This is a genomic window from Streptomyces sp. NBC_01264 (assembly GCF_026340675.1).
Classification (GTDB): domain Bacteria; phylum Actinomycetota; class Actinomycetes; order Streptomycetales; family Streptomycetaceae; genus Streptomyces.
The window spans coordinates 6,476,030-6,591,372 of the sequence record NZ_JAPEOX010000001.1; the positions used below are offsets into that span (position 1 = coordinate 6,476,030).

Genomic DNA, 115,343 nt, shown 5'->3' on the forward strand with positions numbered 1-115,343 from the left:
TGTCCAGGTACGCCTTCTGCAGCCGCTCGCCCCACAGCCCGATGTCCTTCACGCACGGCACGATCCGGCTGAACAGCAGCTTGCGGAAGAGCGCCAGGAACTCCGACCGCTCGCTGAACTCCTCCGCCTCGGCGCGCGAGATGCCGAAGTTCTCCAGCACCTCCACCCCGCGCAGCCGGTCCCGCATCAGGTAGCAGCCCTCGATCACGAACTCCTCGCGCTCGCGCAGCTCGGCGTCCGACAACTGCTTGTAGTAGTCGCGCAGGGCCATCCGCCCGAACGCCACGTGCCGTGCCTCGTCCTGCATCACGTAGGCCAGGATCTGCTTGGGCAGCGGCTTGTTCGTGGTGTCGCGGATCATCCCGAAGGCGGCCAGCGCCAGCCCCTCGATGAGCACCTGCATGCCCAGGTACGGCATGTCCCAGCGGGAATCGCGCAGGGTGTCGCCGAGCAGCCCCTGCAGGCTGTCGTTGATCGGGTAGAGCATCCCGATCTTCTCGTGCAGGAACCGCCCGAAGATCTCCGCGTGCCGGGCCTCGTCCATGGTCTGGGTGGCGGAGTAGAACTTCGCGTCCAGGTCCGGCACCGACTCGACGATGCGCGCCGCGCACACCATCGCGCCCTGCTCGCCGTGCAGGAACTGGCTGAAGTTCCAGGCGGCGTAGTGCCGGCGCAGCTCTCCCCGGTCCCGCTCGGTGAGCTTGGCCCAGTGCCGGGTGCCGTACAGCGGAAGCGCCTCGTCCGGGGTGCCCAGGGGATCGTACGGGTCCACCTCGATGTCCCAGTCGATGCGCTTGGCGCCGTCCCACTGTTTGTCCTTGCCCTTCTGGTACAGGGCCAGCAGCCGTTCGCGGCCGCCGTCGTACTCCCAGCTGAAGCGGGCGTTGCCGGTGGCCGGGACAGGCCAGACGGTCTCTCCCGGATCTTTGGTGTAGAGCTCGTGCGTCGACACTGACGCCCCCTCGTCTCACGTAGCCGCGTACTCGCGCGTACTTCCGTACGGGACTGGACAGTTGGCAGCGTCACACGTTGGTAGACGCGCGGTCAACAAGTCGTGTGCGGGGGATTGACGGTCTTGCTGACAAGCAGTCTCATAAGACGTGACCGCCGGTAACTCGACGACGAGGTGTCCGAAGCCATGACCACCGTGACCGAACGAGCCGAGCTCTGCGACGCCCTCGGCCTGCTCAAGGACCGCGAGCAGATCGCCGAGCGACTGCTCGAATCCTCGGCGAAGCACTCCTTCGACCCCGACAAGGAACTCGACTGGGACGCCCCGCCCATCGACGGCAAGTACTACTGGCCGCCCGAGCTGCTCTCCCTCTTCGACACCCCGCTCTGGAAGAAGATGGGCGAGGAGCAGCGGATCGAACTCTCCCGCCACGAGGCGGCGGCCCTCGGCTCGCTCGGCATCTGGTTCGAGATCATCCTCATGCAGCTCCTGGTCCGGCACGTCTACGACAAGTCCCTGACCAGCAATCACGTCCGGTACGCGCTCACCGAGATAGCCGACGAGTGCCGCCACTCGATGATGTTCGCCCGCATGATCAAGACGGGCGGCGCCCCCGAGTACCCGGTCTCCCGCGCCAACCACAACCTCGCCCGCGTCCTGAAGACGATCTCCACCACCCCCGGCTCCTTCGCCTGCACCCTCCTCGGCGAGGAGGTCCTCGACTGGATGCAGCGCCTGACCTTCCCGGACGAGCGCGTCCAGCCCCTCGTGCGCGGAGTCACCCGCATCCACGTCATCGAAGAGGCGCGCCACGTCCGCTACGCCCGCGAGGAACTGCGCCGCCAGATGCTCACCGCCCCGCGCTGGGAGCAGGAGTTGACCCGGGTGAGCTGCGGCCAGGCCGCCCGCGTCTTCTCGCAGGCCTTCGTGAACCCCCAGGTCTACGACAACATCGGCCTCGACCGGCGCGAGGCGCTCGCCCAGGTCAAGGCGAGCGGCCACCGCCGGGAGGTCATGCAGACCGGAGCCAAGCGGCTCACCGACTTCCTGGACGACATCGGTGTGATGCGGGGGGCCGGCCGCAAGCTCTGGAAGAGCTCGGGCCTCCTCGCCTGAGCACTCACCGGCCCGGGCCCGGCGGGTGGGGTTACCCTGCGGACATGACAGCCGTACGGGCGTACCGCAGGTTGAGCGTCGAGGAGCGCCGGGCCCAGCTCCTCGACGCGGCCCTGACGTTGTTCGCACACCGGGCGCCGGAGGAGGTCTCGCTCGACGACGTGGCCGAGGCCGCCGGAGTCTCGCGCCCCCTGGTCTACCGCTACTTCCCCGGCGGGAAGCAGCAGCTCTACGAGGCCGCCCTCGGCTCGGCCGCCGACGTCCTGCGGCTCTGCTTCGCCGAACCCCAGGCCGGACCCCTGACCCAGCGGCTCTCCCGGGCCCTGGACCGGTACCTCGCCTTCGTCGACGAACACGACGCCGGTTTCTCCGCCCTCCTCCAGGGCGGCAGCGTGGTCGAGACCTCCCGCACCACCGCCACCGTCGACGGCATCCGCCGGGCCGCCGCCGAGGCGATCCTCTTCCACCTCGGCGTGCCGGCCCCCGGCCCGCGCCTGCGCATGATGGTGCGCACGTGGATCACGGCGGTCGAGGCCGCCTCGCTGATCTGGATCGACGAGGGCAAACAGCCGGGGACCGACTCGCTCCGGGACTGGCTGGTGGACCAGTTCATCGCCCTCCTCACGGCCACGGCCGCCACCGACCCCGAGACGGCCGCGGCGGCCCGCGCCGCCCTCGCGCTCGAATCGGCGGACGGTCCGGTGGGGGTACTGGCCCGCCGGGTGATCCCCGTGGTCTCCGAGGCGGCCCACCTGCTGTGATTTCTGAGAAGCTGTGAAACTGGGGGTGTGAGAAGCCAACCCACCCCCTTCGAGGGCGGCCCGATGGACGGCCGGACCCTGCCGATCCTCCTCGGCCCGACCGGCCACCCGTCCAAGTGGTACGAGATCCCGGTCCCGGCCCCGGACGGCGGCGCCCCCACGGTGCTGCTCTACGAGCGGGTCCCGGCGGGGTACTCCAAGCGCCTCGGGCTGCAGAAGGGGTGGAAGTACGTCTACGCCCCGGGCGCCGAGAAGCCGAAGCTCCGCTGGCCCTGGACCAAGCCGACCAAGCCGACCCCGCCGCCCCCGGCCGCGCCGGGGGAGTGACGCCGGGGCGTGACCTCAGGGCAGCCGGGCGGCAGGCCACGCCAGCCGGGCGGCGGGTCACGTCATCCGGGCGCCAGGTCACGTCAGCCGGGCCTCGACCAGGGTCAGTACGGCCTCCGCCCCGCCCCCACCGTCCGCCGCCTGCCGGAACACCAGCCGGGCCCCGATGACCTCCGCCTGTCCCACCGCGATCGTCAGCCCCAGCCCGTGCCCCTTGCTCCCGCCCCCGGTACGGAACCGCTGGGGCCCGTGGGTCACGAGGTACTCGGGATAGCCGTCGCCGTGGTCCCGTACCGTCACCACCGGCCCGTCCACCGTCACCACCACCGGCGCCCGCCCGTGCTTGTGGGCATTGGCGACCAGGTTCCCCAGCACCCGCTCCAGCCGCCGCCGGTCCGTCTCCACGTGCGCGTCCCGGACCACGATCACCTCGGTGTCGGTCCCCGACGCCCGCACCACCCGCCGGGCGAGCCGCCCGAGCTGGTGCAGGTCCGTCTCCACCACCTCGCTGCCCGAGTCGAGCCGGGAGATCTCCAGCAGGTCCTCCGTCAGCTGCCGCATCGTGCGCACCCGCTCCTGCACCAGCTCCGTCGCCCGCCCCTCGGGCAGCAGCTCCGACGCCGCCTGCAGACCGGTCAGAGGGGTGCGCAACTCGTGCGCCACGTCCGCCGTGAACCGCTGCTCCCGCTGGAGCTTCGTCTGCAGACTGCCCGCCATCGTGTCCAGGGCCGCCGCCACGGTCGCCACCTCGTCCTGGTGCCGCGAGGGGTCCTTCGTCCGCGGATCCCCGACCCGCGCGTCCAGGTCGCCCTGGGTGATCCGGCGGGCCACCGTCGCCGTCTGGTGCAGCCGCCGCGTCACCCGCGTCACGGCGAAGGCGCCCACCAGCAGCGTCCCGCCGAGGGCCAGCACCGACGAGCCGATGATCGCGTTGTCCAGCCCGGTGATCGTCCGCGCGCTCTGCCCGTAGTCCACGGCCACCGCCAGCGCCTTGCCGTCCGCCGGGGCCGCCGCCCACATCAGCTGCCGGCCCTCGTACTGCGCCACCAGCGTTCCGCGCTGCCCGGACAGGGCCAGCGCGCGCAGCGGGTCCGGCAGCCCGGCCGGATCCAGCCCGGACTCCGGCGGCAGCACCTCGCCGGCCTCGTAGGCGCGCGAGGCGTCGGTCAGCTTGCCCAGCGCCTTCTCGCGGGCCGTCGCGACGGTCTGCCGGGTCACCTCCACGTGCACGAGGACGCCCAGCACCGCCGCGAGCGAGCAGCACATCAGCACGATGAAGCACGCCGACTTCCACGTCAGCGTCGCCGTCCAGGAGGGCAGCCGGAGCCTCACCGCGAGGCTCCCGACGCCTTGGGGCTCGGGGACGGTTTCGGGGCCCGGCTCGGGCCGGTGCCGGGCACCCGTACGATCTGCTCCCACACCGGCAGCATCGAGCGCTGCGTCTCGTCCCAGGACCAGGTGGTGTTCACCTCGTAGCCGGCGTTGGCGCTCGGGACGCGCAGGATCACGTCCCGCCCGGCGAGCTCGACGCTGATGACGGTGTCGGTCGTCGCCATGATCCGGTTGAGCCGGCCCTGGGCGTCCGCCGTGTACACGCGTACGGACATCTGCTGTTCCGGGTACTCGATGCCGACGATCAGCTCGTCCTTGCCGTTGCCGGTGAGGTCCCGGTAGTACGGCGTCAGTACCGGACACTTCTTCGGATCGGACCCGTCCGCCCCGCACGCGTTGATCGCGGCGATGGTCTCGGGAGGCATCCCGTCAGGGCCGGTCTGCACGTTCGGGTGGGCCCGCAGCTCCGCCTGCACCAGGGTCGCCGGGTCGATCCCGTGCACGTTCTGGTCCGGGACGGGCGCGATCCCGGGTACGTACTCGGGCGGCGCGCCCCCGGGATCGGCGGGCGGTACGACGGCCCCCGCGCGCCCCGGCCACAGATGTACGGGCCCGCTCGCCGTCGGGGTCGCCCCGGCGCGGGTCAGCCCGCCGGTGGCACCGCAGGCGCTCGCCAGCGGCAGCAGCAGGGCGGCCAGCAGGGCGGTCGGCGGGCCGGCCCGGACACACCGGCGCCGGGGGCCGCCGGAGGGAACGGATCCGATCACCCGTCCACCCTCCTCTCCCATCAGCATGTGCCCGTCCACAGTAGGCAGAGCCGCATCGTTTCTGCCCGTGAGCCCGCGCGGGCGCACACGCCCAGGGGTGGGGTGTGCCGGGGCCGACGGGACGGAGGGCTACGCGTCCGTACGCCCGCGGCGCAGCATCGCGAAGCCCAGCCCGGCGGCGCCGACCGCCGCGATGCCGCCGCCCGCGGCGAGCAGCAGGACGCCGTCACCCGGGCCGTCGGCCAGGGTGCTCAGACCCAGCGCCTCGACGGTCCCCGTACCCCCGCGCGGGGCCGCGGCGGGCACGACCCGGCCGTCGCGGTTCGCGGTCTTGTACCCGGCGTTCTCCGCAGGGCTCCCGCTCCCGCTTCCGTTCCCGTTCCCGCTGTCGTTCCCGGGCCCGGCCCAGGAGGTGAGCCGGCCGTCGGACCGCAGCGCGAGGTGCATCTCCCCGGCATCGCCGAAGCCGGTGCTGCCGTCACGGCTGATCAGGGTGGCGGCCGTGGTGCCGTCGGGGTTGAGGACATCGGCCTGGTAGGCGTCCTTGGCCACGCGGTACACGTGCGCGGTGGAGACCCCGTCGGCCAGGGACAGGGTCTTGACCAGGGTCCGCGGGGCGCTCCCGCCCTGCGCGGAGGAAGCCGACGGCACCCCGTCGGCGAGCGCGGCCGCCGTGGGGAACGCCAGCAGGGTGCCGGCACCCACGGCCACGGCGGCGGCGCGTACGAGCGGGCGTCGGCTGCGGCTGATGGTGTTCACGGGACGTCCTTCGGTGCTGGTCAGGCCCTGGGATGTCCAGGTGGGATAAACGTATGCACCGGCCGTTGCGGTAACCCGTTGCTTCTGTAACAGCCATGCCTCGGCGACCCGGCGGAGTCGTTACACGCCGTGCGGGCCACGTGGACCCGACCGGGGGATTGCCGCGGGGCGCCCGGGCTGCTCCCATGGACGCCGGGGGTGAGGACCATGTCGTCCAGGGGACTGAAGGTGCTGCCGAGCGGCCGTCCGGGCCGCGGCCGGCTGTATGTGAACCTGCCCGACGGCCGGGCGGTGGCCTGGTACGACCGGCGGGCCAACCGGATCAGCGTGCTGGCGGACGAGCGCCGCGAGGAGATCCTCACGGCCTTACGCCCCTACCTCACCGGAACCGTGGCCATCGGCCCGCCACCCGTACCCACGGCCGAGGACCTGCTGCGCCTGTCGCTCCCGCCCGACGAGGACCTGGCCCCGAACCGACCGGGCGAGGCCCTGCTCGGCGCCCTCACCTACGGCACCGCGGGCACCCGGGCCCGGCACCGGCTCCGCCAGGAGCTCACGGTGAGACAGCGGATGGGCGACGTACTGGACGCCCTGGCGGAGTCGGAGGACTGGCGCGTTCTCCATTCGATCCACGGCATCGCGGACCACCTGCTCCTCGGCCCGCCCGGCGTCTTCTGCATCCGTACGGTCCAGGGCCGGCGCCAGCGCGCGGTGATCGGCGACCTCCTCCTCACGGTGGGCCGCGCCGACCCCGCCCCGGACCCCCGCGAGGCCCGCCGCGCGGCGACGCACGCGACCCGAGCCCTCTCCACCCCGGTGACCCCGGTCCTGGCGGTGGTCGACGCGACCCGCCTGGAAGTGGCCCCCACCCTCCGCGACGTCCGCATCCTCACACCGTCAACGACATCAACCTTCCTGACGAACGCCCCCACCACCCTCAAACTCCCGGAGATAGAAGCCCTCTTCACCAAATCCAGAGACCGCCGAACCTGGAACTAGCCGAGGCCCGGGCCCCGGGCACCTTCGGCCGTCCGCCGCCGATACTTTCAGCCGTCCGGCGTTTGAGGACCGGGGCCAGGGGCGAAGCCCCAGGGGCCCGGCCGCACCCCGGCACCCCGTTCTCCAGCCCGTCCGACGCTTGAAGACCGGGTCCGGGCAGAGCCCGGGGACCCGCCCAGCCTCACCGTCGGTTGAGCGCGGTCCGGGACGGCCCGGGGACCTACCCAGCCTCGCCATCGCTTGAGCGCGGTCCGGGCCGGCCCAGGGACCCACCCAGCCCCGCCGGCGTTTGAGGCGCGGGTCCGGGCTGGCCCGGGGAACGGTGGATGGGTGGGTAGGGGACTTCGCCCCGCAGGGCCCACGGCCCCTCAAGCGGAGCTCCGCTTGCGCGGCGTCACCGCCTTCTTCGCGGCAGCCCGCGCCGGCTTCGCCTCCGCGGCCTTGGCCGAGGCAGTCTTCTTCGCAGCCGCCGAAGCGGCCTTCTTCTTCGCCGCGGCGGCAGCCGTCGACTTCTTCGCAGCACTGGCACCGGCACCGGCACCAGCACCGGACGCCGCCCCCGACGCAGTCGACTTCTTCCCACCCACCGCCTTCGGCGCAGCCGACCCCGACCCCGCCGCCGCCTTCTTCCGCCGAATCGGCGTAACCTCCGCCCCCGCCCCCTCCGCCGCAGGCGAACCCGCCCGAGAAGCCTTCGCCGCCCGCACACTGCTCTCCAACGCCGCCATCAGGTCGATGACCTGCCCACCCGCACCCTCCACCGGCGGCCCCGCCGCCACCGCAGGCTCGCCCCCGCCCGCCTTCGCCGCGACCATCGCCTCCACCGCCTCGCGGTAGTCGTCGCGCAGCGAGTCCATCTCCACCTCCCCCAACGTCGCCATCAGCGCATCCGCCAGGTCCAGCTCGGCTTCCCGTACCGACACCTCGCCCTCGGGCGCCACCCCCTCCGGAACCCGGATCTCGTCCGGCCACAGCAGCCCGTGCATCGCGATCACGTCGTCGACGACCCGCAGCATGCCCAGCCGTTCCCGCCCCCGCAGCGCGTACTTCGCGATCGCGACCTTCCGGCTCCGCTTCAGCGCCTCCCGCAGCAGCGTGTACGGCTTGGCCGCCGTAGCCCCGCTCGCCGCGAGGTAATAGGCCGCGTCCATCTGCAACGGATCGATCTGATCAGCAGGCACGAACGAAACGATCTCAATGGTCTTGGCAGTGGCGATCGGCAACTGCGCCAGATCCTCATCCGTGATCGGAATGATCGACCCGTCCGCCTCCTCGTACCCCTTGCCGATCTCGGCGGTCGGCACCTCCTCCCCGTCCAGCTCGCAGACCTTGCGGTAGCGGACGCGCCCGCCATCGGCGACATGGATCTGGCGGAAGGAGATCGAGTGGCTCTCGGTGGCGTTCACGAGCTTGATCGGAATGCTGACCAAGCCGAAGGAGATCGCCCCGTTCCATATGGATCGCACGGTTCCTCCTCTTTCGTGGCAGTCTCATCGTATGACGCCGATCACCCTGGTGGAGGGCCGTCGCATTTCGCTCAGCAACCTCGACAAGGTCCTCTACCCGGAGACCGGTTTCACCAAGGGAGAGGTCCTCCACTACTACGCCACGGTCGCGGGCTCTCTGCTCGCCCACATCCACGACCGGCCGGTGTCCTTCCTGCGCTATCCCGACGGCCCGGACGGACAGCTCTTCTTCACGAAGAACCCCCCGCCCGGTACCCCCACCTGGGTGAAGACCACACCCGTGCCCCGCTCGGAGGACCTCCGCGCGGAACAGGTGGTCGTCGCCGACCTGCCCACCCTCATGTGGGCCGCCAACCTCGTCGTCGAGTTCCACACCCCCCAGTGGCCGGCCGGGGCCCCCGCCCTCGCCGACCGGCTGATCCTCGACCTCGACCCCGGTGCCCCCGCCAGCGTCGTCGAATGCTCCGCCGCCGCCCTCTGGCTCCGGGACCGCCTCGCGGCCGACGGCCTCCACGCCTGCGCCAAGACCTCCGGCTCCAAGGGCCTGCATCTGGCGGTACTCCTCGAACCGACCCCTTCCGAGCACGTGTCGGCGTACGCGAAGACCCTCGCCCAGGAGGCCGAGCGCGAGCTCCCCGAGCTCGTCGTGCACCGGATGACCAAGGCGCTGCGCCCCGGCAAGGTCTTCGTCGACCACAGCCAGAACGCCGCCGCCAAGACCACGGCCGCCCCGTACACCCTGCGCGCCCGTACCCTGCCCACGGTCTCCACCCCCCTGTCCTGGGCGGAGGTCGAGGCCTGCCGAACCCCTTCCGACCTGGTCTTCGTGGCCGACGACATCGCCCCCCGCCTCGCCCGCGACGGAGACCTCTTCGGGCCCCTCCTCGACCCTTCCCTGGCCGGACGGCTCCCGTGATCACCGTCGCGCTGGCCGCCGCCGTACGGACCCTGCCGCGCGGGCCCGGTCTCGCGTACGAGCCGAAATTCGACGGACACCGCCTGGTCGTCGTCCGCACCGACCGCGGCGTTGACGGGGTGGTCCTCCAGGCCCGCTCCGGCCGCATCGTGACCGCCGCCTTCCCCGACCTCGCGGCGGCCGCCCACCACCTGCCCGCCGGGACGATCCTCGACGGGGAGGTGGTGATCTGGCAGGCGGGCCGCACCGACTTCGCGCTCGTACAGCGCCGGGCCGCCGCCTCGGCCGCGCGCGCCGCCGTACTGGCACAGACTCTCCCGGCCTCGTACGCGGCCTTCGACATCCTCGAACTGGCCGGGCTGGACCTGCGCGCCCGTTCCTACGAACGCCGGCGCGCCCTCCTCGTGGACCTCCTCCTGCCCCTAGGCCCGCCCCTCCAGCCGGTCCCCATGACGACGGATCCCGAGCTGGCGGAGACCTGGTACGAGACCCTGCCTGCCAGCGGCATCGAGGGGCTGGTCGTGAAACGGATGGACGAGGCCTACCCGGCCGGCCGCCGATCCTGGCGCAAGCTCCGCCACACCAACGTCCGGGACGCGGCGGTGGTCGGCTACACCGGCACCGCCCGCCGCCCCCTCGCCCTCGTCCTGGTCCTGCCGGTCGGCGACGAGACCCCGCTGGTGTCGAGCCCCCTGACGGCGCCGCTGCGCGCCGAGATGGCGGCTGCGGTGGCCACCCGGGCCCCGGAGCCGGCCGGGGGCGCCACCGTCACGGCCATCGGCCTGGGCGAGGTCCCCTTCCACCCCCTGGACCCGCCGCTGACGGCCGAGGTCCGCCACACCTCGACCCGCCACCCGCCACCGGAAGTCCTGCGCCTGCGCACGGACCTGTGACCCGCGGCGGGGCCGCGGGTCACAGGTCAGGCTGCCGACTCCGTCGTGCTCAGTCGTGCGCTCCCCGGCCCGAGTTCGGCGGGGAACCGGGCTGCGCGTGAGGTCCCGGCCCCTCGACGTGCCGGTGCTCCGCTTCGCGCCGGGCCCGGACCTCCTCCGGATGGAGCGAGGTGGTGGAGCCGAAGTTCCCGTACCCCTGCATCTCGTGCGGGCGCAGTCCGCTCTCGGGGAAATCCACGTAGTCCCGCTCCTCGCGCACCTCGTACACCGCACCGCCGTCGGGCAGGTGCGGCTGGCTCTCGGGAGTGGGGGGTGCGGGCTCCTGTGCCCGGACCTTCCTGCCCAGCAAGAAGCCGCCGAGCAGGAAGCCGACCACGATGAGCCCGACTACCAGGAACCACGCGATGTTGGTCAGTGTTCTGTCCACCGCGAGGAAGATCAGAGTCGTGTCCATACAACCCATTTTCCCGCATGGGCACCCATTTCACCCGATGGCGGCCGGGGGCGGCAGGGGTCAGCCCCTGAGGGGGCCGTCCGCGTCCCGCACCCCACGCACTTCCCTGCCCCCGAGCACCGCCAGGATCTCCGCGCAGATGGCCAGCGCCGTCTCCGCCGGCGTCTGCCCGCCCAGATCCAGCCCGATCGGCCCGTGCACCGTCCGCAGCCGCTCCTCGCCCACCCCCGCCGCGAGCAGCCCCTCGCGGCGCCGCGCGGTGGTCTTGCGGGAGCCGAGCGCACCGACGTAAGGGACGCCCAGCGCGAGCGCGGTCCGCAGCGTCGGCACGTCGAACTCCGGATCATGGCTCAGCATCGCCAGGCAGGCGGCGTCCCGCCGCGCCGCGAGCAACTTCTCGGCCTCGCCGACGGCGGTGACCACACTCACGTCCCACCCGAGCAGCCGGGCCTGGGCCTCGACGACCTCGGCCAGCTCCCCGCCCCCGCCGATCACCACGTACGGAGCCGACGGGTACGCCTCCACGAGCACCAGCCCGGACCCCGCGTACAGCGCGTCCCGCCCGGGCCGCCGCGTCCTCAGCAACTCCCCGGCCCGCCGCTCGGCGTCACCGGAAGGCTGGTCCGCCCCCCGCACGACCACACTCACCGCCTGATCCGCCCGCTCGTTCAACTGGGTCACGAGCGCGACCCCGACCCCCTGCCCGAGCAGCTCCCACCACTCACCGGGAATCGCCCCCAGCGGCTGCAACAGCACCTCGGCCTGCCCGCCACAGGTCAGCTTCGCCTCGACGGCTTCCCCACTCCCCACGGAAACCTCGCACACCCGCGCGGTCTCCCCGCCCCCCATGGCGGCGGCCTCCGCCACCAACTCGGCGTCGAACACCCCCCCGGTACAGGGCCCCGACGCACTCGCCCCCCACATCCACGAGCACCGCCCCGGCCGGATCCCGGGGCCCGAACCCCTGCTCGGTCACGGGCCGCGCCAAGAACCCGACCCGCCCCTCGGCCACCCACTGCCGCGCCGTCTCCACCAAGTCACGCATCTCGCGCCGCCCCATCCTCACCGTCAGAGCACGCCACAAAGCACCAGGTCAACAACACAAAGTGGCCTCCCCACCAACCTACGCACGCCCACCCCCACCCCCCACCCCCCAAAACCCACAGACCCACCCCCACATCCTTCGTACGGACCACCGGAACGGGGTTCGGCAAGATCGGGAAACGCGGGGGCCCGTGCAGGAGTTCGCCGACGGCGCCGCAGGGCACGATCGGCTGTGCGTGGATCGCGCGCTCTGCGCACGAATGGAGCTACGCCAAGACGTGAGCGAGACCTTGCCCGATGGAGTGATGTCCACGCGAGAGGTGCCGCCAGTACCGGCCGGCTGGTGATCCTGACCGTCGGCAGGCGAGTTCATGGAAGTGGACGTGGGCGGACTCCGCGCCGACCCCGAACTGAGGAGCAGCACAGTGGCGAAGCGCGGTCTCACCCACCCCGAGCACCTGCGCCTGGGGCAGGTCCTCTCCGGCGTGCGGGACCAGCTGCAGCACAAGGAGGTCCTGTTGCTGAACGCGTACCCGAAGACCGGGCCGAGGGCATTTCCGGCGAAGCGGCTGGAGGCTGCGATCGAGGCTGTGGATGCGGCGCGCAGGGAACTGGAGAACGCCGTGTTCCAGGAACACCCGGCGGAGGCCGAGACGCACGACTACTTCCCGGACTCGGAGCACCGGGCGCAGGTGGTGGTGCCGGCGAAGCCGGGCAACAGCCCGGGCCGGGTGCCCTTTGGGCGATAGAGCCGTGAGCCGGCTGAGGCGTCGGCGGAGCCGCTGTACGGCAGCGCCAGGATCCTGCGCCCAGCGGCGAGGATGGAGCGGGCCATGGGATGGGGCCCAGAGTCACAGGGAGGCGACCCTCGCTGATGACAGAGGCGAGATCAGGCGGAGGGTGGCACCTCGCCACCATGCGAGACACCGGCGATGTACTCCTGCGTGCAGCGCTCAATGTGCTCCGACATCCCTGATCGAGTTGCGCGCGGCTGAGGTCGCAGTGCGTGAGGACGGCCCGTCCAAGATCCGCTCCGGAGAAGCGGGCGTCCATGAGGGCCGTGCCCGCCAGGTCTGAGCTGTTCATTTTGGCTTTGGTGAAGTCAGCGCCGAAGAGCGAGCGCAGCTCATTTCTGATGAGGCTGACCCCAGCCAGGTTGGCCCGCCTCAGATTGAGAGCTCGGGTTCTCTCGGCACCGGTGATCCCGGTACTCCGACGCGCGATGACGGTTCCGCCGAGCTGCGACGTGTTGCTTTCCGAAGCGAGAAGCCCTACTGCCTTGACGTATCGCTCCGTTACTTGCCCTTCGCGGGCGAGGTCCTGCTTGTCCCTGTCAATGGCCCGTGTGTGTTCAAGGCTCTCGGCTGCCAGGCGGTGCTGCTTGCGGTCCCGCTCTTCCGTCTGGAGCAGAGCTGCGCGGGTGACCTGCAGATTCCTCCAGGTCAGGTCAGCACCGAGGACTGCCACGGCCGCGAGTCCGAAAGACACGACGGCTGTACGGAACCCTGTGACCAGTACGGCCTTGGGGGCGTCGTCCTTGGTCAACTGACCAAGCTGGTGACCGTCAAACCACCGTGCGGCTGGTTCGGCACGTCCTGTGGAGGCTCCCAGACGGATCGTCCCTTGGCTGTACGCAGCCGTGTGAGGACAGGTGGGCCCACACACTGCTCACACGGGACCAGTGCGTACCAACGACAAAGGCCCGGACTCAGTGAGACTGAGTTCGGGCCTTTGTCGTTGGCACTTCAGCTGGTCAGCGTGTTGATCGCGTTGTTCCGGCTGGAGTGCCCCCGGCAGGATTCGAACCTGCGCACACGGCTCCGGAGGCCGTTGCTCTATCCCCTGAGCTACGGGGGCGCTGTCGTTGGTGTTGCGGCGACGGGTTGAACACTACCAGCTTCCGGACGGTGATCAGGAACGGATTCCGGGGGAGGAGGGCGTGCGTCGCTCGGAGGGGGTGGAAGTGGCAAAAACCCGGACGCGGGGGCCGGGGCGGACCTACTCTCGAGTTGTGTCGGGCGCCTCGGGCCGGGTGCTTGTTGTCGACGACAACAAGGTCATCCGGCAGCTGATCAAGGTCAATCTCGAGCTGGAGGGCTTCGAGGTCGTGACCGCGAACGATGGTGCCGAGTGCCTGGACGTCGTGCATCACGTGCTGCCCGATGTGATCACCCTTGATGTGGTCATGCCCCGTCTGGACGGGTTCGGGGCCGCCGCGCAGTTGCGGGCCGATCCGAGGACGCGGCATCTGCCCGTCGCCATCGTGAGTGCCTGTACGCAGAACGAGGTCGAGGCCGGGATCGCCGCCGGTGTGGATGCCTTCCTCGCCAAGCCCTTCGAGCCCGCGGAGCTGGTGCAGGTCGTGCACCGGCTCATCGAGCGCCGCGACCGGAGGGAGCGGAAGGGTGCTCCCGCGGGGAGGGGGAGGGGATGGCCCCCTCCAGGCTTTTCGGCGTAGGCCCCGTTTCGCTCCTCATTTCACATGGCGAAACCCTTCGCGTGACGTGGGGGCTTCTCCCCTAGGCTGGTCACGTGACCCCCGTCGACCTCTCCCGCTCCGTCGTGCGCGCCCTGCGCCGCGCCGTCGAGGACGGGGAGCTGCCCGTCGGTGTGGTCGCACCCGAGCGGGTCGTCGTCGAGCGGACCCGGCCCGGGGGAGTGGGGGACTACGCCTCGCCCGTCGCGTTCGGGGTGGCCAAGGGTGCCGGAGTCGCGCCCCGCGCGGTGGCCGAGGTGCTGGCCTCGCGGCTGGCAGGCCTGCCCGGGATCGAGCGCGTGGAGATCACCGGCGCCGGGTTCCTGAACTTCGTACTCGCCGAGACCTCGGTGGCGGAGTACGTACGGAGCATTCGAGCCGGTGCTGGTGGGGTGGAGTTGTATGGCTTCGCAGCCCCCGGTACGCCCCCTAGTACTGCCGAGGTCGGCGGCGAGCTGCGTGAGTGCGTCGTGCGCGCGGCCGTGCAGCGGATCGTGAGGAGCCAGGGGGTGGGTGTGGGGGAGAGCGGCGCAGCCGTGCGCGTCGCCCCCGTGGCCAAGCGGGACGGGGACGTCCGTGCCCGTTTCGGGGCCGGCGCCGCCGCCTGGGCGATGCTGTCCGTTCCCGGGCACGAGACGCCCGTGTTTCCCGCGTGGCTCCTCGTCCAGGACGAGTCGAGCGAGTTCTTCCGGGTGCGGTACGCCCTTGACCGGGCGCGGGCGCTGACCCGTAACGCCGGGCAGTTGGGGTTCCGGGGTGAGCCCGGGGAGCTCGGGGAGCCGGGGGAGCCCGGGGAGTCGGGAGAGGTGCGCGGCGCCGACGCACTGCTCGCCGCCCTGCGCGATCAGCCCCTCGTGCTCGAAGCCGCCGCGCACCACCGTGCGCCCGAGCGGCTCGTCCGGCAGCTCGTCGTGATCGCCGACGCCCTGCTCGACTTCCAGTACCACGTCCTGCCCAGGGGCGACGAGAAACCCTCGGCCGCCCACCGTGCCCGGCTGGCCCTTGCCGAAGCCGCCGGGGCGGTGCTGGCCGGCGGCCTGGCCCTGCTCGGTATCGATGCACCCGACGACCACCACCTGTGATGCCGCGAACCGTACGTGATCCGATGTGATTCGCTTGCGTTCCGGATGATTTGCGAAGAGAGAATTCCGAGATGAGCCGTTCCGCCCACCCCGCCGGGCCCCGCCACGCCGACGTCATGCCCGAGGGCCACTACTCCCCGCCGCCCGCCGACCTCAACGCGCTCGACGAGAAGGTCTGGGCCCGTACGGTCGGCCGCAACGCTGAGGGGGTCGCCACCGTCGGCGGGATCGAAGTGACCCGCCTCGCCGAGGAGTTCGGGACGCCCGCCTACTTCCTCGACGAGGAGGACTTCCGGGCGCGCTGCCGCGCCTGGGCGCACGCCTTCGGGCCGGACGCCGACGTCTTCTACGCCGGCAAGGCGTTCCTCTCCAAGGCCGTCGTGAAGTGGCTCAAGGAAGAGGGGCTCAACCTCGACGTGTGCTCCGGCGGGGAGCTCGCCACCGCGCTCGCCGCCGAGATGCCGGCCGCCCGGATCGCCTTCCACGGCAACAACAAGTCGACGGGCGAGATCACCCGCGCCATCGAGGCCGGCGTCGGCCGGATCGTGCTCGACTCCTTCCAGGAGATCGCCCGCGTCGCGCACATCGCCCGCGAGCTCGGCGTGCGCCAGCCCGTCCAGATCCGCGTCACCGTGGGCGTCGAGGCGCACACCCACGAGTTCATCGCCACCGCGCACGAGGACCAGAAGTTCGGGATCGCCGTCGCCGACGGGTCGGCCGCCGAGGCCGTACGGCGCGCGCTGGGGCACGACAGCCTGGAGCTGCTCGGCGTCCACTCGCACATCGGCTCGCAGATCTTCGACATGGCAGGCTTCGAGGTCTCCGCCAAGCGCGTCGTACGGCTCCTGGCCGCCGTGCGCGACGAGCACGGGGTGGAGCTGCCCGAGATCGACCTCGGTGGCGGACTGGGCATCGCCTACACCTCCGCCGACGACCCGCGCGAGCCGCACGAGATCGCCAAGGCCCTGCACGAGATCGTCGCCCGCGAGTGCGAGGCGGCCGGTCTGCGCGCCCCGCGGATCTCCGTGGAACCCGGACGGGCGATCGTCGGCCCGACCGCCTTCACGCTGTACGAGGTGGGCACGGTCAAGCCGCTCGAGGGCCTGCGGACGTACGTCTCCGTCGACGGCGGGATGTCCGACAACATCCGCACGGCCCTCTACGACGCCGAGTACTCCGTCAGCCTCGTCTCCCGGACCTCCGACGCCGAGCCCATGCTCGTGCGCGTCGTGGGCAAGCACTGCGAGAGCGGCGACATCGTGGTCAAGGACGCGTTCCTGCCCGCCGACATCGCCCCCGGGGACCTCCTGGCGGTCCCGGCGACCGGCGCGTACTGCCGTTCTATGGCGAGCAACTACAACCACGTGCTCCGCCCGCCGGTCGTCGCCGTGCGGGACGGAGAGGCGCGCGTCATCGTCCGCCGGGAGACGGAGGAAGATCTCCTGCGTCTCGATGTCGGCTGATGCGCATTCTTCTGGGGGACACCCCCCAGACCTCGGAATAGGTGTCTCACTCAATGGACCGAGGGTGGAAACTGTTGTCCATTGAGTGAGACTGGTTCACACCTGGGGTGCAAACCGCGCACCAGGTACTGCTGTGAAGATCGAAAGGCGTAGGTCGAATGATGCGTACGCGTCCGCTGAAGGTGGCGCTGCTGGGCTGTGGAGTGGTCGGCTCGGAAGTTGCCCGCATCATGACGACGCACGCCGACGACCTGACGGCCAGGATCGGCGCGCCCGTCGAGCTCGCGGGCGTGGCCGTGCGCCGCCCCTCCAAGGTGCGCGACGGCATCGACCCGGCCCTGGTCACCACGGACGCGACCGCGCTGCTCAAACGCGGCGACATCGACGTCGCCATCGAGGTCATCGGCGGCATCGAGCCGGCCCGCACCCTGATCACCACCGCCTTCGAGCACGGCATCTCCGTGGTCTCGGCGAACAAGGCGCTGCTCGCCCAGGACGGCGCCGCGCTGCACGCCGCCGCCGAGGCCGCCGGGCTGGACCTGTACTACGAGGCCGCCGTCGCCGGCGCCATCCCGCTGGTCCGCCCGATGCGCGAGTCCCTCGCGGGCGACAAGATCAACCGGGTGATGGGCATCGTCAACGGCACGACGAACTTCATCCTCGACAAGATGGACTCCACCGGCGCCGGGTACCAGGAGGCCCTCGACGAGGCCACCGCCCTCGGGTACGCCGAGGCCGACCCCACGGCCGACGTGGAGGGCTACGACGCCGCCGCCAAGGCCGCGATCCTGGCCGGCATCGCCTTCCACACCCGGGTCCGCCTCGACGACGTGTACCGCGAGGGCATGACCGAGGTCAGCGCCGCGGACTTCGCGTCCGCCAAGCGCATGGGCTGCACCATCAAGCTCCTCGCCATCCTGGAGCGCGCCGCCGACGGCGAGTCCGTCACCGCCCGCGTCCACCCGGCGATGATCCCGCTGACCCACCCGCTCGCCTCCGTCCGCGAGGCGTACAACGCCGTCTTCGTCGAGGCGGAGGCCGCCGGGCGGCTCATGTTCTACGGGCCCGGCGCGGGCGGCGCTCCGACCGCGTCCGCGGTCCTGGGCGACCTCGTCGCCGTCTGCCGCAACAAGCTCGCCGAGGCAAAGGGGCCGGGCGAGTCGGCGTACACCCAGCTGCCGGTCAGCCCCATGGGGGATGTCGTCACCCGCTACCACATCAGCCTCGATGTGGCGGACAAGCCGGGCGTACTCGCCCAGGTGGCGACCACCTTCGCGGAGCACGGTGTCTCCATCGACACCGTCCGCCAGCAGGGAAAGGACGGCGAGGCCTCCCTCGTCGTCGTCACCCACCGTGCGCCCGACGCCGCCCTCTCCGGGACCGTCGAGGCGCTGCGGAAGCTGGACACCGTCCGCGGTGTCGCCAGCATCATGCGTGTTGAAGGGGAGTAAGGACCCATGAGCAGCAATCGCACCCACCAGTGGCGCGGCATCATCGAGGAGTACCGGGACCGCCTGCCGGTCACGGCCACGACTCCGGTGGTCACGCTCCGCGAGGGCGGCACTCCCCTCGTCCCCGCCCAGGTGCTCTCCGAGCGCACCGGCTGCGAGGTACACCTCAAGGTCGAGGGGGCCAACCCCACCGGGTCCTTCAAGGACCGCGGCATGACCATGGCGATCACCAAGGCCAAGGAGGACGGCGCCAAGGCCGTCATCTGCGCCTCCACGGGCAACACCTCGGCCTCCGCCGCCGCCTACGCGGTGCGCGCCGGGATGGTGTGCGCCGTCCTCGTGCCCCGCGGCAAGATCGCGCTGGGCAAGATGGGCCAGGCGCTCGTGCACGGCGCAAAGATCCTTCAGGTCGACGGCAACTTCGACGACTGCCTGGACCTGGCTCGCGCGCTGTCCGACAACTACCCGGTGGCGCTGGTCAATTCCGTCAACCCGGTACGCATCGAGGGCCAGAAGACGGCCGCGTTCGAGATCGTGGACGCGCTCGGCGACGCCCCCGACATCCACGTGCTGCCCGTCGGCAACGCCGGCAACATCACCGCGTACTGGAAGGGCTTCAAGGAGTACAAGGCCGATGGCCTGTCCTCCCGTACGCCCCGCGTGTGGGGTTTCCAGGCTTCCGGTTCCGCGCCGATCGTGCGCGGCGAGGTCGTCAAGGAGCCGCACACCATCGCCACCGCGATCCGCATTGGCAACCCGGCCTCGTGGGACTACGCCCTGCAGGCCCGGGACGAGTCGGGCGGCTTCATCGACGAGGTGACGGACCGCCAGATCCTGTCGGCCTACCGCCTGTTGGCCGCTCAGGAGGGCGTCTTCGTCGAACCCGCCTCGGCCGCGTCGGTGGCCGGTCTGCTCAAGGCCGCCGAGCTCGGTCTGGTCGACCCCGGCCAGAAGATCGTGTGCACGGTCACCGGCAACGGCCTGAAGGACCCCGACTGGGCGGTCGCCGGCGCTCCGCAGCCGATCACCATTCCGGTTGACGCCGAGGCCGCCGCGATCCGCCTCGGTCTGGTCTGAGCGAGAAGGACCGCGGGCACAGCAGGACCCGTGGAACCGTGGGACCGCGGTAACCGTGTTGCCGGATTCCGGAAGTCTTTCGAAGGCTGAGGAATCCGGCAACTCGGCCCGTAGGGCACAAAAGGCCACGGAATCCCGGCAGATGTCCCGGTGGAGACCGGACGGATCCGGTGGGAGCCCGCGACACGCATCGTGCGCCTGCTGCGCGCCCTATGTCGGAGAAGAACCTTCCTTCGATAGGCTGTACTTACATCCGCCGCCGCGCATATGACCGCGGTGCTGCCCACAGGGCCTTCGGGTGTCGTACGTTCTCCAGTACATTCACAGCGAGCCAGCGAAGATCCGTCTCGCACAGTCACAAGGAGTGTCATCGGAAGATGGCCGGTCCCGCCTTCCGCGCCGCCGCCGTACGGGTGCGCGTTCCCGCCAGCAGTGCCAACCTCGGCCCGGGCTTCGACGCCTTCGGGCTGGCCTTGGGGCTCTACGACGACGTCGTCGTACGCGTGGCCGATTCCGGCCTGAACATCGACATCGCGGGCGAAGGTGCCGACACCCTGCCCCGGGACGAGAGCCACCTCCTCGTACGTTCCATGCGTACCGCCTTCGACCTGCTGGGCGGCCAGCCGCGCGGCCTCGAGGTCGTCTGCGCCAACCGCATCCCGCACGGCCGCGGCCTCGGGTCCTCCTCCGCCGCCATCTGTGCGGGCATCGTGGCCGCCCGCGCCGTGACCATAGGCGGAGAGGCCAAGCTCGACGACACGGCCCTGCTGGAACTCGCCACCGAGATCGAGGGCCACCCCGACAACGTCGCCGCCTGTCTGCTCGGCGGCTTCACCCTCGCGTGGATGGACGGCGGCAGCGCCAAGGCGATCCGTATGGAGCCCGCCGATTCCATCGTTCCGGTGGTCTTCGTCCCCTCCAAGCCGGTCCTGACGGAGACCGCGCGCGGCCTGCTGCCGCGCACCGTCCCGCACGTGGACGCGGCCGTCAACGCGGGCCGCGCGGGTCTGCTCGTAGAGGCCCTGACCAGGCGTCCCGAGTTCCTGCTGCCGGCCACCGAGGACCGTCTCCACCAGGAGTACCGGTCCCCGGCGATGCCCGAGAGCGTGGCGCTCGTGGCCAGACTGCGGGCGGACGGCATCCCCGCGGTGATCTCCGGCGCGGGCCCCACGGTCCTCGCGCTGGTCGACAACGGTGCGGCCGACAAGGTCGCACGGCTCGCGGGCGAGGGGTGGGCGGCCAACCGGCTCGCACTCGACGCCGCGGGCGCGAGCGTACTTCCGCTGGGAACCCAGGGCGGCTGATCCGTTCAGTAGAGGACACAGCCGGCCAGGGGCGGGCGGCCAGGGCAGGCCGCCCGCGCGGAGCCCGCGCGGACTCGCGCGGATGGGCTCTACAGCCGGTGATGGAGAGGGGGAATGTCTGTTGGATCCGGTAGTGTTAGTCTCAAGTGCGCATCCGAAGCCGCCATGGCTTGGTGCTCAGTGTCCCTATCAGGGACCACCTTTCTTCCGGGAGCCTCCCCGACTGCTTTGATCGCTGCCAGCAGTTTCGAGCACGCTCCGGATTCGGCGTGACATTCCCACGCTTCCAGCTCGGGGGCTTCTCGCCGGAACCACCCACGCACATGCACGTTTCTCTCCGCCGTATCTCTATCGGCGGACCACCGCCCCGGCACAGTCCGTACATCCCGGATTGCTGTCGGACAGCACAACCGGTCGCCGAGCCAGACAGGCCGACGTCCGCTCCAGGGAAGGACCCTTCGTGAGCGACACCACCGATCTGATGGGCGCTGCCGACACCAACGTCGACACCAGTGCCCCCGCCGAGGGCGCCGCGCCGACCAAGCGCCGCCGCTCCGGCACCGGCCTTGACGGCATGGTCCTGGCCGAGCTCCAGCAGGTCGCGTCGGGCCTCGGCATCAGGGGCACCGCGCGGATGCGCAAGGGCCAGCTGATCGAGGTCATCAAGGAGGCGCAGGCGGGAAGCAGCGCCCCCAAGGCCGCCGCCTCCGCGCCCGCCGCCGCGGCCTCCGCGCCGGCCGAGACCAAGCCGAAGCGCCGCGCCACCAGCAAGGCCCGTACGGGCGAGGCCGCCGCCGAGGCGCCCGCCGAGAAGACCGCCGCGCAGGCCCAGATCGACATCCCGGGCCAGCCGGCCAGCGAGGACGCCCCGGTCGGCGAGCGCCGCCGCCGGCGCGCCACCGCCCCCTCCGGCAGCCCCGAGGGTTCGGCCCCCGCCGCCGCCGTCCAGGTGGAGCAGAAGTCCGAGACCGTCGCTCCGGCCGCACAGGCCGAGGCGAAGGCCGAGGCCGCCACCGCTCCCGCCGGCCAGGGCCAGGCCCAGGAGGGTGAGGGCCGCGGCCGTCGCGACCGCCGTGAGCGGGGCAACGACCGCGCCGACGGTCGCCGCGAGCGCCGTGAGCGCGGTGCCAAGGCCGACGACCAGGGCCAGGGCGCCCAGGGTCAGGGCCAGGGCCAGGCCGGCCAGGGTGGCCAGGGCCAGAACCAGGGTCAGGGTCAGCAGGGCGGCCGCCAGGACCGGACCGACCGTCAGGACCGCCAGCAGGGCGGCCGCGGCCAGGGTCAGGGTCAGGGCCAGGGCCAGCAGGGCGGTCGTCAGGACCGGGACCGTCAGGACAACGGCCCGCAGGACGACTTCGACGAGGACGGTCGGCGCGGCCGCCGCGGCCGCTACCGCGACCGCCGTGGCCGTCGCGGACGCGACGAGTTCGCCCCGGTGGAGACCCCGGTCGCCGACGACGACGTCCTGATCCCCGTCGCGGGCATCCTGGACATCCTCGACAACTACGCGTTCATCCGGACCTCGGGCTACCTGCCCGGCCCGAACGACGTGTACGTCTCCCTCGCCCAGGTCCGCAAGGCCGGTCTGCGCAAGGGCGACCACACCACCGGCGCCGTCCGGCAGCCCAAGGACGGCGAGCGCCGCGAGAAGTTCAACGCGCTCGTGCGCCTGGACTCCGTCAACGGCATGGCGCCCGAATCCGGCCGCGGCCGGCCGGAGTTCCAGAAGCTGACCCCCCTGTACCCGCAGGACCGGCTCCGCCTGGAGACCGACCCGGGCGTGCTGACCACCCGCATCATCGACCTCGTGTCGCCGATCGGTAAGGGCCAGCGCGGTCTGATCGTGGCCCCGCCGAAGACCGGCAAGACCATGATCATGCAGGCGATCGCCAACGCGATCACGGTCAACAACCCCGAGTGCCACCTGATGGTCGTCCTGGTCGACGAGCGTCCGGAAGAGGTCACCGACATGCAGCGGTCGGTGAAGGGCGAGGTCATCTCCTCGACCTTCGACCGCCCGGCCGAGGACCACACCACCGTTGCCGAGCTGGCCATCGAGCGCGCCAAGCGTCTCGTCGAGCTCGGTCACGACGTGGTCGTCCTGCTGGACTCCATCACCCGCCTGGGACGCGCGTACAACCTCGCCGCCCCCGCCTCCGGCCGCATCCTGTCCGGTGGTGTCGACTCGACCGCGCTCTACCCGCCGAAGCGCTTCTTCGGTGCGGCGCGCAACATCGAGGACGGCGGCTCGCTGACCATCCTGGCCACCGCGCTGGTCGACACCGGCTCGCGCATGGACGAGGTGATCTTCGAGGAGTTCAAGGGCACCGGCAACATGGAGCTCAAGCTCGACCGGAAGCTCGCCGACAAGCGCATCTTCCCGGCCGTGGACGTGGACCCCTCGGGCACCCGCAAGGAGGAGATCCTCCTCAACAGCGAGGAGCTCGCCATCGTCTGGAAGCTGCGCCGGGTGCTGCACGCGCTCGACTCGCAGCAGGCCATCGAGCTGCTCCTCGACAAGATGAAGCAGACGAAGTCGAACGCCGAGTTCCTCATGCAGATCGCGAAGACGACCCCGTCGGGCAAGAACGACGACTGACGTCTCCCCGTAGCACCACCTGCGTGACCACGACCGCCCCCGCCGCATCCGCGACGGGGGCGGTCGTGTCGTACGGGGGTCCCGGCGCTCTGCGGCGCTTCGTGCGCGGGTGCGACCTTGGCCACACTCCGTGCCCCGCGCGGCCCCGGGCGCTCACCCCGCTCCTACGCGGGAAACCGCAGGCGGGCGCCGGGTCACGGGGCGTTCTTCCCCGCCGGGCACCGGGGCCTGCGGGTCCGGTCGCGCGGGGGACGCACACGGGACGCACAGACGGCCGTGGAACCCTGGGAAGCGTCCGACCGTCTCTGACAGAGGGAAACGGGGAACCGGGCCGACCACAGACGGGCAGAGGAGAGCATGAGCCAGGACAACAGGGGACGCGGCCGCAGGGCCGGCGCGGGCCGACGCCGACGGAAGCCGGCCGCGCGCCGCAGGGCCGTCGTCATCGCCGCGTGGACCGCCGCAGGCGTGGTCCTCCTGGGCGGGGCGGGGCTCGGCTACTTCTACTTCAAGTTCAACGGCAACCTCAAGACGGTCGACATCGACGCCGCCCTCGGCACCGACCGCCCGGAGAACGTCGACAACGGCTCGATGGACATCCTCGTCCTCGGCTCCGACTCCCGCGGCGGCGCCAACGGCGAGTACGGCCAGGACGACGGCGGCTCCGCACGCTCCGACACGGCGATGATCGTCCACCTCAACGAGGGCCACACCAAGGCCACCGTCGTGTCCATACCCCGCGACACCCTCGTGACCAGGCCCTCCTGCAAGCTCCCGAACGGCAAGAGCGACCTGGGCGGCCCGCGCAAGATGTTCAACGAGTCCTTCACCGTCGGCGGGGCCGCCTGCGCGGTCGCGACGGTGGAGAAGATGTCGGGGATCCGCATGGACCACTACCTCGAAGTCGACTTCACGGGCTTCAAGGAGATCATCGACAAGCTCGGCGGCGTCGAGGTGACGACCACCAAGCCGATCAAGGACGACTACAGCCACCTGAACCTGCCCGCCGGGAAGAACAGGCTCACCGGCGAGCAGGCCCTCGGCCTCGTCCGTACCCGCCACGGCGTCGGCGACGGCGGCGACCTGGGCCGAATACAGCTCCAGCAGGCCTTCATCAAGGCGCTGATCAAGCAGGTCAAGAGCATCGGCGTCTTCGACAACCCGAAGAAGCTGCTCGAGCTGGCCGACACCGCCACCAAGGCCATCACCACGGACAAGGCGCTCGGCGACGTGAAGTCGCTCATGGGCTTCGCCCAGGGCCTGGAGGGCATCAGCCCCGAGAACATGCAGATGATCACCCTGCCGGTGACCGGCGACACCCGTGACCCCAACCGGGTCGTCCCGCTCACCAAGGAGTCCAAGATGGTCTGGGACGCCCTGCTGGCCGACCGGCAGGTCCCCGCCGAGGCCACCGCGAACTCGGCCGGTGACAAGGGCACCGCCGGTACGGTCGTCCAGTAGCCGAACCCGCTGGTCGGAGGGGTTCCGCCCAGCCGTGGAATAGATGCCGGCCCCCCTCCGTTGAGGGAGGCGTCCTCAGAATTTTGACAGGCAGCCCGGTCCTGGCAGACTGGTCTGTCGGCCCCGGTTCACGCAGCGCGCAATTCGGCTCCTGCGACCCGGCGCCCTCCCGAATCTAGGAGACACCTTGAAGCGCGATGTTCACCCCCAGTACGTCGAGACCCAGGTCAGCTGCACCTGTGGCGCGTCGTTCACCACCCGTAGCACCCTGACCGAGGGCTCCATCCGAGCCGAGGTCTGCTCCGAGTGCCACCCGTTCTACACGGGCAAGCAGAAGATCCTCGACACCGGTGGCCGCGTGGCGCGCTTCGAGGCCCGCTTCGGCAAGGCTGCACAGAAGTAGCGAGCCTCAGGCGCCGGACCCCGGCTGCACCCCGTTCGTACGGGGGCAGCCGGACCGGCGCCTTTCTCGTCCCGCAGCCCTTTTCTTCACATTCACCATCTTCAGGAGCCCCCGATGTTCGAGGCGGTCGAGGAACTGATCGGCGAGCACGCCGATCTTGAGAAGAAGCTCGCCGACCCTTCGGTCCACTCGGATCAGGCCAACGCGCGCAAGCTGAACAAGCGCTACGCGGAGCTGACCCCGATCGTCGCGACCTTCCGTGCCTGGAAGCAGTCCGCCGAGGACATCGAGACGGCGAAGGAGTTCGCGGCCGACGACCCGGACTTCGTGGCAGAGGTCAAGGAACTGACCGCACAGCGCGAAGAGCTCACCGAGAAGCTCCGCCTGCTGCTCGTTCCGCGCGACCCCAGCGACGACAAGGACGTGCTCCTGGAGGTCAAGGCGGGTGCGGGCGGTGACGAGTCCGCCCTGTTCGCCGGCGACCTGCTGCGCATGTACCTGCGCTACGCCGAGCGCGTGGGCTGGAAGACCGAGATCATCGACGCCACCGAGTCCGAGCTCGGCGGTTACAAGGACGTCCAGGTCTCCGTCCGCACCAAGGGCGGCAACGGCGCCACCGAGCCCGGCCAGGGCGTCTGGGCCCGCCTGAAGTACGAGGGCGGCGTGCACCGCGTCCAGCGCGTGCCGGCCACCGAGTCCCAGGGCCGCATCCACACCTCCGCCGCCGGCGTGCTCGTCACCCCGGAAGCCGAGGAGGTGGAGGTCGAGGTCAACATGAACGACCTCCGCATCGACGTGTACCGCTCCTCGGGCCCCGGTGGCCAGTCCGTCAACACCACCGACTCGGCCGTGCGCATCACGCACATCCCGACCGGTGTGGTCGCCTCCTGCCAGAACGAGAAGAGCCAGCTCCAGAACAAGGAGCAGGCGATGCGCATCCTGCGCTCGCGCCTGCTGGCCGCCGCCCAGGAAGCCGCCGAGCAGGAGGCCTCCGACGTGCGCCGCAGCCAGGTGCGCTCCGTGGACCGCTCCGAGAAGATCCGTACGTACAACTACCCGGAAAACCGGATCTCGGACCACCGGACGGGCTTCAAGGCGTACAACTTGGACCAGGTGCTCGACGGAGACCTCGACCCGGTCATCCAGGCCTGCGTCGACACGGACTCCGCCGCCAAGCTCGCGTCCGCGCACTGAGCCGTCCCGCAGGACCCCGCACCACCCCCCGTACGACAGCAGCCCGGAGGACCAGCGTGAACTTGCTGCTTGCCGAGGTGGCCCAGGCCACCCAGCGGCTGGCCGCCGCCGGCGTGCCCTCACCGCGTTTCGACGCCGAGGAGCTCGCGGCCTTCGTGCACGGCGTCAAGCGGGGGGAACTCCACCACGTCAAGGACGCGGACTTCGACGCCCGGTACTGGGAGGCCGTCGCCCGCCGCGAGGCGCGCGAGCCGCTTCAGCACATCACCGGCCGCGCCTTCTTCCGCTACCTGGAGCTCCAGGTCGGGCCCGGGGTCTTCGTGCCCCGGCCCGAGACCGAGTCGGTCGTGGACTGGGCCATACAGGCCGTCCGGGCGATGGACGTGGTCGAGCCGCTGATCGTGGACCTCTGCACCGGCTCCGGCGCCATCGCGCTGGCCATGGCGCAGGAGGTGCCGCGCTCGCGCGTGCACGCCGTCGAGCTGTCCGAGGACGCCCTGCGGTGGACCCGTAAGAACGCCGAGGGCTCCCGCGTCACCGTCCACCAGGGCAACGCGCTCAGCGCGCTGCCCGAGCTGGACGGACAGGTCGACCTGGTCATCTCCAACCCGCCGTACATCCCGCTCACCGAGTGGGAGTACGTGGCACCCGAGGCCCGCGACCACGACCCCGAGATGGCGCTGTTCTCCGGCGAGGACGGCCTGGACACCATCCGCGGCATCGAGCGCACCGCCCACCGGCTGCTGCGGCCCGGCGGCATCGTGGTCATCGAGCACGCCGACACCCAGGGCGGCCAGGTCCCGTGGATCTTCGCCGAGGAGCGGGGCTGGGCCGACGCCGCCGACCACCCCGACCTCAACAAGCGCCCGCGCTTCGCCACCGCCCGCAAGGCCATGCCGTGACGGGCCCCGCCGTGACCGGACCCGCCCCGGCCGGCGCGGTCACCGCGCGCATTCCCGCCACCACCCCGCTGCACGAGGAGGCCCGCTGATGGCCCGGCGATACGACTGCAACGACGCGACGGACCGCAAGACGGGCCTGCGCGAAGCCGCCTCCGCCGTACGTCGTGGCGAGCTCGTCGTGCTGCCCACGGACACCCTGTACGGGATCGGCGCGGACGCCTTCAGCGCGGAGGCCGTCGGCGACCTGCTCGCCGCCAAGGGCCGCGGCCGCAACATGCCCACCCCCGTCCTCATCGGTTCCCCGAACACCCTGCACGGCCTGGTCACGGACTTCTCCGAGCAGGCGTGGGAGCTCGTCGACGCCTTCTGGCCCGGCGCGCTGACCCTCGTCGCCAAGCACCAGCCCTCGCTGGCGTGGGACCTGGGCGAGACCGGCGGCACCGTGGCCGTACGCATGCCCCTGCACCCCGTCGCGATCGAGCTGCTGACCGAGGTCGGCCCGATGGCGGTGTCCTCGGCGAACCTGACCGGACACCCCGCGCCGGAGGACTGCGACGCGGCCCGAGAGATGCTCGGCGACTCCGTGTCCGTGTACCTGGACGGCGGCCCGACCCCGGGCATGCAGCCCTCGTCGATCGTCGACGTCACCGGGAAGGTTCCCGTCCTGCTGCGCGAGGGGGCACTGACCGCCGAGCAGCTGCGGGAGGTCGTGCCCGACCTCGAGGTGGCCCCGTGAGCCCTGAGGGGCGTGGCATAGCCGGGGACAGCACCTTCCGCATACTCCACGTCAGCACCGGCAACGTGTGCCGCTCGCCCATCACCGAGCGGCTGACGCGGCACGCGCTGTCCCACCGGCTCGGCGGCCCCGTCACCGGCGACCTGATCGTCGAGAGCGCGGGCACCTGGGGCCACGAGGGCGCGCCCATGGAGGCCAACGCGGCCGCCGTGCTGGCCGACTTCGGGGCGGACGCCTCCGGATTCACCGGCCGGGAACTGCTGGACGAGCACGTCATACGCGCGGACCTGGTCCTGACCGCCACCCGCGACCACCGTGCCCAGGTGATCTCGATGGGGCACTCGGCGGGGCTGCGCACCTTCACCCTGAAGGAGTTCACCCGGCTGGTCCGGGCGATAGACCCTGCGACGCTGCCGCCGCTGGAGGACGGGATGGTGGAGCGGGCCCGTGCGCTGGTCCGTGCCGCCGCCGCGTTGCGGGGGTGGCTGCTGGCCCCCTCGCCCGACGCGGATGAGGTGTACGACCCGTACGGGGCGCCGATCACCTTCTTCCGGTCGATCGGCGACGAGATCAACCAGGCGCTGGACCCCGTGGTCACGGCCCTGACGGGCGTCACGGCTTCCCGCTGAGGCCGGCGGTGCCGGGTGCGGTTGCCCTGCGGGGCTGTCCCCTACCCTCCCCCAGACTCCGTCCGGGGGGACCCCCGGTTCCACCGTTCTCCGGGCTCCGCCCGGCCCCCCTGGGGCTCCGCCCCAGACCCCGGTCCTCAAACGCCGAACGGCTGAAATGCCCAAACGCCGGCGAGGCTGGACCGGCGCCGCAGGGCGGGATGCGCGGGCCCGGCCTACAGTGGCTGGTACCCGGTATGCGGTACCCCCCTGGAGTCGCGCCATGAGCGTCATCACCCAGCCCCTGGACCTGCTGCGGCAGCAGGATCCGCAGATGGCCGACGTCCTCGACGGGGAGCGGCAGCGTCAGGCGGCCGGGCTGCAGCTGATCGCCGCGGAGAACTTCACCTCCGCCGCCGTGCTCACCGCACTCGGATCGGCGCTCGCCAACAAGTACGCCGAGGGGTACCCCGGCGCCCGCCACCACGGCGGCTGCGAGTACGCCGACCTCGCCGAGCGGATCGCCGTCGAGCGGGCCCGCGCCCTCTTCGGCGCCGAGCACGCGAACGTGCAGCCGCACTCCGGATCCGCCGCCGTGCTCGCCGCGTACGCCGCGCTGCTGCGGCCCGGGAACACCGTGCTGGCCATGGCGCTCACCTCCGGGGGACACCTCACGCACGGGTCGCCCGCCAACTTCTCCGGGCGCTGGTTCGACTTCGTCGGGTACGGAGTGGACGCCGAGACCGGGCTCATCGACTACACCGAGGTGCAGCGGCTCGCGCACGAGCACCGGCCCAGGGCCATCGTGTGCGGCTCCATCTCCTATCCGCGGCACCCCGAGTACTCCGCGTTCCGGGAGATCGCCGACGAGGTCGGGGCCTTCCTGATCGCCGACGCCGCCCACCCCATCGGACTCGTGGCCGGCGGGGCGGCGCCCAGCCCCGTGCCCTACGCGGACATCGTCGTGGCCACCACCCACAAGGTGCTCCGGGGCCCGCGCGGCGGGATGATCCTGTGCGGAGCCGAGTTCGCGGAGCGGATCGACCGGGCGGTGTTCCCCTTCACCCAGGGCGGCCCGCAGATGCACACCATCGCGGCCAAGGCCGTGGCCTTCGGCGAGGCCGCCGGGCCCGCCTTCACCTCCTACGCGCACCGGGTGGTCGCCAACGGCCGCGCCCTGGCCGACGCGCTCGCCGCCCGCGGGTTCGCGATCACCACCGGCGGTACCGACACCCACCTGATCACCGCCGACCCCGCGCCGCTGGGCCTCGACGGCGCGGGCGCCCGGGGCCGGCTGGCCGCCGCCGGCATCGTGCTGGACACCTGCGCCCTTCCGTACGGTGATCAGCGCGGCATCCGCCTCGGTACCGCGGCGGTGACCACGCAGGGGATGGGGGAGGCGGAGATGGGCCGGATCGCCGAGCTGTTCACGGCCGCGCTGGCGGGCGGGGAGCCCGCGAAGATCCGTAGGGACGTCAACGAGCTGGTGGTCAGTTTTCCGCCGTATGGGGTTTAAGCAGGGCGAGTACGACGTACCGCAACCGGGATACCGCCCCTGCGCGTCCCCGGCAGTGAGTACTTCGCAGCTAGTGTGTGGGGCTGAGATGGCCGGCGATACATCTGGGGCAGCCCGTGCGTGAATATCTGCTGACGCTTTGCGTCACGGTCGCGGTGACTTATCTACTCACCGGGCCCGTGCGGAAGTTCGCGATCGCCGTGGGAGCGATGCCGGAGATCCGCGCCCGCGACGTGCACCGGGAGCCCACTCCACGGCTCGGCGGCATCGCGATGTTCGGCGGACTGTGCGCCGGACTGCTCGTCGCGGACCACCTGCAGAACCTCAACGGGGTCTTCGAGCTGTCCAACGAGCCGCGGGCCCTGCTCTCCGGGGCGGCCCTGATCTGGCTGGTCGGCGTACTCGACGACAAGTTCGAGCTCGACGCCCTGATCAAGCTCGGCGCGCAGATGATCTCCGCCGGCGTGATGTGCATGCAGGGCCTGACCATCCTGTGGATCCCGATCCCGGGCATCGGGACGGTCTCGCTCACCCCCTGGCAGGGCAACCTGCTCACCGTGGCCCTCGTCGTGATCACCATCAACGCGGTGAACTTCGTGGACGGCCTCGACGGCCTCGCCGCCGGCATGGTCTGCATCGCGACCTGTGCGTTCTTCCTCTACGCCTACCGGATCTGGTTCGGCTACGGGATCGAGGCGGCCGCGCCCGCGACCCTCTTCGCCGCCATCCTGATGGGCATGTGCCTCGGCTTCCTGCCGCACAACATGCACCCCGCCCGGATCTTCATGGGCGACTCCGGCTCGATGCTCATCGGCCTGGTGCTGGCCGCCGCCGCCATCTCCGTCACCGGACAGGTGGACCCGGACGCGATGGCGCTGTTCGTGGGCGGCGAGCGCAACGCGACCCACGCGATGCTGCCGGTCTTCATCCCGCTGATCCTGCCGCTCACGATCATCGCGATCCCGATGACGGACCTGGTCCTCGCCATCGTGCGCCGCACCTGGAAGGGCCAGTCGCCCTTCGCCGCGGACCGCGGACACCTGCACCACCGGCTGCTGGAACTCGGGCATTCGCACAGCCGCGCCGTGCTCATCATGTACTTCTGGTCAGGATTGATCGCCTTCGGCACCGTGGCGTACTCGGTGCATTCCGCCTCGATGTGGATCGTGCTGGCGATCTCCGCGCTGAGCGCCGTGGGCCTGCTGCTGCTCCTGCTGCCGCGCTTCACCCCGAGGGCCCCGCAGTGGGCGGAGCGGCTGGTCCCGCCGCGCTACCGGCACGCCGAACGGGCCGCGGAGGCGGCCCTGCAGGACGATTCCGCGGCGGAGCCCGAGCCCGCCCGGCCGATCGCGGCGGGAGTCTCCGGCGTCAACGGGGCGACCGCCATCGGCCCCCGTTCGCGCTTCCCCGACCGGCGTAAGGCCGGCTCCTCGCGCTGACGTCCGTGACGCATGTCGGACATGAACCCCCTTTACCAGACAACCCAGTTGCGTGTCGCGCACACACGCGCAGGGTCACTCTCATGTGTGACAGTCCGCACACCCTCCGAGTAAAGCTCTCATCAAATACTTTGTGATACCGTTCACTAAACCCGGCGACAGAGCCGAAGGACCGTAGTGCGACGGTCCATTGGCCCGAGGTTCCCTCTCGGACCGGGCTTACGCTCGTCCTGTACGAGTCCCAGTGCCCCCACCACCACGCGGAGCAAACCGCCATGCGGTCAGATGACGTCCGATCCCTCCTGCAATCCGCCGTTCCCACGGCTGTCGCCGGCACTCTCGCCGCCGTCATCAGTGGGATCGTCGCCGGTGGCAAGGGGGCCGTGGGCGCCGTCGTCGCGACGGTCGTGGTGATGCTGTTCATGGGCATCGGATTCCTCGTACTGCAGCGCACGGCGAAATCACTTCCGCACCTGTTCCAGGCCATGGGGCTCATGCTCTATACGGCCCAGATCCTGCTGCTCTTCGTCTTTCTCGCCGTGTTCAAGAACACGACGCTGTTCAACCCCAAGGCCTTCGCCATCACGCTCGTCGTCGCCACCCTGGTGTGGATCGCCGCACAGGCGCGTGCTCATATGAAGGCCAAGATCCTTTACGTCGAACCTGACTCGATGAAGGGCGACAAGCCCGGAAATTCGGGCCAGAAGCCGTGAGGGGTAGGGGCGGAATAAGTACGCGTTCGGGATGCTGCTATCGTCCGGTTTCAACTGTGGCAATGCTGGCGCGGGCATCCGAGCTGACGCCTGTTCCATCGCGAGGCTCGATGCCCGATAGCCGCCCCCACATCCGTTACACCAGTCCAGTGCCGAACAGCGGCTGTCCGCCGCGCCGACACAACGAGGTTGCCGTACCTATGCGCCACGCTGAAGGAGCCCGCGGTGAGTGCTGACCCGACTACGGTGCTCGCCTTCGAGACCGATTGCCACATCTTCGACGGTTGTGGATTCCCGGCTCCCGGCCTGCACTCGTTCCTGTTCCAGCCGATCTTCGGGGACGGTGACAGCAACGCGTACTTCAACAAGACGATGCTGCTCGCCCTGCTCGGCACGGTCGTCATCGTCGCCTTCTTCTGGGCCGCCTTCCGCAAGCCGAAGGTCGTCCCGGGCAAGCTGCAGATGGTGGCCGAGGCCGGCTACGACTTCGTGCGCCGCGGCATCGTGTACGAGACGCTCGGCAAGAAGGAGGGCGAGAAGTATGTCCCCTTCATGGTCTCGCTGTTCTTCTTCGTCTGGATCCTGAACCTCTGGTCGATCATTCCGATCGCCCAGTTCCCGGTGACGGCGATCTTCTCGTACCCGGTCGGGCTCGCCCTGATCGTCTACGTGATCTGGATGAGCGTGACGTTCAAGCGCCACGGCTTCGTCGGCGGCTTCAAGAACCTGACCGGCTACGACAAGTCGCTCGGCCCGGTCCTCCCGCTGGTCATGGTCATCGAGTTCTTCTCGAACGTCATCGTCCGCCCCTTCACCCACGCGGTCCGACTGTTCGCGAACATGTTCGCCGGTCACACCCTGCTGCTGCTGTTCACCATCGCCAGCTGGTACCTGCTGAACGGGATCGGCATCGCCTACGCGGGCGTCTCGTTCGTCATGGTCATCGTGATGACCGCGTTCGAACTCTTCATCCAGGCTGTCCAGGCGTACGTCTTCGTCCTCCTGGCCTGCAGCTTCCTGCAGGGCGCGCTCGCCGAGCACCACTGAGCCACAGCCCGCTCCTGCAATCCCCCCGAATCGTCCGGTGGCCAACCCCCACCGGTCCATGAAAGAGAAGGAAGAACTGGCATGTCCCAGATCCTCGCTGCCGCCGAAGGCGTCACCGGCTCCCTCAGCTCTGTCGGCTACGGCCTCGCCGCCATCGGCCCCGGCGTCGGCGTCGGCATCATCTTCGGTAACGGCACGCAGGCTCTTGCCCGTCAGCCCGAGGCTGCCGGTCTGATCCGCGCCAACCAGATCCTCGGCTTCGCCTTCTGTGAGGCGCTCGCCCTCATCGGTCTGGTCATGCCGTTCGTCTACTAAGACGAACTCCACGACTAGTCCGAATCGACGAAAGGCACTGATGTGAACCTCCTGGTTCTCGCGGCTGAGGGTGGGGAAAACCCCCTCATTCCGCCGATCCCCGAGCTCGTCATCGGTCTGATCGCCTTCGTCATCGTCTTCGGTTTCCTCGCGAAGAAGCTCCTCCCGAACATCAACAAGGTTCTGGACGAGCGCCGCGAGGCCATCGAAGGCGGTATCGAAAAGGCTGAGGCCGCTCAGACCGAGGCTCAGAGCGTTCTGGAGCAGTACAAGGCCCAGCTCGCCGAAGCCCGGCACGAGGCCGCTCGCCTGCGCCAGGACGCTCTGGAGCAGGGCACCGCGCTGAAGGAAGAACTTCGCGCAGAGGGCCAGCGGCAGCGTGAGGAGATCATCGCTGCCGGTCACGCCCAGATCGCGGCTGACCGCAAGGCTGCCTCTTCCGCCCTCCGTCAGGACGTCGGCAAGCTGGCGACCGACCTGGCCGGAAAGCTTGTCGGCGAGTCCCTCGAGGACCACGCCCGGCAGAGCCGCACGATCGACCGCTTCCTCAGCGAGCTTGAGGAGAAGGCCGAGGCCGCCCGATGAACGGAGCGAGCCGCGACGCGCTGGCCACCGCCCGCGAGCGTCTCGACGCGCTGACGGACAACACGTCCGTCGACGCGGCGAAGCTCGCCGGCGAGCTGGCGTCCGTCACCGCGCTGCTCGACCGTGAGGTCTCGCTGCGTCGGGTCATCACGGACCCGGCGCAGTCCGGCGAGGCCAAGGCCGAGCTGGCAAACCGCCTGCTGGGCGGCCAGGTGGGCGGGGAAACCCTCGACCTGGTGTCCGGAATGGTCCGGTCCCGCTGGTCGCAGTCCCGTGACCTGGTGGACTCGCTCGAGGTTCTGGCGGCCACCGCCGACCTCACGGCGGCCCAGGCCGCCGGTGGCCTCGACGACGTCGAGGACGAGCTGTTCCGCTTCGGCCGGATCGTCACCTCGAACACCGAGCTGCGCGCAGCACTGACCGACCGGTCGGCGACCGCCGCCGCCAAGAGCCAGCTGCTCCGCAGCCTGCTCGGCGGCAAGGCGAACGCCGTCACCGAGCGGCTGGTCACGCGTCTCGTCACGCACCCGCGTGGACGTAGCCTGGAAGCGGGCCTCGAGTCCCTTTCGAAGGTCGCCGCCGAGCGTCGTGGCCGCATGGTCGCCACCGTGACCACCGCGGTTCCGCTCAGCGATGTCCAGAAGCAGCGTCTCGGCGCGGTGCTGGCCAAGCTGTACGGCCGCCCGATGCACCTGAACCTCGACGTGGACCCCACGGTCCTCGGCGGGATCTCGGTGCGGGTCGGCGACGAGGTCATCGACGGCACCATCGCGGACCGCATCGCCGAGGCGTCGCGCCGCATGGCCGGCTGACCAGCCACACATTAGAAAAAAGTATTGCCAGCGGCCCGGTTGGGCCGTGCAGAACTTGCAGAAGATTCCTGGGGGTCGCCCCCAGACCCCTAAGAAGCTTCAGGCCCAACAAGGAGAGCAGGGAACCCAGATGGCGGAGCTCACGATCCGGCCGGAGGAGATCCGGGACGCACTGGAGAACTTTGTCCAGTCGTACCAGCCGGACGCGGCCTCGCGCGAGGAGGTCGGAACGGTCAGCGTTGCCGGCGACGGCATCGCGAAGGTGGAGGGCCTGCCCTCCGCCATGGCGAACGAACTGCTGAAGTTCGAGGACGGAACCCTCGGTCTCGCCCTGAACCTCGACGAGCGCGAGATCGGTGCGGTCGTCCTCGGCGAGTTCAGCGGTATCGAGGAGGGCCAGCCGGTGCAGCGCACCGGTGAGGTGCTCTCCGTCGGCGTCGGCGAGGGCTACCTCGGCCGCGTCGTCGACCCGCTCGGCAACCCGATCGACGGTCTCGGCGAGATCGCGACGGAGGGCCGCCGCGCCCTCGAGCTGCAGGCCCCCGGCGTCATGGTCCGCAAGTCGGTCCACGAGCCGATGCAGACCGGCTACAAGGCCATCGACGCGATGGTGCCGGTCGGCCGTGGTCAGCGTCAGCTGATCATCGGTGACCGTCAGACCGGCAAGACCGCTCTTGCCGTCGACACGATCATCAACCAGCGCGACAACTGGCGCTCTGGCGACGTGAACAAGCAGGTCCGCTGCATCTACGTCGCCATCGGCCAGAAGGGCTCGACCATCGCGTCCGTTCGCGGCGCCCTGGAAGACGCCGGTGCGCTCGAGTACACGACGATCGTCGCCGCCCCGGCGTCCGACCCGGCCGGCTTCAAGTACCTGGCGCCGTACACCGGTTCGGCCATCGGCCAGCACTGGATGTACGCCGGCAAGCACGTCCTGATCATCTTCGACGACCTGTCGAAGCAGGCCGACGCCTACCGCGCCGTGTCGCTGCTGCTGCGCCGTCCGCCGGGCCGCGAGGCCTACCCGGGCGACGTCTTCTACTTGCACTCCCGTCTGCTGGAGCGTTGCGCCAAGCTCTCCGACGACATGGGTGCCGGTTCGATGACCGGTCTGCCGATCGTCGAGACCAAGGCGAACGACGTGTCGGCGTTCATCCCGACCAACGTCATCTCCATCACCGACGGCCAGTGCTTCCTCGAGTCCGACCTGTTCAACGCGGGCCAGCGCCCGGCGCTGAACGTCGGTATCTCGGTCTCCCGCGTCGGTGGCTCGGCCCAGCACAAGGCCATGAAGCAGGTTTCCGGCCGTCTGCGCCTGGACCTCGCCCAGTACCGTGAGCTGGAGGCGTTCGCCGCCTTCGGTTCCGACCTGGACGCCGCGTCGAAGGCCTCGCTGGAGCGCGGCAAGCGTCTGGTGGAGCTGCTGAAGCAGGGCCAGTACCAGCCGATGCCCGTCGAGGAGCAGGTCATCTCCGTCTGGGCCGGTACCACCGGCAAGATGGACGAGGTCCCGGTCAACGACATCCGTCGCTTCGAGTCGGAGCTGCTGGAGCACCTGCGCGTCTCGCGCAAGGACCTCCTCACCTCCATCGCGGACGGCGGCAAGATGTCGGACGACACCCTCACCTCCATCGCTGACGCCATCGCTGACTTCAAGCGTGGGTTCGAGACCTCGGACGGCAAGCTCCTGGGCGAGGACGCGCCGGCCGTCAACGTCTCCAAGTGACGACGGAAGGAAGCTGACTCATGGGAGCGCAGCTCCGGGTCTACAAGCGTCGTATCCGTGCCGTCACGGCGACCAAGAAGATCACCAAGGCGATGGAAATGATCGCCGCCTCGCGCATCGTCAAGGCGCAGCGCAAGGTGGCGGCATCGATGCCGTACGCGACCGAGCTCACCCGTGCGGTGACCGCGGTGGCGACCGGTTCGAACACCAAGCACGCCCTGACGACCGAGGTCGAGGCACCGGTGCGTGCCGCGGTCCTGCTCATCACGAGCGACCGCGGTCTGGCCGGCGGCTACTCCTCGAACGCCATCAAGCAGGCGGAGCGGCTCACCGAGCGGCTGCGCGGCGAGGGCAAGGAGGTCGACACGTACATCGTCGGCCGTAAGGGTGTCGCCTACTACGGCTTCCGCGAGCGCAAGGTCGCGGAGTCGTGGACCGGCTTCACCGACAGCCCGGCCTACGCCGACGCCAAGCGCGTCGCGGCGCCGCTGATCGAGGCCATCGAGACGGTTACGGCCGAGGGTGGCGTCGACGAGCTGCACATCGTCTACACGGAATTCGTGTCGATGATGACGCAGAACGCGGTGGACGGCCGGATGCTGCCGCTCAGCCTCGACAAGGTCGAAGAAGAGACCGGCGCGAAGGGCGAGATCCTTCCGCTGTTCGACTTCGAGCCGTCGGCGGAGGACGTCCTCGACGCCCTTCTGCCGCGCTACGTCGAGAGCCGCATCTACAACGCACTGCTGCAGTCGGCCGCTTCCGAGCACGCCGCCCGCCGCCGCGCGATGAAGTCGGCGACCGACAACGCCGGAGACCTCATCAAGAGCCTCTCCCGGCTTGCCAACGCGGCCCGCCAGGCCGAAATCACCCAGGAAATCAGCGAGATCGTCGGTGGCGCCAGCGCCATGGCAGACGCGACCGCGGGGAGTGACAAGTAATGACGACCATTGAGACGGCCGCCGCCACGGGCCGCGTTGCCCGGGTCATCGGCCCGGTCGTCGACGTGGAGTTCCCCGTCGACGCCATGCCCGAGATCTACAACGCCCTCAAGGTCGAGGTCGCAGACCCGGCCGAGGACGGCAAGCTCAAGACCCTGACCCTCGAGGTCGCGCAGCACCTGGGTGACGGCCTCGTCCGTACCATCTCGATGCAGCCGACCGACGGTCTGGTCCGCCAGGCCACGGTGGTCAACACGGGCGAGGGCATCACCGTCCCCGTGGGCGACTTCACCAAGGGCAAGGTCTTCAACACCCTGGGTGAGGTGCTGAACTACCCGGAGGAGAACGCCAACGTCACCGAGCGCTGGCCGATCCACCGCAAGGCGCCCCGCTTCGACGAGCTCGAGTCGAAGACCGAGATGTTCGAGACCGGCGTCAAGGTCATCGACCTTCTCACCCCGTACGTCAAGGGTGGAAAGATCGGTCTGTTCGGTGGTGCCGGTGTCGGCAAGACCGTTCTGATCCAGGAAATGATCTACCGCGTCGCCAACAACCACGACGGTGTGTCGGTCTTCGCGGGCGTCGGTGAGCGTACCCGTGAGGGCAACGACCTCATCGAGGAAATGGCCGAGTCCGGCGTCATCGACAAGACGGCGCTTGTCTTCGGGCAGATGGACGAGCCCCCGGGCACCCGTCTGCGCGTCGCCCTGGCCGGTCTGACCATGGCGGAGTACTTCCGCGATGTGCAGAAGCAGGACGTGCTCTTCTTCATCGACAACATCTTCCGTTACACCCAGGCCGGTTCGGAGGTGTCGACCCTTCTGGGCCGCATGCCGTCCGCCGTGGGTTACCAGCCGAACCTGGCTGACGAGATGGGTCTGCTGCAGGAGCGCATCACCTCGACCCGCGGTCACTCGATCACCTCGATGCAGGCGATCTACGTCCCCGCGGACGACCTGACCGACCCGGCGCCGGCCACCACCTTCGCCCACCTCGACGCGACGACGGTTCTTTCCCGTCCGATCTCCGAGAAGGGCATCTACCCGGCCGTGGACCCGCTGGACTCGACGTCCCGCATCCTCGACCCGCGGTACATCGCGGCGGACCACTACGCCACGGCGATGCGCGTCAAGGGGATCCTGCAGAAGTACAAGGACCTCCAGGACATCATCGCGATCCTCGGTATCGACGAGCTGGGCGAGGAGGACAAGCTCGTTGTCCACCGTGCCCGTCGTGTCGAGCGCTTCCTGTCGCAGAACACCCACGTCGCCAAGCAGTTCACCGGCGTGGACGGTTCGGACGTTCCGCTCGACGAGTCGATCGTCGCCTTCAACGCGATCTGCGACGGCGACTACGACCACTTCCCCGAGCAGGCGTTCTTCCTGTGCGGTGGCATCGAGGACCTGAAGGCCAACGCCAAGGAGCTGGGCGTCTCCTGAAGCCGCGCTCATCCGTGAGCACAGCTGATCGACGGAGAGGGGCGGGTGTGTCCCGTCCCTCTCCTCACGCCCATTAGAATTTGACCCAACACCCGGCCATTGGGCCGGGTGGTGACCCGAGGAGCCACCATGGCTGCTGAGCTGCACGTCGAGCTGGTCGCGGCGGACCGGAATGTCTGGTCCGGCGAGGCCACCCTGGTTGTCGCCCGCACCACGTCCGGCGACATCGGCGTCATGCCCGGTCACCAGCCGCTTCTCGGTGTGCTGGAATCGGGCCCGGTGACCATCCGTACCGTCGGCGGCAACACTGTCGTCGCCGCGGTGCACGGCGGATTCATCTCGTTCGCGGACAACAAGCTGTCCCTGCTGGCCGAGATCGCCGAGCTTGCCGACGAGATCGATGTCGAGCGGGCGGAGCGGGCACTGGAGCGCGCGAAGGCGGAGACCGATTCGGTCTCCGAGCGTCGCGCCGATGTCCGGCTGCGCGCGGTTTCGGGGCGCTGAGCCCCGGTACCGGTAAGAGCTTTAAACCTCAGCCGCGGCCTGTTCCGGAATTTTCCGGACCGGGTCGCGGCTGAGGCGATGCGGGTGCGTTTTTGGATGTGCGTCATTCGATGAGCGAGGAGGTCGGTGAAAGATGCTCCTCGCTCTGCTTGTGAGCGGCCTGGTCGTCGTAGCCCTGGTGGTGATCGGGCTGTTTGTGTTCGGGCTGCGCCGCAGGCTGATCCAGCGCTCCGGCGGCACCTTCGACTGCAGCATGCGCTGGGGGGTGTCCGAGGAACCGGACGTCTCCGGCAAGGGCTGGGTGTACGGGGTCGCGCGCTACAGCGGTGACCGCATCGACTGGTTCCGTGTCTTCAGCTACTCCCCGCGGCCGCGCCGGCTGCTGGAGCGGTCCTCCATCGAGGTCGTGGCCCGCCGTGCGCCCGAGGGCGAGGAGGAGCTGGCCCTGCTCTCCGACGCCGTCGTACTCTGCTGCGCGCATCGCGGCACCCGCCTGGAGCTGGCGATGAGCGATGACGCGCTGACCGGTTTCCTGGCCTGGCTGGAGGCCGCGCCGCCCGGGCAACGGGTGAACGTGGCCTGAGGCCGGCAGCGGTCGTCCCCGCCGGACGGAGTCCCGCGCGTAAAAAGGGAGAAGCCGGGGAGACGGGGGGCGGACCCCGTCTCCCCGGCTTCGTCTCTCACCGGGCCGTGCGCTCAGGGGTTACGAGAGGCCGGCGGAGACCGCTGTGGCCAGTTCGCCGTTCGCGGTGTCGCCGCTGAACTCCCAGTAGAAGGCTCCCCGGAGGTTCTGCTGCTTCGTCCAGGCCATCTTCGAGGCGATGGTGGCGGGGGTGTCGTAGCTCCACCAGTTGCTGCCGCACTTGGCGTAGGCCGTGCCGGCGACGGTGCCGGTGGAGGGGCAGGAGCTCTTGAGGACCTTGTAGTCCTCGATGCCCTGCTCGTAGGTGCCCGGGGCCGGTCCGGTGGCGGTGCCGCCGGGGGTGGCCTGGGTGACGCCGGTCCAGCCGCGGCCGTAGAAGCCGATGCCGAGGTTGAGCTTGGAGCCGGCGATGCCCTTGCCCTTGAGCTTGGTGATCGCGGCCTCGGAGTTGAAGCCGGCGATCGGGATGCCGGTGTACGAGGTGAGCGGGGAGTGCGGGGCCGTCGGGCCCTGCGCCGCCCACGCGCCGAAGAAGTCGTAGGTCATGACGTTGTAGAAGTCGACGTACTGGGCGGCGCCCGCGTAGTCGGCCGCGTCGAGCTTGCCGCCGTTGGAGCCGTCGGCGGAGATGGCGGCGGTGACCAGGTTGCTGCTGCCGAACTTGGTGCGCAGCGCGGAGAGCACGTTCTTCAGGGAGGCGGCCCCGCTGGTGTCGCAGGACAGGCCGCAGGCGTTCGGGTACTCCCAGTCGATGTCGATGCCGTCGAAGACGTCGGCCCAGCGCGGGTCCTCGACCAGGTCGTAGCAGGACTGGGCGAAGGCGGCCGGGTTGGCCGCGGCCTGGCCGAAGCCGCCGGACCAGGTCCAGCCGCCGAAGGAGTAGAGGACCTTGATGTTCGGGTACTTCTTCTTCAGCTGGCGCAGCTGGTTGAAGTTGCCCGCGACCGGCTGGTCCCAGGTGTCGGCGGTGCCGGAGACGCTGGAGCCGGCGTCGTAGGTCTTCTGGTAGTCGGCGTAGGCGTCACCGATCGTGCACTTGCCGCCCTGGACGTTGCCGAAGGCGTAGTTGATGTGCGTGATCTTCGCGGCGGTGCCCGAGGTGACCAGGTTCTTCACGTGGTAGTTGCGCTGGTAGACGCCCCAGTTCGTGAAGTAGCCGAGCTTGACCTTGGCTCCCGGGGTGCCGGGGTCGCCGGGGTCGGTTCCGCCGCCGCCGGTGGTGGTCACCGAGAGGGAGCCGGAGGAGGGGCCGGTCTGGTCGATGGTATCGCGGGCGGTGACCGTGTAGGTGTAGGAGGTGCCCTTGGTCAGGCCCGAGTCGGTGTACGAGGGGCTGGTGACGGTGGCGATCTTGGCGCCGCCGCGGAAGACGTCGTAGTTCTTGACGCCCTTGTCGTCGGTGGCCGCGGCCCAGCCGAGGGTCAGCCCGGTGTCCGTGACGCCGCTGGCCGTGGGGGTGCCGGGGGCGCTGGGCGGGTTGTCGGTGGGGGTGGTGCCGCCGTCGCAGGTGCCGCCGTTGATCTTGCAGCCGCTGGGGGCGCCGGCGCCGGTGCCGTTGAAGCCGAAGCTGACGGTGGCGCCGGGGGCGAGGGTGCCGTTCCAGCCGACGTTCTTGCCGGTCCAGTGGGTGCCCGAGCTGGTGACGGTGGCGTCCCAGGCGGAGGTGACGGCGGTACCGGCCGGGTAGTCCCACTCCACGGTCCAGCTGCTGAGGGTGGTCGTGCCGGTGTTCTTCACCGTCCACTTGCCCTCGAAGCCGGAGCCCCAGTCGGAGACCTTGGTGTACGTCGCGGTGGCCGAGGCGGCTGCCTCGGCGGGACCGGCGATGGCCACCAGTCCGGCCAGGGGCAGGGTGAGGACGGCCAGTGCGGCCGCGACTCTTCGAAACAGCGGTGCGCGTCGTGGGGGTGCTGTGCTCAAGGGTGCTCCTCCGAGGTCCGCAGCGGCCGTGGGGACGGCCGCTGCATGGGGGTGGGACCTGCGCCGCCCGTGAGCGGGGCCGTGACGTCTTGTCATGGCACGCTCACCACAGTTGTGCGTGAGAGTAGAAAGGTCTGGACCAACCGTCAAGGGGTCCAGACCTCCCGTAGCAGCCTCGGATTCATTTCCGGCCGGATCCGGCTAGATCCCCAACTCCTGTGCCAGAACGGCGGCTTGGACCCGGCTGCGCAGCTCCAGTTTGGCCAGCACCCGGCTGACGTGGGTCTTCGCCGTGGCCTCCGCCATCTCCAGGCGCACCGCGATCTCCGCGTTCGACAGCCCCTCGCCCAGACACCCCAGCACCTCCCGTTCGCGCGGTGTCAGCGATTCCACCGTCGCCGGTACGGGGACCCGTACGGGCCGCGGGTCCGCGAACTCCGCGATCAGCCGCCGGGTCACCGCCGGGGCGATCAGGCCCTCCCCGCGCGCGACGGTCCGTACCGCCGCGATCAGCTCCGCCGCGTCCGCGTCCTTCAGCAGGAAGCCCGCCGCGCCCGCGCGCAGGGCGCCGAAGACGTACTCATCGTGGTCGAAGGTGGTGAGCACGAGGACGTCGGCCAGGCCCTCCGCGACCACCTGGCGGGTCGCCGACACCCCGTCCAGGCGCGGCATCTGCACGTCCATGAGCACGAGGTCCGGCCGCAGCTCGCGGGCCAGGCGCACGGCCTCCTCCCCGTCCGCCGCCTCGCCCGCCACCTCGATGTCGCCGGCGCTGCGCAGGATCAGGACCAGCCCGGCCCGTACCGCGCTCTGGTCCTCCGCCACCACGACCCTGATCGTCACGTCCGTACCGCCTCTTCCTCCACGGGCAGCGTCGCCCGGACCTGCCAGACCGCGTCCGCGCGGCCCGCTTCGAATGCTCCGCCGAGCAGCTCCGTCCGCTCGCGCATGCCGATCAGACCGGCGCCGGAGCCGGGTGCGCGGGGGCCGGGGCGGTCCCCGTAGGGGGAGACGACCGTCACCCGCAGCGCGCCGGCCCCGCCCCTGGCCGCGCCCCTGGTCCCGGCCGCGAGGTCTTCGCGGGCCAGCCGGACGGTGACCGTGCCGGGGGCGGCGTGCTTGAGGGCGTTGGTCACCGACTCCTGGACGATCCGGTACGCCGCCAGCTCTACGGGGGCGGGCAGGGGCTCCCCGGACGGCCGGTCGTCACGGAGTACGAAGTCCAGCCCGCTCGCGGCCCCGTTCGTACGGGCCTGCTCCAGCAGGGCGTCCAGCCCGTCCAGCGAGGGCGTGGCGACGGCCTCCTGCCCGGCGCCCGCGTCCCGCAGCAGGCCGATCAGACGGCGCATCTCGGCCAGTCCCTGGACGCTGTTCTCGCGGATCACCCCGAGCGCCTCGCGGCTGGTGGCGGGGGAGTCGATGGAGAGCGCCGCGGTGGAGTGGATGGCGATGGCGGAGAGGTGGTTGGCCACCATGTCGTGCAGCTCGCGGGCCATCCGGGCGCGCTCGGCGACAATCGCCTGAGACCGGTCCATCTCGGCCAGCAGCGCGGTCTGCTCCGCGCGCAGCCGGGCGGCGATGGCGGCCTCGCGGTGGTTGCGCAGGGTGGCGCCGGTCAGCGCCGGACCGAAGCTGACGATGCCGGTGATCACGCCGATGAGCAGGGCCTGAGGGGTCCGCAGCCAGGCCACGGAGGCGATGGTGACGGCGATGGTGATCAGGCCGGTCTGGACCGGGAGGCGGCGGGCCATGGCGGGTTTGCCGTAGACCACGGCCGCGTACATCAGATCGGTGAAGATCAGGACGGTGGCCAGGTTCCCCACGGTGAACTGGTCGGCGATCAGCCCCGCGGTGCCGACCGCCAGGGTCACCCGGGGCATGCTGCGGCGCAGCAGCTCCATCGGGCCGAGGGCCAGGAGCGGGACCAGGGCCGCCCAGGCGGGAAACAGCTCCCGGGTGGGGGAGCTGTACACCCCGAGCCACCACAGGAGCAGGCCGGCGGCCACGCTGCCCACGGCGAGCAGCACGTCGTCGCGGTGCGGTGGCGGGATCTTGAGGGTCACGGGCCCATCCAAACAGGCTGCGGCGGGGGCGGGCGTCGCCATCGCGGCTGCTTTTCGGGCGGGCCCGTACATCGAAGGATGCAGACGGCCGCCCCGGCATTCGTCATCGGCGACGAGGAATCCGCGCGAAGCGGGCGGGAAGCTGGAGGCATCCCCTCCCCGCATCCCCACCCCGCAACCCCTCCCCGTATCCCCACCCCGCATCCCACCGCAGGAACGGAGACTCCCGTGCTCGTCACCCTGATCATCGCCTGTGAAGTCGGCTTCTGGGTCCTGCTGGCCGGTGGTCTGGCCCTGCGCTACCTCGCGAAGATGCCGAGGACCGGCGCGGCCGTCCTGCTGTGCGAGCCGCTCCTGGAGCTGGCGCTGCTGGCGGCCACCGCCGTGGACCTGCGCGGCGGCGCCGAGCCGGACTGGAAGCACGGGCTCGCCGCGCTGTACCTCGGCTACACCGCCGCCTACGGGCACTACACCGTGCGCTGGCTCGACGGCCACGCCGCGTACCGGCTGGCCGGGGGTCCGAAGCCGGCCGGCGCCGGTCACGGCACGGCGCGGGCCGTCCACGAGTGGAAGCTCGTCGCCCGGACCCTCCTCGCGGCGGCCGTCGCGGCCGCTCTGCTGCAGGCGGCGATCTGGTACGTCGGCGCCTCGGGCGATACCACCGTGCTGCGCGGGTGGCAGCTCACGGCGCTGCGGGTGGCCGGCATCCACGCCCTGATCGCCGTCGCCTACACGGTGTGGCCGAAGCCGGCACCGGCGAAAGCCGCCCTGCGCGACTCGGTGGACGCGCCCGACAGGCTCTAGGTTCGGGCGGACGGCCCGCGCTACGGCAGTCGGCTGGTTCGCGGTCGACTCGGTGGCGGCGGCCGGGCGGGCGCGGGCGTGAGCTGGTAGGCCATCACCTGTCACTCTCCCGCCGCTCACCCAGAGGGGCTGGTCCATGCCGGGCACGCCGACGATCCGCCGACGAATCGACCGCATGCTCACCGCTTCCCTGGGCGCGCTGCTCGCGGTCGCGGTACAAGCCGCTCCCGCCCGTGCCGACGTGGGGGACGTGACGGAGTATCCGGTCACGACCCCCGCGAGCTCCCCCACGGGGATCACGGCGGGACCGGACCGGGCGCTGTGGTTCACCGAGAGCGGTACGAACAAGATCGGGCGGATGCGGCTCGACGGAACCGTCACCGAGTACGCCGTCCCCACACCGGACGCCTTCCCGTACCACCTCGCGGCCGGCACCGGCGGTGTGTGGTTCACGGAGCTGTTCGCGGGAAAGATCGGCCGTGTCGACCACTCCGGCAACGTGACCGAGTACCCGCTGCCCGCCGGCTTCGAGTTCCCGTCCGACATCGCGGCCGGCCCGGGCGGATCACCCCGTCGGGCACCGTCACGCTCTTCCCCCGGCCGAACCCGGGCGGCAGCGCCGACGGCATCACCCGCGGCCCCGACGGGAACATGTGGTACTCCGACCAGCTCGGTGTCATCGGGCGGATCACCCCGAAGGGGGAGGTCGCCGAGTTCCCGGTGCCGGACGGCGCGGAGAAGGTGCCCTTCAACATCGCGACGGGGCCGGACCGGAACGTCTGGTTCACCGAACTCTTCGGCAACGCCATCGGCCGCGTCGACGCCCTCCCGGGCCGGGGCCACGGCCCGCACGCCGCCGCCCCGCAGCCGGGTCCGCGCCACGGGCACCCGCGTCACGAACGCCCGCGCCCGGTGCTGCCCTGCCGCGCCGGGGCACTTGCCGGCGCGGCCTCGTTCTGCCGCTGACGACCGGTCCTAGCGGTCCCCGCCCGGGACCCACAGGACGTCGCCGACCTCCTTGTTGGCCGTGCGGGCCAGGATGAAGAGGAGGTCGGAGAGGCGGTTGAGGTAGGTGGCCGTGAGCGGGTTCATGACCTCGCCGTGCGCCTCCAGGGCCGCCCAGGTGGAGCGCTCGGCGCGCCGGACCACCGTGCAGGCCTGGTGCAGGAGGGCCGCACCGGGAGTGCCGCCGGGGAGGATGAAGCTGCGGAGCTTCTCCAGCTCGCCGTTGAAGAGGTCGCAGTCGGCCTCCAGCTTGTCCACGTAGAACTGCTCGACGCGCAGCGGCGGGTACTCGGGGTTCTCGGCGACCGGGGTGCAGAGGTCGGCGCCCACGTCGAACAGGTCGTTCTGCACACGGACCAGGACCTTCACGACATCGGCGGGCAGCGAGCCGAGCGCGATGGCCGTTCCGATGGCCGCGTTGGCCTCGTTGGCGTCGGCGTACGCCGAGATCCGCAGATCGGTCTTGGCCGTGCGGCTCATGTCGCCGAGTGCGGTCGTGCCCTTGTCGCCGGTACGGGTGTAGATGCGCGTGAGGTTCACCATGCCGCCACCCTAGACCGGGTCAACTACGGCCCCCTGCCGCACTGCTGGGCCGTCCCGGTGTGATGTCCGTCATCTGAGACGTGACGCGTGTTACTTCGCGGTCACTGGGCCCCTCGCGGACGCTAGTCTCCGCCGGAGAACGAACGAGGCTGTGCCGTATCTGAGGCCGTGTCCTAGAAGAACGTGGGGTGTGCAGTGGCTGGGAAGCTCGCCGTCATCGGTGCCGGACTGATGGGTTCCGGAATCGCGCAGGTCTCCGCTCAGGCGGGTTGGGACGTCGTGCTGCGCGATGTCACCGACGCCGCTCTGACGCGCGGTACCGACGGGATCAAGGCCTCGTACGACCGGTTCGTGTCCAAGGGCAAGCTGACGGCCGAGGACGCCGGGGCGGCGCTCGCCCGCATCACCACGACCACCGAGCTGGAAGCGGTCGCCGACGCCGACATCGTCGTCGAGGCCGTCTTCGAGAAGCTCGAGGTCAAGCACGAGATCTTCCGCGCGCTCGACAAGCTCGTGCGCGAGGACGCGATCCTCGCCTCCAACACCTCCGCCATCCCGATCACCAAGATCGCGGCCGTGACGGAGCGTCCGGAGCGGGTCGTCGGCGCGCACTTCTTCTCGCCGGTCCCGATGATGCAGCTGTGCGAGCTGGTGCGCGGCTACAAGACGAGCGACGAAACCCTCGCCACCACCCGGGCGTTCGCCGAGTCCGTCGGCAAGACCTGCATCGTCGTCAACCGCGACGTCGCCGGATTCGTGACGACCCGTCTCATCTCCGCGCTGGTCGTCGAAGCCGCGAAGCTGTACGAATCGGGCGTCGCCTCGGCCGAGGACATCGACATCGCCTGCAAGCTCGGCTTCGGGCACGCCATGGGCCCGCTGGCCACCGCGGACCTCACCGGCGTCGACATCCTGCTGCACGCCACCAGCAACATCTACACGGAGTCCCAGGACGAGAAGTTCGCTCCGCCGGAGCTGATGCGCCGCATGGTGGACGCGGGCGACATCGGCCGCAAGAGCGGTCAGGGCTTCTACAAGCACTGAGCATCCGTTCGAATACCTGCACCCCACAGGGTGAATTAGGTATCGGTTCGCTCACGGTCGGCAACTTCCCTGCCCCTGAGGCAGTCAGTTGCAGTGAGAGTTGCCGACCAACGAACCAGTCGGACCATACGCAATCAGTACCGCGCTGCCGGGAGTACACATGCACATCAGGGGCGACCACGCCGAACTCGCAGTCGGGGGTCGCCTCGACGTGCGCAGCGCGGCGGACGCCCGTACGGTCCTGCACACCGCCCTCGACGACGGTCACGGCGACCTCGTGCTGGACCTCACCGGGCTCGACTCCTGGGACGCGACGGGCCTCGGCGTGATCATGGGCGCCCACCGCCGGGCCGGCCGGACCGGCCGGCGGCTCGTCCTGCGCGGGGTCCCGCCCCAGATGCAGCGGCTGCTCGTGGCCACCCGGCTGCACCGGATCCTCGCGATCGAGGGCGGGCTGGAAGCGGAGTCGCTGCCGCGCGCGTGACCTCCGCACGCGGTCCGAACACGGTCAGTACGCGGTCCGGACGCGATCCCGATGCGGGATCCGGATGCGGAGGACGTGAGCCCGGCTCCACGCGGCCCACGCAAACGTAACGGTCCGGTGGTGAAGGCACCCCTGCGGTTCACGCCCCACCGGGCACGGTCTAGGGTTCGGGCGGAAACCGGACCACTAGCGACAGCGGCGTGAGCGAAGGCCGGGCGAGACGAGGGCGCACGGCGCGATCGGGGGACTTGGTCATGGACCGCAGCAGCACACAGGGGCAGCCCGATCGGGTGGAGCCACCGGCGCGCGTGGTGACGCTGACCTCCGGGGACTTCACCCTCACGGTGAACCCCGTCGACGGCAGCGAGATCGTCCGCACGCACCGCCCCGGCGGCGTGCCCGCCCCCGCCCCGGTCAAGCGCGCCCCCGCCGCCCGCACCTCCGCGGCGGCCGCCGCGCGTCCGCCCGTACCGCCGGGCGCCCCGGCCGGGGCGCGGACCCTGCTGGGCCGGGCGGAGGAGCGCGAGCGCCTCGTACGCCTCCTCGCGCGCGGCCGCTCCGTACGGCTGACCGGTCCGGCCGGATCCGGTCGCACGGTGCTGCTCGACGCGGTCGCCGAGGCCTGTGCCGACCTCGCCCCCGACGGGGTCGTACGGCTCAGCGGGCAGGGCCACCAGCAGCCCGGCGAACTGCTCCAGGCGCTGTACGCCACCGTGTACGAGGCTCCGGCCGAACGCCCCGACCGGGCCGGCCTCCTCGCCCGGGTGGCGGAGATAGGCGCCGTCGTCCTGGTGGACGACCTCGAGATGGGCGGCACCGCCCTCGACGACCTGCTGCGGGCCACGCCCGAGTGCGCGTACCTGCTGGCCGCCACCCCCGACACCCGGGCCCCCTCCGACGACTCGCACCTCGAAGAGGTCTTCCTCGGCGGGCTGGCCCGCGCCGACTGCGTGACCCTGCTCGAAGCAGGCGCCGGACGGCCGCTCACCGACGAGGAGAAGGCCTGGGCGGGGGACCTGAGCTTCGCCTCCGAGGGCCTGCCCCTGCGCTTCGTCCAGGCGGCCGCGCTGCTGCGACAGCGCGACGAACTCAACCGCACCGACCGGGACGACGAGACCGCCGAGTACGACGAGCCCGGCGTCTTCGAGGAGAAGCCGCGCGACACCGTCTTCGTGCCGCTGCCGACGCTGGCCGAGGGCGCGGCCCCGGCGGAACTGCTCGCCTCGCGGGTCAGCGAGTCCGCGCGGGCCGCGCTGCGGATCGCCTGCGCGCTGGGCGGGGAGCTGCCGCACCACGCGCACCTGCCCGCGCTGGTCGGCGACACGCACGCCGACACGGCCGTCGCGGAACTGCTCGACTGCGGGCTGCTGACCCCCGTCGGGACCCGCTACCAGCTGGCCGCCGGGGTCGCGCGGCAGCTGGAGGACATCGGCTACGGGGACACCGCGGCCGAGGAGGCCCGTACGGCCGCCCGGCACTACGCCTGGTGGACCGGGAGCACCTCGGTCAGCCCCGGGCGGGTCGCCGCGGAGGCCGACGCGGTGCTCGCGGCGCTGGCCGGGGCCGATGTGGTGGCCGCGGTACTGCTGGCGCGGACGGCGGCCCCGGCGTTCGCCGCCTCGCTGCACTGGGAGGCCTGGGAGCGGGTGCTGCGCGCGGGCGCGGAGGCCGCGCGGAAGGCCGGCGAGGTCGCGGAGCAGGCGTACTTCCACCACGAGCTGGGCGTACTGGCCCTGTGCGAGGGCCGGCTCGACCGGGCACGGGCCGAGCTGGAGGCCTCGACCGGGCTGCGCGGAGCGCTGGCCGACAAGCGGGGGACCGTCGCGGGACGCCGGGCGCTGGCCCTGGTCACCGACCGGGAGGCGGCGGAGACCCCGGTCTCGCCGCCCCTGCGACTGGCTCCGCCGGATGCGGCTCCGGTTTCGGCCGTGGCTTCGGCGCCGGCCGGGCCTGGGCTGCCGGGTGCGGGGGCGCCGGGAGCGCCGGGTGTTCCGGGCGGCCTGCCGGTTCCCGGTGTTCCGGGTCTTCCGGCGGTGCCGGGGCTTGCCGGGCTCGCCGGGCCTCCCGGGCTTCCCGCGACCGGCGCGAAGCCGCAGGTCCCCGCGGTTCGCGGTGCTGCGGGGGCGCCGGCTGTGCCCGGTGTTCCCGGGACCGGCGTGAAGCCGCAGTTCCCGGCGGTTCGCGTACCTGAGGGGTCCCCGTTCGCGCCCGCGGCTGCGCGGTCTCCTGAGGTTCCGGGTGCTGCCGGTATGGCGGGGAGCGCGTTGGCCGCTGGTGCCGCTGCTGGTGTTTCCGGTGGCGCAGGGGGCTCGTTGGCGGCTGGTGCGGCTGGTGCGGCTGGTGCGGCTGGTGCGGCTGGTGTTCCCGGTGCTGCGGGGATGCTCTCGGCTCCCGGTGCTGCGGGGACGCCCTTGGCTGCCGGTGCTGCCGGGATGCCCTCGGCTCCCGGTGCAGCCGGTGTTGCGGGGATGCCCTCGGCTCCCGGTGCAGCCGGTGTTGCGGGGATGCCCTTGGCTGCCGGTGCTGCCGGTGCTGCCGGTGCTGCCGGTGCTGCCGGTGCTCCCGGTGCTGCCGGTGCTGCCGGTGCTGCGGGGATGCCCTTGGCTCCCGGTGCTCCCGGGGTTCGTGGTGCTGTCGGCTTGGGGTCCGCTCCGGTGGTGCCCTCGGCTCCCGTGACTCCGGCGACCCTGTCGAAGGCCCTCGCCGCCCTGCCCGCGGCGGGCCCCGGGGCCGCCCCCGCCGCCCCCGTACCCGAGCGTGCGGCCGTGCGGGCTGCGGACGGCTTCACGACGGTCGTGCCCGCGGTGGCGCCGGCCGGCGCCGTCGCGCCCGCGACCCTGGCCGAGGTGTTCGAGGACGCCTTCCCCCTCGCCCCCGAGCCGGCCCCGGCGCCCAGGACACTGCCCGAGCCGAAGGCGAAGCCCGACCGCAAGCCGCTGCTGCTGGCCGCGGCCGGGGCGCTGAGCGTCGTGGTGCTGGGCACGGTGGCCGCACTGGCGATGACCACCGACGAGAAGAGGCCTCCGGTGCAGGCGCCGGCCGTCTCCACGGCCCCGAGCTCGGACGAGGCACAGCCGAGTGCGTCGGACGCGAGCGGAAACGGTCCCTCGCCGGAGCCGGAGGCCTCGTCGCCCACCGCGCAGGCCTCGGGTACGACCCCGCCGCCGCGCAAGTCCCCCTCGGCGACCTCGACTCCGTCGCCGACCCCGTCGTCGTCGAGCCCGGTCACACCGCCTTCGCCGCCGGTGACGAGCTCGTCCCCGCCGGTGAGCAGCCCGCCGGCCTCCCCGAGCCCGACCGTGTCGACGTCCGCATCGCCCAGCCCCACCAACACGGTGCCGACGGACAAGCCGAAGCCTCCGACGGAGGAGACGGGCGAGACGGAGACCGCGGCCCCCTGACAGCCCGTACGGGGCGGTCGGCCGTTGCCGCCGCCCCGTAGGACTGGAACAGCGGGTCCTAGAACAGGCGGAGCTTGTCGTCCTCGATGCCGCGCATCGCGTTGTAGTCGAGGACGACGCAGTCCATGCCGCGGTCGTTCGCCAGGACGCGGGCCTGGGGCTTGATCTCCTGGGCCGCGAACACGCCCTTGACCGGCGCCAGGTGGGGATCGCGGTTCAGCAGCTCCAGGTAGCGCGTGAGCTGCTCCACGCCGTCGATCTCGCCGCGGCGCTTGATCTCCACCGCCACCGTCGCGCCGGAGGCGTCCCGGCACAGGATGTCGACCGGTCCGATCGCGGTCATGTACTCGCGGCGGATCAGCGTGTAGCCCTCGCCGAGGGTCTCGATCCGGTCGGCCAGGAGCTCCTGCAGGTGGGCCTCGACCCCGTCCTTGATCAGACCCGGGTCGATGCCCAGCTCGTGCGAGGAGTCGTGGAGGACTTCCTCCATGGTGATGATGAGCTTCTCGCCCGCCTTGTTGACGACGGTCCAGACGCCGGCGTCGTCACCGCTCCCCTCCTTGAGGGTGCAGGGCGGGGACATCCAGTTGAGCGGTTTGTACGCTCGGTCGTCCGCGTGGATCGAGACACTGCCGTCGGCCTTCACGAGGATCAGACGGGGTGCCGAGGGCAGATGGGCGGTGAGCCGGCCCGCGTAATCGACGGAGCAGCGGGCAATGACGAGACGCATGGTCGGCAACGCTACTCGACGACAAGGCCTGCACGCGATTCGCCCCCGAAAGCCCCGTTCGCGGATGGCGCGTTGTATGCGCATTCTCCTGGTGCGGTCCCCACCGGGCGCCTACCGTGGTGAGCGGGAGGTTGCGAAGCGTGCACGCTGCGTCGCGATCTCCTTCCCTGCCCGTAAGGCTCCGGCAACCCAATCGGCCGGAGTCGCGAGAGGAGAACCCATGTCGCTCGACGTCTCACCGGCCCTACTCGAACAGGCCGAGCGAGGCGAGGTCGACGAAGCCGCTTTCGTCGACTGCGTCCGGACCTCCCTGCCCTACGCATGGGAGATGATCAGCTCGCTGGTGGCCCAGCTCAAGGTGGACGGTGGACAGTTCGCCGACAACCAGACGCCGCCGCCGGACGAGCAGGCGCGTGGCCAGCTGCTGCGCGCTCTCGCGAGTGACGCGATACGGGGTGCGCTGCAGCGCCACTTCGGAGTGCGCCTGGCATTCCAGAACTGCCACCGGGTAGCGGTCTTCCCGCTGGACTCCTCGGTGGACGACCGGCTGGCCAAGTTCACTTCGATCCGTGGTCAGCTGCTCAACCAGTCGCCCGAAATGCGCGACTGTTAGCAGAGAAGACCGCACCGACAGCACGACCGCACGACCGCATTCCGCACTGCCGAACGACCGCACCGCCGCACGACCGGTACCTCGCTGCCGCTCCGGTGCCAACGGAGCGGCAGCCCTGGTCTCAGCCGAGCCGGGGCAGCACCTCGCCGCCGAGGCGCCGGACGTTCTCCTCGGTCGAGGCGAGATCCCCCGATCCTTCCGTCAGCAGGGCGAACCGCGTGATGCCCGTCCGCTCCGACGTGGCCGCCAGCCGGTCCGCCGCCAGCTCCGGTGTGCCCACGGGATGCAGATCGCACAGGAGCTCGGTGTACGCGACCGGGTCCCGCATCGCCCGCTGCCGTCCGTCCACCGTGACGTGCGCGTCCAGGCCCTGCTTGAGCCAGCCCGGCATCGCCTTCAGCAGTGTTTCGCGGGCGTCCGCCGTCCGGTCCGCCAGCTGGCAGACCCCGGCCGACACGTGGCCCGCCTCGGGCGAATGCCCCGCGGCCCGCGCCGTACGCCGCCACAGTTCGACCATGGCCGCCTTGTCCTCGTCGCCGCAGTGCATGCCCAGCAGCATCGGCAGTCCGCGCTCCGCGGCCATCCGTACCGAGCCGGGGGAGGTGCAGGCGACGATCAGTTCCGGCCCCGTCCCGTCCCCGTGCAGCGCTTCCGCAGCGCGCGGTACGACGGCCACTTCACGGAAGCCGTACCGGCCGCCGGCCGTGTCCCCGGCCCCCGGTGCCGCCGGTGTCCCCACGCGCGGTTCGGTCAGCCAGCGCCGCAGCAGGTCCAGGTCCTCCGGGAAGCGGTTCTCGTACGCGTCGAGCCCGCCGCCGAAGACCTCCAGGTCCACCCAGGGACCGCCCCTGCCCACCCCCAGGGTGAACCGTCCCTCCGAGGTCAGGTGCAGCAGGGCCGCCTGCTCGCCCAGGGCCACCGGGTGGGTGCTCGGCAGCACGCTCACCGCCGTGCCCACGCGCAGCCGCCGGGTGCGGCCCAGCATCAGGGCCGCCAGGGTCACCGCGGACGGACAGACCCCGTACGGGACGAAGTGGTGCTCGGCGACCCAGACAGAGTCGAGCCCGGCCTCCTCGGCCACCTCGGCGGTCCGCACCGCCCGGAGCAGTGCCTCGCCCTGTCCCTGGCCCGGGAACTGGGCGGCCAGTACAAATGCTCCTACGCGCATCGCCTTTAGCCTCCTCGCGGCTGACGCGGCCTCCCCCAGGCGGACCGTTTTCCTCACTGGCAACAACGTCTGACACGTGCCAAAGGCACGGCCTCACCGGAAAGTTATTGGGATTGTCAGGCCAGTCGCGCCGACCGGCCGCCCCGTACGGTGGTCGTCCTTCGGCCACCCTGCGGGTACCCCGGTTCGCTGCGCGTAGTCTGGGAGAAAGTCACTGCCGTCCGCCCATCCGTGAGGTATACGTGTCACCGCGCCACAACCGCCCCAGGGGCGGCGAGAATCCAGCCGATCGTTCGGACCAGGGCTCGGGCCCGGGCAGTCTGGACCGGTACGGCCTGGAGCGCACGGAGGAGTACCAGGGCGAGGACTGGAAGGTCCGGCACGTCGCGGGCGCCAGCGCCGCGGGCAAGCGCTACCGCTGCCCCGGCTGCGACCAGGAGATCCCTTCCGGTACCCCGCACCTCGTGGCCTGGCCCGAGTACGGCGGGGTCGACGACCGCCGGCACTGGCACAAGGCCTGCTGGAACGCGAAGGACCGCCGCACCTCCAAGGTGCAGCGGTCCCGCAACGCTCCCAAGTATTGAGTCGGAGGCGCTTGAGTCGGAGGCGCTTGAGTCCGAGCGCCTGAGTCCGAGCGCCTGGGCCGGAGCGCCCGAGTCAGACGTCCCGGCGGCCGGACACCAGGTACGAGGCGGCGACCGCGGTGCCCGTCACCAGCAGGATCAGCACCAGGTGGCTCAGGCTGCTCGGGTACGGCGCGCTCCCGTCGGCCGGGGCTTCGGTGCTGTCCAGCGGCATGCCGAACAGCGTGATCAGCGCCACCGGCGCGTTGTTCTGGAGCAGGGCCCGGCCCACCGGGGCGAGGGCCTCCCAGATGCTGAGCACCGCCCCTATCACCGGCGGCAGCGTGACGACCCCGAGCATCACGGCGATCGCCCCGGCGGAGTGCCGCACCAGCGCCCCGACCGCCAGCGCCAGCACGCCGAGCAGGGTGACGTAGAGGCTGCCCAGGAGTCCGGTGGCCCACTCGACGCTCGCGTGCGTCCCGGAGCCCCGGCCGTCGTGCAGGATCGACGCGGTCAGCCCGACCAGGCAGACGGACCCGGCCGTGACGAAGAAGGCGGTGCCGGCGAAGACGAGGTACTTCGCGGTGAGCACCCGGTACCGGTCGGGGGCGGCCGTGAGCGTGGTGCGGATCAGGCCGGTGCCGTACTCGGAGCTGATCGTCAGCACCCCGAGCACCATCACCGCCAGCTGCCCGACCAGCAGGCCGAACAGGGCCGGGGCGATGAACGGCATCTGCTCGTAGTCGGGGGAGGAGGTCTGCAGGATGACCGCGCCGCCGATGCCGACGACGAGCAGGACCAGGGCGCCGAGCGTCCACATCGTGGAGCGCACCGAGGTCAGCTTGGTCCACTCCGAGGCCAGCGCGTGTCCCAGGTGCGGCCGGGGGGTCGGCAGGGGCGAGGAGTAGCCGGCCGGGCCCTGGTCCCCAGAGGGCGGGGCGGTCGTCGGGGCGGTCATCGGGTGTCCTCGGGCTTCTGCGCGGGGGTGCGCACGGGGTCGGGGGAGCGCTCGGTCACGGCTTCGGCTCCACGCCCGGGACCGCGCTCGGCTCCGCGATCGGGACCGCGCTCGGGCTCGGGACCGGCGAGCTCGCCGGGGCTGGTGGGCATCAGGAACGGCCGGCCGCCGGTTCCGGGCGGCGGGGGCGCGAAGAAGCTCGCCGCAGGGACCTGGAGGGACTCGGCGTCCTCCTCGGCCTCCTCCTCCCACTTCGGGACGCTCAGCGGTTCGGGCTCCCACAGCTCGTTGCGCGGGTCCTCGGTGGAGGTGTACTCGACGGAGGACTGGGTCATCCGCATGTACGCCTCCTCCAGCGAGGCCCGGTGCGGCGACAGCTCCCAGAGCCGTACGCCGGCCGCGTGCGCGAGGTCGGAGATCTGCGGCAGCTCCAGCCCGGTCACCCGCAGCGCCCCGTCGGGCTCCCGCAGGACCCGGCCGCCCGCCCTGGTGAGGACGGAGCCGAGGGTGTCCCAGCCGCCGGGGTCGGTGTCGGCCGTGCGGACCCGGGCGAATCCGGCCGAATTATGGGTGATGAAGTCCTGGGTGCTCATGTCGGCGAGCAGCCGGCCCCGGCCGATCACGATCAGGTGGTCGGCGGTCAGTGCCATCTCGCTCATGAGGTGCGAGGAGACGAAGACGGTGCGGCCCTCGGAGGCGAGCCGGCGCATCAGATTGCGGACCCAGAGGATGCCCTCGGGGTCGAGTCCGTTGATCGGCTCGTCGAAGAGGAGCACCTGGGGGTCGCCGAGCAGGGCCGTCGCGATGCCGAGCCGCTGGCCCATGCCGAGCGAGAAGCCCTTGGCGCGCTGCCGGGCCACGTCCTGGAGGCCCACGACGCCCAGGACCTCGTCGACCCGCTTCTCGGGGATCCCGGAGAGCTGGGCGATCGACAGCAGGTGGGTGCGGGCCCGGCGGCCGCCGTGGACGGCCTTGGCGTCGAGCAGGGCCCCCACGTGCCGCTGGGCGTTCGGGAGCTCGCGGAAGGGCAGGCCGTTGATCGTGACCCGGCCGGACGTGGGCCGGTCCAGGCCGACGATCATGCGCATCGTGGTGGATTTCCCGGAGCCGTTGGGTCCCAGGAATCCCGTCACGTGACCGGGCTTGACCTGGAAGGACAGGTCGTCGACAGCGGTCTTCGCGCCGAAGCGCTTGGTCAGGCCGACTGCCTCGATCATCTTTGCTGCCCCTTGCCAGGCCGGGACGACTCTCGCCCGCGTAAGGGTTAAGAGGATATCCAGTCCCTTGCGGTTCCACGTCGTCCCGGACCCTGAGCTACCCCTGAGAACCGACCCGGGGATCCCCCGTAGTACGTCAGGCGTCCCTCTTCTTGAGGACGAGGTAGCCGCCGATGGCCGAGGCGGCCACCCACAGCAGCATGATCCCGAGGCCGCCCCAGGGGCCGTAAGGGGTCTCGGGGCTGCCCATGGCGTCCGGAATGACCTGCATGATCTTGGAGCCGGCCTTGTCGGGCAGGTACTGGCCGTACTTGCGGGTCACCTCGAAACCGCTGAGGAGGTTCGAGACGATCAGGAAGAACGGGATCAGGATGCTGATCGAGGCGACCGAGCTGCGCAGCATGGTGGCCACGCCCATGGAGAACAGGGCGAGCAGCGCCATGTACAGGCCGGCGCCGACGACCGCCCGCAGGACGTGCTCCTCGCCGATGCCGATGCCGCGGTCGCCCAGGATCGCCTGGCCGAGGAAGAACGACACGAAGCTGGTCAGTACCCCGACCAGCAGGGCCAGTGCCGTGGCCACGGCGAACTTGCCCGCCAGGAAGCTGCCGCGCCCGGGCACGGCGGCCAGCGAGGTGCGGATCATGCCCGAGCTGTACTCGGTACTGACGACCATCACACCGAAGACGATCATGGCCAGCTGGCCGAACTGCATACCGCTGAAGCTCAGCAGGGTGGGGTCGAAGGTGGCCTGTTCGACCTCGCTCAGATCGCCGAAGGTCGCGTTGACCAGGGCGGAGAATCCGGCGCCGAAGCCGACGGTGACGAGGAAGGCGAGGGCGAGGGTCCAGCTGGTGGAGGCGACCGTGCGGATCTTGGTCCACTCGGACTGGAGGACGGCGGAGAAAGCCATGATCACTCGCCGCCCTTGTGCTTCGCCTCGAAGCCGGCGCCCCACGCGGGTACGTCGGCCGGCCGGGCCGGGTTGTCGGACGCCATGCCGGGTCCCGGCGGGAAGCCGGCCGCCCCCGGTGCGTGGGCGTGGTACTCGACGGAGTCCGCCGTCATGCGCATGAACGCTTCCTCCAGTGAAGCCCGCTGCGGGCTGAGTTCGTGCAGCACGATCTGGTGCTGGGCGGCCAGCTCGCCGAGCCGCTCCGACTCCACGCCGTCGATCTCCAGGGCGCCGGTGGCCGGGACGCTGATCGCGTCGATCCCGGCCTCGTGCAGGACGTCCTTCAGCCGTTCATGCTGCGGTGTGCGCACGCGGACGTAACTGCGGGAGTTCTGCTGGATGAAATCGGCCATGGACAGGTCGGCTAGCAGCTTTCCCTGTCCGATGACGACCAAATGCTCCGCGGTCAGTGCCATTTCGCTCATCAAGTGAGAAGAAACGAAGATCGTTCTTCCCTCCGCCGCGAGCCCCTTCATCAGATTGCGGATCCAGAGAATTCCCTCCGGGTCCAGACCATTGACGGGCTCGTCGAACATCAGGATCTCCGGGTCGCCGAGCAGCGCGGAGGCGATACCGAGCCGCTGGCCCATACCCAGCGAAAAACCTTTCGACTTCTTCTTCGCCACGGCCGTCAGGCCGACCAGGTCCAGCACCTCGGAGACCCGGCTGCGCGGGATCCGGTTCGACTGGGCGAGGCAGAGCAGGTTGTTGTACGCGCTGCGGCCCCCGTGCATCGCCTTCGCGTCCAGCAGCGCCCCGATGTACTTCAGTGGCTCCGGCAGGTCCCGGTAGTGCTTCCCGTCGATCCGGACCGTACCGCTGGTCGGGTTGTCGAGGTCGAGCATCATGCGCATGGTCGTGGACTTGCCCGCCCCGTTGGGGCCGAGGAAGCCGGTCACCACCCCCGGTCTGACCTGGAAGCTGAGGTTGTCCACGGCGGTCTTCGCGCCGAATCGTTTCGTAAGGCCCTCAAGCTCGATCATTCCGCCACGCTAGAACGCCCGAGGGCCCTACGCCACCTCTTACAGGTGACGAAGGGCCTTCGGTGTCGAAGCGGATTGTCGCCTTCCGGCAACCCTCTGACGACTGACGACTGACGACTGACGACTAGCGGCTCTGCTGCGCCGGAACGCCGCGGGTGACCGGCTCGTCGTCGATCGGCGCGGACGCGGCGGCGACCGCGGCACCCGTCAGCGTCGCCAGCATCTCGCGGACGTTGGTGAGCTGCGCGTTGATCGAGTCGCGGCGGTTGGTGAGCGCCGCCAGCTCGCGCTCGGACTCGCTGCGGATCCGGTCGGCCTTGGCGTTGGCGTCGGCGACGATGTCCTCGGCCTGGCGCTGCGCGGTCTCCACGGTCTGGCGGGCGCGGCGCTCGGCGTCCGTACGGAGCTTCTCGGCCTCCAGGCGCAGCTGCTCCGCGCGGTGCTCGATCTCCGCGAGACGCTTCTCGGCCTTGGCCTGACGGCCCGCCAGGTCACGCTCGGACTGCTCGCGGCGCTTGGCCAGGTTGGTCTCGAAGTCCGCGGCGGCCTGGGCGGCCTTGGCGCGGGTCTCCTCGAAGAGCGCGTCGGCCTCCTCGCGCTTGGAGGCCGCGTCCTTCTGGGCCTCGGTGCGCAGCGAGGCGGCGTCGCCCTTGGCCTTCTCGACGATCCGGACGCCCTCGTCCTCGGCGGTGGACTTCCGGTCGGCGGCGAACGACTCGGCGTCGTTGCGCACCTGCTGGGCGGCCGACTCGGCGAGCTCGCGGTGCTGCTCGGCCGCGCGACGGGCCTCCTCACGGAGGTCCTTCGCCTCCTCCTCGGCCAGGCGCAGGATCTTCTCGACGCGGGCGCCGAGGCCGGCGTACGACGGCTCGGCGTCGTTCACCTGAGCCTGGGCGTTCTGCGTCTCGAGGTGCAACTCCTCGATCCGCTTTTCCAGAGAGTTGATACGTCCGAGGGCGCTGTCACGGTCGGAGACCAGCTTGGTGATGCGGTCGTCCACCTGACCGCGGTCGTAACCACGCCGCACGAGCTCGAAGCCGAAGGGGGAGGATGTGTCGCTCATGGGGTTCCTGTCGAATGAGACCGATGAGGTGCTACGCGGGGTGTTAGGTGTTAAGGGGAATCCTAGGCGCCAAGACGGCGTGTCATCGAGTCAATCCGCGTTTGATCTGGACAATGACACCCCTTTTGAGTGGCAAGGCGACAGAATGCTTGTCACTCGTTCGCCTGAACCTCCATCAGGAGCACAGAGTCGAGTGCGCTGACTAGCCCTCTGACGTCTTGCCACCCGATCGAGTGGAACCCGCTGTCGCACCGGCCTTCACGCCCCCCGCGCCCTGGCCGCCGACCCCGGGCTTTCCGCCGCCCGAAGGCGCCTCGAATGATTCCAACGCCTCAAGAACGTCCTGGACACGGGAGATCTCCGCCTGAATGTCCTCGCGCCTGCGCACGAGGACTTCCAGCTCGCGCCGGCCCTCGTCGACGAGCCGCTCGGCCTCCGCCGTCGCCTCCGCGAGCTTGCCCTCGGCGGCCCGGACCAGCTCGGCCTTCTTCTGCTCGGCCTCCTTGAGCAGCGCCTCCGCCTTGCGCACCGCGGCGATGCGGACCTTGCTCGCCTCGCTGCTCGCGTCCGACACCAGCTCCTTGGCCTTCGCGTCGGCCTCGACGCTCTGCTCGGTCGCCGCCCGCACCAGCTTGTCCACGCGCTCGCCGGCCGACTTCATCTGCTCGGCCGACTCGCGACGGGCCCGCTCGTGCAGCTCCTCGACCTCCGCCTCGACGCGGCCGCGCAGCTCCTCCGCACGATCCCTTATGGCCGACGCGTCGCTGCGCGCCCCGACCAGCAGCTCGTCGGCGTCCGTACGGGCCTTCTCCACGAGGGAGTTGCCCTCCACGGTCGCCTCCGAGGTGATCCGCGCGGCTTCCTTGCGCGCCGCGTCGACCATCGCGTCCGCCTGCTCCTCGGCCGCCGTCGTGGCGGCCAGCGCCTGCTTCTGCGCGTCCCCGGTGAGCTTCTCGGCCTCCGAGGAGGCCTCCGTGATGAGCCGGTCGACCTGGGTCGCGGCCTCGCTGCGGCGCTTGTTGGCCTCCTCGCGGGCCTCGTCCAGCACCCGCTCCGACGCGGTGCGCGCCTCGGTGCGGATCCGCTCCGCCTCCGTGGCGGCCTCGGCCTTGACCCGCTCGGCCTCCGACCGGGTGCGGGTCGCGTGCTCCTGCGCCGAGGACAGTGCCTCGGACGCCTCGGCGCGCAGCCGCTCGGCCTCGTTCGCCGCTTCGCCGACCGTGCGCTCGGTGTCCTTGCGGGTCTGCTCGGTGAGCCGGTCCGCCTCGGCGACGGCCTCGCCGATCAGGTGGTCCGCCTGCTCGGCGGCCTCGGTACGGATCCGGCCCGCCTCGGAGCGGGCCTCGTCCAGGATCCGCTCGGACTCCCGCTCGGCACCCGCCAGCGTCTCGTTGGCCGCGACCGTGACCCGGTCCGCCTCGGCGGTGGCCTCGCCGATGATCCGGCCGCCCTCCGCGCGGGCGTCGTCCAGCGTGCGCGCCGCCTCGGCGCGCTGCCGGTCGGCCTCCGCGGCGGCTTCGCCGACGGTGGCCTCGTTGGCCGTGCGCGTCTCCTCGACGAGCCGGTCGCCCTCGGCGCGCGCGTCGATGAGGATCCCCGTCGCGTCCCGCTCGGCCCCGGCCAGCGTCTGCGCGGCCTGCTCCGTGAGCCGCTCGGCCTGCGCCTTCGCCCCGTCCAGGGTGGCGGCCGCCTCGGCCCGCAGCGCCTCGGCCGCGGCCTCGGCCTCGCCGACGGTCAGCGCGTTGGCCGCGCGGGTCTCCTCGGTGAGCCGATCGGCTTCCGACGCCGCCTCGGTGATCAGGCGGTCCGCCTGCTCGGCCGCCTCCGTGCGCAGCCGGTTCGCCTCGGAGCGGGCCTCGTCCAGCGTGCCCGCGGCCTCGGTACGGGTCGCCTCGGCGGCGGCCTCGGCCTCGGCCGTGAGCCGCGCCGCCTCCGCCGCGGCCGCGGTGACCGTGGCCTCGTTGGCTGCGCGGGTCTCCTCGGTGCGGCGCTCCGCCTCGGCCGTGGCCTCCGCCACGATCCGGCCGCCCTCGGTGCGGGCGGCCTCCAGGGCTTCCGCGGCCTCGCCGCGGATCCGGTTGGCGTCGTCCCGGGCGTCGGCCTTCGTACGGGCCGCGTCGCGCTCGGAGGCGGCCAGCGCGTCGGTGGCCTCCGTACGCACCCGCTGCGCGTACTCCGCCGTGTCCGTGCGCAGCTGCTCGGCCTCGGCGATCGCGTCGCCGACCGTCCGCTCGGCCAGCGCCTTCGCCGCGTCCGTCTCGGTGCGCGCCTCGCTGCGGACCCGGTTGGCGTCCTCGGTGGCCCGCTCCCGCTCCGCGTACGCGTCGGCGCGGACCCGGCCGGCCTCTTCCTCGGCCTCCGTCTTCGTGCGCTCCGCGGAATGCTCCGCCGCGCTGCGCAGTCCCGCGACCTCTTCCTCGGCCTGCTCGTGCAGTCCGGCCACGGCTTCGCGCACCTGCTGGGCGGTGGCCTCGGCCGCCGCGACCACCTCGGACGCGCGCCGCTCGGCCTCCTCGGTGAGCCAGACGGCCTCGGCCGTGGCCTCCTCGGAACGCTTGCGGGCCTGGGCGAGGAGCTCCTCGCTCTCCTCCCGGGCCTGCGCCCGCTCGCTCTCCGCGTCCGTACGCGCCGAAGCCAGCGTCTCCTCGGACTCCCGGCGGCGCCGGGCGGCCTCCTCCTGGGCGGCGGCCAGCGCCTCCGCGGCCTCCTGCGCGACCCGCTCGGCGGCGGCCTTGGCCTCCGCGCGCAGCCGGTCCGCGGTCTCCTGCGCCTCGGAGCGCAGCCGCTCCGCCTCGGCCTCGGCCTCGCCGGTCAGCCGTACGGCGGCCTGCTCGGCCTCCGCGCGGACCCGGCCGGCGTCCTCGGCGGCGTCGGTGCGCAGCTGCTCCGCCTCCGCCTCCGACTGCGTCTGCAGCGTGCGGATCCGCTCGGCCGACTCCGCGCGGAGCCGGTCGTTCTCCTCGGTGGTCTCCTTGCGGATGTTCTCGGCGGCAGCCCGGGCGTCGCGCAGCGTCTGCTCGGCGGTCGTCAGGCGTCCCTCGGCGTCGGTGTGCAGCCGGACGAGCTCCTCGTCGGCCTCCTCCCGCTTCGCCGACAGCGCCCGCTCGGTCTCCTCGCGCCGCACGGCGGCCGCGGCGTCCGCCTCGGCCCGTACCGACTCGGCCTGCTCCTCGGCCTCCGCGCGCAGCCGGTCGGCCTCGGCGCGGGTCCGCTCCAGGGTCTCCTCGGCCTGCTTGCGCAGGGTGGTGGCCCGCTCGACGGCCTCGCCGCGGACCCGCTCGCTCTCGGTGTTCGCCGCCGAGCGCACCTCGTCGGCGTCGGCCCGGGACTTGCCCAGCAGCTCCTCGGCGGTGCGGGCCGCCTCCTCGATCTGCTGGACCGCCTCGCGGCGGGCCTCGCCACGGATCCGCTCGCCCTCGGCGACGGCCTCCGCGCGCAGCTGCTCGGCCTCGCCGCGCAGCCGGCGGGCCTCCTCCTGGAGTTCGACCGTACGGGCCCGGTACTCCTCCGTGTCGTCCTTCGCGGCGCCCTTGAGCTCATCGGCCGTGGCCGCGGCCTGGGCGCGCAGCCGCTCGGCCTCCGCCTCGGCCTCGCCGCGGATCCGCTCGGCCTCCTCGGACGCCGCGCGGGTGGTGGCGCGGGCGTCCTCCGAGGCCTTGTTCAGGACCTCCTCGGCGGTGCGGGCCGCCTTCGCGAGCTGGGCCGCCGTGTCCTCGGCCGCCGCGGTACGGGCCTGCTCGCCGGCCTCCTTGCGCAGCCGCTCGGTCTGCGCGCGGGCATCGGCGAGCGCCTGCTCGGCCTCGGCCTTGAGGGTCTCGGCCTCCTTGTTGGCCTCGCCGACCAGGCGGGCCACCTGCTCCTTGGCCGTACGGGTGCGCTGCTCGTTGACGGACTCCGCCGAGGCGAGCTGCCGTGCGGCGCTCTCCTTGGCCTCCGCGAGCAGCTTCTCCGCGGCCGCGCGTGCCTCGCGCAGGGCACCCTCGGCCTCCTGGGTGCGCTGTTCGGCGACCCGGCCCAGGTCCATCGTCTGGCGACGGGTCTGCTCGGCCTCGGCGGAGGTGGTGGAGCGCAGCCGCTCGGCGTGCTCGGTGGCCTCCTGGGCCTGCGCGGAGGCGGCGGTCAGCAGCCGCTCGGCCTCCTTGCGGGCGCGCAGCAGCGTCGACTCGGCCTCGGCGCGGGCGGATTCGTTCTCGGAGGCGAGCCGGCGGGTGGCCTCGGAGGCGACCCGGGCGGCCTCGGCGCGCGCGGTGTTCAGGGTCTGCTCGGCCTCGACGCGGGACTCGTCCATGAGCCGGCGGGCCTGCGCCTCGGTGCGGGCGCGCAACTGCTCGGCCCAGGCCACGTTCTCGTTGACGTGGGCTTCCACCGTCTGGCGGCGCTCGCTGAGCTCCTGGTCCAGGCGCTGGCGGCGGTTGACGGCCTCGGCGTGCAGCTCGGCCTGGAGCCGCGCCTGGTGCTCGGCGTGCTCCTGGAGGATGCGCTGGGTCTGCGCCCGTACGTCGCGCAGTTCGCGCTCGGCGTCGGAACGCATCTGATCGGCCTGGATCTGGGCATTACGGAGCAGCTGCTCCGCCTGATACCCCATGTCCGCGCCGTCGTAGGCGGGGCGGGACGCCAGGTTGCGGCGTACCTCGTGGAGCTTGGCGCGCAGCACCTCGACCTGGTACCCCAGGTCATCGGCGTGCTGGACGGCCTTCCCGCGTTCCTTCTTCAGCCGCTCCATCTCGGCTTCGAAGCGCGAGAGATGGTCGGCCTCGGCCTGATGGCTCTCCTGGCTTTCGTAGCCCCGCACAGCGCGGTCCCATCCGTCCCCTGGTCGCAAGCCCGATCCCAAACGAGCGCCGTCCGCCCGCTGAACGACGCCCCCGGGGAATGGTGTCAGATCCCGGGTCGGGCGATACAGGCCCCGACCCCGTCCCCGCACCGAACCCCGGCCGAGCCAAAGCCACTCTACCGGCCGGGGAAACGGGACATCAGTGCTCGGGGTTGCTCGTGACCAGTTCGGTGAGAACGCCGTGGCAGTCCTTGGGGTGCAGGAAGGTGATCGAGGAGCCCATCGAGCCGGTGCGGGGCTGGTCGTAGAGGACGCGGACGCCCTTGCCGCGGATGGCCTCCGAGTCGCCCTGGACGTCCTCGGTGCCGAAGGCGATGTGGTGGACGCCCTCGCCGTTCTTGGCCAGCCACTTGCCGACCGCGGAGTCCTCGCGGGTGGGCTCCAGGAGCTGGAGGTACGAGGCTCCGCCGTCGGAGGTCTCGTTGATCTTCAGCATGGCTTCGCGGACGCCCTGCTCCTCGTTGACCTCGGAGTGGAACACCTCGAAGCCGTACGTGGCACGGTAGAACTCAACCGTCTTGTCCAGGTCGAAGCAGGCGATCCCGATGTGGTCGATTCTTGTCAGCATGGACACAGTGCAGCGCTACCGGGGGCGGTTACGCAACGTGCGCGCGATCACACTGACGCGCCGGTGACGCCACGGGTACCGCTCAGTACATTCGGGTAAACCCTCGTTCACTCCTCATCTTCAAGGGGCTGTGCTCCATGTCCGGAACGAACAACACCACGTCAGTGATCGTCGCCGGGGCCCGCACGCCCATGGGGCGACTGCTCGGCTCGCTGAAGTCCTTCTCGGGTGCCGATCTCGGCGGCTTCGCCATCAAGTCCGCGCTGGAGCGGGCCGGGATCTCCGGTGACCAGGTCCAGTACGTGATCATGGGCCAGGTGCTCCAGGCCGGCGCGGGCCAGATCCCCGCCCGCCAGGCCGCCGTCAAGGCCGGGATCCCCATGAACGTGCCCGCGCTCACCATCAACAAGGTGTGCCTGTCGGGTCTCGACGCCATCGCCCTGGCGGACCAGCTCATCCGCGCCGGGGAGTTCGACATCGTGGTCGCGGGCGGTCAGGAGTCCATGACCAACGCCCCGCACCTGCTGCCGAAGTCCCGCGAGGGCTTCAAGTACGGCGCCGTCGAGATGCTCGACGCGATGGCCTACGACGGTCTCACCGACGCCTTCGAGGGCATTCCGATGGGTCTGTCCACCGAGACGCACAACACCCGCCTGGGCATCGAGCGGGCCCCGCAGGACGCGTTCGCGGCCACCTCCCACCAGCGCGCCGCCGCCGCGCAGAAGAACGGCGTCTTCGAGGCCGAGATCACCCCGGTCGAGATCCCGCAGCGCAAGGGCGAGCCGGTGGTGTTCTCGCAGGACGAGGGCATCCGGCCCGAGACCACCGTCGAGTCCCTCGGCAAGCTGCGTCCGGCCTTCACCAAGGACGGCACCATCACGGCCGGCACCTCCTCGCAGATCTCGGACGGTGCGGCGGCCGTGGTCGTGATGAGCAAGGCCAAGGCCGAGGAACTGGGCCTGGAGTGGCTCGCCGAGATCTGCGCCCACGGCAATGTGGCGGGCCCGGACAACTCGCTCCAGTCGCAGCCCTCCAATGCGATCCTGCACGCGCTGAAGAAGGAGGGCCTCGGCGTCGAGGACCTCGACCTCATCGAGATCAACGAGGCCTTCGCGGCGGTCGCCGTGCAGTCGATGAAGGACCTCGGAGTGACCCCGGAAAAGGTGAACGTCAACGGCGGCGCCATCGCCCTGGGTCACCCGATCGGCATGTCCGGCGCCCGCGTGGTGCTGCACCTGGCGCTGGAGCTCAAGCGCCGCGGCGGCGGGGTCGGCGCGGCCGCCCTGTGCGGTGGCGGCGGGCAGGGCGACGCCCTGATCGTCCGCGTCCCGTAGGGGAGGGGCGGCCGGCCGCCCGCACCCGTAGCCGTACCCGTATCCGTACGAGAACCGAGGAGCGCAGCACGTATGACGGCGGTGGACGTCCCCCAGCTGGTGGCCCAGGCCCGTGAGGGCAGGCCGCGAGCGGTCGCCCGGCTGATCTCGCTGGTCGAGGGGGCGTCCCCGCAGCTGCGCGAGGTGATGGCGGCGCTGGCGCCGCTGACGGGCAACGCGTACGTGGTGGGCCTCACCGGCTCCCCGGGCGTCGGCAAGTCGACCACGACCTCGGCGCTGGTCTCCGCGTACCGGCAGGCGGGCAAGCGGGTCGGCGTCCTGGCCGTCGACCCGTCCTCGCCCTTCAGCGGGGGCGCGCTGCTCGGCGACCGGGTGCGGATGTCGGACCACGCCTCCGACCCGGGGGTGTACATCCGCTCCATGGCCACCCGCGGCCACCTGGGCGGGCTCGCTTGGGCCGCCCCGCAGGCGATCCGGGTGCTGGACGCGGCCGGCTGCGAGGTGATCCTGGTCGAGACCGTCGGGGTCGGGCAGTCGGAGGTGGAGATCGCGGCGCAGGCGGACACCTCGGTGGTGCTGCTGGCCCCCGGGATGGGCGACGGGATCCAGGCCGCGAAGGCGGGCATCCTGGAGATCGGTGACGTCTACGTGGTGAACAAGGCCGACCGGGACGGCGCGGACGCCACCGCCCGGGAGCTGAACCACATGCTGAGCCTGGGGGAGTCCCGGGGCAAGGGCGACTGGCGCCCGCCGATCGTGAAGACGGTCGCGGCGCGCGGTACGGGCATCGACGAGCTGGTCGAGGCCTTGGAGAAGCACCGGGCGTGGATGGACGAGCGCGGGGTGCTGGCGCAGCGGCGTACGGCCCGGGCCGCCCGGGAAGTGGAGACCATCGCGATCACCGCCCTGCGGGCCCGGCTGGCCGACGTGCGCGGCGACGCCCACCTGGAGGCGCTGGCCGCGCGGGTCGCGCGGGGCGAGCTGGATCCGTACGCGGCTTCGGACGCGCTGCTCGCGACCCTGACGGAAGCGGCGGAATCGGATGCGGAGCCCGCGGGCCGGTCATAGACTGGCGAACGCCCGGAATGCCCCGACGCAGGGAGGTTTCATGGCGAAGCGCGGCAACAAGAAGCGAGCCCGCAAGAAGAAGAAGGCCAACCACGGAAAGCGTCCCAACGCCTGACCGTGAGCAGTGACCACGCACGGAAGCCGCACCCCGTCCACGGGGTGCGGCTTCCGTACGTGCGGGCCGGGCGGGGTGCTAGCCGTTGTCGTTGCTGTCGTTCTCGTCGTTGTCGTTGTCGTTGTCCGAGTGGGAGACGGTGGCCTTGCCGGACGTGGGGTCCACGTGGACGTTCGTCGTGCTGTCGCCGGACTTGACCTCCACGTCCCAGTAGGTCGTGTTGTTGTCGCCATCGTCGTCCCACTGCACCGACCTGACCTGGCCGGGATGGGCCGCGACCGCGGCCTTCATGGCCTCCTGGGCGGTGACCTTCGCGGCGACCAGGGCGGCGTCCTCGTCCCTGTCGTCGCTGTCCTGGTTCGAGTGCCTGACGGTGACCGTGGCTCCGGTGACGAGCAGCTCCTTGTTGCTGCCGTCCTCGCCGATCACGTTCACGTGCCAGACCGAGCCGTTCTCGTCGCGGGACCCGAGGGACTCGATGACTCCGGGGTGCCTCTCGAGGGCCGCCGCGGCGGCCCCCTCGGCATCGTCCGCGGCGCGCAGCGGTGCGGAAAGGCTGCCGGTGGCCGCTTCGGCCGTGGACGCGGCGGCGGCCGCCACCGGTCCTGCGACCAGCAGGACCGCGGCGGCCGCGGCCGACGAGATGTACAGGGTGCGCTTCATGGCGTGACCTCCTCAGGCCGGCCATGGCGCTTACGGTTGCTCGGCGGCGGCCGGCGAGCGAGCGTTACCACCCATTCTCCGGCCTGCGGCCGAGGACCGCCGCTCGGGGACCGGCCGGGGCTCAGGCCTTGCCGCGGCCCGCGCGCAGGTGGTCGGCGACCGGTCCCAGCGCGGCGCGCAGCGCGGCGAGGGCGTCCGGCGGGAGCAGGTCGATGAAGTGCCGGCGGACGGACGCCACGTGGTGCGGGGCGACCTTGCGCATCGTCTCCATGCCCTCGGGCGTGAGGACGGCGTAGAGCCCGCGGCGGTCGGACTCGCAGTTCACGCGGCGGACCAGGCCCGCCGATTCCATGCGGGTGATCTGATGGGAGAGCCGGCTCTTGGACTGCAGCGTCGACGTCGCGAGGTCGCTCATCCGCATCCGGTGTTCCTCGGATTCGGAGAGGTTCACGAGGATCTCGTAGTCGTTGTTGGTGAGCCCGAACGGCTGGAGGTCCCTTTCCAGCTGGTGGGACAGCAGTCTGCTGACGTCCAGGTGGGTGCGCCAGGCGCACTGCTCGGCGTCGGTCAGCCAGGGGGTGGCCGTCTCGGTCTCGATGGTCTCCATGAAAGAACTCTACCTAAGAAGTTGAATTACGTACAAAAATGCGGCGAGGTGAGAGGTTTCCTACAGCCCGAAGCGCCTCTGGATGTCACCCAGCTGCCCCGGCATGCGCGGTACGCCGAGCTGCCCCAGCGGGCCCTGTCCCTGGCCGGGAACGCCCTGGGCCTGGCCCGTGGCCGCCCCGGGCCCCACGGCCCCGATCGCCTGCTCCGGCATCAGCATCTCCGAGGACTGGAGCAGAACCGTACCCGCGCCCACGAACTCGAACTGGTGCTCCTCGCCCGAGGAGCCCCCGATGCCCGTCAGCGAGCGCAGGCCGCCGATCACGCCCGACATGTACCCGTGGTCGTAGTGGTGGCAGGGCGAGGGGCAGTCCGCCCACCCCACCAGCGCCTGCGGGTCCACCCGCAGCGGCGGCTCCATGAACACCACCGGACCGCTGGAGGCCGCCACGAACTTCCCGGTCCCGATCAGGGTGAGGAAGCCGGGGACGATCGACTGCTTCAGCGCGAGGGAGGGCTGGTAGGCGAGCAGGTTCCCCGACCGGATGGTCAGGTTGCCGTTGTCCAGGTCGTACGAGTTCACGTCGAAGGCCCGGTCGGCGAGCAGCATCTTGCCCTGGCCCTCGGCCACCACCCAGTCGCTCGCGTGCAGCGGCGAGTGGAAGCTGGTGCGCAGCAGCCGGTCGAACCGGCCGTGGCCGATGCCGTTGAACTCGATGCGCCCGTAGTAGGCGATCATCTTGCCCTTCTGCAGGAACCACTGGCTCCCCTTGAGCTCCACGCAGAAGGTGTAGGCGTTGACGTTGTCGTCCGACGGCAGGGTGTACGGGTCGAAGACCGTCGGTCCACCCGGGCCGCCGGTCACGGGACCAAAGTTCACAGCTTCTCCTCGGAGGCCTGTACGTACACCGCGCCCTGACCGGACAGCTCCAGCTGGAACGCCTCGCCCGAGCCGCGCCCGACCATGTCGCGCCAGCCCAGCGCCGTGGACAGCTTGTTGCGGACCTCGCCGTGATGGGCGACGTAGGCCTGCGGGTCCACGTGGATCGGGCGGCTCGGGGTGATCGGCAGCTCGATGACCCCGCCGTGGGCCATCACCGCCACCGAGCCGTGGCCCTTGAGGGTGGTGGTGAACAGGCCCTGGCCGGTCACCTGGCCGCGCACCATGCCCATGACCCCGCCCTGCGCGCCCATGAACATCGTGCCCTGCTGGAGGGTGCCGTCGAAGGCGAGCAGCCGGTCGGACTCCACGTAGAGCGTCTCGCCGGTGAGGCTGATGACCTGGATGTGGTGGCCGCCGTGGCCGAACATCACGGTGCCGCTGCCCTCGACCTCCATCAGCGGGACCTGCTCGTTCGCCACCCGGCGCCCGATCATGCCCATCACGCCGCCCTGGCCGCCGGTCAGGCTCGGGGTGAAGGAGACCTCGCCGCGGTACGCGAGCATCGCGCCGCGCTGGCTGTACATCTTCTGCCCCGGTACGACCTGGGCCTCGACCATCTTCGAGTTGATCTCGCGGAACGGCATCAGACGTCGCCCCCGATGGTGTTGCGCTCGCTGGGCTGCACGTACACCAGGCCCTCGCCCTCGAAGCGGATCTGGAACGCCTCGCCCGAGCCCTCGCCGATCAGCGTGCGGAAGGTCACGCCGGACTGGAAGGACTGCTGGAGGTTGCCGGTGTGCGCGATGTACGCGCCCGGGTCGACGGAGAGCGGGTACTGGGAGCTGACGCGCAGCACCACCGCCGGACCGTCGGAGGTGATCGCCGCCTGCCCGTTGCCCTCGACGGTGGTGGTGAACAGGCCGTTGCCCGTGCTCGCACCGCGCAGGCCGGTGAAGGTGGTGCCGGTGCGCAGGCCGGCATCGGTGCACAGCAGGTTGCTGGACTCGACGTACAGCTTCTCGCCGCGCAGATTGACCAGATTGATCTCACTCGCCCGGTCGGCGAAGAAGCAGGTGCCGTGACCCTGCACTTCCATCACGGTCATCTGCTCGCCGGTGAGCCGCCGGGTCACCATTCCGCGGAGGCCTTCGCCGCCGCCGGTCATCTTCTTGAAGGCCATCTGGCCGTCGTACGCGACCATGGCGCCGTTCTTCGCTTTCACGGCGTCCCCGGTCAGGTCGACGGCGAGCACCTTGCTGCCTTGGAGTCGGAACTGAGCCACGGGAAGACGTTATCCGCAGTGGGCGGCACCGAACAGGGCCCGTTGGCCGATATACGTCACGGTCCGGCACGATCGGGCACGGTCCGGCTCGGTCCGGTCGGGGTCCCGGCCCGGTCCGCCGGGACCCCGGGCCCCGCGCCAAGATCGCCCGGGGCGGCTGAGACACTGGGACGGACCCCCGGCATCCATCCCGAAGGTTCCACGTGGACATCAAGACCGCTTCCGCCCTGCACCGGCTGCGCCTCATCTCCGTACCGGAGGCGCTCTCGTTCCCGGCGCTGCTGCTCTTCGGCTCGGTGCTGAGCCGGATCTCGGACATCGACTACCTGATGATGCCGCTCGGCGTCATCCACGGGATCCTGTTCGTCATCTACGGCGTCTTCCTGCTGGACGTCTGGTTCAAGGCGAAGTGGCCCCTGAAGAAGGTCGCGCTGTTCTTCCTGCTGGCGCTGGTCCCCTTCGGCGGGCTCTACGGCGACCGCCTGCTCAAGCGCGACGAGACGGCCGGCGTGCTCGCCGCCCGCGCCCGTGAGGCGGCCCGCGCATGATGATCGCGTTCTCGGTGACCCCGCTGGGCGTCGGCGAAGAGGTGGGCGAGTACGTGGCGGACGCGGTCCGCGTCGTCCGCGCGTCGGGGCTCCCGAACCACACGGACGCCATGTTCACCACCATCGAGGGCGAAAGAGTACAGCTCTGAGGTCATGACGGAAGCCCCGGCCAGCACAGGGGGAGAGTGCCGACCGGGGCAAGCCCGACCACGCCGAACTGTCCTGCTCGCCGTCGCTCGGCGGGGCGGGAGCCTAGTACCTGCGATAGACGCGGATGGTCCGCTCAGCGACGCACACGGCCCCGTTGCGGAGGATCATCGTTCGGGTTGCTCCGGCCCGGTAGCGGAGATCGGCAATCGGGATCAGGTGCCCACCGGCTAAGACGTGATCACCGACTTTGAGTTCATGCGGCGGACAGTCCACGGGGGCCGTACCCGGCGGGATGCGGACCGGGGGCTTCTCCCGTGGCGCGCGCCGTCTAAGGGGCACACAGCATGCTGTACGGGCGATCCACTGAAACCCTCCCGAGTCCATCAGCCGCACCACTGTGGGGGCCGGGTAGAGCTTGACGATCTCGCCCCGGCTCTGCTGCTGCCGGTCGAACACCTTCTCACCCAGCTTGAAGCCGGTCACCGGGTCCGCCTCCGCTTGAGCCCCTGCGGGTCGGCACAGTCGATATGGCGGTACACCACCACGTCCGGCCCGTCAGGCTTCTCAAGGCTCCCCCGTCGGCAACGTTCAAGCGTCTTGATCGGCCTCATGCAGGCGGGGCACATCTCACCCGCCGGAGCGAAGGTCTCGTATTCGAACCGGGTTGCGTCGGTCTCGCTGCTGGTCGGCATCGCTGCGCCCTTCGGTCGTCTGCCCGTGCCGGAGATCGTCCCGCCAGTCAGCGCGAGCACACAGGGACGCAACGTCCTACTTTTCCGCCCTTAGGCGACCCCCAGGAACGTCGCCAGTTTCCGCAGCCCCGGGGGCCTTGCCGAGCCTGCCCAGAGATCAGACACGATCGCTACGGCCAAGGTGTGGTGCCGCATCCACCCTGGGGCCACCTGCCGCAACTTCTCAAGCGCCTTCACGGCTCCGGCTGCGTCCCCGATGTCGGTGTGCGCACGGGCTACGTCCAGCAGAAGCCACGTCCGCCACGACGGGGGAGTGTCCGGGCTGAGCCGCATTCCCTTGGCCAGGGAAAGGGCTTCCTCCGGCCGTTCGTGCTGGACGGCCAGGCGAACCCGCTCGATACGCACTGACGACCGGCTGAACACGGACACCAGTTTGCCGTCAACGGGAGGCGGGAGCGTCGCCAGACGGCCGGCTGCCTTCTCGGCCGTCACCATCATGTCGTTGGCGGTCTCGTAGTCGTCGCTGCGGGCGTACGACGTAGCCGCAGACATCAGCAGGCCGCCCCACACGCGGACACCCTCCGACGTGCCCGTGTGCTCCCGCTCCACCCCGTCCGCAGCGTGTACGGCCAGACTTCGGGCATCGTCCAGCCGGGCCTGGCGCTGGTAGGCCCACGCCACGGAGTTGGAGACCATCGGCGCTAGCAATGGGTCCGACGAATCCCCGGCGGCAGCGTAGGCACGCTCCAGTGCGGACAGTGCCAGGTCGGTCTTACCGAGCCGGATTGCGAGGTGCCCGCCGAGCTGGAGTGCCTTGCCCAGTGCTGCTTGACCGGCTGCGCGTTGTTCGGGATTTCCCACCGCAGCGAGTAGGCGCGCGTCAGCGATGATGCCCGGCAGAACGTCCATGAGCCGGCCGAACTCCGCCGAGTGGTACAGCGTCCACCCCTCCGCCAGTTCGGCCCGCAGAAGGGGCAGTGAGAGCTGTTCAACCCCCGCTGGCTCAACAGGCGAAGCGAACAAGGGCGGCATGATCGCACGTCGCACGGCTACGAGCTGAGGCGGTTCGGCATCGCCGCTGGACGGTACGCCGGGCGGATCCCCCAGCAGGCCCGTCAGCTCCACACCGAGCCCCTTGGCGAGTGAATGCAGCGTGGGTAGGCGGGCGCTGTGCTTCCGGTGCTGCTCAAGTTTCCGGATCACGTCCACGGACACGCCGGAACGCTCGGCAAGCCCCTCTTGAGTGAGGTCAGCGAGTCGGCGCAGTCTGGCCATGCGGTCGCCCAGGTGCTCAGTAGCCATGAATCAGAAGCTACGCCCGAGTGGTGCGTCTGTGTGATCGACGCCAAAACCCGTACAGGGAGCGGCCCGCCATCACGTTGCGGTCCCTGATCTGCCCCTTACGGACCCCCTCCCCACCCCTTAACAGGGTCGTTCTCGGGTGCCTTGCGGGGCATTCCCACTGATCAAGTGGCCAATGGCACCGGGGAAAAGGGCTTGCACCTAGCGCGCGCATCCCGAGCTTGGGCCGGGATCGCCGGAGGGCACTTCGGCTGAACTTTGAAGGCACCCTCCTCTCGGTGGCCTCAACGCCTTGTTTCGGCCCCGGGTTCCGGCCAGCCGCCGGCCCTAACCTCTGCCGCCTCGGGCCTGGCGGTCCAGGAACTCGATCACTCGCGTTTCCGAACGTAGAAGTCGCTCTCGCTGCTCAGGAGGGAGAGAAGCCAGTAGGTCGACCAGGACTCGCTTTCGGGTGACGTACACCATGTTGCCGGAGTAGATCCGGCAGCTAGAACACCAGGTGAGTCCGATGCAGCGCTCGAACATGGAGGACTCGGGCGGATGGAACCGATACTGGTACGAGCAGACGGGCGTTCGGCAGGCGGCGCAGACTCGTCGATCGCCATCGGGAATCGTGTCCCAGCTCCCGACCTTTCGCCAACGCTGTCGCCCGACCGATGCTCTTCAAGTCGTCATGCCGAGCATTCTCCCTCACATTGATTCGCCCAGCACAGCCGTCCGAGGAAGACCGATAGCCCCAGATAGCAGGAAGACCGTCCACCACAGCGGGCAGACGGTCTCTCGGAGGTACGGGCTACTTGCTCTCGTCCAGCGCCCGGTACAGCGTTGCGCGGGACACCCCGAGGGCCTTGGCAATGGCCGTGACGCTCTCTCCCTTGGCCTTCCTGGCCTTAGCCGCAGCGAGCTTGTCCGCGTCCATCACGGCCGGACGGCCGCCCACGCGTCCCTGAGCCCTGGCAGCGTCCAGACCCGCCCGGGTCCGGTCCTTGATCAGGCTCCGCTCAAACTCCGCCATGGCGCCCACCACCTGAAGCATGAGCCGCCCGTCCGGGGTGTTCGGGTCGATGCTCGCCAGCGCACCCGTCAGCACCTTGAAGCCGATCCCACGCGCAGCGAGCGAGTCCACCAGGGTCACGAGGTCGATCAGCGAGCGAGCGAACCGGTCCAGCTTCCACACGCACAGGGTGTCCCCGGGGCGGGCGTAGTCCAGCGCGGCCGTCAACTCCGGGCGGTCCGTGTTCTTGCCGCTCGCCTTGTCCGTGAAGATCCGGGCGCAGCCTGCCTCAGTCAGCGCGTCGTGTTGCAACTGTGCTTCCTGGTCATCGGTGGAGACTCGGGCGTATCCGATCAGGTGTCCTGTGGTCGTCGTCATGCAGAGATCGTCGCACAACCCGTCTCAAAACCTCAAGGGTTTTCGAGGGGTTCTGAGACGGGTTTTGAAACACGGATCGGGTGCCCTCGGGGTGCTGTCGCAGGTGTCTCATAAACCATCGTTTGAGAGACGGGCGTCAGTGGTCACGCGCTGCAACCGTCCTCCCCAGACCCGTACGCACCGAGCGGGTGAGCACCTAACCGGTGCTGCGGGTGGTGCTCCAGGGGTCATCCCCTGGGGTCCGCCTCAGGTGCCACGGCCCCGCGCCATCCCTCGTAGCCGGCCAGCTTCCGGCGTGCACCGAAGCGCTTGTCCATCGCTGTGAACAAAGCGCGCTTGCCCGCCGTCGTCCCCATGTTCCGAGCGAGTACCGGTTCCGCCGCACAGAATGCCTCCCACACGACCGACGTGCGGACGTGCGCGCTGTGCGGTGCCGTCCCCAGCATCCGGACCCATGCGGCCGGATCATTCAGCGGGGCGCGGAAGGCGTCGAACTGGGAAGCCAGCGAGAGGAGCTGAGTGGCGCGGGCGTCGGACGCGGACTCCACCTCAGATGCCACGGTGGCGATATCGCGGACGACGGAGGGTGCAACTTCGGCCGGTGCGGGGAGGGAGTCCAGCTCTTGGCGCAGCCTGCCCACCTCGGCGTAGTGGTGTTCCTGCTCCTCGTCGCTCTGTGCATCCTCCGCCCTGTTCCGTGCCTCGTCCAGGGATTCCCGCAGTGCTCTCTGACGTTCCTTGTTGGACGCATCCGCCTCCACCCCCTCCACCAGGGAGCGCAGCCAACCGCCCATATCTCGGCGGATCAGCGGCCAGTCCCGCCACTCACCGGCCGGAGTGGTCCACTGAGCCCCGTTCCAAACGAACGGCATGGGCGTTGCGGCCCTGTCGGCGTACTCGCTAGCTGCTTCGAGTGCCTTGCGTGCTGTCGTGTCAGCTATGTACTTACTCAAATGTGCCAAACCCCCTCAATAGCAACTTGCAACACCTTCTCTCCCCGCTGTCCGCAGATCGCGAAGCGATCGAGGACCCCCACAGGTGACCAAAGGTGACCCGAGAACCATTCAAAGAGTGATCCCAGCTGTCTATGAAACCCCTGGTCAAACCTCGTTTAGGTGAAGAGAGAGAAGTGAACAACAAAACCACATAGAAGAGAAGTTGGAACGGTGCCCAACACCGTCATTCGTCACACCGTCACACTCTCCCTCCGACGACCGTAGGGGTATCGGCTGACAGCGCCCCGGCGCCTCACGCGCTCACAGGAGCGCCAGACGGCCCGCCACCGGGTTTCCCCAGCGACGGGTCGTGACGGAAGCTCAGGCGGGCTTATGAGGCCTCTTGTCGCGCTACGTCAGCCAACAGGTCCCGTCGGATCTCCTCATGCTGTTCCGGCGTCAGCAGGTCGACCCTGCGGGCCGGTGCTTCGCCTTCGATCCTGGCGATGGCGGCAAGCTCTGCTTCCGCGACGTCCTCCGGCTCCGGACCCCATTCGACCGTCAGGCGATCCGCCGCTTCACGCGGGTGCAGGGTCACCCGAAGATTGGCGAGCGTGAGGAGGCGCCGACGCCCGGCCATGTCCTCGGCCTCCCACGCCTGGCCCATCGTGCGCCCCGTCGGTACGGCCACCTCTCGGGTCTCCGGATCGTGTGCGGCCAGCAGACGCGTGTACGCGTCCTCCAACTCCTTCGCCTTGCGCTCAAGGGTCGGCAGCATCAGCATGCCCGCCGTCGCCATGCGTTCGGCGACTCGATCGGCTTGCTCCTGGATCTCCTCCATGTCCGCCGACAAATCGTTGCCGCCCTCAAGGTGGATTAGGACTTCCCTCATACCGCCGAACACCTTCAGGAACTCGTCCCGTACCCGCTGGTCGAGAGTTTCCGCATAGATGGTGGTGTGGCCCGCCTTGCAGCGGTAGAGCGGTACGCCCTTATCCGACGTTCCTCCGTTCAGCTTGCAGCCCCGGTAACACACGGACATGTCGGAGCACATGGGTGTGGCACGTCGCGGGGCGCGGTTCTTGCCCGTGGCCAGTGCCTCCATGCGGTCGCGTGCCGCCTTCAACTCCGCAGCGGAGAGGATCGGGTCCGCGAACTGGACGGGGGTGACACCATCGGCGGCCGTAATCAGCTCACCCTTGTGCGCCCGCTGGCCACGCAGGGTCGGGGCTTTCAGCAGTCGTCGCCACTGGGGCTCGCTGACACCGACGATCCGGGCTGTGCCGGCTACCGTCCCAGCGTTCACCAGGGCGGTCATGGCTTCACGGATGGCCGAAGCCTCCTCCGGGTGCACCTCAAGGTAGGCGGCGTCGTCACGTCGTACGATCCGGTAACCGCGAGGAGCGCGCCCCGATGCCCAGCGCCCTTGCTGACGACGTGTGGCGTGGCCTTCCGTGATGCGGTCTTTGATCATCTCGCGTTCCCACTCCGCCAGCGCCGCGAGCACCACGGCAACCATGCGGCCGGTCGGGGTCAGCGTGTTGATCGTGCCGTCAGTGGTCGCGATCTTCACGCCGTAGTGCTCGCCCCACGCGACGAGCCGGAGGAACTCGGACACGCTGCGGGCGTACCGGTCCAGCTTCCACGCGATGACGAGATCAGGGCGAGAGGCCATGAGCGCACCCATCTGCTCTCGCGCCTCAAGTGGCTTGGCGCCGGACACCCCGGCGTCCGGGTACTCCACGGCGTCAGCGGGGTCGTACCCGTTCGCCAGCAGCCACCGCTGGGCCGCCTGGCGTTGCGTTTCCAGAGATGCGGAGTCGTCCGACTCTCGCGACAACCGCAGGTAAATGGCAATGCGCATGCCTGAATCCCCCTCCCACCCCAAACACAGGGGTCCTATGTTGTCAGACCTACCTGCTTTCCGGGGAGTGGGACGAGGTGATGGACGTGGTCAAGCGCGCGGTGGCCGCCGTGGAGGAGCGCGCCCCGCGGGTCTCCTTCATCCTCAAGGCCGACATCCGCCCCGGCGTCACGGACGGCATGACGTCCAAGATGGAAACGGTGGAACGCCACCTCGCCGGGGGCTGACCGGATCACACGGTCCCCCGGCGTGCACGGTCCGTCGGCTCACACGGCCTGGACGTGCACGTCGGGCGGATCGAGCACCGACAGGTACGCGGTGATGTCCTCGGGGTCGCTGGTGAAGATCACCGCACTGCCGTGCTTCGCGGCGGCCAGGGCCACGAGGGCGTCCACTGCGTCCGGCCGCTTCTTCGGCGGGAGTTCCGCCTCCCCGAGGGCGGTGCCGATGCGGCGCCAGTCCGGCAGGTCGAATCCCGTCGCGCAGGCGATGCACTCGGGACGGCCCGCCCCGGTCTCGCGCATCGGCGGGGCCGAAGTCCGTGCCTGCGGCACGGAGCAGTCCCTGAGCGTCGTGGCCAGGGCATGGACCAGTGCGGGGTTGGGCCGCCACACCTGTGCCAGTACGGGCCCGAGGACGAGGGCCCGGTGCGGGGTCTCCTTCAGGGCCTCGTGCAGGTGGACCGCCTTGGCCTTGCGGTCGGCGAGAGCGATGAGCATCCCGGTGTCGTAGACGGGGACCCTCGCCGGGCTCACGCGGCTTCGCCGGAACGCGCACCGGATCGATCCGCCCCGTAGACGAGATCGAGGGCGGCTTCGACCTCCTGCCGCTCCCGCTCCGTCAGTTCCGGGACGGCCGCGTCCGCGTGGCGTGCGTTCGGGGCCTCGGCTTCGGCCGCCGCGATCAGGGCGTCCACGGCCGCGAACTGCGCCTCTACGGCCTCGGTCTCGGCCATCTGCCGGGTCGCGGCGTGCACGAGGTACGCGGAGACGTCCAGGCCGGCTCGCTCGGCATGCTGCCGGATGCGCTCGGCCTGTTCCCGCTCGAGGCTGATGCTGATCCTGGTCTTGGCCACAGCCGTAGTGTATGACGCGTATTACGCTCCGGCCAGGCCTGGCAGACTCTGGACCCATGGCCACCTCCACGATCAAGCACGCCGTCCCGTACCACTCCCAGTGGGAGTCCGCCGCGCTCGTGCCCGAGTTCGTCGCGGGCGGCGATGCGGCGCGGGATCCGCTATGGGGCGGGTCCGGGGCGGACTCGGCCGAGGAGTACGCCTTCTGGGCGCCCCGCATGTGCGGCGTGGCCTGTCTGCGGATGGTGCTCGGGCGGCTGGGGCTGACGGTGCCGCCCTCGGTGGAGCTGGTGAAGGAGGCCTGCGGGGCCGGGGCGTACGTGCGGGACGGGGACTCCGTGCAGGGGCTGATCTACCGGCCCTTCGCCGAGTACGTGAACGCCCGCTGGGGCCTGGACGCCCGCTCGGTGCCCGTACTGGACCACCAGACCGTCCGGGACACGCTCGCCGCGGGCGGTCTGGCGATGCTGTCGGTCCATTGGTCGATCCGTACCCTGGCCCCCGCCGTCGAGGCCCGGGGCGGTCATCTGGTGCTCGCCGTCGGGGCCACCGAGGACTCCGTCCTGGTGCACAATCCCTCCGGCTTCCCCGGTGCTTCGCAGCAGTACGCGCCCGTCCCCTGGGCCGACCTGGACCGGTTCTACGCCGGACGCGGCATCCTGATCGGCGGCCGGGCCGGCTGAGGGCGCGGCCGGCGCCCCGCGCCCGGTGCGGTGACCCGTTCGGCCCTGGCCGCCAGGGCACGGAACGGAACCGCCCGGTCGGGTGCATCCCGTTCGACTGGCTGAGGTATCTCCCCTTTCGTTGGGGTACGTACCCCGGTTTCGAGCGCTGGAGGAAACCGTGCGGCAGGAAGCCTTCGACTACGGGACCCACAGCAGGCTGGCCGGCCCCTGTGAGGAGCCGGATCCCGCCGTCGCCTACCGCGTGAGGTACCGCTCCCTGCTCGCCCGCGAGGACCTCCGGACCCGAATACGGGCCGTCGCGCTCATGACCCTCGCCCCCGCCGCCGCCACCGGGCTGCTGCTCTACCTCGTCTGGCCCACGCACCGGACCGTCCGGGAGGGCGGCGAGGGCTGGCTCGTGCGGCTCGACACCGTGATGCTCGGATCCGTCGCCCTGATCATGCTCTTCATGGTGGTCAACGTGGTCTCCGTCGCCCACGCCACGATGGTCGCCCGGGACCCCGTCCCGGCCCCCGCCGAGCCCGGCACCCGCGTCGCCTTCCTCACCACCTACGTCCCCGGCAAGGAACCGCTCTCCATGGCGGCCGCCACCCTGCGCGGGGCCGTGGCCGTCCGCCACGACGGGCCGCTCGACGTCTGGCTGCTCGACGAGGGCGACGACCCCGGGGCCAGGGAGCTGTGCGCGGAGCTCGGCGTACGCCACTTCACCCGCAAGGGCGTCCCCGGGTGGAACACGGCGAAGGGGGCGCACCGGGCGCGGACCAAGCACGGCAACTACAACTCCTGGCTGGCCCGGCACGGCGCGGAGTACGACTACTTCGCCTCCGTGGACACCGACCACGTGCCGCTTCCCCAGTACCTGGAGCGGATGCTCGGCTTCTTCCGCGACCCCGACATCGCCTTCGTCGTCGGCCCGCAGGTCTACGGCAACTACACCGCCTCGGTCACCAAGGCCGCCGAATCCCAGCAGTACCTCTTCCACGCCCTGATCCAGCGCGCGGGCAACCGCTACGGCGCCCCCATGTTCGTCGGCACCAACAACGCGGTCCGGATCAGCGCCCTGCGCCAGGTCGGCGGGCTCTACGACTCCCTCACCGAGGACATGGCCACCGGCTTCGAGCTGCACCGGAGCAGGAACCCCGGCACCGGGCGGTTCTGGCGGTCCGTCTACACCCCCGACGTGCTCGCCGTGGGAGAGGGGCCGAGCACCTGGACCGACTTCTTCACGCAGCAGCTGCGCTGGTCGAGAGGGACGTACGAGACCCTCCTGCGGCAGTACTGGCGCGGCTGCTTCCGGATGCCCCCCGGCCGCTGGCTCAACTACACCCTGATGCTCGTCTACTACCCGATGACCGCCGTCAACTGGCTCCTCGGCGTCCTCAGCTGCGTGCTGTTCCTGTGGTTCGGCGCCTCCGGCACCCAGGTCTCCTCCGAGGTCTGGCTGATGCTCTACACCGACGCCGCCGCCCTCCAGGTCGGCCTGTACCTGTGGAACCGCCGCCACAACGTCTCGCCCCACGAGCCGGAGGGTTCCGGCGGGCTCGCCGGCATGGCCATGTCGGCCGTCTGCGCGCCCGTCTACCTGAGGTCGCTCGGCTCGGCGGTGCTGCGCACCCGCGGCCGTTTCGTCGTCACCCCCAAGGGCGGCACCGCCAGCCCCGACCGGCCCGCGACCTTCCGCATCCACCTCTTCTGGGCCGCCGTCCTGCTCGTCTCCCTCGCGGCCTCCGTGCGCTACGAGCACACCCACGCGGCCATGCGCGTCTGGGCGGTGCTCGCCCTGGCCGTCACCCTCGCCCCGCCGGCCGTATGGGCCGTGACGGAGCTGCGCGCCCGGACGGCCCGGGGTGCGCCCGGCGCGGGCCCCGAGCCGGAGCAGGCGTTCGCGACGACCGCGGGAGGGAACTGAGCCATGGACTACCGGCCTTCGAAACGGTTCAAGAAGACGGCCCTGGGCGCCTCGGCCGCCGCCCTGCTGCTCGCGCTCAACGCACCCGCCGCGCTCTCCTTCGCCGGGGACCGCTACCACTCGTACAAGATCGGACAGGCCGGCTACCGCGCCCAGTACGGCTCCTGGGGGCTGACCACCCTCCCCGAGGAGTACCGGATCAACGCGATGCACGCGGCGCTGCTGCGCACCGGCAAGGTGCTGCTGATCGCCGGCTCCGGCAACGACCAGCGCAACTTCGACAAGGGCACCTTCTCCACCGTCCTGTGGAACCCGCAGGACGACAGCTTCAAGAAGATCCCGACCCCGGAGGACTTCTTCTGCTCGGGCCACAGCCAACTCCCCGACGGACAGCTCCTGGTCGCCGGCGGGACCGCGCGCTACGAGGTGCTCGGCGGGAAGGTCACCCGGGCCGGCGGCGGCATGCGGGTCAAGAACGAGAGCCCCGACAAGGCGGTCACCCTGGCGAAGGGGACCGTCTTCCGGTCCCCCTCCGGCGTCGAGTACGTGTCGAAGTTCGCCGTCACCGTCCCGAAGGCCATCCGGCGGTTCGAGGTCGCCTACGGGCGCGGCGGGCAGATGATGCCGTGGAAGACCGAGGTGGTCGCCGCGGAGGCGCGCGTCTTCGTGGAGGCGGTCCGCGAGGGCGCCGCGGGGCTGACCACCCAGGCCGCCCAGTACGAGGTGGCCGGGCTCACCGCCAAGGACGCCCGCAACGTCTACGGGCTCGCGGAGCGGCTCAGCGCCGACAAGCAGGACTTCCAGGGCATCAAGTCCGCCTACGAGTTCGACCCGGTGGCGGAGAAGTACGTACCGGTCGACCCGATGCGGGACGCCCGCTGGTACCCGACCCTGGTCGGCCTCCAGGACGGGCGGGTCCTCGCCGTGTCCGGGCTCAACGACGTGGGCGACGTGGTCCCCGGCGACAACGAGTACTACGACCCGAAGACGAAGAAGTGGTCCAAGGGCCCCTTCCGCTACTTCCCGACCTACCCCGCCCTCTTCCTCACCCAGGGCGGCAAACTGCTCTACACCGGCTCCAACGCGGGCTACGGGCCCAAGGGCAAGGGGCGCGAGCCCGGCGTGTGGGACCTGGCGACGAACCAGTACCGCACGGTCGGCGGACTGGCCGACGCCGACCAGCTGGAGACCTCCTCGTCGGTCCTGCTCCCGCCGGCCCAGGACCAGAAGGTGATGGTGCTCGGCGGCGGCGGAGTCGGCGAGTCCCGGCTGTCCACCGACCGGACGGCGGTCGTGGACCTCAAGGCCGAGGTGCCGGTCTTCCGGTCGACGGCCCGGCTGCCGCAGGGCGTGCGCTACCTCAGCAGCGTGCTGCTGCCCGACGACTCCGTCTTCACCACGGGCGGCTCCGCCGACTACCGGGGCCGCGGCGCCAGCGACATCCGCAAGGCGCAGTTCTACTACCCGCGCACGGACACCTTCGTGGCCGCCGCGGCCCCCAAGGTCGGGCGCAACTACCACTCCGAGGCGTTGCTGCTGCCGGACGGCCGGGTGGCGACCTTCGGCTCCGACCCGCTCTTCGCGGACAAGGACAACACCAGACTGGGCCGGTTCGAACACCGGCTGGAGGTCTACAGCCCGCCGTACCTGTACCGGGCCCCGGCGCTGCGGCCGGTCCTGGGGGAGGGGCCCGAGGAGGTCGGGCCCGGCGGCCGCGCCACCTTCCCGGCACCGGAGGCGGAGCGGATCCAGCGGGCCCGGCTGATGCGGCCGAGCGCGGTCACGCACACCACCGACGTGGAGCAGCGCTCGATCGAGCTCGGACTGGAGAAGACGGCCGGAACGGTGACGGTCGCCGTGCCGGCGGACCCGACGCTGGTGCCGCCCGGCTGGTACATGCTGTTCGTGACGGACGCGGACGGCACCCCGTCGGTGGCGAAGTGGATCCGGGTCCGGCCGGCCCCGGAGCCGGCGCCGCCGAAGCCACCGACGTCCAGGGACGGTTGGCTGAGCTAGCCCGGATCCGGGGCGCCCTCAGTCCGCGGCGCCCTCAGTCCGTGGCGCGGCGGGCCAGGCCCAGGGCGTAGTCCGGCCACCACGTGCCCGCCGGGGGGCCGCCGCGGCAGGTGCCGTCCGATTCGCCGGGGCGCTTGACCCAGAGGTACGCGTCCACGAGCGGGTCGCCCGTACCGTCGGTCGGGGGCGTACCGAGGGCCCGGCCGGGCGGATTGCACCAGGCCTGGGCGCGGTCGCCCTGGAGCGGGCCGTCGCCGTTGCGGCTGGTGTCGATGACGAAGTGCTTGCCCTTGGTCGCCTTGGAGAGGGCGGCGCCGTACTCCCGGCCGGCCGCGCTGGGCTGGAAGTTGGAGACGTTGAGGGCGAAGCCGTCGGCACGGTCGAGTCCGGCCTCGTAGAGGGGATCGACCAGCTTCCGCTGGTCCGGGATCCAGGCCGGATTGCCGGCGTCCAGGTAGACCTTGGTGTTCTTGTTGCGCTTGAGCCGGTCGACGGCCTCGGAGAGCAGCCGCAGCCGCTCGTCGCGGTGGCCGGCCTGGGTGCAGCCGTCCACGAGGTGCGGGATCGCGTCCGGCTCCAGGACGACCAGGGCCTTGGTGTCGGCGATGTTGTCGGCGAAGGCCCCGATCCAGCTCCGGTACGCGGCGGCGTCCTTGGCTCCGCCCGCCGAGTGCTGGCCGCAGTCGCGGTGCGGGATGTTGTACGCGACGAGGACCAGGGTGCGGCCGGCCGTACGGGCACTCGCCCGGGCCCGTCGGATCTCCGGGCCGGGGTCGCCGGCCGGGCCCCACAGGGCCATCGGCCGGTCGGCGATGCGGCGCAGCACCTGGGCGTCGCTGTTGCGGCCCTGCGCCTCCCAGGCGGCGACCTGGCGGGCGGCGTCGCTCTGCGGGTCCACCCAGAACGGGGACTCGTCGACGAGGCCGATCCCTGCCGGGTGGTGGGGCGGGGCGGATTCCGGCTGGGCGGTGGGGGTGGGTGAGCAGGCGGCTGCCGCCGTGAGGGCGAGGGCCAGGGTGAGGAGGGTCACGGGGCGGCTGCGCGGGGCTCTGCGGGGGGCTGGCATCCGGCTTCCTCGGGGCGAAGGGGCGGGCGGCTGCGGGCCGGGTCATCGTGACATAACGGGCAGTCAGGGCAGAGCGCGACACTGCCGAGTGCGGCCGGGCGGGGGGAGGGCGTGGGGCTGCGCGGGGCCGTCCCCTACCCGCCCTTCCTCCGTTCCCCGGGCTGCGCCCGGACCGCCTCGGGGGCTCCGCCCCCGGACCCCCGCGCCTCAAGCGCCGGCGGGGCTGGATTGGTCAGGGCGATCGCCAGCGGGGTGCGTTCGTAGAGGATCTGGTGGCCGTGGCGGGAGGGGATGAGGAGGCCGGCCTGCTGGAGGGTTTTCAGGTGGGCGGAGACCGTGGAGGGGGCCAGGGACAGGCGGTGGGCCAGGGTGGTGGTCGAGGCCGGTTCGGTGAGCGCGCACAGGACGTCCGCGCGGGCGCGGCCCAGGAGGCGGGCCAGGGCCTGGGGGGCCGGGCCCGCGGGGGCCGTCCACAGGGCGCCGATGCCCCGGGCCGGGTACACGAGGGTCGGCTGCCACGGCGGGTCGTAGCCGCCCACCACCTCCGGCCAGACGAAGGCGCTCGGCATGAGGAGCAGCCCCTGGCCGTCGAGGGAGCGGTCGTGGTGGCCCGCGCGGGCGATGGTGAGGGTCTTCCCCGACCAGCGCAGATCCGGGTGGAGCCCGTCGAAGAGGGCCTCCAGCCCGCCCGCGGCCAGCCGCCGGGAGTGGAACAGGATGTCCGCCTCCAGCAGGGCGCGCAGCCGGGGCCAGTGCGGGGCGACCAGCGTCCGCCAGGCCTGCTCGTAGAGGTCGGCCAGTTCCCGGACCGCCCGCTCCGGATCCGCGAGCATCCGCTGCCCGGCCGCGCTCTCCAGGGCGCCCGGGGTGCAGACCAGGGAGCGCCTCAGGTCGTCCCGGGCCGCCTGCGGATCGGCGGCCCGGACCCGCGCGAGCTCCTCCTCGAAGGTGACCGATGGGCCCGTCGGCGGCGGGCTGAGGAAGTCCGGATTGTGCCCCGCGCGCGGCATCAGCAGCCACAGCGGCCGCAGGTCCAGCCCGCCGGCCGCGTCGCGGATCCCGCGCAGCCAGGGCAGGTGGTAGGCGTGGCGGCGCTGGTCCAGGAGGACCCGTACCGCCTCCTGGGTCTCCCAGCGGGGCGAGATCGAGAACCGGCAGCGCAGCAGGTCGGCGGCGCCGAAGCGGAAGTGGAAGGGCACGGGTCCCTCCGGGGGCGGGTGGGGTGAGGTGGGGCGGGGCTGCCCGGCTGCCGTGGCGGCAGGCCCGGCCGTCCGGCCAGCGGTGGGTGATTCGGGTGGGGGCGAATGTCTGGCACCCCAGCCTAGGCGCCGCCAGGGTGCACCGTATGACCACCGCAGACCCGTCCCCGACCTCGGCGACCACCGCCCCCGGCCCGGGCGCGCCGGGCCGGGCCCCGTCCCGCGCCACCGCTCCCGGGTCCGCTCCCGGACCCGGAGGGCCGCCCGGTCCGGGATCTCCGCCGGAGTCCGCCGGATACCGGGCCGTCTTCCGGGTCGGGGAGTTCCGGCCGGTGTTCGCCGCGCACCTGCTGTCCGTGCTCGGCGTCGTCATCGCCGAGATCTCCCTCACCGTCCTCGTCTACCGCGCCACCGGCTCCCCCCTGATGAGCGCGCTCACCTTCGCCCTCGGCTTCCTCCCCTACGCCCTCGGCGGCACCCTCCTCGCGCCGCTCGCCGACCGGCTCCCCGCCCGCCGGGTGCTCGTCGGCTGCGACCTCGTCTGCGCGGCCTGCGCCGCCGCCATGGCCGCGCCCGGCACCCCGGTCGCGCTCCTGCTCGTACTGCGCTGCGCGATGGCCTTCGTCGCGCCGCTGTTCCAGGGCACTCGCAGCGCCTCCCTCGCCGACGTCCTCGGCGCCGGCGAGGCCTACGTACTGGGCCGCTCGCTGCTGCGCATGGTGGCGCAGAGCGCCCAGCTCATCGGCTTCGGGCTCGGCGGCCTGCTGCTCACCGTGGTGGCCCCGCGCGGGGCCATCCTCCTGACGGCCGCCGGTTTCCTCGGCTCCGCGGTCCTGCTGCGCCTGGGCACCCGGGCCCGGCCCGCCCGGTCCGCGGGTGCCGGTGCGCGGGTCTCCCCGCTCGCGGGGGTGCGCGCCGTCCTGGGCCACCGCCGGCTGCGGGCCCTGACCCTGCTGGCCTGGCTGCCCCCGCTCTTCGTGGTCGTACCCGAGGCCCTGCTGACCCCGTACGCCTCCGGCCTCGGCATCTCCACCGCCGGGCTGGGGCTGCTGATGTGCGCGATGCCCGTCGGAGCCATCGCCGGGGAGGTGTGGGCGGGTTCGGCGCTCACCGCCCGAACGCGTTCGCGGATCACGGCCCCGCTCGCGGCGCTCTCGCTGCTGCCGCTGCTCGCGTACGCCGTCCGGCCCGGCCTCCCGGTCCTGTGGGGCGCGCTCGTCCTGGCCGGGCTGGCCCACGCGTACACCCTGGGGCTCGACCAGTGGTACGTCGAGGCCGCGCCCGACGAGCTGCGCGGCCGGGCGATGACCCTGCTCAGCACCGGGCTGATGACCCTTCAGGGCGTCGGCATGGCGCTCGCCGGGGTCGCGGCGGAGTTCCTGCCCGTGCACGTGGTCGTCACCTCGGCCGCGGTGCTGGGCACCGGGGTCGTCCTGCTGCTGCTCGCCGAGGTGCGCCGGACGGACGGGCCGAGGCGTGAGACGGATCCCGCCGCCAAATGACCGCCCGGTAGGGTCTGGTGCGTGCCCAAGCCGCTCAGCCTTCCCTTCGACCCCATCGCCCGCGCCGACGAACTCTGGCAGCAGCGCTGGGGTCCGGTGCCCTCGATGGCCGCGATCACCTCGATCATGAGGGCGCACCAGATCCTGCTCGGCGAGGTCGACGCGGTCGTCAAGCCGTACGGTCTGACCTTCGCGCGCTACGAGGCGCTCGTGCTGCTGACCTTCTCCAAGGCCGGGGAACTGCCGATGTCGAAGATCGGCGAGCGGCTGATGGTGCACCCGACGTCGGTGACGAACACCGTGGACCGGCTGGTGAAGTCCGGCCTCGTCGCCCGGCGTCCGAACCCGAACGACGGGCGCGGCACGCTCGCGTCGATCACGGACAAGGGCCGCGAGGTGGTCGAGGCGGCCACGAAGGCGCTGATGGAGATCGACTTCGGGCTGGGCGCCTACGACGCCGAGGAGTGCGGGGAGATCTTCGCGCTGCTGCGCCCGCTCCGGGTGGCGGCGTCCGACTTCGAGGAGAAGTGACCGCGGTCGCCTGACGCGCGGGCGCCGTGGGGGCCTCGTGCTTCCGGGGGCCGCCGCGGCCGCCGCGACGTACGCTCGGCAGGGGACCCCATGGCCGGCAGGCACGGCCCGGGCGGCGGGCCGGTGGTCCGGACCCGGCCCGGCCCGGACCGCGCGGGAGGACCGATGACCGCACTCGGCGACCTGATCGAGATCGACGACCGGACCCTGCTGGTCGTCGGACAGGAACTGGACCTCACCCGGGACCGGCCGGACGTCGCCAACGCCCTCGTGCACAGGGCGGGGGACACCCTCGTGATCGTCGACACCGGTGTCACCACGGCCTTCCGCGCGGCGCTGCGGGAGGCCGCCGGGCGGGTCCGGCCCTGGTCGCGGGCGCTGGTGCTCACCACGCACGGCCACCTCGACCACGTCGGCAACAACGACCTGGCCGACGCGCTGGGCGTACCGGCCGAGCACTGGGTCCCCGCCCCGGACCTCGACCAGATGCGGGACCCGGTGGACTACTGGGCGCGGGCCTTCGAGCGCGTCGCCGGAGCCGCGGTGCTGACCGACCCCGCGGGGACCGCGGCCCGGGTGGTCGCGCTCTTCCAGCCGATGCGCCCCTTCGGAGAGACGACCCGGACCTACGAGGAACGGCCGCTGGAGCTGATCAGGACCGGCCCGCTCCGCTCCACCGGGTGGACCTTCGCCGACGGCGCGGTCCGCGTGCTGCGCAGCCAGGGCCACTGCGCCGGGCACGTGATCGTGCACCTGCGCGACCCGGGGGTCCTGCACCTGTCCGACGAGGGCAACGGCCCCTGCGGCCCGATGGCCGACGCCGACCAGCTCAAGATCCAGAGCGTGCTGGGCGCCGCGGCCCTGCTCCTCGAGGAGGGCGAGGTGGTGTTCCTCACCGACGGGCACACCTTCGCCGTGCGCCGCGGCGCCGAGGCGGTGTCCCACCTCGACGGGCTGCTGGAGCAGGCCACCGCCCTGGGGGAGGCCTCGCTGGGGCTGGTCGGGGAGGGGGAGGAGGTCGCCCCGGGAGCGTTCACCGCCCGGTACGCGCAGGTCATGGCCGACCTGGGCGTCGGCGGAGCCAACCCGAACACGCTGTTCACCGCCATGTCGGCGGTCAACCAGCTCCGTGAGCTGGGTCTGCGCCCGGAGTCCGGAGCCGCCGACGCGCCCTGGTCCCGGCCCCCGCTGCGCGACCCGGAGCCGGCCGCCCCGCCCCCCCCGGCTGACCCGGCCCGCGTCAAGATCGTGCAAACCGGACGGCTAGGCTCGACCGCATGAAACGAAGCGTGCTGACCCGCTACCGCGTCATGGCCTACGTGACCGCGGTCATGCTCCTGATCCTCTGCGCCTGCATGGTGGCGAAGTACGGCTTCGACACCGGCGCCGACCTGACCTTCGCGGTCTCGCAGGCGCACGGTGTGCTGTTCATGATCTACCTGGTGTTCGCCTTCGACCTGGGCTCCAAGGCCAAGTGGTCCTTCGGCAAGCTCCTGTGGGTCCTGGTCTCCGGCACCATCCCGTTGGCCGCGTTCTTCGTCGAGCGCAAGGTCCGCGCCGAGGTCGAGCCTCTCGTCGTCGGCGACCCGGCCGCGGCCCGCGCCTGACCTCGGGCGATCAGCCCGCGTGGATCCACCCGCGTGGATCCACCCGCGTGGATCCACCCGCGTTGATCCACTCGCGTTGATCCACCCGCGTTGATCCATCCACCCCCGGGACGACTCCCCGGGGGTTGGCCATCGACATTTACTAGGACGTCCTAGTAAATTCAGGGGTATGGACGCTGACGCCATTGAGGAAGGCCGCCGTCGCTGGCAGGCCCGGTACGACAAGGCCCGCAAGCGCGAGGCCGATTTCACCACGCTCTCCGGCGATCCCGTCGACCCCGTCTACGGGCCCCGGCCCGGCGACTCCTACGAGGGCTTCGAGCGCATCGGCTGGCCGGGGGAGTACCCGTACACCCGCGGCCTGCACGCCACCGGATACCGGGGGCGGACCTGGACCATCCGGCAGTTCGCCGGTTTCGGCAACGCCGAGCAGACCAACGAGCGCTACAAGATGATCCTGGCCGCCGGCGGCGGCGGGCTCTCCGTCGCCTTCGACATGCCCACCCTGATGGGGCGCGACTCCGACGACCCCCGCGCGCTCGGCGAGGTCGGCCACTGCGGGGTCGCCATCGACTCCGCCGCCGACATGGAGATCCTCTTCAAGGACATCCCGCTCGGCGACGTGACCACCTCCATGACGATCAGCGGCCCCGCCGTCCCCGCCTTCTGCATGTACCTGGTGGCCGCCGAGCGCCAGGGCGTCGACCCGGCCGTCCTGAACGGGACGCTCCAGACCGACATCTTCAAGGAGTACATCGCCCAGAAGGAGTGGCTCTTCGAACCCGAGCCGCACCTGCGCCTCATCGGCGACCTCATGGAGTACTGCGCGAACGGCATCCCCGCCTACAAGCCGCTCTCCGTCTCCGGCTACCACATCCGCGAGGCCGGGGCCACGGCCGCGCAGGAGCTCGCGTACACCCTCGCCGACGGCTTCGGGTACGTGGAGCTGGGCCTCTCGCGGGGGCTGGACGTGGACCATTTCGCGTCCGGGCTCTCCTTCTTCTTCGACGCGCACCTCGACTTCTTCGAGGAGATCGCCAAGTTCCGCGCCGCCCGCCGCATCTGGGCCCGCTGGATGAAGGAGGTGTACGGGGCCAAGTCCGAGAAGACGATGTGGCTGCGCTTCCACACCCAGACGGCCGGGGTCTCCCTCACCGCCCAGCAGCCCTACAACAACGTCGTGCGCACCGCCGTGGAGGCCCTCGCGGCCGTCCTCGGCGGTACGAACTCCCTCCACACCAACGCCCTCGACGAGACCCTCGCGCTGCCGAGCGAGCAGGCCGCCGAGATCGCCCTGCGCACGCAGCAGGTGCTGATGGAGGAGACGGGCGTGGCCAACGTGGCCGACCCGCTGGGCGGCTCCTGGTTCGTCGAGCAGCTCACCGACCGCATCGAGGCCGACGCCGAGAAGATCTTCGAGCAGATCAAGGAGCGCGGGCTGCGCGCCCACCCGAACGGGCAGCACCCGATCGGCCCGATCACCTCGGGCATCCTGCGGGGCATCGAGGACGGCTGGTTCACCGGGGAGATCGCCGAGTCGGCCTTCCAGTACCAGCGCTCGGTGGAGAAGGGCGACAAGCGGGTCGTGGGCGTCAACGTGCACCACGGCTCGGTCACCGGGGACCTGGAGATCCTGCGGGTCAGCCACGAGGTGGAGAAGGTCCAGGTCCGCGAGCTCGCGGAGCGCAAGGCCCGCCGGGACGACGCGAAGGTGAAGGCGGCGCTGGACGCCATGCTGGCCGCCGCCCGCGACGGCTCGAACATGATCCCGGCGATGCTGGACGCGGTGCGCGCCGAGGCCACCATGGGCGAGATCTGCAACCTGCTGCGGGACGAGTGGGGCACCTACACGGAGCCGCCGGGCTTCTGACGGCCCGTCGCCCGTGACACCGCGGGACGGGCCCTAAGGTGGCGGCCATGACCGGCCGCCACCTTCCCGTCCCCGTGTACGGGGTGACCGTCCGCGTGCTCATGCAGACCAACTGCGGGCCGTACGCGTACATCGCCGCCGACTTCGAGCCGCCCGGCCCGGGCGGGCCGACGGAAGTGCTGAACGCCGTACCGGCCGAGCGCCGGCTGCCCGAGGTGTACGCGGCCTGCGTGCGGGCGGGCATCGTGCGCGGCCTCGACGGGGTGGCGGCCTCGGTGCTGCTCACCGACGCCCACGTCCACGAGGTGGACGCCTCCGAGTACGGCTACCGGCTCGCCGGGCTCGAAGCCGGCCGGGCGGCCCTGGTGGCCTCCGGGCTGCTGCCCCCGGAGGAGGCCGACAGCCTGCGCTGGGCCGACTGGCCGGGGCGCCCGCGGCCCTGGCCGGGCCACAACCCGCGCTCGGACGCGCTGACGGCCGCGGCTCCGGCCTGGTGCGCGGACTTCCTGCCCCTGTCGGACGGGGGCAGGCCCGCGGTGCTCACACCATCGGTGCGGGGCCGGAAGGGCCGCCGGCGGGACCCTGGAGGCCGTACATGAGCAGCGCCGTGAAGGTGGCCACCCACAGCTCGTCCACCGGCTCGGAGCTGACCAGCGCACGGTGCACCACCGTGCCCGCGATCACGTCGAAGATCAGGTCCGTGGTGTGGGAGGCGAGGGACTCGTCCTCCTCGTAGGGGAGTTCGCCCCGGGCCTGCGCGCGTTCGCGCCCCAGTACGACGAGACGTTTCTGCCGGTCCACGATCGCCGACCGGATCCGGTCCCGCAGGGCCTCGTCCCGGGTGGACTCGGCGACGACCGCCATCAGGGCGGTACGGGCCTCCGGGCGCCGCAGCAGCGCCGCGAACTGGAGCACCACGTACTCGATGTCGGCCTCGAGCGAGCCCCGGTCGGGCAGTTCGAGGGAGTCGAAGAGCTCCGCGACGGCGTCCACGACCAGCTCGCTCTTGCCCGACCAGCGCCGGTAGAGGGTGGTCTTCGCGACCCCGGCCCGCGCCGAGACGTCCCCCATCGTCAGCTTCGACCAGCCCAGCTCCACCAGCGCGTCCCGGGTCGCGGCGAGGATCGCGGCGTCCGCGGCGGCGCTGCGCGGGCGTCCGGTGCGGCCGGGCGGGCAGGTGGTGTCCGAACTGGGGTTGCGCATGGCCGAGACCATACCCGCCGGTAGCAGGACCGCTCGGCCCCCCGGACATGTGGTTCAGATCACCGCCCGCGGGGGGGCGAGGCGAGTTACGCTACGGGTCGTAGCGTAAGAGCGACAACCACGCGAAGAGCTACCGGCGCCAGGTGGGGACCCGGCGCCACAGCAGTAAGTGGACCGCACGGCAGCAGTGCGGTGCGCAGAGGTACCGCGATCGGTCCGTTTCGGCCGATCTTTTTCGTCGGCGCGCGCACTCGGGGGAGGATGTACGCATGCAGCCCAGAAACATGTCCATGAGCGGCGTCGTCGACCTCGCCGCGGTGAAGGCGGCCGGTGAGGCCAAGGCCAAGGCCGAGCAGGCCCGCGCCGAGGCGGCCCGGAAGGCCGCTCAGGGCGGTGCGCCCGCGCCCGCCGGGGCCGTCCCGCCGTCCGCGCTCGTCTTCGACACCGACGAGACCCGCTTCGAGAGCCACGTCGTCCCGCTCTCGGGCGAGGTTCCGGTCATCCTCGACTTCCGTGCCGAGGGCTTCGAGCAGGGGCGGGAGCTCAGCCTGCTGCTGGAGCGGCTCACCATCGAGGCGAACGGCCGCCTGGCGCTGGCCGCCCTCGACGTCGCGGCCAACCAGAACCTGATCCGCGAGTTCCGCATCCAGGCCCTCCCGGCCGTCTTCGCCGTGGTCGCCGGCCAGGCGATGCCGCTGTTCCAGGACTTCGTGTCCGAGGGCGAGGTCCGCGGGGTCCTGGCCCAGCTGGTCCAGATCGCCGAGGAGCGCTTCGGGGTCATCGGCGTCGAGGTGGACCCCGCGGCCGAGGGCGCCGCCGCCCCGGGCGCGGGCGCGGAGGAGGCCGAGGAGCCGGCCGGTCCGTACGACGCACTGCTCGACGAGGCGATCGAGGCGCTGGACGCCGACGACCTGGACGGGGCGGTGCGCGCCTACCAGAACGTACTGGCGGCCGACCCGTCCAACTCCGACGCCAAGCTGGGCCTCGCCCAGGCGGAGCTGTTCGTCCGGGTCAAGGACATGAACCCGCAGGCGGTGCGCACCGCGGCGGCCGAGAACCCGAAGGACCCGGCGGCGCAGATCGCCGCCGCCGACCTGGATCTGGCCGGCGGTCACGTGGCGGACGCCTTCGGGCGGCTGGTCGACACCGTGAAGGTGACGTTCGGTGAGGACCGGGACGCGGTGCGCTTGCGGCTGCTGGAGATGTTCGAAGTGGTCGGCGCGGACAACCCCCTCGTCACCTCGGCCCGTACGGCCCTCGCGCGGGTGCTGTTCTAGCACCGGCACGGGATCCGCACGAGACGGACACGGCACCGGCACACCACCGGTGATTTGTTGACACGGAGATAAACAGCGGCCGCACTTTGCCAAAACTTGGTAATCGCGGCCGCTGTTACTCGCAGTAAATCGAACCCCGTGAACTGTCCGGTGTGTTCACTCTTCCCCCCTTCTGTCGTGGCCCTTGGTGACACCCTGCGTTGCGTCCCGACAGGGGCGGGACTCCTTCGGGTTATCTGGCCGTTACCCGCCAGTAACGAACCCCCTTGTGCCCCGGCCGTGAATGGACCACGATCGGCGACGCTCGGTCCTTCCCGCAGAGCCGCTCATCCGGAGCCGCGGTGGAGGGTCCCCACCGGGCCGGCCGGTGGCAGTGGCACCGGCCGTGGGACAGGGGGGTCTCCGTCACACGACGGGGCCTGTCCCCCCAGGTTGCGCGAACGCGTGGCCAAGTGGTTGTCGCTCGGGGGTGAACGCCGGTGTACGGACGCGGCAATGCCGCGGCTCGGCCGCTCGCGCTCCTTCCCGAGGACGTAGCACTTCTCCCATCCCAGGACGGGCACCGCCCGGACCGGAGATGTACGTCCGAGAAGGAGGAACGAACATGATTTCCCAGATTCGTGGCGGGACCAGATGGAAGCGCTTCGCGCTCGTCATGGTGCCGAGCATCGCCGCCACGGCGGCGGTCGGTGTCGGCCTGGCGCAGGGTGCCCTCGCGGCGTCCTTCAGCGTCTCCGGCCAGGACTTCAAGGTCAGTGCCGACTCGCTCGAAGGCACTGACATGATCCAGTACGGCAGCGTGGCCGTGGGCGCGACCCTGGAGTCGGACAAGAAGTCCTACCACCCGGTGATCATCTCTGGCTTCAAGGAAGCCAAGATCACCAACATGTGCCAGTCGCTGGTGACGAAGACGCCGCTCGGCAACATCACCATGCAGCTCAAGACGGGCCACAAGGGCACTGCGGCCGTCGCGAAGAACATCTACCTCGACGTCGCCGAGCTCGACGCGGACGCCGTCCTGGGCGACCTCGACATCGGTGTCGCGGCTGGTGACGGCACGCACGCCACCAAGCCGAAGGAGGGCACCCTGGCGGACGGCGCCCTGTTCTCGCAGCGCGCCAAGACGGCGACGCTGACGAACGTGCGCCAGAAGGCCTGGGCGACGACGGCGGGTACCTTCACCCTGCCCGACCTCAACCTGCGCCTCTACAGCGGCGACAAGCCGTGCTACCAGGACGGGAAGTAGTCCGCCCGGACTCCTGACCGGACGGGCCGGCGGCGACGGCCACCGTCGTCGCCGGCCCGTCCGGGCTCCACATCGTTCTCCGTACCACCCGTTTTCAGGGAGCTGTTGTCCATGAACCCCCAGGCCCCGGTTTACGTGCGCGCCGAAGACGACGCCTGGCTCACGGTGGCGTACTACCACTTCCACGCCTGGAGCGGTCGCCGACCCTTCTGGGCGGGTCTGGTCACCCTCCTCGGTGGCGTTCCGATCGGCTACATCCCGTACGCGGACGTCCGCCTCGGCAACGTCACCTTCGCGATGGCGACGACGGCCGGCGCCGGCTCACTGATCATCGGCGTCCTGCTGGTCACCCTGGGCCTCGCGCTCTGGTTCCAGCAGGGCATCCGGATCTTCGCCGGAGTCGCCGCGATCCTGCTGGCGCTGGTGTCCCTGCCGGTCTCGAACCTCGGTGGCTTCGGCGTCGGGTTCATCCTCGCGCTGGTCGGCGGCGGGCTCGCGCTGGCGTGGGTGCCGGGCGGGCCGGTCGAGGCCGTGCCGGCACAGGCCGTGGACCTCGGCAAGGACGCGGGGGGTTCGCTGCCGCACGAGACGCAGCAGACGGTCCCCCAGGCCCTCCCGGGACAGCGCGGGACGGAAACGACGGCATACGCGAGCGAGACGACTGCCCACGCCGATGGCGGGAGGAACAGTGCGGGGTGACGAAACGCAACGGGGCGAGGCTCCGGGTGCGGAGTCCCGTGAGAGGAAGGGCCCGCGTCACGCGGCGCCCAGGAAGTCGCTGCTGACCAAGATCCAGATACCCGTCGGCAAGACGATGGCGCTGGCCGCCATGCCGACCGCGGTGTTCGTCGGCATGAGCATGGCGCCGAAGCTGGCCGTGGCCGACGACAAGGAGATCCCCTTCGCGCCCGGACCGTGCGTGACGCGGTCCGACGAGCCCGCGGAATCGGCCTCCCCGTCGGCGAAGACGCCTTCCAAGACGCCTTCGAAGACTCCGCGGACGACGCCCGCACCGGGCAAGTCGCCCAGCGCGGTGCCTTCGCCGGGCGCCAGCCCCTCGGCCACCAAGCCGGTGGCGAGAACCGCCGAGAAGCCCGCCGAGCAGCCGGGCCTCATGCCGGTGGCGGGCTCCGCGGCCAAGCAGACGAACCCGCTGGACCCGCTCGGCGTCGGTGATGCCGTCAAGGGACTGGTCGACGCCCTCGGCAGGCCGCTCACGGGAACCCCGGCCGCGCCGGCCCCGGCCCCGGCCAAGACCACCGGGCCGGACCCGGCCGCGGACGCGATCCGTGACGCCGCCAAGCAGGCCGGCGTCACCGTCTCGGAGCTCTCCGAGGAGGTCAAGGGCACCAAGGCCACCCCGAAGGACGAGACGGGCAAGACGGCCAAGCCGAAGCCGAAGCCGGAGCCGGAAACGGCGACGGAGGGCCCGAAGGACAAGGGCAAGGGCAAGAACGGGAAGGAACCCTTCCCCTGCCCGACCTACGACGCCAAGGCCCTGGCCGAGGCCGACCTGGAGCCGGGCATCCCGCTGCTCCCGGACGAGCCCTGGTACCTGGACAGCTCGCTGCTGACCCTCTACGGCCTCGACTACGAGGGCATCGTCGAGGTGAAGACGGCGGGCGGCAAGATCAAGCCCGTCCTGAAGTTCACCGCGGACTCGCTGGACATCAAGGACCTCTACCAGACGGTCGGCAAGGGCAAGAACATCGCCCACCTGAAGTCCCGTCCAGGGTCCACCTCGAAGATCCGGGGGGCCAAGGTGACGATGTACACCGAGAGCCTCAAGGGCAACCTCTTCGGGCTGATCCCGATCGAGTTCACCCCGAAGAGCCCGCCGCCCCTGAACGTCCCCTTCGCGTTCTTCACGAACGTCAAGGTCGTCCAGGCCGGCCAGTTCGGCGGCACCCTGACCGTCCCGGGCCTCAAGAACTACATCGGCCCGGCGGAGTAGGCACCTACGGCCCCGCGCGGCCGGACGCACCGAGGGCGGCACCCCGGATCCTCATCGGATCGGGGTGCCGCCCTCGGTCTCTGTGCGGCAGAGTTCTTCGAACGGCGGGTGCGGGATCAGTCGCGGGAGCCGCTGCCCAGGTGGTGGACCCGGACCATGTTCGTGGTGCCGGGGACGCCGGGGGGCGAGCCGGCGGTGATGACCATGGTGTCGCCCTTGTTGTACCGCTTGAGCTTGAGCATCTCCACGTCCACCAGGTCGACCATGGAGTCGGTGTTGTCCACGTGCGGGACCACGTAGGACTCGACGCCCCAGCTCAGCGTGAGCTGGTTGCGGGTGCCGGCGTCGGTGGTGAAGGCCAGGATCGGCTGGTTCGCGCGGTAGCGCGACAGGCGGCGGGCGGTGTCACCGGAGTGGGTGAAGGCGACCAGGGCCTTGCCGTCCAGGAAGTCCGCGATCTCGCAGGCCGCACGGGCGACGGAGCCGCCCTGCGTACGGGGCTTCTTGCCCGGGACCAGCGGCTGCAGGCCCTTGGACAGGAGCTCTTCCTCGGCCGCCTCGACGATCTTCGACATCGTCTTGACGGTCTCGATCGGGTAGGCGCCGACCGAGGACTCGGCCGACAGCATGACCGCGTCCGCGCCGTCGAGGATCGCGTTGGCCACGTCGGAGGCCTCCGCGCGCGTCGGACGCGAGTTGGTGATCATCGACTCCATCATCTGGGTCGCGACGATCACCGGCTTGGCGTTGCGGCGGCACATCTCCACGAGGCGCTTCTGCACCATCGGGACCTTCTCGAGCGGGTACTCGACGGCGAGGTCGCCACGGGCGACCATGACCGCGTCGAAGGCGTCGACGACGCCCTCCATGTTGGCGACCGCCTGCGGCTTCTCGACCTTGGCGATGACGGGGACCCGGCGGCCCTCCTCGTCCATGACCTTGTGGACGTCCTTGACGTCGTTGGCGTCGCGCACGAAGGAGAGGGCGACCATGTCGCAGCCCATCCGCAGCGCGAAGCGCAGGTCGTCGATGTCCTTCTCCGACAGGGCGGGGACGTTGACGGCCGCACCCGGCAGGTTGATGCCCTTGTGGTCGGAGATGACACCGCCCTCGATGACGATGGTCTTGACCTGGGGGCCCTCGACCGAGGTCACCCGGAGCTCGACGTTGCCGTCGTTGATCAGGATCGGGTCGCCCTTGGAGACGTCGCCCGGCAGACCCTTGTAGGTCGTGCCGCAGATGGACTTGTCGCCCGGGACGTCCTCGACGGTGATGATGAACTCGTCACCGCGGACGAGCTCGACGGGACCCTCGGCGAAGGTCTCCAGGCGGATCTTCGGGCCCTGGAGGTCGGCGAGGACGCCGACGGCGCGCCCGGTGTCCTCGGAGACCTTCCGGACGCGGTCGTACCGCTCCTGGTGTTCTGCCTGGGAGCCGTGGCTGAAGTTGAATCGGGCCACGTTCATACCGGCCTCTACGAGAGCTTTCAGCTGCTCGTAAGAGTCGACGGCGGGGCCCAGCGTGCAGACGATTTTGGAACGGCGCATGGAGCGGATCCTATCGGTTTGTTTCGTAGCGGAATATTCCACCTGGCGGAAAGTCCAAAGTGACTAGCCGGTAACCAGCGCGTACGTCTGGCTGGCGATCTCCAGTTCCTCGTCCGTCGGGACCACGGCCACGGCGACCCGCGCGTACTCCGCGGACACCAGGCGCGGCTCGGGGGACCGTACCGAGTTCGCCTCCAGGTCGAGCGCCAGGCCCAGTTCGGCCAGACCGGCCAGGGCCATCTCGCGGATCTCCGAGGAGTTCTCGCCCACGCCCGCGGTGAAGGCCACCGCGTCCACCCGGCCGAGGACCGCCGAGTAGGCGCCGATGTACTTCTTCAGGCGGTGGATGTACGAGGCCAGCGCCAGCCGCGCGGAGGCGTCGCCCTCCGCCGCCCGCCGCTGGACCTCGCGCATGTCGTTGTCGCCGCACAGACCCAGCAGGCCGCTCTTCTTGTTGAGCAGCGAGTCGATCTCGTCGACGGACATGCCCCCGACCCGCGCCAGGTGGAAGACGACGGCGGGGTCCAGATCGCCCGAACGGGTGCCCATGACCAGGCCCTCCAGCGGGGTCAGCCCCATGGAGGTCTCCACGCAGACCCCGCCGTGCACGGCCGAGGCCGAGGCGCCGTTGCCCAGGTGGAGCACGATCACGTTCACGTCCTCCTCGGCCTTGCCGAGGAGCCTGGCCGTCGCGCGAGCGACGTAGGCGTGCGAGGTGCCGTGGAACCCGTACCGCCGGATGGAGTACTTGTCGGCCGTGGCGGTGTCGATCGCGTACCGCGCCACGTGCTCCGGCATGGTCGAGTGGAAGGCCGTGTCGAAGACGGCGACCTGCGGCAGGTCGGGGCGCAGCTCCCGCGCCACCTCGATGCCGGTCACGTTCGCCGGGTTGTGCAGCGGGGCGAGCGGGATCAGGGCGCGGATCTCGGCCAGGACGGCGTCGTCGATCAGCGTCGGGTGCGTGAACTTGGTCCCGCCGTGCACCACCCGGTGGCCCACGGCGGCCAGCTCGGGCGAGTCCAGCCCCAGCCCGTCGGCGGCGAGCTCCGCCGAGACGGCCCGCAGGGCCGCCGCGTGGTCGGCGATCGGACCGGTCGTCACGCGCTTGCCGCCCGCGGCCCCCGGCCCGGTCAGCGGCTCGTGGCTGAGCCGGGAGGTCTCCTCGCCGATGCGCTCCACCAGACCGACCGCCAGGCGGGAGGAGTCCGCCATGTCGAGCAGCTGGTACTTCACCGACGAGGAGCCGGAGTTGAGGACGAGTACGCGCGATGCGGTCACGATGAGGGTCTTTCCTTTGCGGTGGGGGCTCGGGGGCTCGGGGCTCGGTGGTGAGGGCTCAGCCGGCCACAGGCCGGGACTGCGCCTGGATCGCGGTGATGGCCACGGTGGTGACGATGTCCTGGACCAGGGCGCCGCGCGAGAGGTCGTTCACGGGCTTGCGCAGGCCCTGCAGGACCGGACCGACCGCCACGGCGCCGGCCGAGCGCTGCACGGCCTTGTACGTGTTGTTGCCGGTGTTCAGGTCGGGGAAGATCAGCACCGTCGCGCGGCCGGCCACCTCGGACTCGGGCAGCTTGGTCGCGGCGACCGAGGGCTCCACGGCGGCGTCGTACTGGATCGGACCCTCGATCAGCAGGTCGGGGCGCTGCGCGCGGACGATCTCGGTGGCCTTGCGGACCTTGTCCACGTCCGCGCCCGAGCCGGAGGTGCCGGTCGAGTACGAGAGCATCGCGATCCGCGGCTCCAGGCCGAACGCGGCGGCGGTGGTGGCCGACTGGACGGCGATGTCGGCGAGCTGCTCGGCGTTGGGGTCCGGGTTCACGGCGCAGTCCCCGTACGCGAGGACCTTGTCGGCCAGGCACATGAAGAAGACCGAGGAGACGATGGACGCGTCGGGCTTGGTCTTGATGATCTCGAAGGCCGGGCGGATGGTGGCGGCGGTGGAGTGCACCGAGCCGGAGACCATGCCGTCGGCGAGGCCCTCCTGGACCATCAGGGTGCCGAAGTAGTTCACGTCGGTGACCACGTCGTTGGCCAGCTCGACCGTCATGCCCTTGTGGGCGCGGGCCTTGGCGTAGTACTCGGCGAACCGTTCCCGCAGCGGGGAGGTCGCCGGGTCGATGAGCTGGGCGGCCGAGATGTCGATGCCCAGGTCCGCGGCCTTCTTCAGGATCGCGGGCTCCTCGCCCAGCAGGGTGAGGTCGCAGACCCCGCGGCGCAGCACCACGTCCGCGGCGCGCAGCACGCGCTCCTCGGTGCCCTCGGGGAGGACCACGCGGCGGCGCTCGGCACGGGCCTGCTCCAGCAGCTGGTTCTCGAACATCATCGGCGTGACCCGCTCGGAGCGGGCCACCGACAGCACCTCGCGCAGCTCGGCGGTGTCCACGTGGCGTTCGAACAGGCCGAGCGCGGTCTCCAGCTTGCGCGGGGTCGCGGAGTTCAGCCGGCTCTGCAGCGCGAAGAGTTCGGCGGCCGTCGGGAAGCTGTTGCCGGCCACCGACACGACCGGGGTGCCCGGAGCCAGCTTGGAGGCCAGCGTCAGGATGTCCTTGCCGGGGCGCTCGTTCAGCGTCAGCAGCACGCCGGCGATCGGCGGGGTGCCGGAGGTGTGCGCGGCGAGGGCGCCGATGACCAGGTCGGAGCGGTCTCCGGGGGTGACGACCAGGCAGCCGGGGGTCAGGGCGTTCAGGAAGTTGGGCAGCATGGCCCCGCCGAAGACGAAGTCCAGGGCGTCGCGGGCCAGTCCGGCCTCGTCGCCGAGGAGCACCTCGCCGCCGAGCGCCTGGGTGATCTGGGCGACCGTCGGGGCGGACAGGTGCTTGTCGTCCGGCAGGACGTAGCAGGGCACGGGGAGCCGGGCGGCGAGGCGCTCGGCTATGACCTCGCGGTCCTCGGCGGCCACCCGGTTGACGACCATCGCGCCCACGTGGCAGCCCAGGGCCTCGTACGCGCGGTAGGCGTTGCGGGTCTCGGCGCGCACGGCCTCGGCCGGGTGCTTGGTGCCGCCCACGACGGGGATGACGAGCGCGCCCAGCTCGTTGGCGAGGCGCGCGTTGAGCGCCAGCTCGTCCGGGAGGTTGGTGTCGGCGTAGTCGGTGCCCAGGACCAGCATGACCTCGTAGTCCCGCGCCACCTTCTGGTAGCGGGCCACGAGCTGGGAGACCAGTTCGTCGGTGCCCTTCTCGGCGAGGATGGCGGAGGCCTCGTGGTACTCCATGCCGTACGCCGTCGAGGCGTCCTGCTCGATCCGGTACCGGCCCTTGAGGAGGTCGAACAGCCGGTCGGGCCCGTCGTGCAACAGGGGGCGGTACACGCCCACCCGGCCTGTCTGGCGGGTGAGGAGCTCCATGATGCCCAGCTCGACGACCTGGCGGCCGTCCCCCCGCTCGATACCCGTCACGTACACGCTGCGCGTCACGCGTGCTCTCCGTCCCAATTCGAGTCGGTTGTCCCAGTTAATGTGGGCTTGACCTCTTGACAATACCCCTGTGATTCCGTAGGTCGCCCGCCGGGAGAAGGGCCTGTCCGAAGGGGCCGAAAGGCCCTGCGGGCACCCTGCGGGTGGAGTGCCACGGAGCGCGCTCCACCCGGAGCCCGTGGAACAATCGGACAGACTTCACCATTACGCCCTTCATACGGCACCTCATATGTACGGTCGGCTGGACGCCCGCACGCGAACAGCCAGGTCCGACCAGGAGCAGGAGACACAGCACGATGCGTATCGGAGTTCTCACCGCAGGCGGCGACTGCCCGGGCCTCAACGCTGTCATCCGGTCGGTCGTACACCGTGCCGTGGTCGGGCACGGGGACGAGGTCATCGGCTTCGAGGACGGCTTCAAGGGCCTCCTCGACGGCAACTACCGCCCCCTCGACATCAACGCGGTCAGCGGCATCCTCGCCCGCGGCGGCACGATCCTCGGATCGGCCCGCATGGAGCGCGCCCGCCTCCACGAAGCGGCCGAGAACGCCGTGGAACTGGCGAAGCGCTACGGCATCGACGCCCTGATCCCGATCGGCGGCGAGGGCACCCTGACCGCCGCCCGGATGCTGTCGGATGCCGGCATGCCGGTCGTCGGCGTGCCGAAGACCATCGACAACGACATCTCCTCCACCGACCGCACCTTCGGCTTCGACACCGCCGTCATGGTCGCCACGGAGGCCATCGACCGCCTCAAGACCACCGCCGAATCGCACCAGCGCGTGATGGTCGTCGAGGTCATGGGCCGGCACGCCGGCTGGATCGCGCTGGAGTCCGGCATGGCCGGCGGCGCCCACGGAATCTGCCTGCCGGAGCGCCCCTTCGAGGTGGACGCCCTGGTCAAGATGGTGGAGGAACGATTCGCTCGCGGTAAGAAGTTCGCCGTCATCTGCGTGGCCGAAGGCGCGCACCCCGGCGAGGGCTCCATGCCGTACGAGAAGGGCGCGATCGACCAGTACGGCCACGAGCGCTTCGCCGGCATCGGCAACCGCCTCGCCGTCGAGCTGGAGCGACGCCTGGGCAAGGAAGCCCGCCCCGTCATCCTCGGCCACGTCCAGCGCGGCGGCACCCCCACCGCCTACGACCGCGTCCTCGCGACCCGCTTCGGCTGGCACGCGGTCGAGGGCGTCCACCGCGGCGACTTCGGCAACATGACCGCCCTGCGCGGCACCGACATCGTCATGGCCCCACTGGCCGAAGCCGTCACCGAGCTCAAGACCGTCCCCGAGGACCGCATGTACGAGGCCGAGTCCGTCTTCTGACGGTCCCGGCCGGGACCTCGGTCCCGGATCCGCCGCCGAACGGCCCCCTCCGCGCCAGCCCTCCGGGTCCCCGCGGAGCCGCCACCCGGCCCCCGGGGCAGGACCACCGCCCCGACTTCGAGCGCCGAAAGGCCCCGATCGCGTCCTCGTCCGGACGAGGTCGGGGCCTTTCGCGTCGGGAGCCCGCGGGCGAAATGTGTCCTACGCCGCACCCCCGGCGAGCGTCCAGAACCGCTCCACGATGTCGGTGAGGTACTCACGTCCCGAATCGCCGCTGCCGGCCTCGCCCTGCCCCGTGCCCCAGCTCAGGGTCGCCAGCATCCGCGACTGGTACTCGCCGTGCAGCTGCTCCAGCACCCGCTCCAGGTGCGCCTTGGGCACCGGAAGCAGCTTGGTCAGCGGTTTCACGTACGCCTGCCAGCGCGTGGTCACCGCACTGCGCAGCAGCTCGGCCAGTTCCTCGTGCTTGCCGGTCGCCGTCACGAACTGGGCCAGGGTCAGCCCCAGCGCCGTCGCCAGCGCGGCGGACTGCCGTTCGTTGCCCTTCCAGCGGCCGGCGTCCTCCATCTTCTGGTAGGCACCCGCCTCCACGCCGACCCGGCGGGCCAGGTCCTCGGCGGACAGGCCCCGGGCGATGCGGTGCTCCCTCAGGGTGACGGGCTCGGCGAGCAGCTCGCCGGGGGAGCACCAGAGCACGCCGGCCAGAGCGGTGAGCTCGGGGGAGGTGGGCGAGATCTCGCCACGCTCCCACGCCATCACGGTCTCGGGAGTGACGAGCAGTCCGTACTGGGCCCGCAGGCCATAGGCGACATGACCGGGAGCCATGCCCAGGGCCGCGCGGAGACGACGCGCGGCGGGGGCATTGAAGGGGGGGCTGGAGTGCACATGGCACACCGTAGGAGTGGCCGAGGCACGGCGACTACAGACCAAACAAACAAGCCCATAACTCGTAGGAACGTCCTATGGAGTTAAGGCCTTTGGGCCGGTTTCCCTGCGACTGTCCGGTAATCGGTGCACCAGATGATCCATTTCCTAGCGTACGTTTCCGGCCGCCCGGAGGGATAGCCCCGTGCGTGATCCCACTCACGCGATCGGACCGCTCCGAACCGCCTTCCTCCTTGCCTTGACGCCGACGTCAAGGACTACCGTCGGGGCCATGCGAATCGGCGAACTGGCCGGGCGTGCGGGCACCAGCACCCGGACGCTCCGGTACTACGAGTCGCGGGGACTGCTGCCCGCGCGGCGCGACGGGAACGGCTACCGCACCTACGACGAGGAGGACCTGCGGCTGCTCCGCCAGATCCGCACGCTCCAGGACTTCGGCTTCGACCTGGAGGAGACCCGCCCGTTCGTGGAATGCCTGCGCGCCGGGCACCCGTCCGGCGACTCCTGCCCGGCCTCGCTGGCCGTCTACCGGCGCAAGCTCACCGAACTGGACGGCCTGATCGGCCGCCTCGGCGAGGTGCGCGACCAGGTCGCGAGCCAGCTCGCCGAAGCCGAAGCCGAAGCCGAAGCGGGAGCCGGAGTCGGAGCCGGCGCGCCAGAGCCCAGATGCGAGATGACCGGCTGATCCGTTCGGCCGGCACGAGAGGGGAAGCACATGATCAAGGCCCACGGAGTGGCCGAAGTGACCGACGCGGACTTCGAGGCGGAGGTGCTCGCCGAACGCGGCCGGCCCGTCCTGGTGGAGTTCACCGCCGACTGGTGCGGCCCCTGCCGTCAGCTCGCACCCGTGCTGTCCGCCGTCGCCGTGGAAGAGGCCGACCGCCTCAAGGTCGTGCAGATCGACGCGGACGCCAACCCGGACACCGTCGTGCGCTTCGGGGTGCTGTCCATGCCGACCCTGCTCGTCTTCCGCGACGGCGAGCCCGTCCTGCAACTGGTCGGAGCCCGCGCCAAGCGCAGGCTCCTCCAGGAGCTGGACGGGGTCCTGACGGCTACCGCCGCGGCATCGGGCTGAACCAGAGCGTCGCCAGGGGCGGGAGGGTCAGCCGCAGGCTCGCCGCCCGGCCCTGCGCCGGCACCGGCTCGGGCCGCACCGGCTGGGTGTGGTGGACGCCGCTGCCGCCGTAGGCCTCCAGGTCGGTGTTCAGCACCTCCCGCCACAGCGGCACCTCCTCCGGGACCCCGATCCGGTACCCGTGCCGGACCACCGGCGAGAAGTTCGAGACGCACAGCAGCTGCGAGCCGTCCTGTGCGAACCGCAGGAAGGCGAAGACGTTGTCCTCCGCCGCGTCCGCCTCCACCCACGCGAACCCCTCCGGCACCGAGTCCCGCTCCCACAGGGCGGGCGCCGCCCGGTAGGTGCGGTTCAGGTCGCCCACGAGGCTGCGTACGCCCCGGTGGTCACCGGCCGCCGCGTAGGAGGAGTCCAGCAGCCACCAGTCCGGGCCGTACGTCTCGGACCACTCCGAGCCCTGGGCGAACTCCTGCCCCATGAAGAGCAGCTGCTTGCCCGGGTGGGCCCACATGAAGCCCAGGTACGCACGGTGTATGGCCCGCTGCTGCCACCAGTCGCCGGGCATCTTCGACACCAGCGAGCCCTTGCCGTGCACCACCTCGTCGTGCGAGATCGGCAGCACGTAGTTCTCGCTGAACGCGTAGACCATCCCGAAGGTCATGTCGTGGTGGTGGTACTTGCGGTGCACCGGATCCTTGGAGGCGTAGCGCAGGGTGTCGTGCATCCAGCCCATGTTCCACTTCAGGCCGAAGCCGAGCCCGCCCCCGTCGGTGGGCTGCGTGACGCCCGGCCACGCCGTGGACTCCTCGGCGATCGTCACCACGCCCGGGCAGCGCCGGTAGACGGTGGCGTTCATCTCCTGGAGCATGGCCACCGCGTCCAGGTTCTCCCGGCCGCCGTGCTCGTTGGGCGTCCACTCGCCGTCCTTGCGGGAGTAGTCCAGGTAGAGCATCGAGGCCACCGCGTCCACGCGCAGCCCGTCCACGTGGAACTCCTGGCACCAGTACACGGCGTTGGCCACGAGGAAGTTGCGCACCTCCCGGCGCCCGTAGTCGAACTCCAGCGTCCCCCAGTCCGGGTGCGCGGCCCGCTGCGGGTCGTGGTGCTCGTACAGCGGCCGCCCGTCGAACTCGGCGAGCGCCCAGTCGTCGCGCGGGAAGTGCGCCGGCACCCAGTCGACGATCACGCCGATCCCGGCCCGGTGCAGCGCGTCCACCAGGAAGCGGAAGTCGTCCGGGGTGCCCATCCGGGAGGTCGGCGCGTAGAAGCCGGTGACCTGGTAGCCCCAGGAGCCGCCGAAGGGGTGCTCGGCGACCGGCATCAGCTCCACGTGCGTGAAGCCGAGCTCCGTCACGTACGCCGGGAGCTGCTCGGCCAGCTGCCGGTACGAGAGCCCGGGCCGCCAGGACGCCAGGTGCAGCTCGTACACGGAGAAGGGGGCCTGGTGCGGCGGGCGCTCCCCGCGCTTCGCCATCCACTCCGCGTCCTGCCAGACGTAGGAGGAGGCCGTCACCACCGAGGCGTTAGCCGGCGGGACCTCGGCGTGCTTGGCCATCGGGTCGGCGCGCAGGGTGTGCGAGCCGTCCGGGCGGGTGATGTCGTACTTGTACAGGGCGCCCTCGCCGACGCCGGGCAGGAACAGCTCCCACACGCCGGTGGCCCCGAGCGAGCGCATCGGGTAGGCGACCGAGTCCCAGTACGAGAAGTCCCCGCTGACCCGCACACCCTGCGCGTTCGGCGCCCACACCGTGAACCGGGTGCCCGCCACGCCCTGGTGGACCATCGGCTCCGCGCCGAGCGCCGTCCACAGCTCCTCGTGCCGGCCCTCGCCGATCAGGTGCAGGTCGAGCTCGCCGAGCGCGGGCAGGAACCGGTAGGGGTCGTGGACCTCCACCTCGTCGCTGTCGTACGTCACCAGGAGCCGGTAGTCCGGTACTTCGGCCAGCGGCAGCAGCCCGGCGAACAGCCCGTCGCCCTCCTCGAGGAGCTCGGCCCGCAGCCCCTTGGCGACGATGGTGACCGCCTTCGCGTACGGACGCAGCACCCGGAAGGACACCCCGCCCTGCTGGGTACGGGCCCCGAGCACCCCGTGCGGATCGTGGTGGCGGCCCTCCAGCAGCCGGGCCCGCTCCTCCGCACCCAGCGCCGGCACCGGCCGGACCCCGCGCGGCGGGGCCGCCTTCCGGGCCCTGGGGGCCCGGGGCTTCTTCACGGGCTCGACGGTCTCGACGGCGTCGATGACGGGCTTGGCTTCGTCGCGGACGGTCGGTGACGGCTGTCGTGCGGCGCTCACGCGAGCGGCCTCCTCGGGGGCTTCGGGTGGTGGGGGGTGGTGGATCCGGGGACGGGGGGATGCGTGCGGTGCGAAGGGGGACGCTGCGGCTCCGACAGCCGCCGGATCGCGGCCATCGGCACGTGCAGCCAGTCGGGCCGGTGCCGGGACTCGTAGCGGGCCTCGTACACCGCCTTGTCGGTCTCGTAGGCGCGCAGGAGCACGGGGTCCTCGCGGGGGTCCCGGCCGGTCGTGCGGGCGTAGCCCTCGCAGAAGGCGGCCCGGCAGTCGTCCGCCCAGGCGGGGGCGAACGGCCGGTGGGAGCGGGCCGCGTAGTCGAAGGAGCGCAGTATCCCGGCGATGTCCCGCACCGCCGGTTCGGGGCGGCGCCGGTCGGCCAGCGGCCGGGCCGGCTCGCCCTCGAAGTCGATCAGCGCCCAGCTGCCGTCCACGGTGCGCAGGGTCTGGCCCAGGTGCAGGTCCCCGTGGATCCGCTGGGCGGACACCCCGGCCCCGCGGGAGGCGGCCAGTGCGTCGAAGGCCCCGCGCAGCCCCGCCTCGTAGGGCCGCAGGGCGGGTACCTCGCGGGCGGTGGCGGCGAGCCGGGCCGTCATCCCGGCGGCGAGCCGGGCCGTCTGCTCCGGGCCCAGCGCGACGGTGGGCAGGGCCCCGGCCAGCGCGCTGTGCACCTCGGCGGTGGCCCGGCCCAGCGCGTGCGCCTCGGCGGTGAAGTCGGCGCCGGTGCGCAGCCGGTGCAGCGCGAGCTGCCAGCCGTCGTCGGAGCCGCGCAGGTACGGCTGGAGCACGCCCAGGGTCAGCGGTTCGGAGCCGGGCAGCTCGGCCTCGTACCAGGCGACCGGCGCGGGCACCCGGGCGCAGCCGGCGGCGGCCAGGGCGCGGGGCAGCTCCAGGTCGGGGTTGACCCCGGGGCCGACCCTTCTGAAGACCTTCAGGATGTACGAATCCCCGTAGATCATCGAGGAGTTGGTCTGTTCCCCGGACAGCGGCCGGGGGGTGGGCGCCTCGGGGATCACGGCGGCCGGATCACGGTCGAAGCGGAGCGGTCCCAGCGTGCCGGGGGAGCGCAGCCGCTCCAGCAGCAGCGAGGCGAGCCGTGGATCGCCCAGGCCCTCGTAGACCGACTGGCCGGCGTACGGGCCCTGCTCGGCGCGGCCGATCAGGGCGGGCGCGAGGGCCGGCGGCAGCGGGCTCGGGCGGATCCCGAGCAGGAGCTGGTAGCAGTCCCCGTCCACGTCCAGCAGCAGGTGCAGCAGTCCGGGGGCGGAGCCGGGCGGCAGCAGTTCGGCGGCGGAGACGGTCCTGAGCCGTCCGATGGCGCGGCCCTTGCCCGCGAACCAGCGCTGCGCGGGCAGCCAGGCCCGCAGCATGGGCTCCAGTGGACCGAGTCCGATCCCGGGCCCGAGCCCGGCGGCCCGGTCGGCGGTGAGCCGATCCCGGGCGGATGCAGCCTCCGACATGGCGTCGCGTCCTTTCCCCGGGCCGTCAAAGAATGCGCAGAGTGTCCCGGATTACGCTGGTTGCTTCTCCGGTGTGTGCGAGTGTCGGGTCAGGATGGTCCGTACAGGGGCGGGCGGTTGACCCATTCGCCGCGCCCGCCCCGGGCCGGCCGCTACTCCGAGCGCAGGCGGAACCAGTAGAAGCCGTGGCCCGCCAGGGTCAGCAGGTACGGCCACTCGCCGATCGGCGGGAAGCGGACGTCGCCGGTGAGTTCCACCGGGACCCGCCCGTTGAACGACCGCAGGTCCAGCTCGGTGGGCTGCGCGAAGCGCGAGAAGTTGTGCACGCACAGCACCAGGTCGTCCCCGTATTCACGGAGGAAGGCCAGTACCGCCGGGTTGGTCGAAGGCAGTTCGGTGTACGAGCCCAGTCCGAAGGCCGGGTTGGCCTTGCGGACCTCGATCATCCGGCGGGTCCAGTGCAACAGCGAGGACGGTGAGGCCATCGCCGCTTCGACATTGGTCACCTGGTACCCGTGGACCGGGTCCATGATGACCGGCAGGTTCAGCCTGCCCGGATCGCAGGAGGAGAAACCGGCGTTGCGGTCCGGGGTCCACTGCATCGGCGTGCGCACGCCGTCGCGGTCGCCGAGCCAGATGTTGTCGCCCATGCCGATCTCGTCGCCGTAGTACAGCACCGGCGAACCGGGCAGCGACAGCAGCAGGGCGGTGAACAGCTCCATCTGGTTGCGGTCGTTGTCCAGCAGCGGGGCGAGCCGGCGCCGGATGCCGATGTTGGCCCGCATCCGCGGGTCCTTGGCGTACTCGGCGTACATGTAGTCGCGCTCTTCGTCCGTGACCATTTCGAGGGTGAGCTCGTCGTGGTTGCGCAGGAAGATGCCCCACTGGCAGCGGTCGGGGATCGCCGGGGTCTTGGCCAGGATCTCGGAGACCGGGTAGCGGGACTCTCTTCGTACCGCCATGAAGATGCGCGGCATGACGGGGAAGTGGAAGGCCATGTGGCACTCGTCCCCGCCCTTCTCGAAGTCCCCGAAGTAGTCGACGACGTCCTCGGGCCACTGGTTGGCCTCGGCGAGCAGCACGGTGTCCGGGTAGTGCGCGTCGATCTCGGCGCGGACCGCCTTGAGGAGGGTGTGCGTGCGCGGCAGGTTCTCGCAGTTGGTGCCCTCCTCGGCGTACAGGTAGGGCACGGCGTCGAGGCGGAAGCCGTCGATCCCGAGGTCGAGCCAGAAGCGGAGCGCGGAGACGATCTCCTCGACCACGGCCGGGTTCTCGTAGTTGAGGTCCGGCTGGTGGGAGAAGAACCGGTGCCAGTAGTACTGCTTGCGGACCGGGTCGTACGTCCAGTTCGAGGTCTCGGTGTCGACGAAGATGATGCGGGCGTCCTGGAACTGCTTGTCGTTGTCGGCCCACATGTAGTAGTCGCCGTAGGGCCCGTCGGGGTCCTTGCGGGACTGCTGGAACCACTCGTGCTGATCGCTCGTGTGGTTCATCACGAAGTCGATGATCACCCGCATGCCGCGGGTGTGCGCCGCGTCCACGAACTCCACGAAGTCGGCGAGGTCGCCGAATTCGGGCAGCACGGAGGTGTAGTCGGCGACGTCGTAGCCCCCGTCGCGCAGGGGGGAGGCGAAGAACGGCGGCAGCCACAGGCAGTCGACGCCGAGCCACTGGAGGTAGTCCAGCTTCGCGGTGAGCCCCTTGAGGTCACCCACGCCGTCGCCGTTGCTGTCGTGGAAGGACCGTACGAGGACCTCGTAGAAGACCGCCCGCTTGAACCAGTCGGGATCGCGGTCCTTGGCGGGGGTGTCCTCGAAGGTGTCGGGGACGGGATCGTTGATCATCATGAGATGGGTGACCCTCCGGTGGGCGGGGACGGTCGCAGAGCGGCAAGTACGTGCGCGGGCGTTCGGCCCGGCTCTAGGCGCACGTAATTCGCCCTGCCCCAGTGATAGGTCTCGCCGGTGAGCTCGTCGCGCACCGCGAGGGACCCGTGCCAGTCGAGGCCGAGTACCGGCATGTCCAACGAGACCGTCGCCTCCTGGGTGTGGTGCGGATCGAGGTTGACGACCACCAGTACGGAATTGCTCCCCGCGTGCTTCGAATAGGCGATCACCTGTTCGTTGTCGGTCGTGTGGAAATGGATGTCGCGCAGCTGCTGGAGCGCGGGGTTGCGGCGGCGCATCCGGTTCAGGGAGGTGATCAGCGGGGCGATGGAGCGGCCCTCGCGGTCGGCGGCGGCCCAGTCGCGCGGGCGCAGCTCGTACTTCTCGGAGTTCAGGTACTCCTCGCTCCCCTCCTTGACCGGGGTGTTCTCGCAGAGCTCGTAACCGGCGTAGACCCCCCAGGTGGGGGAGAGCGTGGCGGCGAGGACCGCGCGGACCTCGAAGGCGGGGCGGCCGCCGTGCTGAAGGTATGCGTGCAGGATGTCCGGGGTGTTGACGAAGAAATTCGGCCGCATGACGGAGGCGGAGCGGACGTCCGCGAGCTCGGTCACGTACTCGGTCAGCTCGGCCTTGCTGTTGCGCCAGGTGAAGTACGTGTAGGACTGCTGGAAGCCGACGGAGGCGAGCGCCCGCATCATCGCCGGGCGGGTGAAGGCCTCGGCCAGGAAGATCACGTCGGGGTCGGACTTGTTGATGTCCGCGATCACCTTCTGCCAGAACACCACCGGCTTGGTGTGCGGGTTGTCGACCCGGAAGATGCGGACGCCGTGCTCCATCCAGTGCCGCAGGACCCGCACCGTCTCCTCGACGATGCCGGCCATGTCGGAGTCGAAGTGGATCGGGACGATGTCCTGGTACTTCTTCGGCGGGTTCTCCGCGTACGCGATCGTCCCGTCGGCGCGGTGACGGAACCACTCCGGGTGCTTCTCCACCCAGGGGTGGTCCGGGGAGCACTGCAGGGCGAAGTCGAGCGCCACCTCGATGCGCAGCTCGCGGGCCCGGGCGACGAAGGCGTCGAAGTCCTCCAGGGTGCCGAGCTCCGGGTGGACCGCGTCGTGGCCGCCCTCGGTGGAGCCGATGGCCCAGGGCACGCCGGGATCCCAACTCCCGGCCGACAGCGTGTTGTTCGGGCCCTTGCGGTACGTGCTGCCGATCGGGTGGATCGGCGGCAGGTACACCACGTCGAAGCCCATCGCCGCGACGGCGGGAAGCCGCTCGGCGGCGGTCCTGAAGGTGCCGCTGACCGGAGCCTCGCCGGGCTCCAGCACCGCCCCCTCCGACCGGGGGAACATCTCGTACCAGGAGCCGAAGAGCGCCCGCTTGCGCTCGATCAGCAGCGGCAGCGGCTTGGAGGCCGTCACCAGCTCCCGGAGCGGTCGCTTCGCGAGCAGCGCGTCGATCCGGGGGGCGAGGGCGGCCGCGTACCGCTCCGCGACCGGCCGGTCCTCGTCGCGCATCACGTCCGCGGCGGCCAGCACGTGTTCGCGGCCGTCCCGCTTGGGAATCTTCGCGGCGGCCCGCTCGTAGAGCTCGGCGCCTTCCAGGAGGGTGAGGCCGGTGTCGATCCCGGCCGGGATCTTCACCGCCGCGTGGGCCCGCCAGGTGCCCACCGGATCGCTCCACGCCTCGACGGTGTAGGTCCACCTCCCCTCGACCTCGGCGGACACCCGCGTCCCCCACCGGTCGGTGCCGGGAGCGAGTTCGGACAGGGGCACGGGGGGCCGCAGCCGCCCGCTCGGATCTCGGAGTACGACATGGGCCGCCACGGCGTCGTGTCCCTCGCGGAACACGGTGGCGGAAATCTCGAAGACCTCGTCCACGACCGCCTTGGCGGGTCTGACGCCGCAGTCGACGGCGGGGCGGACGTCCAGCACGGGAATGCGACCGATCATGATGGGATCACCTGGGGGCAGTTCGCAGGGCTCGGTGACAACAGGCCAGCCGCCGGGGCAGCTGGTAGTGCACGCTCTGTTCGCTCTGTTTCTAGCCGCTCGGAAGACGGCTGGGCTGCGGGCATGGCCGCTCCTGTCCGCGTTCACTCGGGTGGCGGGGAGGCGGTTCCGGGGTGCGCCGTGCGCTGTACCCGAGGAGCCCTTCCCACTCCAGCCCGGCCCAACCCGCGCGTTCGGTTAACTACTCGTACGTAGTGGAACGCCTGCCCGCACACTCCGGCTCGACACCTGCCCAGGCTCAGTCAACTCGGATAGGACTACCGGATGTCCACCCCTCCGCTGTTCCGGTACGTGGGACCGCCCGAACTCGCCGCGACCGTCCGGCCCGAAGCCCGCGGGCGAGCCGTCCGCGCCGCCGCGGACCTGGAGGACGAGGACGGCCCGGGAGAGCCACCGCGACGACTGGTTCGTGTGCGCCTCCTGCGACGAGGAACTGCCGCCCGCCTGGAACGTGGACGCGGGACCGGGCCCGGCGTGATCCCGGGCGCCAACGGCTCGGGCCGTGCGATCAGTCGGTGGAGGATCGCTCGAGGCGCCATGGCCGGGTGGGGCCGGCGCCGCTAGCCTTCCGAGGGTGACGCTCGCGGTGCACAGCGTGGTGCGGCCGCTCCGACCCGTAATCCCCTGCGAAGGTGGAACGCGTGAAGGCTATCCGTCGATTCACCGTGCGCCCCGTCCTCCCCGAGACCCTCTCGCCGCTCGCCGACCTCGCGCGCAACCTGCGCTGGTCCTGGCACGCCGAGACCCGTGAGCTGTTCCAATCCGTCGATCCCGAGGGCTGGCAGGCCGCCGGCGGGGATCCCGTCCGGCTGCTCGGCGCCGTGTCCGCCGCGCGGATCACCGAGCTCGCCGCGGACCGGCGGTTCCTGAGGCGGCTCGCCGTCGCCGCCGCCGACCTCGATGACTACGTCCACGGCGGGAGGTGGTACCAGAGCCACGAGGCGGCCGCGGAGCTGCCCGCCGGCATCGCCTACTTCTCGCCCGAGTTCGGGATCACCGCCGCCCTGCCCCAGTACTCCGGCGGGCTCGGGATCCTCGCCGGGGACCATCTCAAGGCCGCCAGCGACCTCGGCGTCCCGCTCATCGGCGTCGGACTGCTGTACCGGCACGGCTACTTCCGCCAGTCCCTCTCCCGGGACGGCTGGCAGCAGGAGCACTATCCGGTGCTCGACCCCAACGAACTGCCCGTCGCGCTCGTGCGCGAGGACGACGGGACCCCCACGCGGGTGTCCCTGAGCCTCCCCGGCGGCCGGGCCCTGCACGCGCACGTCTGGCAGGCCCGCGTCGGCCGGGTGCCGCTCCTGCTCCTCGACTCCGACGTCGAGGACAACGACGCCGTCGCCCGCGAGGTGACCGACCGGCTGTACGGCGGCGGCAGCGACCACCGGCTGCTCCAGGAGATGCTGCTGGGGATCGGGGGAGTGCGGGCCGTCAGGGCCTACTGCCGGATCACCGGGCATCCCGACCCCGAGGTCTTCCACACCAATGAGGGACACGCCGGGTTCCTGGGGCTGGAGCGCATAAGGGAACTGGAGGGGCAGCAGGGACTCGGCTTCGACGCCGCCGTCGAGGCGGTGCGCGCGGGGACCGTGTTCACCACGCACACCCCCGTCCCCGCCGGCATCGACCGCTTCGACCGGGCCCTGGTCGCCCGCCACTTCGGCGAAGGCGGCGAACTGGCCGGCGTATCCGTCGACCGGATCCTGGCGCTCGGCGCCGAGACCTACCCCGGCGGCGACCCCGGGGTGTTCAACATGGCGGTCATGGGCCTGCGCCTGGCCCAGCGGGCCAACGGGGTCTCCACCCTGCACGGCGCCGTCAGCCGCGAGATGTTCGCCGGGCTGTGGCCGGGCTTCGACCCCGCCGACGTACCCATCACCTCGGTGACCAACGGCGTGCACGCCCCGACCTGGGTGGCGCCCGAGGTCGTCAGGCTCGGCGCGAAGCAGATCGGCGCCGGCCGCACCGAGGACGCCCTCTCCGTCGGCGGCTCCCAGCGCTGGGACGCCGTCGCCGACATCCCCGACCAGGACGTCTGGGACCTGCGCCGGGTGCTCAGGGAGCAGCTCGTACAAGAGGTACGGGACCGCCTGCGCACCTCCTGGCGCCAGCGCGGGGCTGCCGACGCCGAACTCGGCTGGGTGGACTCGGTCCTCGACCCCGACGTGCTGACCATCGGGTTCGCCCGCCGGGTGCCGTCCTACAAGCGGCTCACGCTGATGCTGCGCGACCCCGACCGGCTGCGCCGCCTGCTGCTGGACCCGGACCGGCCCGTGCAGATCGTGGTCGCGGGCAAGGCGCACCCGGCCGACGACGGCGGGAAGCGGCTCGTCCAGGAACTGGTGCGCTTCGCGG

101 protein-coding genes, 1 tRNA gene and 5 pseudogenes (2 of these 107 running past the window's edge) are annotated in these 115,343 nt (G+C 71.1%); 62 read left to right on the top strand and 45 right to left on the bottom strand.

Annotated features, from left to right (window positions below; translation table 11 throughout):
• Positions 1–952: the 5' portion of a ferritin-like domain-containing protein gene (locus OG435_RS30440; protein WP_266881124.1), read on the bottom strand. Its footprint begins 155 nt before the window's first position; the window shows 952 of its 1,107 coding nt (coding positions 1–952); the start codon lies at positions 950–952; the stop codon falls past the left edge of the window.
• 186 nt (positions 953–1,138) lie between these two features.
• Here OG435_RS30440 and OG435_RS30445 point away from each other — a divergent pair, with 186 nt between their 5' ends.
• Genes OG435_RS30445 through OG435_RS30455 form a run of 3 tightly spaced genes read left to right on the top strand, consistent with a single transcriptional unit; the run spans position 1,139 to position 3,156 of the window.
• Complete coding sequence (locus OG435_RS30445; protein ID WP_266881125.1) at positions 1,139–2,068, top strand: AurF N-oxygenase family protein; 930 nt, start codon at positions 1,139–1,141, stop codon at positions 2,066–2,068.
• Between the two features lie 44 nt (positions 2,069–2,112).
• The gene (locus OG435_RS30450; RefSeq protein WP_266881126.1) at positions 2,113–2,829 is read left to right on the top strand and encodes a TetR/AcrR family transcriptional regulator; all 717 of its coding nucleotides are present in this window, start codon (positions 2,113–2,115) and stop codon (positions 2,827–2,829) included.
• Between the two features lie 27 nt (positions 2,830–2,856).
• Positions 2,857–3,156, top strand: a complete 300-nt coding sequence (locus OG435_RS30455; protein ID WP_266881127.1) for a hypothetical protein — start codon at positions 2,857–2,859, stop codon at positions 3,154–3,156.
• A gap of 78 nt (positions 3,157–3,234) precedes the next feature.
• On the opposite strand, the gene OG435_RS30460 is transcribed toward OG435_RS30455, so the two are convergent.
• From OG435_RS30460 to OG435_RS30470, 3 genes are all read right to left on the bottom strand, one after another.
• Positions 3,235–4,488 carry a sensor histidine kinase gene (locus OG435_RS30460; protein WP_266881128.1) on the bottom strand — a complete coding sequence of 418 codons (1,254 nt, stop codon included), beginning with the start codon at positions 4,486–4,488 and terminating at the stop codon, positions 3,235–3,237.
• Positions 4,485–5,255 (bottom strand): hypothetical protein, encoded by a 771-nt coding sequence (locus OG435_RS30465; protein ID WP_266881129.1) that lies wholly within the window; start codon positions 5,253–5,255, stop codon positions 4,485–4,487. The genes OG435_RS30460 and OG435_RS30465 overlap by 4 nt, the downstream gene beginning before the upstream one ends.
• A 129-nt stretch (positions 5,256–5,384) precedes the next feature.
• Positions 5,385–6,014 (bottom strand): hypothetical protein, encoded by a 630-nt coding sequence (locus OG435_RS30470; RefSeq protein ID WP_266881130.1) that lies wholly within the window; start codon positions 6,012–6,014, stop codon positions 5,385–5,387.
• 207 nt (positions 6,015–6,221) lie between these two features.
• On the opposite strand from OG435_RS30470, the gene OG435_RS30475 reads away from it, so the two are divergent.
• Positions 6,222–7,013 carry a nuclease-related domain-containing protein gene (locus OG435_RS30475; RefSeq protein ID WP_266881131.1) on the top strand — a complete coding sequence of 264 codons (792 nt, stop codon included), beginning with the start codon at positions 6,222–6,224 and terminating at the stop codon, positions 7,011–7,013.
• Positions 7,014–7,381: 368 nt separating this feature from the next.
• Here the strand turns inward: OG435_RS30475 and OG435_RS30480 are convergent, their stop codons facing one another.
• Positions 7,382–8,479, bottom strand: coding sequence for a Ku protein (locus tag OG435_RS30480; protein ID WP_266881132.1), 1,098 nt, complete (start codon positions 8,477–8,479; stop codon positions 7,382–7,384).
• A gap of 31 nt (positions 8,480–8,510) precedes the next feature.
• On the opposite strand from OG435_RS30480, the gene ligD reads away from it, so the two are divergent.
• Positions 8,511–9,395, top strand: coding sequence for a non-homologous end-joining DNA ligase (ligD, locus tag OG435_RS30485; RefSeq protein ID WP_266881133.1), 885 nt, complete (start codon positions 8,511–8,513; stop codon positions 9,393–9,395).
• The gene (locus OG435_RS30490) at positions 9,395–10,288 is read left to right on the top strand and encodes an ATP-dependent DNA ligase (RefSeq protein WP_266882214.1); all 894 of its coding nucleotides are present in this window, start codon (positions 9,395–9,397) and stop codon (positions 10,286–10,288) included. The genes ligD and OG435_RS30490 overlap by 1 nt, the downstream gene beginning before the upstream one ends.
• Positions 10,289–10,337: 49 nt before the next feature.
• Here the strand turns inward: OG435_RS30490 and OG435_RS30495 are convergent, their stop codons facing one another.
• Complete coding sequence (locus OG435_RS30495) at positions 10,338–10,742, bottom strand: DUF6479 family protein (protein WP_266881134.1); 405 nt, start codon at positions 10,740–10,742, stop codon at positions 10,338–10,340.
• A 60-nt stretch (positions 10,743–10,802) separates the two neighbouring features.
• On the bottom strand, positions 10,803–11,627 hold the full coding sequence (locus OG435_RS30500; protein WP_266881135.1) for an XdhC family protein: 825 nt from the start codon (positions 11,625–11,627) through the stop codon (positions 10,803–10,805).
• 530 nt (positions 11,628–12,157) lie between these two features.
• On the opposite strand from OG435_RS30500, the gene OG435_RS30505 reads away from it, so the two are divergent.
• The gene (locus OG435_RS30505) at positions 12,158–12,535 is read left to right on the top strand and encodes a hypothetical protein (RefSeq protein WP_266881136.1); all 378 of its coding nucleotides are present in this window, start codon (positions 12,158–12,160) and stop codon (positions 12,533–12,535) included.
• A 235-nt stretch (positions 12,536–12,770) separates the two neighbouring features.
• Here OG435_RS30505 and OG435_RS50395 read toward each other — a convergent pair.
• Both OG435_RS50395 and OG435_RS30510 read right to left on the bottom strand, forming a co-directional pair.
• A pseudogene (locus OG435_RS50395) lies at positions 12,771–13,451 on the bottom strand (pentapeptide repeat-containing protein); the annotation flags it as partial.
• Positions 13,452–13,571: 120 nt separating this feature from the next.
• Positions 13,572–13,643 (bottom strand) — tRNA-Arg (locus OG435_RS30510).
• 106 nt (positions 13,644–13,749) lie between these two features.
• Here OG435_RS30510 and OG435_RS30515 point away from each other — a divergent pair.
• The 25 genes from OG435_RS30515 to OG435_RS30635 all read left to right on the top strand — a co-directional run bounded on the left by OG435_RS30515 (position 13,750) and on the right by OG435_RS30635 (position 40,159).
• Positions 13,750–14,244 (top strand): response regulator, encoded by a 495-nt coding sequence (locus OG435_RS30515; RefSeq protein ID WP_266882216.1) that lies wholly within the window; start codon positions 13,750–13,752, stop codon positions 14,242–14,244.
• A gap of 74 nt (positions 14,245–14,318) precedes the next feature.
• Complete coding sequence (gene nrtL / locus OG435_RS30520; protein ID WP_266881137.1) at positions 14,319–15,344, top strand: ArgS-related anticodon-binding protein NrtL; 1,026 nt, start codon at positions 14,319–14,321, stop codon at positions 15,342–15,344.
• Positions 15,345–15,415: 71 nt separating this feature from the next.
• Positions 15,416–16,807, top strand: a complete 1,392-nt coding sequence (gene lysA, locus OG435_RS30525; protein ID WP_266881138.1) for a diaminopimelate decarboxylase — start codon at positions 15,416–15,418, stop codon at positions 16,805–16,807.
• A 161-nt stretch (positions 16,808–16,968) separates the two neighbouring features.
• Positions 16,969–18,258, top strand: coding sequence for a homoserine dehydrogenase (locus tag OG435_RS30530; RefSeq protein ID WP_266882218.1), 1,290 nt, complete (start codon positions 16,969–16,971; stop codon positions 18,256–18,258).
• A gap of 6 nt (positions 18,259–18,264) precedes the next feature.
• On the top strand, positions 18,265–19,335 hold the full coding sequence (gene thrC / locus OG435_RS30535; RefSeq protein WP_266881139.1) for a threonine synthase: 1,071 nt from the start codon (positions 18,265–18,267) through the stop codon (positions 19,333–19,335).
• A 377-nt stretch (positions 19,336–19,712) separates the two neighbouring features.
• Entirely contained in the window at positions 19,713–20,639 is a 927-nt protein-coding gene (gene thrB, locus OG435_RS30540) for a homoserine kinase (protein ID WP_243336217.1), read from the top strand.
• A 460-nt stretch (positions 20,640–21,099) separates the two neighbouring features.
• Complete coding sequence (gene rho / locus OG435_RS30545; RefSeq protein ID WP_266881140.1) at positions 21,100–23,238, top strand: transcription termination factor Rho; 2,139 nt, start codon at positions 21,100–21,102, stop codon at positions 23,236–23,238.
• Between the two features lie 357 nt (positions 23,239–23,595).
• Positions 23,596–24,699 (top strand): LCP family protein, encoded by a 1,104-nt coding sequence (locus OG435_RS30550; protein ID WP_266881141.1) that lies wholly within the window; start codon positions 23,596–23,598, stop codon positions 24,697–24,699.
• 187 nt (positions 24,700–24,886) lie between these two features.
• Positions 24,887–25,102 carry a 50S ribosomal protein L31 gene (rpmE, locus tag OG435_RS30555; RefSeq protein ID WP_112448418.1) on the top strand — a complete coding sequence of 72 codons (216 nt, stop codon included), beginning with the start codon at positions 24,887–24,889 and terminating at the stop codon, positions 25,100–25,102.
• A 114-nt stretch (positions 25,103–25,216) separates the two neighbouring features.
• Entirely contained in the window at positions 25,217–26,296 is a 1,080-nt protein-coding gene (gene prfA, locus OG435_RS30560) for a peptide chain release factor 1 (protein WP_266881142.1), read from the top strand.
• 56 nt (positions 26,297–26,352) lie between these two features.
• Positions 26,353–27,198 carry a peptide chain release factor N(5)-glutamine methyltransferase gene (gene prmC / locus OG435_RS30565; protein WP_266881143.1) on the top strand — a complete coding sequence of 282 codons (846 nt, stop codon included), beginning with the start codon at positions 26,353–26,355 and terminating at the stop codon, positions 27,196–27,198.
• Positions 27,199–27,286: 88 nt separating this feature from the next.
• Positions 27,287–27,934 carry an L-threonylcarbamoyladenylate synthase gene (locus OG435_RS30570; RefSeq protein ID WP_266881144.1) on the top strand — a complete coding sequence of 216 codons (648 nt, stop codon included), beginning with the start codon at positions 27,287–27,289 and terminating at the stop codon, positions 27,932–27,934.
• Positions 27,931–28,563, top strand: coding sequence for a protein-tyrosine-phosphatase (locus OG435_RS30575; RefSeq protein WP_266881145.1), 633 nt, complete (start codon positions 27,931–27,933; stop codon positions 28,561–28,563). The genes OG435_RS30570 and OG435_RS30575 overlap by 4 nt, the downstream gene beginning before the upstream one ends.
• A gap of 262 nt (positions 28,564–28,825) precedes the next feature.
• Positions 28,826–30,058: a serine hydroxymethyltransferase gene (glyA, locus tag OG435_RS30580; RefSeq protein WP_266881146.1), complete on the top strand. Its 1,233-nt coding sequence runs from the start codon at positions 28,826–28,828 to the stop codon at positions 30,056–30,058.
• A 104-nt stretch (positions 30,059–30,162) separates the two neighbouring features.
• On the top strand, positions 30,163–31,497 hold the full coding sequence (locus OG435_RS30585; RefSeq protein WP_266882220.1) for an MraY family glycosyltransferase: 1,335 nt from the start codon (positions 30,163–30,165) through the stop codon (positions 31,495–31,497).
• A 275-nt stretch (positions 31,498–31,772) separates the two neighbouring features.
• Positions 31,773–32,210, top strand: coding sequence for a hypothetical protein (locus OG435_RS30590; protein ID WP_266881147.1), 438 nt, complete (start codon positions 31,773–31,775; stop codon positions 32,208–32,210).
• A gap of 210 nt (positions 32,211–32,420) precedes the next feature.
• The gene (gene atpB, locus OG435_RS30595; RefSeq protein WP_266882222.1) at positions 32,421–33,257 is read left to right on the top strand and encodes a F0F1 ATP synthase subunit A; all 837 of its coding nucleotides are present in this window, start codon (positions 32,421–32,423) and stop codon (positions 33,255–33,257) included.
• A gap of 81 nt (positions 33,258–33,338) precedes the next feature.
• Complete coding sequence (gene atpE, locus OG435_RS30600) at positions 33,339–33,572, top strand: ATP synthase F0 subunit C (RefSeq protein WP_030857147.1); 234 nt, start codon at positions 33,339–33,341, stop codon at positions 33,570–33,572.
• Between the two features lie 42 nt (positions 33,573–33,614).
• Entirely contained in the window at positions 33,615–34,157 is a 543-nt protein-coding gene (locus OG435_RS30605; RefSeq protein ID WP_254384247.1) for a F0F1 ATP synthase subunit B, read from the top strand.
• Positions 34,154–34,969, top strand: a complete 816-nt coding sequence (locus tag OG435_RS30610) for a F0F1 ATP synthase subunit delta (RefSeq protein WP_266881148.1) — start codon at positions 34,154–34,156, stop codon at positions 34,967–34,969. The genes OG435_RS30605 and OG435_RS30610 overlap by 4 nt, the downstream gene beginning before the upstream one ends.
• 130 nt (positions 34,970–35,099) lie before the next feature.
• Positions 35,100–36,695, top strand: a complete 1,596-nt coding sequence (gene atpA / locus OG435_RS30615) for a F0F1 ATP synthase subunit alpha (RefSeq protein ID WP_266881149.1) — start codon at positions 35,100–35,102, stop codon at positions 36,693–36,695.
• A gap of 20 nt (positions 36,696–36,715) precedes the next feature.
• The gene (locus OG435_RS30620; RefSeq protein ID WP_266881150.1) at positions 36,716–37,633 is read left to right on the top strand and encodes a F0F1 ATP synthase subunit gamma; all 918 of its coding nucleotides are present in this window, start codon (positions 36,716–36,718) and stop codon (positions 37,631–37,633) included.
• Positions 37,633–39,072, top strand: a complete 1,440-nt coding sequence (gene atpD, locus OG435_RS30625) for a F0F1 ATP synthase subunit beta (protein ID WP_266881151.1) — start codon at positions 37,633–37,635, stop codon at positions 39,070–39,072. The genes OG435_RS30620 and atpD overlap by 1 nt, the downstream gene beginning before the upstream one ends.
• Positions 39,073–39,201: 129 nt before the next feature.
• Complete coding sequence (locus OG435_RS30630; protein ID WP_243336233.1) at positions 39,202–39,576, top strand: F0F1 ATP synthase subunit epsilon; 375 nt, start codon at positions 39,202–39,204, stop codon at positions 39,574–39,576.
• 133 nt (positions 39,577–39,709) lie between these two features.
• Entirely contained in the window at positions 39,710–40,159 is a 450-nt protein-coding gene (locus OG435_RS30635; RefSeq protein ID WP_266881152.1) for a DUF2550 domain-containing protein, read from the top strand.
• Between the two features lie 120 nt (positions 40,160–40,279).
• Here the strand turns inward: OG435_RS30635 and OG435_RS30640 are convergent, their stop codons facing one another.
• From OG435_RS30640 to OG435_RS30650, 3 genes are all read right to left on the bottom strand, one after another.
• A complete protein-coding gene (locus OG435_RS30640; RefSeq protein WP_430625717.1) occupies positions 40,280–42,139 on the bottom strand; it encodes a glycosyl hydrolase family 18 protein in 1,860 nt (619 codons plus the stop codon).
• Between the two features lie 201 nt (positions 42,140–42,340).
• A complete protein-coding gene (locus OG435_RS30645; RefSeq protein ID WP_266881153.1) occupies positions 42,341–42,982 on the bottom strand; it encodes a response regulator in 642 nt (213 codons plus the stop codon).
• Positions 42,979–44,244 carry a sensor histidine kinase gene (locus OG435_RS30650; RefSeq protein ID WP_266881154.1) on the bottom strand — a complete coding sequence of 422 codons (1,266 nt, stop codon included), beginning with the start codon at positions 44,242–44,244 and terminating at the stop codon, positions 42,979–42,981. The genes OG435_RS30645 and OG435_RS30650 overlap by 4 nt, the downstream gene beginning before the upstream one ends.
• 186 nt (positions 44,245–44,430) lie before the next feature.
• Here OG435_RS30650 and OG435_RS30655 point away from each other — a divergent pair, with 186 nt between their 5' ends.
• A complete protein-coding gene (locus OG435_RS30655) occupies positions 44,431–45,006 on the top strand; it encodes a hypothetical protein (RefSeq protein WP_266881155.1) in 576 nt (191 codons plus the stop codon).
• 175 nt (positions 45,007–45,181) lie between these two features.
• Positions 45,182–45,972, top strand: a pseudogene (locus tag OG435_RS50760) (virginiamycin B lyase family protein).
• Positions 45,973–45,981: 9 nt separating this feature from the next.
• Here the strand turns inward: OG435_RS50760 and OG435_RS30665 are convergent.
• A complete protein-coding gene (locus tag OG435_RS30665) occupies positions 45,982–46,554 on the bottom strand; it encodes a cob(I)yrinic acid a,c-diamide adenosyltransferase (RefSeq protein ID WP_266881157.1) in 573 nt (190 codons plus the stop codon).
• A 195-nt stretch (positions 46,555–46,749) separates the two neighbouring features.
• Between OG435_RS30665 and OG435_RS30670 the strand changes: the two genes are divergently transcribed.
• From OG435_RS30670 to OG435_RS30680, 3 genes and pseudogenes are all read left to right on the top strand, one after another.
• Positions 46,750–47,598, top strand: coding sequence for a 3-hydroxyacyl-CoA dehydrogenase family protein (locus tag OG435_RS30670; RefSeq protein WP_266881158.1), 849 nt, complete (start codon positions 46,750–46,752; stop codon positions 47,596–47,598).
• A gap of 160 nt (positions 47,599–47,758) precedes the next feature.
• Positions 47,759–48,082: an STAS domain-containing protein gene (locus OG435_RS30675; protein ID WP_243336243.1), complete on the top strand. Its 324-nt coding sequence runs from the start codon at positions 47,759–47,761 to the stop codon at positions 48,080–48,082.
• A gap of 254 nt (positions 48,083–48,336) precedes the next feature.
• Positions 48,337–50,169, top strand: a pseudogene (locus OG435_RS30680) (ATP-binding protein); the annotation flags it as partial.
• 1,372 nt (positions 50,170–51,541) lie between these two features.
• Here OG435_RS30680 and nucS read toward each other — a convergent pair.
• Entirely contained in the window at positions 51,542–52,213 is a 672-nt protein-coding gene (gene nucS / locus OG435_RS30685) for an endonuclease NucS (protein ID WP_266881159.1), read from the bottom strand.
• 220 nt (positions 52,214–52,433) lie between these two features.
• Here nucS and OG435_RS30690 point away from each other — a divergent pair, with 220 nt between their 5' ends.
• Positions 52,434–52,826, top strand: coding sequence for an SCO5389 family protein (locus tag OG435_RS30690; RefSeq protein ID WP_243336246.1), 393 nt, complete (start codon positions 52,434–52,436; stop codon positions 52,824–52,826).
• 121 nt (positions 52,827–52,947) lie between these two features.
• Here the strand turns inward: OG435_RS30690 and OG435_RS30695 are convergent, their stop codons facing one another.
• Positions 52,948–53,994, bottom strand: coding sequence for an LLM class flavin-dependent oxidoreductase (locus OG435_RS30695; protein ID WP_266881160.1), 1,047 nt, complete (start codon positions 53,992–53,994; stop codon positions 52,948–52,950).
• A gap of 242 nt (positions 53,995–54,236) precedes the next feature.
• Between OG435_RS30695 and OG435_RS30700 the strand changes: the two genes are divergently transcribed.
• Entirely contained in the window at positions 54,237–54,578 is a 342-nt protein-coding gene (locus OG435_RS30700) for an ATP/GTP-binding protein (RefSeq protein ID WP_254384262.1), read from the top strand.
• 73 nt (positions 54,579–54,651) lie between these two features.
• On the opposite strand, the gene OG435_RS30705 is transcribed toward OG435_RS30700, so the two are convergent.
• The 7 genes from OG435_RS30705 to mce all read right to left on the bottom strand — a co-directional run bounded on the left by OG435_RS30705 (position 54,652) and on the right by mce (position 65,138).
• A complete protein-coding gene (locus OG435_RS30705) occupies positions 54,652–55,518 on the bottom strand; it encodes an ABC transporter permease (protein WP_266881161.1) in 867 nt (288 codons plus the stop codon).
• Complete coding sequence (locus OG435_RS30710; RefSeq protein WP_266881162.1) at positions 55,515–56,735, bottom strand: ABC transporter ATP-binding protein; 1,221 nt, start codon at positions 56,733–56,735, stop codon at positions 55,515–55,517. The genes OG435_RS30705 and OG435_RS30710 overlap by 4 nt, the downstream gene beginning before the upstream one ends.
• Positions 56,736–56,871: 136 nt before the next feature.
• Entirely contained in the window at positions 56,872–57,648 is a 777-nt protein-coding gene (locus tag OG435_RS30715) for an ABC transporter permease subunit (protein ID WP_430625718.1), read from the bottom strand.
• A gap of 2 nt (positions 57,649–57,650) precedes the next feature.
• A complete protein-coding gene (locus OG435_RS30720; protein WP_266881163.1) occupies positions 57,651–58,673 on the bottom strand; it encodes an ATP-binding cassette domain-containing protein in 1,023 nt (340 codons plus the stop codon).
• A gap of 124 nt (positions 58,674–58,797) precedes the next feature.
• Complete coding sequence (locus tag OG435_RS30725) at positions 58,798–59,736, bottom strand: cellulose-binding protein (protein WP_243336252.1); 939 nt, start codon at positions 59,734–59,736, stop codon at positions 58,798–58,800.
• 202 nt (positions 59,737–59,938) lie between these two features.
• Positions 59,939–64,528, bottom strand: coding sequence for a polarized growth protein Scy (gene scy / locus OG435_RS30730; protein WP_266881164.1), 4,590 nt, complete (start codon positions 64,526–64,528; stop codon positions 59,939–59,941).
• A 181-nt stretch (positions 64,529–64,709) separates the two neighbouring features.
• The gene (gene mce, locus OG435_RS30735) at positions 64,710–65,138 is read right to left on the bottom strand and encodes a methylmalonyl-CoA epimerase (protein WP_008738238.1); all 429 of its coding nucleotides are present in this window, start codon (positions 65,136–65,138) and stop codon (positions 64,710–64,712) included.
• A 137-nt stretch (positions 65,139–65,275) separates the two neighbouring features.
• Here mce and OG435_RS30740 point away from each other — a divergent pair, with 137 nt between their 5' ends.
• The 3 genes from OG435_RS30740 (at position 65,276) to OG435_RS50765 (ending at position 67,655) form a co-directional block, all read left to right on the top strand.
• Positions 65,276–66,472 (top strand): acetyl-CoA C-acetyltransferase, encoded by a 1,197-nt coding sequence (locus OG435_RS30740; protein ID WP_266881165.1) that lies wholly within the window; start codon positions 65,276–65,278, stop codon positions 66,470–66,472.
• Positions 66,473–66,544: 72 nt separating this feature from the next.
• Entirely contained in the window at positions 66,545–67,540 is a 996-nt protein-coding gene (gene meaB / locus OG435_RS30745) for a methylmalonyl Co-A mutase-associated GTPase MeaB (RefSeq protein WP_266881166.1), read from the top strand.
• Between the two features lie 40 nt (positions 67,541–67,580).
• Positions 67,581–67,655 carry a 50S ribosomal protein bL37 gene (locus OG435_RS50765; protein ID WP_099895366.1) on the top strand — a complete coding sequence of 25 codons (75 nt, stop codon included), beginning with the start codon at positions 67,581–67,583 and terminating at the stop codon, positions 67,653–67,655.
• A 78-nt stretch (positions 67,656–67,733) separates the two neighbouring features.
• On the opposite strand, the gene OG435_RS30750 is transcribed toward OG435_RS50765, so the two are convergent.
• From OG435_RS30750 to OG435_RS30770, 5 genes are all read right to left on the bottom strand, one after another.
• A complete protein-coding gene (locus tag OG435_RS30750) occupies positions 67,734–68,318 on the bottom strand; it encodes a PepSY domain-containing protein (RefSeq protein ID WP_266881167.1) in 585 nt (194 codons plus the stop codon).
• A gap of 121 nt (positions 68,319–68,439) precedes the next feature.
• Positions 68,440–68,916 carry a MarR family winged helix-turn-helix transcriptional regulator gene (locus OG435_RS30755; RefSeq protein WP_266882228.1) on the bottom strand — a complete coding sequence of 159 codons (477 nt, stop codon included), beginning with the start codon at positions 68,914–68,916 and terminating at the stop codon, positions 68,440–68,442.
• A 69-nt stretch (positions 68,917–68,985) separates the two neighbouring features.
• Positions 68,986–69,789 carry an AIM24 family protein gene (locus tag OG435_RS30760; RefSeq protein WP_266882230.1) on the bottom strand — a complete coding sequence of 268 codons (804 nt, stop codon included), beginning with the start codon at positions 69,787–69,789 and terminating at the stop codon, positions 68,986–68,988.
• Between the two features lie 11 nt (positions 69,790–69,800).
• Positions 69,801–70,451: an AIM24 family protein gene (locus OG435_RS30765; protein WP_266881168.1), complete on the bottom strand. Its 651-nt coding sequence runs from the start codon at positions 70,449–70,451 to the stop codon at positions 69,801–69,803.
• Positions 70,451–71,089: an AIM24 family protein gene (locus OG435_RS30770; RefSeq protein ID WP_266881169.1), complete on the bottom strand. Its 639-nt coding sequence runs from the start codon at positions 71,087–71,089 to the stop codon at positions 70,451–70,453. The genes OG435_RS30765 and OG435_RS30770 overlap by 1 nt, the downstream gene beginning before the upstream one ends.
• 203 nt (positions 71,090–71,292) lie before the next feature.
• On the opposite strand from OG435_RS30770, the gene OG435_RS30775 reads away from it, so the two are divergent.
• Together OG435_RS30775 and OG435_RS30780 are read left to right on the top strand one after the other, a co-directional pair.
• Positions 71,293–71,637 carry a DUF3817 domain-containing protein gene (locus OG435_RS30775; RefSeq protein WP_266881170.1) on the top strand — a complete coding sequence of 115 codons (345 nt, stop codon included), beginning with the start codon at positions 71,293–71,295 and terminating at the stop codon, positions 71,635–71,637.
• Positions 71,634–71,771: pseudogene (locus OG435_RS30780) on the top strand (thiamine-binding protein); the annotation flags it as partial. The gene OG435_RS30775 and the pseudogene OG435_RS30780, both read left to right, overlap by 4 nt.
• A 118-nt stretch (positions 71,772–71,889) precedes the next feature.
• On the opposite strand, the gene OG435_RS30785 reads toward OG435_RS30780, so the two are convergent.
• The 5 genes from OG435_RS30785 to OG435_RS30805 form a co-directional block, all read right to left on the bottom strand.
• Positions 71,890–72,270 carry a hypothetical protein gene (locus tag OG435_RS30785; protein ID WP_266882327.1) on the bottom strand — a complete coding sequence of 127 codons (381 nt, stop codon included), beginning with the start codon at positions 72,268–72,270 and terminating at the stop codon, positions 71,890–71,892.
• Between the two features lie 299 nt (positions 72,271–72,569).
• Positions 72,570–73,781, bottom strand: coding sequence for a helix-turn-helix domain-containing protein (locus OG435_RS30790; protein WP_266881171.1), 1,212 nt, complete (start codon positions 73,779–73,781; stop codon positions 72,570–72,572).
• A gap of 793 nt (positions 73,782–74,574) precedes the next feature.
• Complete coding sequence (locus tag OG435_RS30795) at positions 74,575–75,153, bottom strand: recombinase family protein (protein WP_266881172.1); 579 nt, start codon at positions 75,151–75,153, stop codon at positions 74,575–74,577.
• 227 nt (positions 75,154–75,380) lie between these two features.
• Entirely contained in the window at positions 75,381–76,025 is a 645-nt protein-coding gene (locus tag OG435_RS30800; protein WP_266881173.1) for a hypothetical protein, read from the bottom strand.
• A gap of 454 nt (positions 76,026–76,479) precedes the next feature.
• A complete protein-coding gene (locus tag OG435_RS30805) occupies positions 76,480–77,952 on the bottom strand; it encodes a recombinase family protein (protein WP_266881174.1) in 1,473 nt (490 codons plus the stop codon).
• A gap of 56 nt (positions 77,953–78,008) precedes the next feature.
• Here OG435_RS30805 and OG435_RS30810 point away from each other — a divergent pair.
• Positions 78,009–78,179 (top strand): annotated as a pseudogene (locus tag OG435_RS30810) (thiamine-binding protein); the annotation flags it as partial.
• Positions 78,180–78,218: 39 nt separating this feature from the next.
• On the opposite strand, the gene OG435_RS30815 reads toward OG435_RS30810, so the two are convergent.
• Complete coding sequence (locus OG435_RS30815) at positions 78,219–78,707, bottom strand: hypothetical protein (protein ID WP_266881175.1); 489 nt, start codon at positions 78,705–78,707, stop codon at positions 78,219–78,221.
• Positions 78,704–79,027 carry a plasmid mobilization protein gene (locus OG435_RS30820; protein ID WP_266881176.1) on the bottom strand — a complete coding sequence of 108 codons (324 nt, stop codon included), beginning with the start codon at positions 79,025–79,027 and terminating at the stop codon, positions 78,704–78,706. The genes OG435_RS30815 and OG435_RS30820 overlap by 4 nt, the downstream gene beginning before the upstream one ends.
• A 56-nt stretch (positions 79,028–79,083) precedes the next feature.
• Here OG435_RS30820 and OG435_RS30825 point away from each other — a divergent pair, with 56 nt between their 5' ends.
• The 3 genes from OG435_RS30825 to OG435_RS30835 all read left to right on the top strand — a co-directional run bounded on the left by OG435_RS30825 (position 79,084) and on the right by OG435_RS30835 (position 83,638).
• Positions 79,084–79,710, top strand: coding sequence for a C39 family peptidase (locus tag OG435_RS30825; RefSeq protein ID WP_266881177.1), 627 nt, complete (start codon positions 79,084–79,086; stop codon positions 79,708–79,710).
• 160 nt (positions 79,711–79,870) lie between these two features.
• A complete protein-coding gene (locus OG435_RS30830; protein ID WP_266881178.1) occupies positions 79,871–81,622 on the top strand; it encodes a glycosyltransferase family 2 protein in 1,752 nt (583 codons plus the stop codon).
• Positions 81,623–81,625: 3 nt separating this feature from the next.
• A complete protein-coding gene (locus OG435_RS30835) occupies positions 81,626–83,638 on the top strand; it encodes a kelch motif-containing protein (protein WP_266881179.1) in 2,013 nt (670 codons plus the stop codon).
• Between the two features lie 34 nt (positions 83,639–83,672).
• Here OG435_RS30835 and OG435_RS30840 read toward each other — a convergent pair whose 3' ends face one another.
• Both OG435_RS30840 and OG435_RS30845 read right to left on the bottom strand, forming a co-directional pair.
• Complete coding sequence (locus OG435_RS30840) at positions 83,673–84,704, bottom strand: glycoside hydrolase family 6 protein (RefSeq protein WP_266881180.1); 1,032 nt, start codon at positions 84,702–84,704, stop codon at positions 83,673–83,675.
• Between the two features lie 134 nt (positions 84,705–84,838).
• Positions 84,839–85,903 (bottom strand): ArsR/SmtB family transcription factor, encoded by a 1,065-nt coding sequence (locus tag OG435_RS30845; RefSeq protein ID WP_266881181.1) that lies wholly within the window; start codon positions 85,901–85,903, stop codon positions 84,839–84,841.
• A 146-nt stretch (positions 85,904–86,049) separates the two neighbouring features.
• On the opposite strand from OG435_RS30845, the gene OG435_RS30850 reads away from it, so the two are divergent.
• From OG435_RS30850 to OG435_RS30875, 6 genes are all read left to right on the top strand, one after another.
• Positions 86,050–87,405, top strand: coding sequence for an MFS transporter (locus OG435_RS30850; RefSeq protein ID WP_266881182.1), 1,356 nt, complete (start codon positions 86,050–86,052; stop codon positions 87,403–87,405).
• 21 nt (positions 87,406–87,426) lie between these two features.
• Positions 87,427–87,936 carry a MarR family winged helix-turn-helix transcriptional regulator gene (locus OG435_RS30855; RefSeq protein WP_266881183.1) on the top strand — a complete coding sequence of 170 codons (510 nt, stop codon included), beginning with the start codon at positions 87,427–87,429 and terminating at the stop codon, positions 87,934–87,936.
• Positions 87,937–88,101: 165 nt separating this feature from the next.
• Complete coding sequence (locus OG435_RS30860) at positions 88,102–89,217, top strand: MBL fold metallo-hydrolase (protein ID WP_266881184.1); 1,116 nt, start codon at positions 88,102–88,104, stop codon at positions 89,215–89,217.
• Complete coding sequence (locus OG435_RS30865; RefSeq protein ID WP_266881185.1) at positions 89,214–89,543, top strand: DUF3817 domain-containing protein; 330 nt, start codon at positions 89,214–89,216, stop codon at positions 89,541–89,543. The genes OG435_RS30860 and OG435_RS30865 overlap by 4 nt, the downstream gene beginning before the upstream one ends.
• A 169-nt stretch (positions 89,544–89,712) precedes the next feature.
• Positions 89,713–91,413: an acyl-CoA mutase large subunit family protein gene (locus OG435_RS30870; RefSeq protein WP_266881186.1), complete on the top strand. Its 1,701-nt coding sequence runs from the start codon at positions 89,713–89,715 to the stop codon at positions 91,411–91,413.
• A 47-nt stretch (positions 91,414–91,460) separates the two neighbouring features.
• A complete protein-coding gene (locus tag OG435_RS30875; RefSeq protein WP_266881187.1) occupies positions 91,461–92,012 on the top strand; it encodes a hypothetical protein in 552 nt (183 codons plus the stop codon).
• On the opposite strand, the gene OG435_RS30880 is transcribed toward OG435_RS30875, so the two are convergent.
• Positions 91,954–92,616, bottom strand: coding sequence for a TetR/AcrR family transcriptional regulator (locus OG435_RS30880; RefSeq protein ID WP_266881188.1), 663 nt, complete (start codon positions 92,614–92,616; stop codon positions 91,954–91,956). The two genes, OG435_RS30875 and OG435_RS30880, sit on opposite strands and share 59 nt — an antisense overlap.
• 269 nt (positions 92,617–92,885) lie before the next feature.
• Between OG435_RS30880 and OG435_RS30885 the strand changes: the two genes are divergently transcribed.
• From OG435_RS30885 to OG435_RS30900, 4 genes are all read left to right on the top strand, one after another.
• Positions 92,886–93,893, top strand: a complete 1,008-nt coding sequence (locus OG435_RS30885; protein WP_266881189.1) for a tetratricopeptide repeat protein — start codon at positions 92,886–92,888, stop codon at positions 93,891–93,893.
• 604 nt (positions 93,894–94,497) lie between these two features.
• Positions 94,498–95,139: a DUF6230 family protein gene (locus OG435_RS30890; protein WP_266881190.1), complete on the top strand. Its 642-nt coding sequence runs from the start codon at positions 94,498–94,500 to the stop codon at positions 95,137–95,139.
• Between the two features lie 111 nt (positions 95,140–95,250).
• Positions 95,251–95,838: a DUF6114 domain-containing protein gene (locus OG435_RS30895; RefSeq protein ID WP_266881191.1), complete on the top strand. Its 588-nt coding sequence runs from the start codon at positions 95,251–95,253 to the stop codon at positions 95,836–95,838.
• Positions 95,828–97,093, top strand: a complete 1,266-nt coding sequence (locus tag OG435_RS30900) for a hypothetical protein (RefSeq protein WP_266881192.1) — start codon at positions 95,828–95,830, stop codon at positions 97,091–97,093. Before OG435_RS30895 ends, OG435_RS30900 begins: the two co-directional genes overlap by 11 nt.
• 116 nt (positions 97,094–97,209) lie before the next feature.
• Here the strand turns inward: OG435_RS30900 and pyk are convergent, their stop codons facing one another.
• From pyk to pta, 3 genes are all read right to left on the bottom strand, one after another.
• Complete coding sequence (gene pyk / locus OG435_RS30905) at positions 97,210–98,640, bottom strand: pyruvate kinase (RefSeq protein ID WP_266881193.1); 1,431 nt, start codon at positions 98,638–98,640, stop codon at positions 97,210–97,212.
• Between the two features lie 63 nt (positions 98,641–98,703).
• The gene (locus tag OG435_RS30910; RefSeq protein ID WP_266881194.1) at positions 98,704–99,918 is read right to left on the bottom strand and encodes an acetate kinase; all 1,215 of its coding nucleotides are present in this window, start codon (positions 99,916–99,918) and stop codon (positions 98,704–98,706) included.
• Between the two features lie 58 nt (positions 99,919–99,976).
• Positions 99,977–102,058, bottom strand: coding sequence for a phosphate acetyltransferase (pta, locus tag OG435_RS30915; RefSeq protein ID WP_266881195.1), 2,082 nt, complete (start codon positions 102,056–102,058; stop codon positions 99,977–99,979).
• Positions 102,059–102,354: 296 nt separating this feature from the next.
• Between pta and OG435_RS30920 the strand changes: the two genes are divergently transcribed.
• Positions 102,355–103,380: an ATP-dependent 6-phosphofructokinase gene (locus OG435_RS30920; protein WP_266881196.1), complete on the top strand. Its 1,026-nt coding sequence runs from the start codon at positions 102,355–102,357 to the stop codon at positions 103,378–103,380.
• A 201-nt stretch (positions 103,381–103,581) separates the two neighbouring features.
• Here the strand turns inward: OG435_RS30920 and OG435_RS30925 are convergent, their stop codons facing one another.
• On the bottom strand, positions 103,582–104,205 hold the full coding sequence (locus OG435_RS30925; protein ID WP_430625783.1) for a helix-turn-helix domain-containing protein: 624 nt from the start codon (positions 104,203–104,205) through the stop codon (positions 103,582–103,584).
• Between the two features lie 331 nt (positions 104,206–104,536).
• On the opposite strand from OG435_RS30925, the gene OG435_RS30930 reads away from it, so the two are divergent.
• Together OG435_RS30930 and OG435_RS30935 are read left to right on the top strand one after the other, a co-directional pair.
• Positions 104,537–104,950, top strand: a complete 414-nt coding sequence (locus OG435_RS30930; protein ID WP_266881198.1) for a MerR family transcriptional regulator — start codon at positions 104,537–104,539, stop codon at positions 104,948–104,950.
• 30 nt (positions 104,951–104,980) lie between these two features.
• The gene (locus OG435_RS30935; RefSeq protein WP_323187926.1) at positions 104,981–105,340 is read left to right on the top strand and encodes a thioredoxin family protein; all 360 of its coding nucleotides are present in this window, start codon (positions 104,981–104,983) and stop codon (positions 105,338–105,340) included.
• Here OG435_RS30935 and glgB read toward each other — a convergent pair.
• From glgB to OG435_RS30955, 4 genes are all read right to left on the bottom strand, one after another.
• Positions 105,318–107,633 (bottom strand): 1,4-alpha-glucan branching enzyme, encoded by a 2,316-nt coding sequence (gene glgB, locus OG435_RS30940; protein WP_430625719.1) that lies wholly within the window; start codon positions 107,631–107,633, stop codon positions 105,318–105,320. The genes OG435_RS30935 and glgB overlap by 23 nt on opposite strands.
• Positions 107,630–109,090 (bottom strand): maltokinase N-terminal cap-like domain-containing protein, encoded by a 1,461-nt coding sequence (locus OG435_RS30945; RefSeq protein WP_266881199.1) that lies wholly within the window; start codon positions 109,088–109,090, stop codon positions 107,630–107,632. Before OG435_RS30945 ends, glgB begins: the two co-directional genes overlap by 4 nt.
• A 152-nt stretch (positions 109,091–109,242) precedes the next feature.
• A complete protein-coding gene (gene treS / locus OG435_RS30950; protein WP_266881200.1) occupies positions 109,243–110,937 on the bottom strand; it encodes a maltose alpha-D-glucosyltransferase in 1,695 nt (564 codons plus the stop codon).
• Positions 110,934–112,928 (bottom strand): alpha-1,4-glucan--maltose-1-phosphate maltosyltransferase, encoded by a 1,995-nt coding sequence (locus OG435_RS30955; protein ID WP_266881201.1) that lies wholly within the window; start codon positions 112,926–112,928, stop codon positions 110,934–110,936. The genes treS and OG435_RS30955 overlap by 4 nt, the downstream gene beginning before the upstream one ends.
• Before the next feature lie 701 nt (positions 112,929–113,629).
• On the opposite strand from OG435_RS30955, the gene glgP reads away from it, so the two are divergent.
• On the top strand, positions 113,630–115,343 hold the 5' portion of the coding sequence (gene glgP, locus OG435_RS30960) for an alpha-glucan family phosphorylase (RefSeq protein WP_266881202.1). It continues 932 nt past the right edge of the window; only the first 1,714 of its 2,646 coding nucleotides appear in the window; it begins with the start codon at positions 113,630–113,632; the stop codon falls past the right edge of the window.

Bases quoted from the DNA above. Each gene is read 5' to 3' on its own strand.
- OG435_RS30445 (WP_266881125.1), top strand. From the start codon at position 1,139: ATGACCACCGTGACCGAACGAGCCGAGCTCTGCGACGCCCTCGGCCTG.
- OG435_RS30450 (WP_266881126.1), top strand. From the start codon at position 2,113: ATGACAGCCGTACGGGCGTACCGCAGGTTGAGCGTCGAGGAGCGCCGG.
- OG435_RS30475 (WP_266881131.1), top strand. From the start codon at position 6,222: ATGTCGTCCAGGGGACTGAAGGTGCTGCCGAGCGGCCGTCCGGGCCGC.
- ligD (WP_266881133.1), top strand. From the start codon at position 8,511: ATGACGCCGATCACCCTGGTGGAGGGCCGTCGCATTTCGCTCAGCAAC.
- OG435_RS30495 (WP_266881134.1), bottom strand. From the start codon at position 10,742: ATGGACACGACTCTGATCTTCCTCGCGGTGGACAGAACACTGACCAAC.
- OG435_RS30505 (WP_266881136.1), top strand. From the start codon at position 12,158: ATGGAAGTGGACGTGGGCGGACTCCGCGCCGACCCCGAACTGAGGAGC.
- lysA (WP_266881138.1), top strand. From the start codon at position 15,416: ATGAGCCGTTCCGCCCACCCCGCCGGGCCCCGCCACGCCGACGTCATG.
- OG435_RS30530 (WP_266882218.1), top strand. From the start codon at position 16,969: ATGCGTACGCGTCCGCTGAAGGTGGCGCTGCTGGGCTGTGGAGTGGTC.
- thrC (WP_266881139.1), top strand. From the start codon at position 18,265: ATGAGCAGCAATCGCACCCACCAGTGGCGCGGCATCATCGAGGAGTAC.
- thrB (WP_243336217.1), top strand. From the start codon at position 19,713: ATGGCCGGTCCCGCCTTCCGCGCCGCCGCCGTACGGGTGCGCGTTCCC.
- OG435_RS30550 (WP_266881141.1), top strand. From the start codon at position 23,596: ATGAGCCAGGACAACAGGGGACGCGGCCGCAGGGCCGGCGCGGGCCGA.
- prfA (WP_266881142.1), top strand. From the start codon at position 25,217: ATGTTCGAGGCGGTCGAGGAACTGATCGGCGAGCACGCCGATCTTGAG.
- OG435_RS30570 (WP_266881144.1), top strand. From the start codon at position 27,287: ATGGCCCGGCGATACGACTGCAACGACGCGACGGACCGCAAGACGGGC.
- glyA (WP_266881146.1), top strand. From the start codon at position 28,826: ATGAGCGTCATCACCCAGCCCCTGGACCTGCTGCGGCAGCAGGATCCG.
- OG435_RS30590 (WP_266881147.1), top strand. From the start codon at position 31,773: ATGCGGTCAGATGACGTCCGATCCCTCCTGCAATCCGCCGTTCCCACG.
- atpE (WP_030857147.1), top strand. From the start codon at position 33,339: ATGTCCCAGATCCTCGCTGCCGCCGAAGGCGTCACCGGCTCCCTCAGC.
- OG435_RS30610 (WP_266881148.1), top strand. From the start codon at position 34,154: ATGAACGGAGCGAGCCGCGACGCGCTGGCCACCGCCCGCGAGCGTCTC.
- atpA (WP_266881149.1), top strand. From the start codon at position 35,100: ATGGCGGAGCTCACGATCCGGCCGGAGGAGATCCGGGACGCACTGGAG.
- OG435_RS30620 (WP_266881150.1), top strand. From the start codon at position 36,716: ATGGGAGCGCAGCTCCGGGTCTACAAGCGTCGTATCCGTGCCGTCACG.
- atpD (WP_266881151.1), top strand. From the start codon at position 37,633: ATGACGACCATTGAGACGGCCGCCGCCACGGGCCGCGTTGCCCGGGTC.
- OG435_RS30630 (WP_243336233.1), top strand. From the start codon at position 39,202: ATGGCTGCTGAGCTGCACGTCGAGCTGGTCGCGGCGGACCGGAATGTC.
- OG435_RS30635 (WP_266881152.1), top strand. From the start codon at position 39,710: ATGCTCCTCGCTCTGCTTGTGAGCGGCCTGGTCGTCGTAGCCCTGGTG.
- OG435_RS30650 (WP_266881154.1), bottom strand. From the start codon at position 44,244: ATGGCGACGCCCGCCCCCGCCGCAGCCTGTTTGGATGGGCCCGTGACC.
- OG435_RS30665 (WP_266881157.1), bottom strand. From the start codon at position 46,554: ATGGTGAACCTCACGCGCATCTACACCCGTACCGGCGACAAGGGCACG.
- OG435_RS30675 (WP_243336243.1), top strand. From the start codon at position 47,759: ATGCACATCAGGGGCGACCACGCCGAACTCGCAGTCGGGGGTCGCCTC.
- nucS (WP_266881159.1), bottom strand. From the start codon at position 52,213: ATGCGTCTCGTCATTGCCCGCTGCTCCGTCGATTACGCGGGCCGGCTC.
- OG435_RS30690 (WP_243336246.1), top strand. From the start codon at position 52,434: ATGTCGCTCGACGTCTCACCGGCCCTACTCGAACAGGCCGAGCGAGGC.
- OG435_RS30695 (WP_266881160.1), bottom strand. From the start codon at position 53,994: ATGCGCGTAGGAGCATTTGTACTGGCCGCCCAGTTCCCGGGCCAGGGA.
- OG435_RS30705 (WP_266881161.1), bottom strand. From the start codon at position 55,518: ATGACCGCCCCGACGACCGCCCCGCCCTCTGGGGACCAGGGCCCGGCC.
- OG435_RS30710 (WP_266881162.1), bottom strand. From the start codon at position 56,735: ATGATCGAGGCAGTCGGCCTGACCAAGCGCTTCGGCGCGAAGACCGCT.
- OG435_RS30715 (WP_430625718.1), bottom strand. From the start codon at position 57,648: ATGGCTTTCTCCGCCGTCCTCCAGTCCGAGTGGACCAAGATCCGCACG.
- OG435_RS30720 (WP_266881163.1), bottom strand. From the start codon at position 58,673: ATGATCGAGCTTGAGGGCCTTACGAAACGATTCGGCGCGAAGACCGCC.
- OG435_RS30725 (WP_243336252.1), bottom strand. From the start codon at position 59,736: ATGAGCGACACATCCTCCCCCTTCGGCTTCGAGCTCGTGCGGCGTGGT.
- mce (WP_008738238.1), bottom strand. From the start codon at position 65,138: ATGCTGACAAGAATCGACCACATCGGGATCGCCTGCTTCGACCTGGAC.
- OG435_RS30740 (WP_266881165.1), top strand. From the start codon at position 65,276: ATGTCCGGAACGAACAACACCACGTCAGTGATCGTCGCCGGGGCCCGC.
- meaB (WP_266881166.1), top strand. From the start codon at position 66,545: ATGACGGCGGTGGACGTCCCCCAGCTGGTGGCCCAGGCCCGTGAGGGC.
- OG435_RS30750 (WP_266881167.1), bottom strand. From the start codon at position 68,318: ATGAAGCGCACCCTGTACATCTCGTCGGCCGCGGCCGCCGCGGTCCTG.
- OG435_RS30765 (WP_266881168.1), bottom strand. From the start codon at position 70,451: ATGCCGTTCCGCGAGATCAACTCGAAGATGGTCGAGGCCCAGGTCGTA.
- OG435_RS30790 (WP_266881171.1), bottom strand. From the start codon at position 73,781: ATGGCTACTGAGCACCTGGGCGACCGCATGGCCAGACTGCGCCGACTC.
- OG435_RS30795 (WP_266881172.1), bottom strand. From the start codon at position 75,153: ATGACGACGACCACAGGACACCTGATCGGATACGCCCGAGTCTCCACC.
- OG435_RS30800 (WP_266881173.1), bottom strand. From the start codon at position 76,025: ATGCCGTTCGTTTGGAACGGGGCTCAGTGGACCACTCCGGCCGGTGAG.
- OG435_RS30805 (WP_266881174.1), bottom strand. From the start codon at position 77,952: ATGCGCATTGCCATTTACCTGCGGTTGTCGCGAGAGTCGGACGACTCC.
- OG435_RS30825 (WP_266881177.1), top strand. From the start codon at position 79,084: ATGGCCACCTCCACGATCAAGCACGCCGTCCCGTACCACTCCCAGTGG.
- OG435_RS30835 (WP_266881179.1), top strand. From the start codon at position 81,626: ATGGACTACCGGCCTTCGAAACGGTTCAAGAAGACGGCCCTGGGCGCC.
- OG435_RS30840 (WP_266881180.1), bottom strand. From the start codon at position 84,704: ATGCCAGCCCCCCGCAGAGCCCCGCGCAGCCGCCCCGTGACCCTCCTC.
- OG435_RS30850 (WP_266881182.1), top strand. From the start codon at position 86,050: ATGACCACCGCAGACCCGTCCCCGACCTCGGCGACCACCGCCCCCGGC.
- OG435_RS30860 (WP_266881184.1), top strand. From the start codon at position 88,102: ATGACCGCACTCGGCGACCTGATCGAGATCGACGACCGGACCCTGCTG.
- OG435_RS30865 (WP_266881185.1), top strand. From the start codon at position 89,214: ATGAAACGAAGCGTGCTGACCCGCTACCGCGTCATGGCCTACGTGACC.
- OG435_RS30870 (WP_266881186.1), top strand. From the start codon at position 89,713: ATGGACGCTGACGCCATTGAGGAAGGCCGCCGTCGCTGGCAGGCCCGG.
- OG435_RS30875 (WP_266881187.1), top strand. From the start codon at position 91,461: ATGACCGGCCGCCACCTTCCCGTCCCCGTGTACGGGGTGACCGTCCGC.
- OG435_RS30880 (WP_266881188.1), bottom strand. From the start codon at position 92,616: ATGCGCAACCCCAGTTCGGACACCACCTGCCCGCCCGGCCGCACCGGA.
- OG435_RS30885 (WP_266881189.1), top strand. From the start codon at position 92,886: ATGCAGCCCAGAAACATGTCCATGAGCGGCGTCGTCGACCTCGCCGCG.
- OG435_RS30890 (WP_266881190.1), top strand. From the start codon at position 94,498: ATGATTTCCCAGATTCGTGGCGGGACCAGATGGAAGCGCTTCGCGCTC.
- OG435_RS30895 (WP_266881191.1), top strand. From the start codon at position 95,251: ATGAACCCCCAGGCCCCGGTTTACGTGCGCGCCGAAGACGACGCCTGG.
- pyk (WP_266881193.1), bottom strand. From the start codon at position 98,640: ATGCGCCGTTCCAAAATCGTCTGCACGCTGGGCCCCGCCGTCGACTCT.
- OG435_RS30920 (WP_266881196.1), top strand. From the start codon at position 102,355: ATGCGTATCGGAGTTCTCACCGCAGGCGGCGACTGCCCGGGCCTCAAC.
- OG435_RS30925 (WP_430625783.1), bottom strand. From the start codon at position 104,205: ATGGCTCCCGGTCATGTCGCCTATGGCCTGCGGGCCCAGTACGGACTG.
- OG435_RS30930 (WP_266881198.1), top strand. From the start codon at position 104,537: ATGCGAATCGGCGAACTGGCCGGGCGTGCGGGCACCAGCACCCGGACG.
- OG435_RS30935 (WP_323187926.1), top strand. From the start codon at position 104,981: ATGATCAAGGCCCACGGAGTGGCCGAAGTGACCGACGCGGACTTCGAG.
- OG435_RS30945 (WP_266881199.1), bottom strand. From the start codon at position 109,090: ATGTCGGAGGCTGCATCCGCCCGGGATCGGCTCACCGCCGACCGGGCC.
- treS (WP_266881200.1), bottom strand. From the start codon at position 110,937: ATGATGATCAACGATCCCGTCCCCGACACCTTCGAGGACACCCCCGCC.
- OG435_RS30955 (WP_266881201.1), bottom strand. From the start codon at position 112,928: ATGATCGGTCGCATTCCCGTGCTGGACGTCCGCCCCGCCGTCGACTGC.